Origin of the sequence: Pseudomonas sp. NBRC 111130 (genome assembly GCF_001320485.1) — a bacterium.
Classification (GTDB): Bacteria; Pseudomonadota; Gammaproteobacteria; order Pseudomonadales; family Pseudomonadaceae; genus Aquipseudomonas; species Aquipseudomonas vlassakiae.
The window spans coordinates 54,771-151,974 of the sequence record NZ_BCBG01000001.1; the positions used below are offsets into that span (position 1 = coordinate 54,771).

Consider the following 97,204-nt stretch of genomic DNA (forward strand, 5'->3'; position numbering starts at 1 on the left):
GCGCGCATGCTGCCTTGCTCGGCCTTGCCGACCTCACCCAAATCGTCCGGGTTGTCGTTCGAGATGTTCGGCGCCTCGTCGGCGTCGAGATCTTGCCAGTAGCTGATCTCGGAAGTGCCCTGGCCGTTGTTGGCGATGTTGTCCAGCGTCGGCGAGCGGGTCACGATGCCCGATTCAAAGACGGCGGTTTTTTCGGGGGTGTTCACCGGCGCCAGCGCGCCGTAGTAGTCGCGGACGAAGATGTCCGACAGCTGGGTCGTGGCCATGGATTAGGTTCCTTGGGTGGCTTGGAGTTTTTTGAACGCATCGGGGTTGTCCCTGGCCAGCGCAGCGCGCTCCGCCTCGGTGTACTCGCCCCATTTCTTCATGGCCTTGCCATTGTTGTCGCCGGTCTGCCCGGCACCCTGAGCCCTTGGCCACAGGTGGGTAGCGGTTTCGCGCAGCGATTCCGCCCATTCGAGGGGAGACAGCGGGGTCTTGCCGTCCTTCCCGTACACGACTTCGCCGGCACGGTCAGTGGCGACAGGCTCGCCGTCTTCGCTCAGTTTGAAGGTGCCTCGGGCGCGGAGGATGATGTCCTCAGCAGCCTCAGGCAGCGCGCCGGCCTTGATGGCGGCAGCGCGGATGGAGTCAGCCAGCACCTTGTCGCTGTACTTGGCGGCGAAGGCTTCGGCCTTGTCCGCACGCTCGTTGGCGGCCTTGACCTGCTTGTCCAGGTCGGTGCGTAGGCGCTCGGTGCGACGACTGATGACCTCGTCCAGCTTGCCCTCGGCGATCAGCTTGGTTTCCTCGTCCTGGCCGGCCTTGGCCAGCAGACCCTTGACCGCCTCGATGTCCAGGCCGTCGAACTGACCTTTCAGTTTGTCCAGCTCGGCCTTGATGGTCTTGTTGGAGCCGATCAGCTCGGTGTTTTTGGACTTGAGGCCCGAGACCTCGCCGTCCAGGAATTTCTGCACCTCGCCGCCCAGCGCTGCCTTCAGCGCGGCAGTTTGGGTTTCGTCGAGGGTGAGGCCGTGGGCGGCCGGGTCGAAGTCAAAAGGCATGTGGCTATCCCCTTGGGATTGGTTGGCCCGCCTGGCGGGCAAGAAAAAGCCCCGCGATAGCGAGGCCTGGAATGCGCGCCACAAAAGGGTGGCCCGAAGTTTCGTGGCGCGGATCAGTTGATCCCTGCCCGCTCGAACGCCAGCGGCTCCAACTCTTTGAGCTGGTCCAGCGTCAGCGGCTTGAAGTTCTTGTCCAGCTGCAAGCCGGCGAAGCGCTCGGCAGTCAGCCCGCCATCGCGGAACAGCTTGCCGCGCACCGGCCCCAGCGCGGCGTCTTGGAAGGCCGCTGGCTGCGTTTTGAGCCACTGGTAGTAGCTGAGGCTTGCAGAGACCTGACCGCCGCCATCAGCGCCCACTGCCGCCCTCGTGGCGCCTTGCCCGAACAGCGCCGACAACTTGGTGATCGGCGTGATGGTGGTCCGGCAGTGAATGTGGAACGGGGGCACAGGCCCCTTGCCCATCTCGAATTCGCGGCCGTCCATGCTCCGGCACTGCACGCTGGTCTTTCGGTCCAGGGTGGCAACGATTCGATACCCGGGCACCACCTCGGCATTCGCTTTGAGCGTTTCCATGCGCGCCGTGGTGGCCACATGCTGAACTGCGGTTTGGACGACGGCCCGGGCGCTTCGGTTCGTGACCGCCAGTACGCCGTCCGTGAAGTTCTGCGCCGCCGTGCCGCGCACGGCCTGGGTGATCTCCGCGTTGGTCTGGCCTTGGACGACCCCCATCCGAATGGCATTGGTTACCCTGTCCGCTTCGATGCGCGTCCATCCATTCAGGAATGGCTTGAGCAGCTTGCCGCCATCCACCCCGGCCACCTGCAGGGGCTGCGTGTTGATCGCCGCCCTGAGCAGCGAATCCGCCGGCATGGCCGCGTCTATCAGCAGCGCCGTCGCCAGGCTGCGCCCCTCGAATGCAGCCTCGTACTGCGCAATATCCACCAGGTCGGACTGCATCCGGTCGCTGAAGGCCTTGTAGATTTCCAGCAGCTTGCCGCCCACCCGGCCAAGAAACTCCTCAAGCCGGCTGCGGCTGTAGGTGGTCAGCTCCTTACGGGTGAGCTGGTCGCGGACATGAGCATCGGCCCGGCGCAGGTAGGTCTCGAACTTCTTGACCTCGCCAGCCTTGAGCCGCTCAAGCAGTACCGAGTGGCGGCTTACCTGCTCCAGCAGCTTCTCGTCCGCCGTTTGCTCCGGTTTCATTGCCATCGTCTTTGTCCAGGTTGACGCCGCCCGCACCGTGCTCGTCGCCTATCAGCTCGGCTTCTTCGTCGTAGGGGCGCTCGGGAAGCTTTCCGGTGGTGAGGTACTGCCAGTAGGTCTCGGCGCTGATGGTGCCGGCCATGACACTCTTCTGCAGCTCGGCCAGGACCTGGGCGTTGACCTCTGGGATCACAAACTCTGGCTTGACCGTGAAAACGACCTCATCCTGGTTGTAGCCCGTCCACTCTGCTGCGTATCGCAGGGCCTGCTCGATGGCGGCCGCCGCGGTGATGACAATGCTGTGCAGTGTGGCGTGCTGGTCGTTCTGGCGAGTTTTGCGGGCCTCGCCCGACTCCGTACCGGAAACGTCCATGACCTTGGCGCCAGCTTCAAGGGCTGCATTCTTCTGGTCTTCCATCGCCGTGCGAACGGCCTCGATGCCGGCCCCCTGGAACTCCAGGTAGCCGCATTGGCCTTTCGGGCCGAGGTCCCAAGCGGCAGACGGGCCGGTGACGCTGAGTTCCACGCTCTCATCCAGGCCAGATACCCACGGCTGCGGATGGCTGGTCTGGTGCAGCGCGGTGAAATAGTCGGCGCTGAGCTGGTACGACTTCAGTGCCGCCCGCGCCATCGTCAGCAGCGGGATTTCATCCACGTCTGGCGAGTTGTCGGTAGACCCACAGTAGATCACCGGGATGTACTCGAGACCGCGCACCAGTTGGTTGTCGGTACCGACAGTACCCAGCGGGCGGTCCTGCTCGATCAGTTCGCCGGCCTCGTTGCGCACGGCGGTATAGCAGATCTGGTCGAGCATGTAGAACTCGCGGAAAACCGTCTCGCAATCGTGGCTGTAGCGGTCCTCGGCTTTCTTCCTGAACTCGCGGAACACGGCCAACACCAGATCCTGGCGCCCGCCTTGGTCGGCAGTGTCCCAGTTGATGGCGTTGCGCACCGCGTAGGTGGCGAAGTACGGCTGGCCGGAGTCATCCACGTTCACTACCAGCGGCACTCGGCCATGGGAGATAGCCTGGCGCACGACGCGCAGGAACAGCTGGGTCAAGCCGAAGCCGTCGGCCGTAGCGTTCTCTTCCAGGTCCTTCAGCCCGTTGGGCAGCTTCACCTCGGGAATGAGCCGGGAGACCAGGCCCATCATCGAGCGCAGCGAATCGCGAACCCAGTGCTCGTACTGGGCCCGATCGGTGTAGTTCCGGTAGAGGTAGGCATTCCCCTGGCCGTCCAGCTTCTCCGCCTCGACCATGCCGCCGGGCTTGGGCAGATTGCGCGGGCTGCGCTTGATAGCGCCCTCGCCCTCCAGGGCGTCGTCCATCATCCGCCACTCTTCGATGTGAGCGTCGTAGTCAGGGTTGGTGGATTGAACAGGCATTACGCCAAACCTCCGATGCGGCGGACACCGCCTGTGCGTTTACGTCGCGCCATGGCAACGGCGAAATAGCGGAACCCGTCAGCCGGGTGCGAGGACCAGTCATGAAGCGGCTTGTCCTTCCAGCACCCGCGCTTGTCGTCCCACTCCTTGCGATAGCTCTCCAGCGCGGTGATGCCCTCACTGCACTTGGCCTCATCGAAAGCACAGTTGGGCAGGATCTCGCGCGCCTGCTCGATACCTTCGTCAACGCCGAGCTTCGGAACGACTTGGAAGGTCATTCGATACTTCTCGCCGTCGATCTCGTAGCCCTCTCGAGCGAGTTCACGCCGAGTCTTGCCGTCGCTACCGAATTCCCGGTTGTCGATGTCGTGCGGTCCCCAGTGCTCGCCGTATTCGTAGCCGCGATCCTTTAGCACCTTCATGTAGTGCCGCAGGCCTTCGCCGCTGTTCTGGTAGAAATCGACGATGTGATACTCCTCGCCGACGATCCGGACGAACCAGATGGCCGTGGAGTCGCCCACACCGATGTCCCAGAACGTGTGCACCGGCAGGTGGCTGTTGTCCGGAAGCTTCCCGATGCGCTGGGCGGCGTAGAGCTTGGTGAACTGCTTGGCGTAGTAAGCGCCCTCGATCGTCTGCTGGAATGCCTCGGCAGGGATCGACGGGTATTCCCGCTTCATGTCGTCGCCGAGGGTCTTTTCCTTGGCGGTGTACCAGGCGCGTTGGCCGGGGTTGGTGACGATGCCGTGCTTGGCGGCCAGGTCGTCGAAGTACTTGGTCAAGCGGTCCGAGATCAGGACGTCGGTCGGGTCAAGCCAGTAGAGCGGGTTCCGCCACCAGCTGAAGAAGAAGAACTTCCAGTCCAGCAGGCCCAGGGGCACACCAGCCAGCTGCTGCTTCTCTGCGCTCTGCGAGTAATCGAAGAAATAGCCAGCCCGCCCCTCCGCCGTCGACTCGATCGTAACGAAACACTCTGCGGCGACAGCCTCAAAGGCGCCGGTGACGATCTCTCGGGCTTTGTGCGGAAACTTGGCACAGATCTTCCCGAACTCGGATACGTGCAGATACCGTAGAGTCCCGCCCCGAAAGGATGTGGACACGTAGAGCGATCCGCCTTTGCTGAACACAAGCTCGCCAGCAGCATCGTTGCGAGCAGGGTTAGCAGCGCGTATCTCCTTGGGAAGGTTGTCATACGCATACTTGACCTTCTCTCGGAATAGCCGCTTGGCGTCGTTCAGTGTGTGGGCGATCAGGGCGCACTTGGCAGCCTCAAACAGCGCGGCATCCAGCTGGACGATGCAGACCAGGGTCGTGAAGCCCAGCTGCCTGGCCTTGAGGATGATGTTACGGGTGTGCATCCCCTGGAAGTAATCGATCTGCTCCTGCGTCATGCGGAAGCGGACCTTCTTGCCCTGCTTGTCCGTGATGAAATACAGGTTGTTCAGCCGCCAGAACCGGTCCCGGAGCAGTTTCAGGTGCTCGGGCTTCATGGTCAGGCGTCCTTCGATAGTTCATCCATCAGCTTGGATAGAGTGTCTTCCTCGCTACCACCCTGTTTGACGTCGAGGTCATAAGCCTGGCGCTCCAGGGCAACAAGCGTCTTCAGCGTCTCGGCCAATTCCTTCATGGTCTTGGTCCGGGCAGGCAGCGCGCTCATCTTCTTGGCCAGAGCCAGCACATCGGCCATCGCCTCGCCGTCTTCGTGGTCGCCATCCTTCAGCTGATCGATCAGTTCCTTGATGGTGCCCTGCTCATCCGTCAGCGATTCCAGCTCATCCAGCAGCTTGTTTGTCAGCCGGCGGCTCCGGGAAATATCACCCCGGTGCGCCATCCTGATGTTGGCGATGACCTCAGCATTGAGCTCGATGATCTCCCTTTCGGTTTCCGCCTGTTTGCTGGAAACCTCTGTGGAAACCTCTCGCCTGGAAACCAGTGCATCGGCCTTGGCCTTGATCTTCGCCTTCAGGTCTCGGTCCCAGCCATCGCGCTTGGCGCGCTTGTTGATGGCGGTATGGGAAACCTCGTGGGCGGCTGCGATCTCTCGCACGGAAAGCACGCCGGCCCGGTAGGCTCGTTCGATCGCCTCCCAGTCGGGTTGCTTGGTACTCATGTCGAATCCTTATTGATCTCGGTCGATACGAAGCGTGCGGACCTTGCCACCAGTGCTTGTATCGCGCCTTGCCGCCATCTCGACGGCCTTCTCGGCAGATGCGCCCATGTCCATCGCAGCGAATGCGTATGGCGTTCCGCTGCCAATGGCGTACGGCCGGTCTGCCTTGAGTGGCGACTTCCACAGGCCGGTATCGTCGTCTACGGCAACCATCATCAGATTGCCGTCGTGAAGGACGATTGCAGAAGCGTCGACCTTCCCCGATGGGGATGTGCCGAAATAGGCCCCCACCAGAGCGTCATAGTCACAGACGGCGCCTGTCAGGAAGAACTTCACGCCATCGCGCTCAATGCACTTGTCGCAATCATCGTCGGTGATGAGGTCGCCTCGGGTGACTCGGGAGTCGTAGGCGATTACGCCGTCCTTGTAGGCGATGGTGGTCATTCAGGGTGAACCTCGATCTCGATGCCGCGGCCCACCCAGTAGCTGACACGCTCCAGGCATGGCTCACGACGGGTCAGCTGTGCCAGGGCCAGAACACCGGCCAAGTAGTATGTCAGCCACCACCGCTGGCGGCAGACGACATGAGCAGTTACCGAAGCCATTGGCCATTCCTCGCGCCACGAAACGGCGCATCTCCAATTTGTGGCGCGGGTTAGGGCCCATCGACCTTTCGTTCAGCCCAGCGTTTGCCAAGCTGGCGAGCCTGCTCAACGCCAAGCACGCCGACAAAGCCAGCGGTGGCGAACGACCAGGCTATGCTGAGGCCGAATTCCTTCACAGTCAGTCCGACCACCATCACGATCAGCGCGCCAAGCGTTGCCTCGATTAGTTGGCGGACTGGGCGGGTTTCCTTGCCGTCGTACTGAATACGCAACCAGGTCAGGGCGAATGTCAGGCCCATCGCCAGGCCGTTCTCTCTCAGGGCTGTCAGTACAAGCACCCAGAAGGATGGGTCTTTCTCTGGCATATGGGCCATCTCGATTCCTCCCGTTGCGGGGAGCTATGAATAAAAAACCCGCACAGGGCGGGTAGTGGCTTCGTGCTATGTTTCAGGGTTCTCACACCATGGAGTCACACAGCATGAAACCGGAAATCCAATCAATTGGCTTTGATCAGGCCTGTATGCGGGTATCAGTCAAGGTCAACGACACTTTGAACATCAATGTGACCTTGCCAATACCGCCAATTCAGTACGAAAACATGACAGTCGCTCAAGTCCGTGACGCGGCGATTCAGCACGCTAAAAACCAACATCGAGACTGAGTCAGCTTCCGCTGTAGACTTTGCTCTGCAAGTTGTCGATTTGCGCTTGCAGGGCATCAACCTTACCGCCAAGCGCAGAATCGGCCGCGACCCTAGCGGCAACTTCCGATTGGATCAGCGCGGTGAGTGACTCTACCCGAGAGGCTAGGTCGGCCGCCTGGGCTTGAAGTCGGGCCAGCATGGCGTGTACCACATCAACACTAGAGCGCAATGACGCGATGGCTTCGTTGGTTTCGGACATTTGCTAACTCCAGATACGAAAAAGCCCCGGCAGATACCGAGGCTTGGAATGGGTGCGGAGGGCCGGTGCTTACCCGGCTTGGTGGCCTGGATCGCTGGGCCACATACCCCAGACTCTCACCGCGTAGCCGATCAGGGAGCGCACGGCTTTGATCGACGCCACTACCGACTTAGCCCAGCTGCCTGAGCGTGTCATCCGCATAAAAAAGCCCGCACAGGGCGGGCAAAGAGGGATCGTGCTTTTTTAAATCTGGTGGCTGTAGAACAGCGAGTACGACTCGATACCGTCGTTGGGCTGCTTAATGCCAGCGTTGGAGTAGTGAATCGCTCGGATGCCAACCTTCTGCGTCTCGCCGATCTTCAAGCCCGCACCGATGCGGTCTTCGAAGTTGAAGGCCGAACCAAAGTCCTGGTCACCTGCGGACGTACCAGAGAAGACCGCCAGGCCGATGCCAGCCTCAACGAATGGCTTCACGTTACCGCTGCCGAACTCGTAAACGAAAACTGGCGCAAAGGACAGCGAGTGAGCGCCACCGGAAGCATCTCCTGCTTCCCAATAGGTATACCCAGCATCCCAGTAACCGGTTAGACGGCCAGTACTGGATTCAAACCAGCTTTTGTCCCAGTTAAAGCCAACGCCTGCACGCGCCGTAATGCCGCCTTGACTTGTCGCACCCAGCGCACCGGAAAGCTCAGCTGCTCCGGCAGACGCAGCAAAAAGGGACAGTGCTGCAGCAGCTAGAACGGTTTTCATAATCACGGTCTTCCATGTTTGTTTAGTTAGCAACCTATCAGAATCATAGCGCCATCAAAACGTTCCGTGCTACACAAAAAAAATCTGACCTCGCCAGAGGTGGCGTCGGGACTCTTGAGGCCCTCTTCGGGCAATAAAAAACCCGGCGCAATGGCCGGGTTAATTTGAGTTTTTGCCGGAGGCAAAATTATCAGGATGGCGAAATAATGCCACCAGCCGAGCGGGAACGCAATAGGGCCTCAAGCGGCCCTGCGCATTTCGTAAATTGCGGCTGCCACCGGACTCAGTGCTTCCTTGTCCAGATCCTCGCAGCACTCGAACGCGAGGCGCACATATCCGCCCCACTCTCGCTCCCAGCGGACCGATTCCAGCCTTACCCCATAGTGGGCATCCAGCCAGGCACGGAAGCCCTCAGGCGACTCCAGCGGGTCATCATTGGCCGACTGCCCGCCCTGGTGCATGTACCGGTACCGGGTCATGACGCCCTTCACCACATACTCCAGCTTCTCGCGCTTGGCGGCGGTCATGCGCGGAGAGCGCTGCTGGACCATAACGAACACGGCCTCCTCTGCATCCTCCTGCGTGTCGGCGTCCAACCGCGGCGAGTACATGAAGTTGCCGAAGGCCTTGCTGCGCCCGGGCAGCTTGCCGATAGCCGCCTGCACACCGCCGGCCAGCGCCTGGTGCACCGCGTGGCTCGCCTTCCGCTGCTTCTCCGTGGTCTGGATCATGGTGCCCAGCAACCCGAGCTGTTCGATGAACAAGCCCTGGCTATCCCAGGCGGTATACAGGCAGTCGTGCCAAGCTTGTCGTGCGCTATTCAGTTGCATGCCTTTCCCCTCTTCTCAGCCCGGCGCACCAGGAACTCTTCCGCGTACCGCTTGCGGCGCACGGCGCCTGCCCATGACAGCGCCACACCGGCCACCACCATGAGAACGGCCATAATCAAAAATCCCCACGCTGGCGTCATGCCGCTGCCCTCCTCAGGTCTTTGAGCTTCTGCCTGTACAGTGCCTTGATGGCCTGCAGGTCCTCGATGGTCAGGCGCTGGGGCTTATGAGGCCCTTCGAGCCATTCAACCTGATCGGCGCCGATGCGCTTCACTAGGCGGATGCGGTACTCGACCGCGTTACCCGACAGGTTCCGGTTGCACTTCACGCACTGGCGGTGGACGTTCAGTGGCTCGAAGCGCAGTTCTGCGCACGCGCCAACCGACCGATAATGTCCGGCGTCCCAGCGGCTGCCGGTGATGAGGTCGTGGTCGCTCGGGTTCGAGTCGCAGCTGATGCACGGCAGGCCGGCGTCACGCTCGCGGATGTACGCATTGAACGCAGTCTGCGCCTCGGCCATGTGCTCGCGGCGGGTCTTCAGCTTCTCCTGGCGCTCCTGCAGGTCCTGGCGGGCCTGCTTCGTGATGGCCTTGGCCGCGATCTTCTGCAGCTTCGGGTCCTTGGCCATGGCCTTAGCACAGGCGATGCTGCAAACCTTCTGCGTGGTCATGGTCGGCTTGAAGGGCTTGCCGCAGCCGGGCGCCTTGCACTTCTTCGGCTTGATCTCCTTGGCCAGTGTCATGCCGCCTCCTCGCTGAGCAAGTCGCTGAACACCACACCCTGCGGCGCAAACTCGGCCACGATGCGGTCGGTGTACTGGCAGCCCTGGGCCCGGTCGAACAGGCGGGTCACCGGGAAGCCATCCGGCCCGAACATGGCGCACGGCCCCATCAGGCGCAGCTTCACCTCATACGGCAGGTGGATGAACGACTCGGCCCAGCCGGTGCGGAATTCCTCGCAACCTGCGCGCATGATCGGCACGCCGAAGTGCAGCTTGCAGTACCGGCGCACGTCCTCGATGTCGCCCATCTCGGTGCTCTTGGCGATCCGGTCGTACATGGCGAACCACAATGCGTTCTGGTCCAGGGTACGGTCCTTGCCTGGGCGCATGCTGACCACGACGAACTTCTTGTCGCGGAACATGCGGGTGAGCATGGTCACAGCCTCGGAGAGCTTGGCCTGGCTGTTGACGCTGATGCGGTCAGCCATGGCTCGCCTCCTTGGCCATGGCCGCCGCATGAATCTTCGCAACACACCCGGCGAGGTCGTGCTTCTCTTGGAAGTACTCACTTGCATAAGCGCCCCAGGTAGCCACTTCCTCGGATGCTTCCAGCAGCGCCTTGCGCAGACCCTCGTTCTCAGCCCTGAGCTGGTCACGCTGACGCATCTGCGCATCGCGCTCGGCAAGGAATGCGGTGCGCCAGGCTTCATGCCGCTCGATCTCCGCGAGCAGGGTCAGGACGGTTACCGGGTCAACCTCGCATGCCAGAGCGTTGTAACGGCTTTCGTGTTCGATAAGGTCAGAACCGGAGTAATCGCGCGCAGCCTCAGCCAGCGCCTTCAGTTTTTGCTTGTCGATGGTCATGCAAACCTCCCATGGGCGCTGTGCCCTCGCAGCCATTCACCGCGTTCGTAGTCCTGATTCGCGCCGGTGTAAGGGCATTGGGTCCAAGGGGTGCCGGATGAAGCAGCCTCAAGACCCTCTGCAAATGGCGATTTGTACGGCTGATCTTTTCCAGTTAGCGCCTTGATGATTTCGGCTTTGTCGATGGTCATGGCTGCACACCCCAATTGCTGAAGGTGTGCGCTGGACGCACGTAGCGATCTCTGGCGTCGAGCGGAGACGGAAAGCGCCACCCAGCCAAAACCAGTGCGCCAAGGATTCCAATTGCGATCTTCATGACTGCTCTCCCTGCATGCGCGCCAGCAGCTTCAGCCGAGCGACGGTCTCGCGCTCTTGGTTAAGTTCTGGAATCAGGCGATTGCAGGCGCGATGGAAGCCCAGGGCATAGCCCAGCTGCATACCCATGGCCCAGCACACCAGGATCACGAAAATCAGTTCGAAGTCAGTCATGGCCTGCCCCTCACGCAACTGGTGCGCACGATGCTGAAAGTGCCCTCAAGGTCGGCCTTGGCCTGCGCAGCAGCCTGCTGGCATGCCTCGGCCGACTCCATCGGTACGGAGGTCATCGCCGAATCCTTGCCGGCAGTGAAAAGAACGATCAGGAAGTAGGCGGCGATCATGGCGCCACCTTCAGGCCAGCTTTCTCCAGCGCATGGATCGTGTAAGAAGGGGTTTTCGAGCACATTGGGTCGGTCACCTTGGCAGCCTTCTCGGCATCGAACACGGTCATGCCGCCGCCACAGGCTGCGTAGTCGGCAACCCAATGCGATGGCGCACCCAGCTCCACCACCACGGCCTCGCGGGAGGCCTGCCAGGAGGCCCAGCCAAGATTGAGGAACTGGGCGTCGTTGCCGATGTACCAGTCGCCTTCGCGGTCGATCACCAGGCCCCGCCCGACGCTGGCAGCATCCTGGATGGCCCACGCCTCGTAGGTGTCGCGCATCTTGTTGGTGTCCATCAGTGCTTCTCCCAGGGCAGGAAAATGGCAGAGACCGCTTCGGGGATCTCCCGGAAATCTCGACGGTTCTGCCAAAGGATCGCGACAGAGAAAATGATCGGCATGAACGGGAGCAGCGCCATCAGGTAAAGTCGAGCAAGCCACGGGCGACGAATCATCCAGGCTTGAGCACCTCGGGGATTGAACTTGCGCATTACTGGCCCCCTTGCATGAATTCGCCGTAGTTGGCAGCTGCAATGACGATGCCTCTGCACGTAGCCTCTACGTCTACCGTTCTGCGGGTTACCCCAATCTCGTCCTCCGGCAATTCATGCGTCACGTATTGGATTGCGTGCTCCAGAGCCGCAGCCAGACGGAACGCGTCTGCGTGGTCAGTGAATGGGCGCCACAGGCGGTATGAGTCGCGGCTGCCAATGCGCAGGCAATTGCGCGCTGATTCGTAGCAGAGCACCGGGCCAATGCCGGCAGCCATGGCCGCCAGCTCCAGCAGTTGTTGATCGGACATGCTCACACCCCCTCCCCGGCCGGCTGCCCGGCGCGCTTGATGTTCAACTTGGCCAGCAGGTGTGCACGGCATGCGGCGGCGCTGGTTGGGATCTGCTGGATCTCAAGCAGGCGGACCTGCTTCTGGGCGGCGTACTCGTCGGCCAGCTGGGCGGCGCCCTTCTGGCTGTCGTGAGCGATGCCGGTGGCGATGTCGCCCAGTGGCTCGCCAGCCACCAGCATGCGAATGGTGATGTCGTAGGCCCGGGCGAATACCTTCTCGGCCCGCTCCACCTCCATCGACCCCAAGTTCTGCGCCTCACACTGCAGGGCCGCGTGACGCACAGCTGCGTGCGACCACGTGCGGGAACCTGCCCTGCTGGGGTGGAAGTTCTCCAGCGCCTCTGCCAAGGCCCGCGCAAGCGGCGGAATGCCCATCTCTTCCGGGGTTGGCTGGCACAGCTTGATGAACTTGCCGCTGCTCGGGGCAAAGTCGGTACCCAGCACCCGGCACTTCTGGATGCCGAAGCGGATCTGCTCGAGCGTATTGATACCTGCGGCGACGAAGGACTTGATCCAGCTGCGCTTGGCAGCCTTCAGGGCTTCGTCATCCGGCCAGGCCTGCTTCCACGCTGGGAAGATGGCCTGCAGTTCCTTGAACAGGGCGTTGACCACTTCGGTGGTGCCCGGGTCGAGCTGCTTGGCCGGGGCCTGGACATCGGCTGGCAGGTTGCGGGCCGTGGCCATGATCTGCGTCACGCTGCGCAGTTTCGGTTGTGCGCTCATAAGCCCCCCAGGTCATCAGCCCAGCTGGTGTCGTTGAAGTCGGGGCCGCTGGCCGGGCGGCGGGATGCGAACGGGGCGGCGACTGCCGGCTGGGGCAGTTCGTCTTCCCAGCGCTTGCCGTTCAGCCAGGTCGAGGCGTGCGGGATGAACTGGCCGCCGTCCTTGGTCCAGTCGGTCGACACGGTCCAGGCAGCCAGCGCCTTGGCCATCAGGTCGAACAGGTCAGCGGTGACCTTGATCTTCGCCCAGGCCTTCTTGGCGTCGGCCTTGCTCACCTTGCGCGGGTAGAGCGACCAGAACCGTTCGAAGTCGACCAGCTCGCTTTCGCGAGAGTCAGTCCTTACTCCCTTCAGTCCTTGCTTACCTTCAATACTTACTAGTGTCGGATTTGCCGGATACGGCTGAGCCGGAAGCGGTTCAACCGGATACGGCAAAGCCGGAAGCGGTGTTTCCGACACGACGTAGTGGGTTTCGCCCAGCAAACCGGACTCGCCACGGTCCTGACGGCGCTGGACGTAGCCGGCGGTGATCAGTTCCTGCAGAAGGCCGTACACGCCGTCACGACCCGTCGGCTTCGACGACTTGGCGGTCTCGTTGCGCAGGTGGGTGACGGATACGGCCCAGTGGTCTGGCTTGCCCAGCAGGAAGACCAGCAGGCCACGGGCAGCCCAGCTCAGGCGGCCGTCCTCGCTGATCGACTTGTTGAGCATGTAGAAATTGGCCTCGGGGCGAGGCGCGCGGATGATGCTCATTGGCCGCGCTCCTTTTCCTTCTCAGCGCGACGCTTCTCCCGGTGGGCATACACCTCTTCCAGGCCTTCCTCGATCTTGACCACCTCGCGGTCGAAGTAGGCCTGGGCCTGGGTTTCCTCTTCTGGCGGGAGCTCGCCCGGGCCGACCAAACCGTTCCAGATCCATTGCATTGCCGCGTCGGAGCCCTTCCCGTGCCGCCACTCGACCACAGAGGCACGCATGCCGAGCAAGTAGCGCCCGAACAGCAGGTCCATTTCCTTCACCAGCATGCGCAGATCTTGGTTCTCGGTCGTGAGCCGGTCATAGGCCTCTGCCATCACGACATCGGGACCGTGCGGGTCGTAGCCGATACGATTTCCGTCCTCTGAGAGCATGGCGACGACCTTGTAGCGATGGACTTCGCTCATGCTGCACCCCGCACTGCCTTGTCATGGGTGTGCAGGCCGTCCCAGTTCTTCTTCATGGGCAGCTCGCCGGCCAGGTACAGCTCGTACAGGCGCACTGCGCCCTTGCGCAGCAGGATCGGCGTGTAGCTGATGAACGCCTCTTTGCCGTGCGGGGTGATCTCCTGCTGGTGCTCGGTCATGTACTTGTCGCGGGCGTAGGCGCCGACGCGGTACCGGGTGCTGGACCTGCTCTCGTTGTAGAGCCAGTTTCGACCTTCGAGGAAGTGGCCCACCTGCATCACGTTGACCCCATTGAGGCCCTTGCAGAACTGGACGTGGCTCATGCCTTCCTTGAACAGGTTCTCCAGGTGGTCGATCTTCTTGGCCTGGGCCTCGACTTGGACGGTGAGCAGGACGCGGGCTTTCTCCGACTCCAGGGCCATCTGGAGGATTTCCAGCTTGCTCAGGTCGGCAGGCGCGGACGGGACCGCTTTTGCTTCGAGCTCCTGCCAGCGGTCGATAACCCTGGCTCGGTGCTCATCGCTGTATCCGGCCACCACCAGGTGGGTATCGCGCTCGATCAGGTCGTAGACTTCGATTGGGCGCCCGCCCGTGGCTTCACGACGGCTTTTACGACTTGATCGCAAAAGGTTTTTCGAGAAAAGACGCTCAATGGTGGCCACCACATCGTTGTGGCGAGCCTCTACCAAGTCAGCGATTTCACGCGACGACATCGTGCGCGCCACGAAATCGTGGCTCGCGTTTTGTGGCGCGGCCCTTGAGAGGGCCTGTACACTGTGGGTCTGCATATGCATAATTCCCCTACGAGTTTTGTTATGCAGAGAGCCGGGCCGCAATCCCGGCTTTTTTGTGCCTGTAATTCAGAGAGGGCCTCTGCCCTACCCTGAAGAGTCCCTCGTCGAGGCCCTCATTGGGGCCACCAACTGCAGGACTTTGGCCTTACGGCGGCCAACCACTGATACAGCGCCACTGGCAACAGCTGCTTCGAACACCCGGTTCATCGCAGTGTTGAAATCCCAGCTATTGGCCCTCATCAGTCCCTCTATTCGCTGCCGCACTTCTGGCGGCAGCTGATCAAGCTGTACGGTCATTTGGGCCTCCAAAGGGCCTTCAGCCCGCGATATCGTGCTGCTTGTCCTGCATCAGTTCTTCGATGACGCCGTTGGCCACAGCCCATTCGATGATTTCGTAGAGATAGGTGGCGTGTTGCATGCGGGTTTTGCTTGCCGCCTTGCGGAGAATTCGATCCAGGACAGGCTCAAAACGCACCTTCACTGGAATTGCGCGCTTGTGGCTGGGGTCCATGTGCATCTTCGGTGACTCCTTGCTGTTTAAAGGTGGTTATGCAGCTTGTTGTGGAAGGCTCGGGCGCAGATCGCGGGCTTTGATTACGCCTTTCGTGGCTATCTCGGCCTTAATTGCTACCTCGGCAGTGCAGCCGTGAAGGCCGCGAACCCACCCGCTTACCGTTCCTTGCTTAACGCCCAAGGCCTCGGCGGTGGCCTGCTGGGAGCCGAAATGCTTTACCAGCTCGTCAAAGTGAATGTTCATGATTCTCCGCCCGTTTAAAGGGATACCTTTATGCTAGAGCAAAGGAACACCTTTTTGCAAGAACAAAGGCTGACCTTTAAATTTGCGGCCATGGAACTTAAAGATCGCCTGAAACAGGCAAGAAAGAATGCTGGTCTCACCCAGGCAGAGCTGGCCGACAGGGTCGGTATCAAGCAGGCTTCTGTCTCCGAGATCGAGCGCGGGCTGACAAGAACCAGCGGATACCTGGTTCAGCTCGCCCAAGCCTGCGGCGTTGATCCAATTTGGCTGTCCGAAGGCACGGGCTCTCCCGATACCTCCAAACCGATCGCCAACGCCACCATGCTCGGCCCGATCTCCGTCTGGGACGACGACACACCGCTGGACGACGACGAGGTTTACGTGCCGTTCCTCAAGGAAGTAGAGCTGTCCGCAGGATCGGGACGTACCGTTATCGAGAAGTCGAGCAGCAGAAAGCTCCGCTTCGGCAAACAGACTCTTCGCAACCAGGGCGTGCAGTTCGACCAGGCTGTGTGCGTGACCGTGCGCGGCAATAGCATGGAACCAGTTCTGCCGGACGGCAGCACGGTGGGTGTCGACAAGGCTTCGACTGCCGTTAAGGACGGGAAGATGTACGCGATCGATCACGGCGGCGAGCTGCGGGTGAAAACCCTTTACAGAATACCGGGCGGCGGTCTGCGCTTCCGCAGCTTCAACCAGGATGAGCACCCGGACGAGGAGTACACCGCGCAGCAGCTGGCCGAGAGCGGGATCAACGTGTTGGGAAAGGTGTTCTGGTACTCAGTGCTTCTCTAGAAAAAGAGAGCACTTGTCCGGTGATCCTGGGCTGGGACGGCCACGCAATGCGATGCGTGACACATGCCGAGGCCATTTTCTGAGAAATTTTGAAGGATTTGTTTTAGGATGAATGCTGCATGAGCCCCACCAAGGACGAATCTGCCGGCCCGTCGCCGATCAAAGACCTGTCCCTGGCGATTGACTCACTGAAAGGGCTCCTGGAAATGATTTACGCCAAGTCGGCGTACCTAGGTCATTTCTGCGTGATCATGATCATCGTCTGTCCTCTCTATGCTATCTATACTTGGGGCAAGATTGGGAGGCCTGAGCGTGCAGCTGATGAGAAGGCCGAGAAGGCTTTCAAGAAGAAGCTTGCCAAGGGTAAGAAGTCCGGAGGTAAAGGGAAATGATCGAATTTGTCGTAGCTAGCCTGCTGGCAGCTTTGACTGTCGGATACTGGGGGCTCTGCAGATCCCGGTCCCTTCCGCTGAGGGAAAAGGCATCTCAGCTGGTTACCGATTACATTGAGCGGGATGACGTATCTAAAGATGATGCCCGATCGATGTTCGGGGCTTACTTCATCGCGACCAAATGCTGGTTTTTGCCACTGGCCGTGGTCTTGTCGATCCTCATCATTCCCTACCTGGCTCTGGTCAGCAAACCAGGGGACAAATCGACGCCGGATGCTAAGCGGAAGATCATGACCAGCTGCATGCTGTTCCACGTCGTCCGAAATCCTATTATCTCAGTCCTCTGCCTCTCGATAATTTTCGCTTGGACAATGGTCTTTGTAGCTGGCGGACTGCTGACCCGTAGGCTGACCTCGGTTCCAACGCTAAATCAGTTGCTGGATATTTTGAGCATGCTCAGACCGGAAAGAGACAAGCACGCACACTGATCCTAGAGCCCGCCTCGGCGGGCTTTTTCATGCCTGCTATTCTGTCAGGAATCGAAGAAGGGCATGCCATGATTACCGACAAGCTCACCCTTTCACTGCTCTCGCGACTGGCTGATGCCCAGTTGGCGCTGGCCACCTCGATGAAGGGGCTGACCCCAGAATCTCAGGGATACCCTGATGAGGTTCTCAAGAATATCTCCGAATCGCTGGATCACATTGAAGCCTCGATAGCTGGGATAAAGGCGATCTGTGAGGAAGAAATATCGCAAGGCAAGCTGCATTGACTCCTATCCCTGCCAGGTGAATCGCCCTCGCCTGAAAGCCCGCCAATGAGCGGGCTTTTTCATGCCCGCGCGCGCCGGCCGGCGCCTGAAATCAACCCCTCCCTGTAGTCCATGTTGTGCGGCCCGAGATACCGGCCTTTAAAAAATAAAGGCAAACCTGTTGACCTAAAATAAAGGCTATCCTATATTTCACCTCAAGCAGTCACCAACCAGGGACTGCCGAGGCCCTCACCGGCCGCCGCTCTTTAGCGACACACCTTGCCGGATCGACACCGGCCAAATGCAACAAGGTAGCGAGCCGAACACCTCAAGTTCGGTACAGGGGCGCCTCACCCCGTGGCCAGCAGCGTAGATGGCCCTAGATCAAAGAGTGCTGACGGGTGGGATGCCATTCAATGGACTACACCGCGGTCAGCTGTCGGGATTCAAGATCCCCCGAGAAAGGAGATTACCGGCCCGCCGAGTGTGGGCCGGATGCTCTCCAGATACCTCTGGTTAGAGGTATGCGGAGAGCATCATTTGCGGCGATTAGAACCCGGAGCACCACCAGATACTGGGCGTCTTGGGGCGCGGTAGCCGGATAATGCATGAAGCTCCTCGCGCTTGATGCGCTGCTCCATTGCTCGAATTTCGATAACCAAGCCACCGCCTTTGCCGGGCGGCATCGAATCAAGATCACGCTGCATTTTGGCGAGAGCTCGCTTCAATCGCTCAATCAGCTCTTTGTGGCTCTCGGTCATTTTCCTTTGCCTGAGCCGGGTGAACCTCCATGGAACACCTTGGTAGCTGAGTAGAGGGTGTCGCCCTCTCCTGGCTTGTATCGCGTCTTTCGCTCGTTCCTGCATCCCTCGCACATTACTGGGGGATTCACCCAGTCAGCCCGATAGCTGAACTTCGTGGTCTTGCAGAAACGGCAGTTCGCGACGATCCATCCGCTTTTCGGCTTCTTCGGTGGCGGTGGTTCGAATGGAGTGGGAATGGCGGGAGGGTTCGCCTTTTCCATGGCTTGTTTGAGCTGCATCAGTACTGCGAGATTCTTCGGATCCATGGTCTTCGCCTCTGATTTCAACCTTCCCGAGATTACCAGCAGCAAATAGCCATCACCACCACGTATTCACTGAAGCACCTGGGCGACCGGGTGCTTTGGGAATCCACTGGAGGAGCACAGCATGCAGATCAACCAGCAGAAAACGGTTCAGGTCGACGTGACCGAGCTTCGCCTTCACATCAAGGTGCGAGACGGCTTTGCCGCAGGCATCCAAGACGCTCAGGGCGATGAAGTGGGTAGCTACGAGGGCTATGTGCCTGACTTCTTCCCTGGCGAACACTACGGCGATTACCTGATGCTGAACATCGACCTGGAGACAGGCCAGATCAAAAACTGGAAGAAGCCGGACGCTGCCGACATCGAGAAGATGCTGGCCCAAGGCGAAGACGACTGATCAACCGCCCTGGAGGGCAGATCGATGTCCCAGACATTCGAGCAAGGCTGGGCAGCGCGTCCGTTCGCGCAGCAGTTCCCGGAAATGAACGCGGACGAGGCCAAGCGCCTTGACCACATCAACACCTCTATCACCACGCTGTACCTGGCGGGCCTGCTCACTGACAAGCAGGCTAACGAGATCCGCACCAAGAAATTCCCCAAGGTCGTCACCAAAGCGGTCATGGGCAAGAGCTGATTCCCTGAAAGCCGGAAAGACGGCCCGATGCCCTGCTCCCCATCGCGGGGTTCATCGGAAAGCGCATGGAATCGTCCGGATCAAATGTCGTTACCGGCCATGCGCTTCCCGATGCATCCCGCATCCCCTTCCCTTCACATACGACCGCATCAGACAGGCTCCAGCCCTGCGCTCTCACGGCTCGCAGGAGGTTTGGTCACCTGCGCTGGCATCTGCCTCATGCGGTCCTACTGAGGTTCACACTATGAGCGAACACACTCCAGGGCCTTGGGTACTGGACACCATCCAGACTTCAGTTGGTATTTGTCATCGAATAGGGCCATTCCCACCGCGGCGGCCGGATGATGAAACAGTAAGGCATGCGTGTCTTTACGCAGACTACCCATCAGCATTCAACCCTGCTGACAAAGAGCTAGAAGCCAATGCCCGCCTGATCGCAGCCGCCCCAGATCTGCTCACTGCGCTGGTATCGGTGGTAGAGAGCGCCGAGCAACGCATTTTCGAAGACTGGCTTCTGCGCATCAGCCCAAGCGGTGACGTTGATTCTGTTAATGCTCAGTGGCTCGACAGCGGTGATTACCGCGACTTCACCGAGTCTTGGGCTGAACAACTGGACGCCATTGATAAAGCCCGGGTGAAGCCATGAGCGCCTGGATCAAGTGCAGCGACAGGCTTCCGGAGGTTGGGACCAGGGTTCTTGCTTGGAACGAACAATACGGTGCTCGCGAGTCGCTTTACCGCGAATACGGCAAGGGCTCGATTGCTCACTCCCTCGGATATCCGCCGTACTTCTCGTGGGAAGAGCCGCAAAGCAGTTGGGCTTCAAGCTGGAAACCGACCCACTGGCAGCCCCTCCCTTCCCCACCCACCGAGTAACCCACCACCTGGAGGCGACCATGGCCGTCACAGTCGAGACTGCTGCCGTCTTCCGTGGCGGTGGTCGTCGCTGGTTCACGCTGCGTGCTGCATGCGCGGCAGAGGCACGCGAGCTACTCAAGAAGCACTGCGATTGCGACTACTGCGATCACGAAGGCTATGGCAGAGAGCACCTCTACTGCCGCCTTCACCACCCCGACCGATACCCGCGAATCATGCAGCGCCTGACGAAAGGCCTCATGCGGCGCTATCGGGCATCCCAACCGTAACTGGAGGCGACCATGGGCGCACTTCGAGCAGCACAATGGCAGTACGACCATGCTGAGCCGGAAGACGACTCGGCGTATCAGGAAGCGGCGCAGAACTGGATCGAGAGCAAGGCCGAGGAGCTGGTCGGCGGCTGCGATGTTCTGATCCCGCAGCGTTTTGGCGGCCCGGTGGGCGTACGCCAGGAGCAATTCGTGGCCAAGCTGGCCGAACACCTTCGCGCCCTGCAAGAGGCAGAGAAGGACGACCTCAACGCCTTGGCCCTGCTCCTGCTCCAGGCACAGGCCGGTGGGCCAGTGAAAAGCATGGTCGAGGATGTTGTCGGCCAGAGCGATCACTGCAAGGGCAAGCTGTACGAGATCGCAGAGTCGATGCTTGAGCAATACGCCGAGCAAGGCCTGAAGTACGAGGCAGACGAGGCGCAGCTATGAGCCCTCATGTGCTGATCGACGAGGAGCTAGACGCCATGGCGGATCCTGCGACCCCGAAGTCTTGGCAGGCCATGGTCCTCAAGCTGCTTACCGAAATGCTGGCCGACCAGCGTATCACCATCGAAGAGTTCAACCACTACTGCGGGCGCCTCAACAAGATCGTTGATGGGCGCAAGGAGGTCGCGTGAGCAAAATTGATTGGGCTGCCAAGCCAGATGGATATCCACTCTGGATCATCCCGATGCAAGGATTTGAAGCGTGGCCTGCAGGCTGGCACAAGGATTCTGGTGATTTGTACATCGATCAGGTGGGGCGCCCCTGGGCCAAGTCTGACGAGGGCAAACGCTTCAAAGTGTTCACGGATCCAAACGGCTGGCCTAATGCTGGTCGCCCTCCCGTTGATACCAAGTGTCAGGCTCTTATCAAAGGAAGAGATGAATTGTGGGTTGAGTGCCATGTGATCTGGCACCACCCCGAATTCATTAGTTCGGCGGCAGTTGTGCACGGCGAAGGGCGCCTTCTTTGTTGGTCGAGCAACTTCCGCCCCATGCCTACGCCAGAGCAAGAGCGCCATGCAGGGCTGAACGAAATGATTCGCCATATCAAAGATCACCCTCTTGGAACCCACGGCGCCAGTCACCTGCAAGAACTGATGATCCATGAGGACGTTGTCCGGGACCTTTGGGACGCTGGCTACCGCAAACAGGAGGCACTATGACCACTCCAGTCTTCCCGTCGCTCATCGACGACCAGGTGGCCGAGGTCGCCCAGGCCGTGCCAGACGATCGAATCCTGCTGGTGTTCAAGGGCCTGACTATGGAGGACGCCATGAATCAGGCGCGCCTTGCCCACATCGAGAACCCTGCGGCCTGGTCGGGCCGGGCCTACCTATGCGGCATGTGCACCCTGGCCTACGAGGTGCGGGCATGAAGCTTGTTGGCTGGAAATCAGGAGTGCCTGATAGCAACCGAGTGGTTCAAGCGCTACGCCAACTCGACAACGGATCACGCGTTCGATGGAGATGCCGATTCCACTCCCATGAAGGGCGATGGGCAACCCATGACGGCATCTTCATCGGCGGCGTATTGGGTTGGAGAGAGCTGAAATGACCAGCTACCAGCGCGCCCGCCGCATGGTCATCCTGCGCGGCTCCTTCTCCATGATCTTCGCCTGCACCTTCTTCATGCTCGCCAGCGCACTGGCCGGAAGCATCACTTCCTGAATACACACCCGAGCCCGGCGGGCCCTTAGGGGATAACCGGACCTACCCGGAGCGTAAGCGGCGAGAGCGCGCAACCATCCACCGCAGCCAGGGCCTGGAGCGTACCTCCGTGCCTGGGTGACCTGGCATTTCCCCTATCCCAACTGACGGCGCCGGCCTGGCGCGAGGTGTACCAATGTCCACTACCAACATGCGCATCTGGGAGCAGGTGCAGACCACCGATACCCGCTACACCAAGAACGCCGAGGTCGGCGGCCAAAAGATCACCAGCCTGAACGGCACCGCAATGGTCATGAAGGCGACCGAAATGTTCGGCCCGGTCGGCATCGGCTGGGGATGGAAGGTGCTGGAAGAGCGCTTTGACGACGGCCACGAGGTATTTGCCGGAGAAGGCGACAAGCGAATCTGCCTGGGCCGGGAGATCGGTCACACCGTCAAAATCCAGCTCTGGTTCATGCAGGACGGCCAGCGCGGCGAGGTCGAGCAGTACGGGTGCACCCGTTACCAGTACAAGACCAAGTACGGCATGACCACCGATGGCGAGGCGCCGAAGAAGTCCCTCACTGACGCCATCAAAAAGGCCCTGTCCATGCTGGGCTTCAGCGCCGACGTGTTCCTCGGGATGTTTGACGACCAGAACTACGTCCAGCAGCTGCAGGCCGAGCAGGCAATCGAGCAGGCCGAGGACCGCCAGGCCGAGATCGATCGCCAGCAGCAGGAGCGCCTGGACTTCATCAAGGACACGATCGAGACCATGCAGAAGGCAGTGACGCCGCATGAGCGCAAGAAAATCCACGACCACGCCGTGCGCAGGCTTATCGGCCGCAAGGACGAGAAAGGCGCTGCCCGGATCTCCCTTGAATTGAAGAACCTCGAAGCCGGCAAGCCGCAGGAGGCTGCAGCATGACCCAGCTCTACGCACTCACCGGCCAGATGGCCGAACTGGCCGCCATGTGTGACACCGACGACGAAGGCCTCAAACAGGCCATTCAGGACACCATGGCCGGTATCCAGGGCGAGTTCGAAGTGAAGGCCGACAACATCGTCATGCTACGCCGGAACATTGAGGGGGACATCAGTGCGATCGAAGCGGAGATCGACCGCCTCAACGAACTCAAGCGCATCAAGGCCAACAGCGTCACGGCGATCACCGACTACCTTCGCCGGAACATGGATGCCGCCAACATCAAGTCGATCAAGCGTCCGCTGTTCACCATCAGCCTGGTCACCGGCAAGGAAAAGGTAATCGTCGACAACGAACAGGCGGTACCGGACGAGCTGACTTCTGTGGTGACCAAGATCGCGCCGGACAAGAACGCCATCGCCGCCAAACTCAAGGAATGGCGTGAGCATAACGAGGCGGTCCGCAAGCGTATGGCCGCCGGCGAAGACTGCGAAGACGAACTTATCCCTGAGCCAAGCTGGGCGCATCTGGAGCGCGGCGAGAGCTCGATCCGCATCAAGTGAGGTAGGCATGAACCAATCAATCGACCTGGAGGCTGCCAAAGCGGCCTTCTTCGCGTCTGGTGGCCAGCTGATCGTGCTGGAGGGCTTCACCTACCGGCCGCTGCCGCAGCGCAAGCACCCGGAGCCCGCACCTAAAAAGCGCCGGGGGCCGCCCCCAGTGCAGCACGGTACCCGTCAGGAAAAGGCTCAGGCCCGCGCCGACATGGTGGCAAAGATGGCCGAGACCATGACCTGCAGAGAAGCGGCCCAGGAACTCAAAGTATCCCAGTCCTCGCTATGGGATGTGGCCAAGCGCCACGGCTTCGCGTTTGTCTCGGGCAACCGCGGCAAACACATCGAAAAGCCAGACGTCGAGGCCCGTGACGCCAAGCTGGCCGATCGAATCCGGGCACTCAGGGATGCAGGCCTATCGCGCAATAGCGCAACTCTGAAGCTCGAGATCGGCCACACGACGATGAGTCGGATCATCAAGAAGTTCGGTATCGACTTCCCGCTCAAAAAGCGCAGGAGGTAGCGATGCGACCGCGAAAGCACAAGAAGGTCTTCCCGCTCCCCTACTACCAGGGCCGGACCGCCCGGGCCGCGGGCCGGTGCCGCGCATCCCAGCCCTACCCCGAAATGACCGTAGACAGCGCCTGGTGGCTGGGAGGCTGGCACGACTGCGACATGGAGCTATCTGATGAACCGAAGAATTACCCGATCGATGCAGCTGCACAGGCGGCGTGAGCAGTTCAACCTACCGCCCAGCGGATTGAAGGAGGTGCCGTATGGCTATGACGCCGCAAGAGCGCGACAAGCGCCGGCGCGAGAAGGCCGAGCGCCTGCAGGAAGAAGACCTGCGCTTGAAGGTTCGACCAGGGACTAAACAGGCCCTGCTGGAGCTGATGGAGTGGGCCGGGATCGAGGAACAGGGGGAGGCGATGACGCTGATGATTCATCACATCGAAGCGCTCGGGCATCACGCACTTTTCCGGATCGCGCGCCACGAAATAGAAGCTCACCGAACTGTGGCGCGGACTGAGCCGCTGCGGCTGTCAGCCAGGAAGCGAACCGGCCAGCATCTGCGCGCAATATGCGGTTGGGCAGACGCCTCGGCCAGCCAAATGATCGAGGCGCTGATCCACGGCATCCACGCACTCGGCATGCTGCACGCGGCGAAGTTTCTAACCCCGCCGCGGCATGAGATCAGCATCTCACCGCGCCTGGCGTTGGCCTTCGACCGGAAGAGCATGCTGATGATTCAGCAGGATCCTGGAGATGAGCTCATCTGCCCAGCTCTGTAGGCCAAGGCATCCTTAAAGCTGATCTTGGCGGTACCATCGAAGTAGGAAATCCAGAACCTCCATACGCTGCAAATCACATCGCACATATCGAAGAGGGTATTCCCATCAGTCGAGAGCATGTGGAACTGGATCAGCATTGACTCCCCTTCAAGGTCGAAATCTGAATTTCGAGCGCGAAGAGATGCCTCCTGAAGCCTGGTCATTTCATGCTTGGCATCATTCACAAAGTGGCGACAAGCATCTAGTTGAAGCGCTGACTGAATATCCTTTTCCCTTATCTTGGATATCAGGTGATTTCCTCGATCCATGCCATGCATCAAAGCGGCTTTATCTGCCAAGTGATTCAAGAAAAACGCGCAGCTGATCAACCTTCGGTAGATGACCAGCATTGAGCCAGAGTCGATCCTCCGATCGGCCTGGAACTCCGACCAGAACTCGTCGAATGACGGCACCGCCAGATCGCGCCAATAGCCGCGCACATCATCAAGATAAAGATCGACCATTTATGCTCCATGCCCGGCCCCATGCCGGTCACCCGTAATACCCCATCCCAAACCAAATTGCCATCATGCCGCCACCAGCACGGAGGGCGGCGCCGTGCATGGAGAAAGCCATGAGCTACTTCTACAAGACCGAATCCCCAAAGGTCCTGGCCGCCGTGCGCGCCTGGGACGAGAAGAAAGCAGCCTGGAACGCCCAGCGCGAGAAGCTAGACCAAGCCTTCGGCGCCGAAGCCTCGCCGATGTACAGCGGCTCCCGCAACTACGTCGGCGGCATCAAGCTCAGCGCCAGCCGCGATCTGGATGTGCATTGGTGCCGCCCTGACGAATACGGCTACCGCTCGCTGCGCCGGGCGCCCAAGCATGCCAAGGGCACGGACAAGGAGGTGCGCGCGGCAGAGAAGGCTGAGCACAAGCGCCTGGAAGATCTCTGGAAAGCACATTGCCCGGACGATATCGACCGGGACGAAATGTGGGAAGCCATCGGCGTCGAGCGCGGCGGCATCTGGCTCAGTGGCGGGGTGTGCTTCACCTATGACGATACCGTGTACCTGAACCTGGGCAGTAAGGCCGCTGACGGTGATGTCGACGGACTGGTTGAGATCGTCAGCAGCGAGTACGAAGCAGCCCGCCAGCGCGTGCTCAACGCGCGGAAAGCCGCTTAAGCAAGGAGCGCGGAATGAGCCAGCTATTTTACCTGCAGGACAGTCGTACCGATGTCGGTGATGGGCTGATGTTCTGGGCCCTGGGCGGCGGCTACACCACCAACCTCGACAAGGCCGAGCTATTCACCCAAGAGCAGGCTTGTGGCCATCGGGAAACAGACATTCCATGGCCAAAAGATTACGTCGATGCCCGCGCACATCTCGGCGTCGACCACCAGTACATCAGCCTGGACGAGGCCCGCGACCAGCTTACCCCGGGATGCACTGTTGTCCTGCAGATCCCTGGGCACTGGAACGGGAACGACATTGCCTTGGCCAGGTGGCCAATAGGCTACACGTACCGATTCGAGAAGGCACACCACCTCACGCTTGAGGTTGCCGAGGCGATCGGCAACACGCCAGAGGAAGCGGTGATCTGGCCTGTGTCTTACCTTGAGTCCAAGGCCAGGCGCCTGGTGCACAAGCGGGACGTTGATATCAAAGAGGCCCTGCAAGGAACCGGCATTGAGCTGGTGAAGCCGAGACGACGACGTGCGCCTGCAAGTATCCAGAACTGCGGAGGCTGTGGTCGGTTCGTGCCTTCGCCCAGCTACGAAGACTGCCGCCACTGCGATCACGACAACCGCCCGTAACACCAAGCGATGGCCGCCAGCGCCTTCCCCTATTCAACGATAACGCCGACCCGGCGAGGATCAACCATGAACCCAATCGCCCTGCAGGCCTTGCTAGACGCAAGGCGCCGGCTTGTGAAGGCCTTGCCCGAGCCGTCGCGTAGATTCTGGACCGACGCGGAGGTGGCCAGGCTCCGGGCGCTGTACCCCGGCACCCCAATGCCGGACCTGGTCCGCACATTCAATCGCCCCGACCACGCCATATACAACAAGGCTCATGCCTTGGGGCTTGCTCGAAGCGCCGAGTATCTCGCCAGCGAGCATGCATGCCGCCTGCGACGGGATGACAACCCTGGAATCGAATATCGGTTCAGGCCCGGCCAGGAACCGTGGAACAAGGGCCTGAAGGGTCTGCAGATTGGAGGCGAGGCCACCCAGTTCCGAAAGGGCAACAAGCCTCACACTTGGCAGCCAGTAGGAACGGAGCGGGTCACCGAGGACGGCATACGGCAGCGGAAAGTATGCGATGACGGCCCATCGTATCGCCGCTGGAAGTCGGTGCATTCCCTGCTGTGGGAAGAAGCCCATGGCGAGATCCCGCCAGGCCACCTGGTGGTGTTCAAGGATCGCAACCCAAAAAACATTGAGCTCGATAACTTGGAACTGGTCAGCCGCGCCGAGAACATGCGCCGCAATACCATCCACCGGTATCCGCCTGAGCTCAAGTCGACCATCCGCCAACTCAGCAAGCTCAAGCGAGCTATCAGCGAGGCTACCAGTGAAAAACAAGATGACTGACCTCCGTAATCACCTCTTTGCCACCCTGGAAGCGCTTCAGGATCGGGATAACCCCATGGACATCGACCGTGCCAAGGCGATTGCTGACGTCGGGAAGGTGCTGGTCGACTCGGCCAAGGTGGAGGTTGCCTTCATCGTCGCTACTGGGGCCGATGCTTCGTCCACCGGGTTCATTGAATCAGAGCGCTCACTGCCTTCGCCTGGCGCACGTTAACAGGAGTTACCCATGCCACAGAACAACGACGCCCACGGCTGGATAGCCTGCGACGACGGCCTGCACCTGATCCAGATGGACAAGAACCTCAGCCATTACGGCTGGGTGTTCAGGAAAGTTGATGGCGGCCTGCCCTACTCGGTTCGCGAAGCCACGCCCCACGAAATGGCACACGCCCAAGCTCGTCAGCACCTGCGGATTGGAGTCGCGCAGATCGCTGGGCAGGCGCCAGCCCCGCAGCCCCACCCCGAGCCTATCGCCTGGATGGTTGGTACTGCCTTCTGGTGGACCAAAGAAGAGGCAGAGAGGGATGCGGCTGCGACTGGACTGCCTATTGTCCCCATTGGGCCGTTGGTATCCATCCCCGACGAGTACTGCCTGATGCCCAAGCGGCTCACGGCGGAGAACGGAGCCAAGGCACTGCTGCTCGGCGAGTTCAAGCTGGAGGTCACCCAGGAATGCCCGGAATGCCGCGAACTGGATGAGCCAGTTGAAGGCTGCGAGATATGCGATGGCGAGGGTGAGTACGCACAGCGCCACACAATTCCGTGGGATCAGATCAAGTTCATTTACAGCGAGGCCGTGAAGGGTCTCGCTCTTCAGCCGAACACCGCCCGGTAAGCTAAATGCAGTGCAGAGCACATTTGTACTCCGCCCAGCTACCACCCCATTCCCCTATCCCGAGCAGGCGACCTGGTCGAATTTTGGGAGAGTGTCTGTGGCAATGCGGCGGGCCCGTCCGACGCCCCAGGCTAAAGCCCTGGTCATGGATTCACCGGGACGGGAATCGAAAGCCTCTTCGTGAAGGGCCATGCCACTCGCGGCATATACCCCAATGAACATCTGCGTGTTACCCGTTCGCGACAGGCGCACCTGAACATCAATGACCGTTCCATCCTCGAGTTCTTCGTCATGAGTTCGGTGGTGAAGCGTTGGATCAGCCCACTCCCAGAAAACTTCACCGCGAATCCTCATGTCGGCCTCCTACGATTTTAGTTGTATGCCACGGGTGAACTCTCACCATAGCCAAAGCGAGGCGAGACGCAATCTCGGTATCGCAGCTTGAGAACTGAATCGGACCATCGGCCGATTTTCTTGTACCGAACCCAACCACTTGTACAACTCACTGCCGCGATATGGCGGCCAAGGAACCCGCATGCCTGCAAAAAAGTATCCGCTCGACGTGCGAAGCGTCGGCGAAGACACCTACATCTGCATGAGCAAGGGCCACCACAACCTGGAAGAGTTCATGAAGGCTGCGGTTGCCGATCACCCTGGCTGGTGCTTGGGCGGCCCTGAGCATGTCTGGATCAAGACAACCCTGGGTCACGGTACCTACGACTGCATGTACAACATCGTGCCGCAGGGCACCCGCGGCGCATGGCCGGCTACCTACTGCTGGGAGTTCGGCGAGGACTACAAGCGCTATAACGCCGAGGTGCAACCATGACCCGCGAAGAACGAAACGAGGCGAAACGCCGTGCCCGTCTGTGGTTCGCGGCACTTATCGACAACGCGGAGCCAATGATGTCGGGCGCTTTCGACGACCTCAGCGAAGGCCAACATGACGTGATCGAGCAGGAGAAAGTCCGGATCGCAGAACGCATAGAACGGATGGCCAAAAAATGACCCGCCTCGCCCTCTGCCTCCTGCTGCTGGCCACCGGCGCCAGCGCTGAGCCCCTGCCATGGGGCGTCGAAACCTTCCACGACGACGAGCGCGGCGTCACCTGCTGGTACACCGCCACGGGGCTGAGCTGCATCCCCGATAGCCAGCTGCAGGCCGGCAACCAGCGCCAGCTCTCCCCGCACGAAACACAACCCGAACCTACACCCGCACTGGCGCCTGGGCGCTGGATTGATGAGAGGTATGAGCTGTGAGCAAGGTAATCCACTTGGTCTCGCACTTCTGGTGCTTCGACGATCATGACTGCCAGATCGCGTGCAACCAGGCCGGCGAAGACATGGACGGATCTGACCGACCGCAAGAGGTCACCTGCAAGAAGTGCCTACGGGTCTACGCGGCCCACGAGCGGCAGGGCCAGGAACAACGCAGAAAGCGCTTGGCCGCTCAGCAGGTGGCGCCATGACCGACCTGATCGAAGTGAGGGTTTCCAACCTGATCGGCGCTTCGCTGGACTGGGCTGTGGCCGTGGCTGAGGGATTCAGTATCGATCCCGAGTGCCGAACCACTGTGTGGCACCCTGACGGCTTGCCTTGCAGCATCAGCATCCGTGGCGCAGCAGAGGGATTTGGCTGGAGGCCATCCACCAACTGGGCACAGGGCGGTCAACTGATCGACAGGCACAGCGGCACCGCACAGCACATTTCAGGGCTTCCAGATGACCTGCACTACGCAGGAGGCCCTGCCGACGCCGGAGTCTGGTGCTACGGCCCCACGGCCCTGATCGCGTTCTGCCGAGGCCTCGTCAACCACAAGCTCGGCGATACCGTCCGGGTGCCGAAGGAGCTGATGCCATGACAGTGATCCTTTCCCTCGCCTACATGGCCTACCTGATCTACAGAGGGCCGCGATGAACAGTCACCAGGTCACAGTCAGCCAGGAGGCCATATGGGCTACATCAACCCGCTGCTGAAGCTGCCAGCTGGCCAAGCCCTGCTGGAGCTACCGGCTGAAGACAGGGCACGGATTGAGGCGGTGATGCGTGAACTGCGCGCTCAGGCCGATGCCGAGGCCGAAAACTCTTGGCTCCGCCGCAAAGGCCCGATGGCCGCTTACTGGCGCGCAGTTTCGACCTACTCCCGTCACTTAGCGCACGCCCTCTCGCGCAACACTCAGCCGTAACCCCTCACCCTACAACTCAAGCCCGCCGACATGCGCGGGCGAGGATTCCCCGTGTCCGCAACTCAACGTTTCCACGAAACCGCCAACGACTGCCTGGAACGCCTGGCGGCCGATCTGTGGCCAGACGCCAAGCTGGCCCTGGTCATCTATACCCCGGACAAGCCTGAGCTCGACATCGTCCTGAAGGACAGCGGACTGAAAGTCGACGAGGTGATCAACACGCTGCGCCGCCGCGGCGGCCTCAGTCTTGACGGCGACAATGTATACAAGCGATCCGTTTGTGACGTCATCATCGGCGCCCTTGCCATGGGCAAGCAGAACAACAACCCACCGCCAGCCGATCACTGGTGCCTTGAGTTCTGGGATGTCGGCCGAGCCGAGGGTGCACTGCAGGAAGAACTGGTACAGGCGCTGCGCCTGGCGCGCAAAGAGCTGGACGCCTGCCAGCGGGTGATCCATTACGCGGGCGGCTTCGATCCGGCCTACGTCAACGATGCCCAGGCCGCGCTGAAGGTCGCCGACGCAGTGCTCGAAAAAACTCCCGCCTGACCACCAACCTGCCGCCACCGGCGGCGTGGAGACCATCATGCAAGACGAAGAACGCCGGCCGGTGGCCTATGTATCCGACAAGGTCCCGGAGGAGAAAATGGCCGAGCTGGTCGGTACGACCAAGCGAGCCTTGGAAGGCAAGCGAAGCCGCGGTGTGATCCCTGAAGGGGTCTGGAAAAAGATCGACGGCCGGATTTTTTACAGCATCAGGAGATACGAAGCGTGGCTGGAAGGAAGCTGGGGCTACCCACTGGAGTCGAGTTCATCGGCAAATCAATCCGGATCCGTTTTACTTGGAACGGTGAGCGTCGATCCGAAACGCTCGCATATCCCCAAACCGCCAAGGGGATCAAGGCGGCAGCCGATCTACGCGCTCAAGTAGTCAGCCTGGCCAAGCACGGCGTGCTGGATGAAAAAAGGTACGCCGAGCTGTTCCCCGCCTCCAGCTACACAGCGCCAGCAAACGAGCTGATGTTTGGGGAGTACGCGCAGAGCTGGCTGAACAGCCTGGAAGTGGTGCACGACACCCGCGTCAATTACAAAGGATTGATGAACAACTACTGGATGCCCCATCTGGCGACGCTGCCTATCAAGGCAGTAACGCCGATGGTGCTGAGAGAGGTGGTCGCAAGGACCGAGTGGAAGAGCTCGACAGTCAAGCGCGCCGCGATTGCCCGGGTCAAGGCAATGTTTCGGGCTGCGGTGTATGACGAGGTAGTGGACAGGAACCCGGCGGCATCGATCCAGCTGCCGCAGAAAAACAAGAAACAGGTTGACCCCTTCACCGTAGAAGAGGCGGACGCCTTGATCGAATGGATGTACAAGAACTTCTCACGCTCTAGCCAGGTATTCGCAGCCTTCTACGAGTTCGCCTTCTACACCGGCATGCGCACAGGGGAAATCATGGCGCTACGCTGGGATGAGGTCGATTTGGAGAAGAAGACAGCCCACATCTGCCGCATCGTGGTGGAAAAGCAGGTGGTTGAAAGGACGAAGACCAAGTACACCCGCACAGTGATGTTGAACAGCCGAGCGCTGGGTGCGCTGGCCAGGGCAAGGGAGATCGCGCACTACCGGTCCAAGCAGAAACGGCGTGTGTCGACCGAATCCCCATTTGTGTTCCAGCCGTCCGGATCATCGCCACACATCTCGGTACCGGACACGGCGGGCAATCACTTCAACCAGGCAATCGAAGCAATGGGCTTCAGACACCGCCCCCAGTACAACTGCAGGCACACTTATGCCACGATGTGCCTCATGTCAGGGATGAACCCGGCCTTCATCGCCGGGCAGCTTGGGCACTCTGTCCAGGTGCTGCTGACAACCTATGCGAAGTGGTTGAATTCGGCCAACGATTGGTCCGAATTGGCGAAGCTGGAAAAGCAGGTAATTGGTACGAAATTGGTACAGGATTAAATTTCCTTCACGTTGCGCCCTTTGGATATAAGGCATTCGACAGCACTTCGGCCATACTCCACAATGCAGCGGTTTTTTGGGGGAAAACCCTTGCACAGCCAACGACATACCAACTTTTAGTGAGCCTCAACGTGAAAACATCCCTGTCCATCCTCAGCCTGCTGCTGTTGCTCACAGGTACTGCGACCCTTCCGTCGACCGCTGCTGCACAACCCCCGGCCCAGGTCCAGCGCGACCCGTCCAAGCTGCACCTGGCGTCTGGCAGCGCCCTGCTGATCGACCTGAACACCAACCAGGAACTGTATGCGAGCCACGCCGACCGCGTGGTGCCCATTGCCTCGGTGACCAAACTGATGACGGCGATGGTGGTGCTGGATGCCAAGCTGCCCATGGATGAGATGCTCACCATGACCATCGCCAACAACCCGGACATGAAAGGCGTGTATTCGCGCGTACGCCTGGGGAGCGAGCTGAATCGCCGGGAAACCCTGCTGATCACCTTGATGTCGTCGGAAAACCGTGCCGCGACCACCCTGGCCAACCACTACCCAGGGGGCTACCCGGCCTTCATCAAGGCGATGAACGCCAAGGCCCGCAGCCTGGGCATGGCGCACACCCGCTATGTCGAACCGACCGGTCTGTCGACCCAGAACGTCTCCACCGCCCGTGACCTGTCCAAGCTGCTGATGGCCGCGCGCAAGTACCCGATGCTGAGCGAGCTGTCGACCACCCGCGAGAAGACCGTGGCCTTCCGCAAGCCCAACTACACCTTGGGCTTCCGCAACACCGACCATCTGGTGAACAAGAGCAACTGGGACATCAAGCTGACCAAGACCGGTTTCACCAATGAAGCCGGCCATTGCCTGGTGCTGCTGACCAGGATGGACAACCGCCCGGTGGCCATGGTGATTCTCGATGCCTTCGGCAAGTACACCCACTTCGCCGACGCCACCCGCATGCGTCAGTGGCTGGAGACCGGCGCGACCAAGCCGGCACCGGCAGTGGCCATGCAATACAAGACCGACAAGCACGGCAAGGGGCGCCTGGCGTCGGAGTGACCTGTGGGAGATTCTATGGTTTTCAGCAAGCCAGTTTCCCACCTTTGGTGACGTATTCGTCCTGATTTTTCATCAGGGCGAATGCCACCCGCGCGAGCTTTCTAGCCAGGATTACCAGAGCTTGAGTTGTTGCTTTACCAGATTTCCGGTGCTGTTCATAAAGCCCTTTCCAAGCGGCCGATCTGCTGGCTGCCATCGCAGCGTTATGCAATAGGCGACGAATTTCTGAGCAACCTCGCTTGGTGAGACGACGCCGTCCATTTTTCTGTCCAGAATCACTAACCCGTAAATCCATTCCCAAAAAGGCGATGTACGAGTCGCTACTTTTGAATTCGCCCCTCATAAAAGCCATCACCAATGCTGCGGCGGTGAGAAAACCAATGCCCTCTACTGCCTGACAGCGAGCGACTTGCTCCTGCAGCCCAGCTTCTCGCAACACTTCCTTGATCTTCTGTTGGATCAACTTGTCCAGCCGATCTATTGATTTCACAAAGGTTTCGAAGGCGGCTTGCAAGAGGCTTTCGTTAGCCCAGCTCTGGGTCATCGCAGTGCGAGCAGTCACCAGGGCGGCTCTGCGTCGCAGAAGGCTCTGAAGCTTGCCGTAGACCGCTGGAGGGGGGCTCCAAGGGCGAAGGTCCTCGCCTTCATTTTTCAGAAAACGGGACAGCAATCGAGCATCGGAAGGGTCAGTTTTAACCCGGCCTCCAACGCTTTTTCGGTAGTTGCTCAGTTGAAAGCCATCAATGACATAAACCTCGAAACCCAGGCTATGGGCCTGCTCAACCAAGTCCAGGTGGTAGACATTGGTCGCCTCAACAGCAATTGCAGTATTGAGGGGCTGCTGTTTCAGCCAGCGTTTGATTTCGGGTTTGGAGTTTTTCAGTCTGATAATTTCATCGCGATCATCGTGGTGGATAACCAGCTCAGCTTTTGCGACATCCGCACCCACAATCAACTTTCCTACCTGCATTGCCATGGGCGGCTCCTCACGTTATGGTTTTTCGGCTTGAAGGGGTTTCACCAAGAGGCGCTGGCTTGCTTCTATCGTCGCTTGCAAACGATGCATTCTTTATCGGCGCTTTGGTGGAAGAGGTGGGGCGATGTCTCCCACGGTCTGTACTGCTGCGAACAGTCAGAATCGGGCATTTAGTCCCACCACCCCTTCAAGTCTAACCATACAAGCGGGCATGCCCGCGAACACCGGCGCAGCCGGTGCCATGTACCGCGTTGTATTCTTCGCGGGCGCTCCCGCTCCTACAGGATCGAGCCAGCCTTACGGCTGATCTCAGGCCTGGGTGTCGACCATCCCGCCGGCACTGCTGCCGCCTGACTTCTGCAACGCTTCCAGCAGTTGCGCGGTAGCCGTCATGATCTCGCCACTGAGGGTGGCGATGCTGGCCTGCTTGGCCGTGACTGCAGCCAACTTGCTGGTTTCGTCGGTTTTCTGCGCCATCAGGATGGCCAGCTGTTTCTGCTCGTCGGCCAACTGCTTCTGCAGTTTCTTGATCATCTCGCGCAACTGCTTGATGTGTGAGGGCTCGTCACTGCCACTGCTCCCTTGCGCACCCTCGGCACCTTTGGCCTGGCCATCGCCACGCAGCTTCGAGGTGTCGACCTGCAGCGTCGAGCTGCCCGATTCAGTCTTTTCCGTGTCGCTGGCCTGCGAAGCGCTGCCGGCCTGGGTCGAGGTGTTGCTGATGCTGACTGCCGCGATACCTACCATGTGTTTCTCCTTGCCTTGCAAAGGGTCCTTGAGTTGACCTGCGTATCGGCCGAAAGCGGCAAGCCTTTAGGCCCGGCTGGCCGCAGGCACGCTTGCGGGCAGTAAATTCACCCGACGCTGGCTCGTTCCACCCATGTACAAACGCCGGAGCCCCGGCATGCGCCCACATTCGACCCATTATGGAACCGCAGCCATGAGCCAGTCTGCACACCCGGAAACTATCAAGGACCTGATCGGCGTAGGCTTCGGCCCGTCCAACCTGGCCCTGGCCATCGCCCTGGAAGAACTTGCCCAGAGCCAGGGCCACGCCCTCGATGCGCTGTTCATCGACAAGCAGAAGGAATACCGCTGGCACGGCGAAACCCTCGCCACCCAGAGCGAGTTGCAGATCTCGTTCCTCAAGGACCTGGTCTCGCTGCGCAACCCGACCAGCCCATACAGCTTCGTCAACTACCTGCACCAGAAGCAGCGCCTGGCCGACTTCATCAACCTGGGCACCTTCTACCCCTGCCGCCTGGAGTACAACGACTACCTGCGCTGGGCCGCAGAGCACTTCGCCACCCAGGCGGTGTATGGCGAAGAAGTGCTGCGCATCGAACCTGAAGTGAAGGCAGGCCGTGTCGAGCACCTGCGCCTGGTCTCACATGATGGCCAAGGCCGCGAATTCAGCCGAAGGACGCGCTCGGTGGTGGTGGGCAGCGGCGGTACACCGAAAATCCCCGATAAATTCAGCGCGTTCAAGGATGATCCACGGGTTTTCCACCATTCCCAGTACCTCAGCAGCCTGAACAAGCTACCCTGCACGGCCGGCAAGCCGATGCGCATTGCCGTGATCGGCTCAGGCCAGAGCGCCGCCGAGGCCTTCATCGACCTCAATGACAGCTACCCGTCGGTCAAGGTCGACATGGTGCTGCGCGGCTCCGCCCTCAAGCCGGCCGACGACAGCCCGTTCGTCAACGAGATCTTCGCCCCCGACTACACCGACCTGGTCTACAACGAGCCGGCCGATCAACGCGCCAAGCTGCTCGGCGAATACCACAACACCAACTACTCGGTGGTCGACCTCGACCTGATCGAGCGCATCTACGGCATCCTCTACCGGCAGAAAGTCGCCCACCAGTTCCGCCACAACGTGCTGTGCCGCCGCCAGGTGGAAGCCGTGGTGGCGACCCGCGACGGCATTGAACTGACCCTGCGCGACCTGGCCACCGCCCAGCAGCAGACCCACCGCTACGACGCGGTAATACTCGCCACCGGCTACGAACGCCGCTCACACCGCGACCTGCTCGCCCCGCTGGCCGACTACCTGGAAGACTTCAGCGTCGATCGCAACTACCGGGTATTGGCCAGCCCCGACCTGCAGGCCTCGGTCTACCTGCAAGGCTTCTGCGAGAACAGCCATGGCCTCAGCGACACCTTGCTGTCGGTGCTGCCCTCCCGTGCCGCCGAGATCGGCCAGGCGCTGTACCACGATCTGGCGCGCCAGCAGGGCAAGGCACAACCTGCCGTTGTCCTGACCAGCGCCTGATTGGCGTAGCTACCACCCCGACAGGGCGCCACCAGCACCCTGTCGGCGCGCGCCCTCCGAAACATTTGCTTGCATTTAATTCTTCAGGATTTTCATTCTCATTCGTCTTTTGAACAACAGCCCTTTTTTGGTTGGGCCTGTGCTCGCCCCTTTTTTCAGAAGACTGACCGATGGCCAAATCACCGAAAAAATCCAAGTCCAGGTTGTGGTTCCTGGTCCACAGCTGGCTCGCCCTGCCGATCTGGTTCTTCGTGCTGATCGTCTGCTTTACCGGCATGCTGGCCGTGGTCAGCCAGGAAATCGTCTGGCTGGCCAACCCCGACGTGCGTGCCAGCAAGCCTGATGACAACGCCGAACGCCTGAGTTTCCAGCAAGTGCTCGATGCCCTGCACAAAGCCGAACCAGACATGGCCGTCAACTCGCTCAGCCAGCCCGATGGCGCGCACTTCGCGCTGACTGCGCAGGTCACTTACGCCGATGGCTCCAGCCCGATGCTCTACGTCAACCCCTATACCGGGGCCATTCAGGGCAAGATGCCGGACTTCAACTTCGAAGCCTTCACCCGGGCCCTGCACGGCTGGTGGCTGGTGCCGTTCACCAATGGCTTCAGCTGGGGCTGGTACCTGGTGTCGCTGCTCGGCCTGCCAATGCTCGCATCGCTGGTAACGGGCCTGGTGGTGTACAAGAAATTCTGGAAAGGGTTCTTCAAGCCGGTACGCACCGGCCATGGCTCGCGCATCTTCTGGGGCGACCTGCACCGCCTGGCCGGGGTCTGGTCGATCTGGTTCATCGCTGTCATTTCCATCACCAGCATCTGGTTCCTGATCCGGGCGATCCTGTTCGACAACCAGATCACTATTTCCAGCGAGCCCATCGTGCCGGTGATCGCCCGCGAGCAGGTGCCACAGACCGTCGACGGCAGCCCGGCGCCACGCATCGACCTGGACGAGGCCGCACGCATTGCCGGCCTGGCCATCCCCAGCCTGGAGATCACCTCCGTCTCGCTGCCGGCTACCGCCTACAGCCACATCGAAATGGGCGGGCGTGGCTGGTACCCGCTGATGTTCCAGAGTGCCTCGGTCAACCCGTATACACGCCAGGTCGACAGCCAGTTCCTGCTCAGCGACCGCTCGGCCCTGGAGTTCGTCACCGAGTCCATGCGCCCGCTGCACACGGGCGACTTCGGTGGCCTGCCGATCAAGCTGATCTGGTTCTTCTTCGGCCTGATCCTGACCCTGATGGTGTTCAGCGGGCTGCTGATCTGGACCAAACGCACCGCCCAGGCCACCGCCGCCGCGCTCAAGCGCAGCGAGCGCACGGCGCACAGCACACGCCGCGAAACCACCCTGGAGGTGCGCCCATGAGCCGTGCCCTGACCCTGCCTGGCCGGCCACTCAAGCAATGGTGGCTGAAGTGGCGCTTTCACCTGAACATCCTGCTGATCCTCATTCCCCTGGGTTTCATGCCCAAGTACTTCGCCGACGTCAGGTTGTTCCGTGGTGACGCCGGGCTCGGTGCCAACCCGATCCACGGCATACAGGTCGGCCCGTACAGCCTGGACCTCGCCGAGCTGCGCAACGAAGCCCCGCGCGCCGATGGCCCCGCAGGCCACTTCAAGCTGTTCAACGCGGCGCTGTGCAAGGCCTGTGTGAATGACGTCAAGGCGGTCTACCTGCGCATCGGCAAGCCGCGCAGCCTGCGCGCCGCCGGCACCATTTTCTTCGGCGCGCCATACCGCATGGTCACCAACCTGCCCATACCGCCGCGCACCAGCGCCGACGCACAGGTCTGGATCACCCTCGAAGGCTGGGACGGCAGCCTGCACCAGGCCTCGGTCCCCCTGGCCAAGGCTTCGCCAGCCACCGTGGCCTGGCTCGAAAAACAAGGAGGCAAACCATGAAACACCTGATGCGCAGGCTCGCGCTGCCCTGGCTGGTACTGGCTGCAAGCCCGGCCCTGGCCCACAACCCGATGTGCGAATGCGAGGAAGTGGCCGGTGGCCAGGTGAAATGCACCGGCGGGTTTTCCGATGGCAGCGGCGCGCCTGGGGTGACCCTTGACGTGATTGGCTACGACGAGCAGGTGCTGGTCGGTGGCAAGCTCGGTGACGATTCGAGCCTGACCTTCAAACGCCCCGACGGCGAGTTCTACGTGCTGTTCGACGCAGGGCCTGGCCACGTCGTGGAAGTCGACCACGCCGACATCGCGCAACCATGAGCCGCCCAACCATGAGCCAGGCCCAAGTGGTGCGCCCGGCCGGCGCCGGGCACGAAACCCTCCATGTGCTGCTGGCCAGCCTGTTGATCGTTGCCCTCGCCGCCAGCGTCGTGCTGCTGCGCGGCGAGCGCGAGGACAAGCAGGCCATCGCCAGCCACCAGATCGACGCCCGCCGCGACCTGAGTGCTGCCGAACAAGGCATCTACACCGACCTGCGCGTGGCGTTCGACGAAATACAGCTGCTTCGACAGGAAAGCGCCGCCACGCCCAGCGTGGCGGCCCTGGCCGAGCAAGGCCTGCCACCGTTCGTGGCCGATGCCGGCAGCCTGCGCCGTGGCAACCACCAGTGGCAGTGGCTGGCGACTGGCGCCTACCTGGGCCGCAGCCAGGCGCCGCAGGTGGCCGGCAGTTTCCTGCTGATCCTGCCCGACGCTGACAGCACCGAGGTTGACGTGTGGCTGCGCCGCGACAGCACCGCCCTGCTCCCCGACGACCTCGGCCAGGCCGCACTGATCGCCGCCGGCTGGCAGCAGGTGGTCAGCCACTACGACGCCGGGGTCACCCGCGAACACCGTCATTGAACCCAAGGATTCCCCATGTTCCGCAAAGCCCTCGCCCTGCTCCTGGCCTGCGCCCTGCCGGCGCTGGCCCTGGCCGATACCGGCAAGCCCCTGCGCATCGGCATCACCCTGCACCCCTACTACAGCTACGTCAGCAACATCGTCGGCGACAAGGCCGAAGTGGTGCCGCTGATTCCGGCTGGTTTCAACCCGCATGCCTATGAACCCCGCGCCGAAGACATCAAGCGCATCGGCACGCTGGACGTGGTGGTGCTAAATGGCGTGGGCCATGACGACTTCGCCGACCGCATGATCGCCGCCAGCGAAAAGCCCGGCATCCAGACCATCGAAGCCAACCAGAACGTACCGCTGCTGGCCGCCACCGGGATCGCCGCGCGGGGCGCCGGCAAGGTGGTCAACCCGCATACCTTCCTGTCGATCAGCACCACCATCGCCCAGGTCAACAACATCGCCCGGGCGCTCGGCAAGCTCGACCCGGACAACGCCAGGCTCTACACGCAGAACGCCCGTGCCTATGCCAAGCGCCTGCGCGCCTTGCGTGCCGAAGCCCTGGCCAAGGTCAGCGAAGCCCCCAGCGCCACCTTCCGTGTGGCCACCATCCATGCCGCCTACGACTACCTGGTGCGTGACTTCGGCCTGGAAGTGACCGCCGTGGTCGAGCCCGCCCACGGCATCGAACCAAGCCCGGCGCAGCTGAAAAAGACCATCGACCAGCTCAAGGCGCTGGATGTGAAGGTGATTTTCTCGGAGATGGACTTCCCTTCGGCCTATGTCGAGACCATCCAGCGTGAAGCCGGCGTGCGCCTGTACCCGCTGACGCACATTTCCTACGGTGAATACACCCAGGACAAGTACGAAGTGGAAATGAAGCGCAACCTCGACACCGTGGTCCGCGCCATCCAGGAGAACCGCGCATGACCGCTGCCGCGCACCTCACCGCACCCGCCGGGCCGCGCATCGAGTTTGCCGGCATCGACCTGACCCTGGGCCGCACGCGCATTCTCGACCAGGTGCAGCTCAGCGTGGCCGCCGGCAGCGTACACGCTATCGTCGGGCCCAACGGCGGCGGCAAGAGTTCGCTGATCAAGACCTTGCTTGGGCAGATGCCGCACCAGGGCCAGCTGACCCTGCACTGGCCAGGCGCGCAGCAAGTGATCGGCTATGTGCCGCAGGCGCTGGAGTTCGACCGCGGGCTGCCGATGACCGTGGACGACTTCATGGCTGCCCTGTGCCAACGGCGCCCGGCGTTCCTTGGCTTGTCGCGGCGCGTGCAGCCTGCGATCGATGCGGCGCTGGCGCGGGTCGGCATGCTCGCCAAGCGCAAGCGGCGCATGGGCGCGTTGTCCGGTGGCGAGCGGCAGCGCGTGCTGCTCGCCCAGGGGTTGATACCGGAACCGCAGTTGCTGGTGCTCGACGAGCCGATGTCGGCGCTCGACGAAGCCGGCATCCAGGTGTTCGAACAACTGCTGCAAGGCTGGCGCCAGGCCGGCACCACCGTGTTGTGGATCGAGCATGATCTGGAGGCCGTGCTGCGCCTGGCCGACCGGGTCACCGGCCTGAACCGCCAGGTGCTGTTCGACGCCCCGCCGGCCCAGGCGCTGACGCCGGAGCGCCTGCTTGGCCTGTTCTCTGTCCACCCTCGCAGCGAGAGCCTTGCCTGATGAGCTTCGAAGCCTTCCGCCAGCTGGTCCAGGCCTGGGCCGACGCTGGCTACCTGCCGCAGGCGCTGGCCTACGGTTTCGTGATCAATGCCTTGTTGGCCGGCCTGATGATCGGCCCGGTGCTGGGCGGCCTCGGCACCCTGGTGGTGGTCAAGCGCTTTGCCTTCTTCTCGGAAGCGGTCGGCCATGCCGCGCTTACCGGGGTCGCCATCGGCATCCTGCTCGGCGAGCCCTATACCGGCCCCTATGGCAGCCTGTTCGGCTATTGCCTGCTGTTCGGCATTTTGCTCAACTTCCTGCGCAACCGCACCGGGCTGGCACCGGACACGCTGATCGGCGTGTTCCTTTCCGTGTCGCTGGCCCTTGGCGCCAGCCTGCTGCTGATGCTCGCCGGCAAGATCAACGTGCATATCCTCGAGAATGTGCTGTTCGGCTCGGTACTGACCGTCAGCTCCCAGGACCTGCTGGTGCTGGGCATCGTCGCGATGCTGGTGCTGGCACTGGCCCTGCCGCTGTACAACCGCATCATGCTGGCCAGCTTCAACCCGCAACTGGCGGCGGTGCGTGGGGTGGCGGTGAAGGTGCTGGACTACCTGTTCGTGGTGCTGGTGACTTTGGTCACAGTGGCTTCGGTGAAGGTGATCGGGGCGATTCTGGTCGGCGCCCTGCTGGTGATCCCGGCAGCGGCGGCGCGCCTGGTCAGCCAGTCGCTGAAGGGTTTTTTCTTCGTGGCGGTGCTGATTGCCAGCCTGAGCACGCTGCTCGGCATCCTGCTGCCCATCATGCTTGACCTGCCAGTGCCTTCGGGCGCCGCAATCATTCTGGTGGCAGGTATCTGCTTCGCCCTCGCCGCGCTGGCCCGCGCCCTCGTCCCTCGTCTGCAAGGAAACCCGGCATGAAACTCAAACACCTGGCCCTGGCCATCGCCCTGGCCAGCCTGCCTGCGCTCGCCTCGGCCAGCCAAGTGCTGACCTCCCTACCCGTGACCCACAGCCTGGCCAGCGCCCTGCTCGACGGCACCCGCGTGCAGCTCACGCGCGCCGCGCCCGCCAACCTGCCGGCCAGCCGCCAGCCGTCGTACTTCAGCAGCCGTGGCAGTGCCAGCCTGGCCAAGGCCGCCCAGCAGGCCGACGCAGTGATCGGTGTGCGTTCGATCTGGCGTGACGACCCGCTCTACCCGCTGGCGCGACGCAGCAACATCCGTATCGTCGAGATCGATGCGGCGCGGCCGCTCGATGGCGCGCTGCCGGGCATCGCCGTGAGCGGCGATGACGCCCATGCCGCCTATCCCTGGCTGAACCCGACCAACCTGGGGCGCATGGCCGATATTCTGGCCAACGACCTGGAGCGCCTGGTGCCCGCCGACAAGCAGAGGATCCAGGGCAACCTGGCGAGGCTCAAGCGCCAGTTGCTGGAGCTGACTGCCAGCAGCCAGGTGCAGCTGGCCAAGGTCGACAACCTGAGCGTGGTCAGCCTGTCGGAGCGCCTGGGCTATCTGGCCAGCGGCTTGAACCTGGATGTGGTGGAACAGCCACTGCCTGCGGATGGGAAATGGGATGAGGCGGCGCTGAGAGCGCTGGGCGAGAACCTCACGGAGCAGGATGTGGCGCTGGTGCTGCACCATCGGCAGCCGGATGCAGCGGTGGCCAAGGTGATCGAGGCGGCCGGGGCAAGGTTGCTGGTGGTGGACAGTGACCCCGAAAATGCGCTGGCCGGGCTCAAGGCCAGTGTCGAGCAGGTGATCGGGGCACTGAGCGAAGGCGGATGAGGCCGCTACCGCTCAGGGCCGGCCCGCCTGCATCCCGGCCAGCAAAAAGCCCATGAAGCGGCGCACGTCCACGCGATGCGCCACCAGGTCCAGCGGCTCGTCACTGCACAACCGCAGCAGCTGCAGATGCCCGTAGTCATTGATCACGAACGCCGCATAGCCCACGTCAAGGTCGGCGCGCAACTTGCCGCTGTCGCACAGGTCCTGCAGCAGGTGCTTGAGTTCCTCGACCAGCGCGTCATTGACCCGCTTGTAAGCCTCGGGCACATCACGCTGCTTGCTCCCCAACAGCGGCAGCAACGGCGGCAGGATCTCACGCCACAAGGGTGCCGGCAGCACCTCGAAGGCGTAATCGGTCAGGTTGGCCTCGTAGAAACACAGTGCATCCAGCGCCTGGTCGAATTCCGCCAGGCGCTTGCGTGCCTCCGCCACCGCGCGGTGGTCGGCCTCGCGCAGTTTCTCCAGGAGGATCTCCTGCTTGCTGCCGAAATAAGCGAACACCGTCGGTACCGACACAGCCGCCAGGCGGGCGATCTGTTCCATGGTGGTGGTCTGGAAGCCTTGGCGCTCGAACAGGCCCAGCGCCGTGCGGCTGATCGTTTCCCGGCGCAGCGCCTTCTGTCGCTCGCGTAATCCGCTCACTTCACCCCCCCCTTCTCAAAACCGACGGCCAGCATACCGCAAAGCCAACCCGTAAAATATTTTATTGACTAAAACTTTTTATCGACACAAAACTAGCGCGGCATTTTGCCCCAGGGAGCCGCCATGACCCGCACCGCCGACCTCATCATTCACAACGCCCGCATCTACACCGTCGACCCGCACCAGCCTTGGGCCAGCGCAGTGGCCGTGCAGGGCGAGCGCATCCTCTGCGTTGGCGACCACGCCAGCGTCATGGCCCATGCCGGCCCTGCCACGCGCTTGCTGGACGCCGCCGGCAAGCTGGTGTTGCCGGGGTTCGTCGAATCACACTGGCACTTCTCCAGCACCGCGTTCGCCTTCCAGGCACTGGTCAACCATGAAGACCCGCACGAAGTGCTGGCCCTGCTCGAGCGCTACGTGGCGGCCAACCCAGGCGAGAAAGCCATCACCGGCATGGGCTGGATCCAGCCGCTGATGCCGGCCGAGCTGCTGCGCCGTGAAGTGCTCGACGCCATCTGCCCGGACAAGCCGGTGTGCCTGTTGTCCACCGACTACCACACCATGTGGGTCAACACCTACGCGCTCAAGGCGGCCGGCATCGACCGCGACACGCCGGCCGTGGAAGAAGGCGCCAGCTGGTTCGAGAAGGACCCGCTCAGCGGCGAGCCCACCGGCGTGATCATCGACTGCGCGGCCTACTCGCTGCTGATGCAACGCCTGAGCGAAGCCGGTTACCTGCCAACCGGCATTGACCTGTACCTGCGCTCGATTCCGTTCTGGCAAGAAAAGCTGGTCGCTGCCGGCATCACCACCGTGTTCGACGCCGGTTTCCTCGACCCGGCCGGTGACCAGACCCTGCTGTACGAAACCCTGCAGCAACTGGAACGTGAAGACCGCCTGAAACTGCGCGTGGTCGGCAGCTATATCAACATGGGCACCGAGGATGACCCGGTGACCATCCTGCAAGGCATGCGCAGCCGCTATCACTCACCGCTGGTCAAGGCGCAGACCTTGAAGTTGATGCTTGACGGCACCGAACTCAACCACACCGCGTTCCTGCTCGAACCCTACTGCGACAAGCCGCACTGCGGCTCGACGACCATGCCGGAAGCGGTGTTCGAAAACCACGTGCGCCAGGCCGATGCCGCCGGTATCGACGTGATGGTTCATGCCGTGGGTGATGCCGCCGTGCGCATGGCGCTGGATGTGTTCGAGCGGACCTTCGCCAGCAACCCGCCGCGCGACCGCCGCCATGTGATCACCCATGCCTTCCTCACCCACCCCGACGACATCCCCCGCTTCCGCCGCATCGGCGTCATGGCCAACACCCAACTGCAATGGGGCGTGGTCGACGCCTACGCCGAGGCCATCCAGCAGTCGTATGGGTTCAAGCGCTGGGCTTCGATGTACAAGTTCCGCACCTTCATCGACCAGGGCGTGACCGTGTCGATTGGCATGGACGGCCTGGTGTGCCAGTGCCGTTGCCAGCACAAACCGGTGGAACACATCGAATCGGGCCACACCCGTCAGCTCAGTGGCGAGCCGAATGCGCCAGTGATGCCCGATGCCGACGAACGCCTGAGCATCCCGCAACTGATTGCCGCCTACACCCTCAACGGCGCCTACCAGCTGGGGCTGGAAAAGGAAATCGGCTCGATCACTGCCGGCAAGCGCGCCGACATCATCATCCTCGAGCAGGACCTGTTCGAACTCGATCGCTACCAGATCGGCAAGACCGATGTGGCGCTGACCGTGATGAACGGGCGCATCACCCACGACGCGGGCACCCTGCGCCACGCCTGAACCTGAAGCGCCCCTCGGAAAACTCCAATGCACAACAACAAGAACAACCTGCTTTTGCGTGCCGCCCTGATCTACATCGCCGCCACGGCGCTGATCATCATCGGCGTGCAACCGATCTTCATCGGCCTGGTGGCCGAACGGATGAACCTGGACCTGAGCCAGCAAGGCTGGATCCTGTCCAGCGAAATGACCGGGACGTTGCTCGGCAGCCTGCTGTTGCCCCTGCTGGGCCGGCGCTTCGGTGGCCGTGGCCTGTACCTGGCAGGCGCGCTCGCGGCCCTGCTGCTCAATGTGCTCAGTGCCATGCTGGACTCACTGGCAACGCTGGTGCTGTGCCGCCTGGCCTGCGGCGTGGCTACCGGGTTGCTGTATGCCGGCGCCATCAGCGGGCTGGGGCGCTTGCCGGGGCAGGACCGCTCGTATGGTTTATCGCTGCTGATCCAGACCGCCGTGTTCGCGCTGTATGCCACCTGCATGCCGCAGCTCGCCGAGGTGCTCGGCAACCGTGGGGCAGTAGCAAGCATCGGTGGCTGGTTCGTGTTGATCGCCCTGGTCGCGCTGGCCATTCCGGCCCGCCTGCACCGCGATGCGCCGTTACCCGTGGCCCAGAGCGGTGTCGGTTGTGCCACGCTCGGGCGTTATGCGCTGCTGGGGATGCTGTGCCTGCAGCTGGCGATCTATTGCATCTGGGGCTTTGTCGACCCACTGGCCCGCGAGCGTGGGATCAGCCCGGTGGAGGTGGGCTGGTCGTTCGGTCTGGGCATTCTCGGCGGCTTGCCCGGCGGGGCCCTGCCCAGTGTGCTGGGCGCACGGGTGGGGCGTGGGCCGATGATCGCCTTCGGCTCGCTGCTGGTGTTGTTGTCGATCGTGTTGCTGGCACGCCAGGCACAGGATGCCGAGCAGCTGTGCGTGGCGTTGTTCCTGATGAACTTTGGCTGGGTGCTGGCGCTGACCTACTACATGGGCGCCATCGCCACCAACGATCCGCGCGGCACCTTGACGCCCTGGGTGAGTATCCTGCAGGTCGCGGCGGCGGCGCTGGCACCGGCATTCGTGGCCTTGCAGCAGCAGAGCGCCGGGCATGAGGCGATCTTTGTCAGTGCCGGGGTGGCGGTGGTGCTGGGAGTTGTGCTCAAGTGTATGGCCAGGGTGGTGCCACGTCGGGCCAACCCCTTCCCACACTGACCGCCGGGGCCGATCACCATGCGCATTGCCATTCCCGATGACTACCAGGACGTCATTCGCTCGCTCGAATGCTTCAAACGCCTCGCTGGGCATGAGGTTCGCGTGTTTCACGACAAGCCACCCGCCTCCCTGGATGAGCTGGCGGCCCGCTTCGCCGATGCCGACGCCCTGGTCCTCACCCGCGAACGCACGCGCATCGATGCAGCCCTGCTCGACCGGCTGCCCAACCTCAAGCTGATCAGCCAGACCGGCAAGGTCGCCGGCCATCTGGACCTGGAAGCCTGCACCGCCCGCGGCATCGTCGTCAGCGAAGGCCGCGGCTCGCCGGTGGCGCCGGCGGAGCTTGCCTGGGCGCTGCTGCTCAACGCCCGGCGCCAGCTGGTGCCCGCGATCGAAGCGTTCAAGCAAGGCCACTGGCAGGTCAACCTGGGCCAGGCGGTGGCCGGGCAGCTGCTGGGCATCTGGGGCTACGGCAAGATCGGCCAGCGGCTCGCCCGCTACGCCCAGGCTTTCGACATGCCCGTGCTGGTGTGGGGCAGCGAAAGCAGCCGGGCGGCGGCCGAGGCCGATGGGCACCGGGCGGCGACATCGCGCGAGGCTTTTTTTGCCGAGGCGGACATTGTCAGCCTGAACCTGCGGCTGTCAGAGACAACGCGCCATCGGGTGACCTTCAGCGACCTGTCGCGGATGAAAGCGGATGCCTTGCTGCTGAATATCAGCCGCGCCGAGCTGATTGAACCCGGGGCCCTGCTGCAGGCGCTCGACGCCGGCAGGCCGGGCTTCGCTGCGGTGGATGTGTTCGAACAGGAGCCGATACTCGAGCCGAACCACACCCTGCTCACCCACCCGCGGGTGCTGAGCACGCCGCACCTGGGCTATGTGGAGAAGAACGGCTACGAGCTGTATTTCGGCGATGCCTTCGACAACGTGGTGGCGTTTGCCCAAGGCGCGGCGCAGAACGTCGCCAATCCGCAGGCGCTGACGATGCGGCGCTGACCTGCAGGCTCAAGGGTTATGGCTTACGCCGGGTCAGGCAAGGCCATGTGAAACGGCCGGCCTTCGCCGTCCAGCGGCGAACGCCCGATCTGCACGAAGCCGATACCGCACTCATGTCGGCATCATGTATGCCCGCTTCGCGAATCAACGCCTGGGCGGTGCACGGCAGAACAGCCGGAAAGGAAGGAGGCGCCAATGCTACCCAGCCTGGCCGGCGAGGTAAAGGCACTTACGGCACCGTGGCCTGCTCCTGGGCCGTCGCAGCAAACGACACGTAGTACGCCAGGCCGACGAAGATGGCCCCGCCCACCGCATTGCCGAGGAACACCGCGAGCAGGTTCTCGGCCAGCGCGCCCCAGCTCAGGTAACCGGCAAAAATCGCCGCCGGGATCAGGAACATGTTGGCCACAACGTGCTGGAAGCCGATGGCGACGAAGGCCATGATCGGGAACCAGATGCCGAGGATCTTGCCGCTCATCTCACGGCTGGCAAAAGCCAGCCACACCGCCAGGCACACCAGCCAGTTGCAGCCGATACCCGAGACGAAGGCATGAACGAAGTCGGCGCTGGCCTTGCTGGTGGCGGCGGCCACGGTCTTGGTCAGGTAGGCGCCCTCGGTCAGGCCAAGCAGGTGGCCGAAGAAGTACGCCACGAACAGCGCGCCGAGCAAGTTGGCCAGGGTCACCAGCAACCAGTTGCGTGCCACCGCCGCCAGGCGAATGCGCCCGGCGAACATGGCCAGCGGCAGGCTCATCATGTTGCCGGTAAGCAGTTCGCCGCCCGCCAGGATCACCAGGATCAGGCCAATCGGGAACACAGCAGCACCCAGCAGGTTACCCAGCGAAGCCCATTGCCCGGGGATCATCGCGCTGACATGAATAGCCAGGATAAAGCCCATCGAGATGAAGCCACCGGCAAGAAAACCGAGGATGAGCAGTGCGCGGGTAGGCAAATGGGCTTTCTTGGTACCGGCCTCGATGACGAGTTCGGTGATTCGGGAGGGGGCATTGACAGACATTTCGGAAACTCGAACGCAGGGACGACAGGCATGCCCAGAGGCATGCCGGCAGTCAGGAATTTACGGGTGGCAAAGTGGTGCGAGGTGCTTCAGGGAGAAGGCAAAACGGGTGGTCTCTGGCGCTGCAACGAAGAGGCGCGCACGTTACTGAGGCAGAATGTCGCAGTCAAATTGATAGGGTGGATGGCTTGATAGACCGGGTCGATGAGGGGGCTGGCGTGCCCCCCTTCGGCATCTGACGCCCTCCCTGTGGGAGCGGGCGCGCCCGCGAACACCGGCAGAGCCGGTGCCATCCACCGAGTCGCCTCTTTCGCGGGCTCGCCCGCTCACAGGATACCGACCGCCACCGCAAGCGCTCAACGAGGTTCCGGGTGTTCGCTGGACACCGAGTTGTTGGCATCCACATCCTGCATGTCTTCCTCGACCGGGGCCTCGTCGTCCGCCGGCAGCGGAACTTCGACATCCTCGTTCGTGCGCGCAGTGCCATTCTCCCGCTGCTGCTGTGCGTCCTGATCGGAGCCTGGATTGCCTGGCGGCGGGTTCCAGTCTTCCGGTCGCCTCTGCGACCACGCTTCACCCACATCCTGCTTTTTCGGGGTATCTGTCGTCATGGTGGGTCTCCGGTCTGCGGTGCAGCGGATCTGCACCTTTAACTCAGAAGAAATGCGAAGGGCTGGAGTGCCAGCGCCTCGACCAGTGGCGCAAAAAGCCAGCGCCTACGACCACTTGCGCAAATCAAGTACACTGGCCGCCGTCACGGAAGCCGACAGGACAAGGAATGCTCCGCTCTTTTACCGCACGATGCGATGTGCGCCGTGCATGGGTACGCTGGCTGCAAGCCGCAGCGCTGATGCACTTACTGATTGGCCTGGGCCTTACCTGGGCCGGCCATAGCGCGTTACTGGGCACATACCAACTGAGCATCGAGCAGGCGTTCTGGGGCCAGGCAGCGCCTGCGCCTGCCCGCGAGCAGCAGGTGTGGTGGCTCGCACTGTTCGGCGCCACCTTGCAAAGCTACTCGCTGTACATGCTCGGCCTGATCCAGCTGGGCGACCGCCTGCGCAGCCACAGTGCCTGGGCCTGGCTGGCATTCGGCATCGTGCTGTGGGCACCGCAGGACATAGTGGTGTCGTTGCAGGCCGGCATGTGGTCGCACCTGGTCATCGATGGCCTGGCCCTGCTCGCCCTGCTGCCACCGTTGCTGTGGCTGTATCGCTGCGACCGCCCCACCACCACTTTGAAAGGACTTGAACGTGGCTGAACTGCCGATCCTCTCCTGGGCCCTCAACCTGCTGCTGATCCAAGGTTTGCTGGGCGCGCTGGACACTGTCTACCACCATGAACTGACCGTTGCCCTGCCCCAGCGCTACAGTGCGCGGCTGGAGCTGGCGATCCACGCAGTGCGCTCGTGCTGCTACGGCATCCTGTTCCTGGGTATCGCCCATGTAGCGTTCCAGGGCGTCTGGGCGATTATCGTGGCGGTGGTCTTCACCCTGGAGATCGGCCTGACCCTGTGGGATTTCGTGGTCGAGGACCGCAGCCGCAAGCTGCCGGCCATCGAGCGCATCATGCATACCGTGCTGGCGATCAACGCTGGCGCCTTCTTCGCGCTGTACGGCCTGCAGCTGCTGCAGTGGTCGAGCCTGCCCGATGGCTTGGTGGCCATCGACCTCGGCTGGCGCGGCTGGCTGCTGACCCTGTTCGCCCTCGGTGTGACGGCGTCGGGGATCCGCGATGCGCTGGCGACGCTGCGCCTGCACCGCCAGGGGCCGCCAACCAACCCGTTCGCCGGCAGCGCCTACAAGCAGGTGCTGGTCACTGGCGGCACCGGCTTCATCGGCGAAACCCTGGTCAACCAGTTGCTCGATGCCGGTCACAGCGTCAGCGTGCTGGCCCGCGACCCGCTGCGCGCCGCCTACCTGTTCGACGGCCGCGCCCGCTGCCTGCGCAGCCTCGACAAACTCGGCCATGACGAGCGCTTCGACGTGGTCATCAACCTGGCGGGCGCGCCCGTCGCCGGGCCACGCTGGACACCGCGTCGCCAGGCGCAGCTGCTGGCCAGCCGGGTCGGCACCACCGAGGCCTTGCTGCACTGGGCACGCCAGGCCCGGCACAAGCCGGCGCTGTGGATCCAGGCCTCGGCCATCGGTTACTACGGTGTACGCGATGCTAGCCAGCCACTGGACGAAAGCGCCAGCAAAGGCGACGGCTTCATGGCCGAACTGTGCGATCGCTGGGAGGCTTCCGCCAGCCCGGCCAGCGCCCTCGGCGTTCGCCAGGTGGTGCTGCGCCTGGGCGTGGTGTTCGGCCCTGGTGGAGCGCTGGCGCCCCTGCTGATGCCGTTCCGCCTGGGCCTGGGTGGGCGCATGGGTGATGGCCGGCAAACCATGAGCTGGGTGCACCGTGACGACGTGCTGGCGGTGATGGCGCGCGCCATGGTCGACAGCGAAATGCAGGGCACCTACAACCTGGTCGCCCCCGAGCCGGTCAGCCAGGCCACCTTCGCCCAAACTGTCGGCCGACTGCTCAAGCGCCCGGTGTGGCTGCATGTTCCCGCCGCACCGGTTCGGGCGCTTGCCGGGGAAATGGCCGAGCTGTTCTTCGACGGCCAGCGCGTGCTGCCGAGCCGCCTGGAGCAGGCCGGCTACCGCTTCCAGTACCCGACCCTGGACAGCGCCTTGCGCGACCTGGCCTGAGGAGCATCGATGAGCAAGCCTCTGCTGTACCTGCTGGCCGGCAACGGCAGCGCCGCCGACTGGTGGGACGATGCCCTGCCGCACTTCCGGCACTACCGGGTGCAGGCCCTGGAGCTGCCCGGCTTCGGCGACAACCCCGCGCCGCCCTGCACGGACCTGGACGAGTACGCGCAAGCCCTGCTGAGCCTGAGCGAACGCGGGCACGCCATCATGGCCGTTGGCGTCAGCGCGCTGATCGTGCTGCATGCCCTGCAGCGCAGCCCCGGCCATTTCAGCCGCAGCGTGCTGCTGGCCCCGGTCGGCGCCTTCCTCTGGCAACGCCGCCTGCCGGCGCTGATGTCGCCGCTGCCGCTGCGCAAGGCCATACACTGGCTGCTCAGCCACAAGCCGCACTGGTTCGCCGCCAAGTTTTCCAGCCAGCGCTGGACACCCGCGCAGTACCAGCGCATGGGTGCCGGCTATGCCCGCTGCCGCGCCTTCGTGCCCTCCTGGGCGCAACTGCGCGCCGACACCGCGCTGCCGCTGCTGGAGTGGGTCACCGACCCCATCGAGCTGGTATGGGGCGACCACGACCGCGTGCTGGGGATCGCCCAGGCCGCCGCCTGGTCAGCGATCCTCGCCCGCGCCGACCTGCGCATCAGCCTGCAACCGGGCTGGGGCCACTACCCCTGGATCGATGCGCCGGCCGAATTTGCCGCCTGGCTGGAGTCTGGCAGCCAAGGCTTCGTCGCCCACACCAAAGGCGGCCGCCTGCAACTGGCAGCACTGGCCGGCCAGGCTGTGCCCGAAGCCCTGAGCCTGGACGACGGCAACGACCCGCGCCTTGCCAGGCTGCTTGCCTCGCCCCCGGATGCCCTGTGGGCCGTGCGTTCCTCCAGTTATGCCGAGGACCAGGCCGATGCCGCCAATGCCGGCCTGAGCACCACTTACCTGCGCGTGCCCGGCGACGCCGTCGCCGACCGTGTCAGCGCACTGCGTGACGCCGGCGTCGAGGAAGTGGTGGTGCAGCGCTTCATCCAACCGAGGGTGTCCGGCATCGCCTTCGTGCGTCACCTGTCGGTGGAGCTGGAGTGGCTCGAAGGCCATCTGGAAGCGCTGGCCGACGGCCAGGCCAGCCCCCGGCGCGCAACGCTGTCGCGCTTGGGCGCTGCCTGGCAAAGCGGCCACTTCGCCAACGTGCATGGCCTGACAGCCAAGGCCCTCTGGGACTTCCTGCAAGGCGTGCTGAACGTCTTCCACTACGTGCCCGGCGATATCGAATGGGCCTGGGACGGCCAGCAACTGTGGCTGCTGCAGTATCGCCCGATCAGCGAGCATGGCTGGCGCCGCCACCTGACCTCGGCCAACATCGCCGAGATCCTGCCGCCGCAACCCAGCCGCTTCGTCGAATACGCCCAGCGCCGCGCTGCCGCCAGCATCCCGGCGATCATGGCGCGCTGGGACAGCCGGGTGCTGCAGGACAACGAACCCTTCACCGCCGTGTTTGGCGGTGCCTCCTACATCAACAACGACTTGTTCCTTGCCCGCCTGGCCGACTGGGGCATCTCCGCTGCCAGCTACGCGGGCGAAGTCGGCGGCGCCACCCCCGCCCTGCCGTGGCGCCCGCTGCGCTTGCTGCGCGCTGTGCCGCGCCTGTGGCGCATGCAGCATGCTGCACGCAGCCACCTGCAAGCCCTGGCCCCGGGCCTGCAACGCTTCGACGCAGAACTGGCGCAACTGCAGGCCGCCGGCGCTGACGGCCAGCAACTGGCAGACTGGTTCAGCCGCTTCTATGTCTTCGTGGTGCAGGGCAACCTGTGCATCGCCACGGCCCTGGCCAGCAGCGGCGGTGCCTGGCTGGGCCGGCCAGCGACCGCCTACAACGATCTGCAGCACAGCCCCCACCGTCTGCCGTGGGAAACCGACCCCGGCACACCGCGGCCGGCGCCGACCGAACTGCCCCTGCAGCCGCTGCCCGCCTGGCCATCCGTCGTAACCTTGGCCCATCGCCTCGGCCTGCCCGGCTTGCGGGGTTACTACCTGCAAGTGCGCGAGTGGTACCGGGACAACCTGATGCGGATCTTCTTCCGCGTGCACCACGCCATGCCTGAGGCTCAGCGTGCCGATTGGTTCGGCCCGCATCCTGACGTGCGCACGCGCGACGGCAGCTTCTGGCAAGACGGCAGCCAGGGCAGCGAACAGGCCACCGGTTTCATGATCTACCCTGGCCAGGTGCAAGGCATCCTGGGCCAGGACATCCTCCTCGAGGACAGCCTCGACCCCGGCCGCCACGCCCACTATCAGGCCGCACGGGCCGTGATTGCGCGCATGGGTGGGCGGTTGTCCCATGGTTCGACCTTGCTGCGCGAACTGCGAAAACCCTCGGCAGTGCTGCCGCAGGTAAGCAGCGAATGGCTGGGGCGCGAAGTGCAGTATCGGGATGGGGAGCTGCGGCTGGTTGAGGGGCAACAAGAATGAACGACAAGGAACGTGTGACAACACTTATGAAAAGGATTGCCAAGTGCCTGGTGCTCACCCTGCCGCTGATGGTGAGTGGCTGCTGGAGTACGCTCACTCACCTCGATGGCGAACGCTGTGTGTATCCAGGCACACGCTTTGGTTGGAACTTTGCCACGCGCAACGGCCCCGGCGGCCTGGTGGGCCTGATCGACGTGCCCTTCTCCCTCGCGCTGGATACAGTGCTACTGCCTTATGACCTGACCGGTTTTCTCCCTGAGGACATGGGTGGAGATCGTCGGGAATGCGATCTGGATGGCTCGTTCAACGTGCTGGTGATGTAGCTCACTGCGCTCTGCACCTAGCGCTTGCCCAGCGCCAGCCGAGCCGCGAACAACATGAATACCAGGCCGGTCGCACGGTCCATCCACTGGATGACCTTGTCCCGTCGCAGCAGGCCCGCCAACGGCCGGGTCGCGCCAATCAGCAGCATCGCCCACAGCAGGCCTAGTACCACGTGAATGCTGACCAGGCCAAAGGTCCAGGCCACCAGAGGCTGGCCCTGGGGAATGAACTGGGGCAGGAACGACACATAGAAGATGCCGACCTTGGGATTGAGCAGGTTGCCCATCAAGCCCTTGAGAAACCAGCTGCCAGCACGCTGGCCATCTTCCCCGGCAGGTGCCAGCGATTGTCGTGGGCGCAAGAGCATGTTGAGGCCAAGCCAGGCCAGGTAGGCAGCCCCACAGTACTTGAGAATGTTGTAGGCAAGCTCCGATACCGCGATCAATGCGCCAAGGCCGAAAGCAACGGCTGCGCCCCACAGCAGGCAGCCAGCGTTGATGCCTAAAGCGGCGCGCACGCCCTCCTTGCGGCCCTCTACCGTAGCGGTCCTGAGAATCAGCGCCGTATCCAGGCCTGGGGTCAGGGTCAGCAGCGTGGCTGCCAGGGTAAATGCAATGAGATTGTCGGCAATCGGCATGCGAATTCGGGCCTTGATTGAACTCGGGCGCAGATTAGCATGGCGTTGGCCTATGATGGTGGCTGGTCCCCGCCTTTCTCAGGACAGCCCATGCCCTACCCCATCGAACAGAAACTCGTCGTCGGCGTCGCCTCCAGCGCCCTGTTCGACCTGACCGTCTCCGACAACATCTACCAGTGCGAGGGCGTCGAAGCGTATCGCCTGCACCAGGAAGAAAACCTCGACGTGCCCTTCCCCAAGGGTGTCGCCTTCCCGTTCATCCGCCGCTTCCTGAGCATCAACAAGGCCTTCCCCGAACAACTGCCGGTGGAAGTGGTGCTGCTCTCGCGCAACTCGCCGGAAACCGGTTTGCGGGTGTTCCGCTCGATCAACCATTACAACCTGGACATCACCCGCGCCGCGTTCATGTCCGGCCGTTCCCCCTACGAATACATCCCGGCGTTCAATGCCTCGCTGTTCCTCAGCGCCCATGAAGGCGACGTGCAGCGTGCAATCGACGCCGACTACCCGGCGGGCCTGGTGCTGCCGACGAAGATCTACGACGACGAGATCGATACCGAGCTGCGAGTGGCCTTCGACTTCGATGGCGTGATTGCCGATGACGAGGCGGAGAGCGTGTACAAGCAGCGCCTGAACCTGGATGAGTTCCAGGCCCATGAGCAAGATCGCAAGGCTATACCGCATCAGCCAGGGCCGCTGGCAGACCTGTACCGCAAGCTATCGTTGATTCGCAAACTGGAAGACCGCAAGTTGGCACAGGACCCTGCGTACCAGCGCATCCTGCGCATCGCCATCGTCACGGCACGCAATGCGCCGGCCCATGAACGGGTGGTGACGACCCTGAAGAACTGGGGCGTTTCGCCGGATGAGTCGTTCTTCCTTGGCGGGATGGAGAAGGACCGGGTGCTGTCGATCCTCAAGCCGCACATGTTCTTCGACGACCAGCGCAGTCACCTGACTTCAGCGGCGGGGGATCTGCCGATGGTGCATGTGCCCTTCGGTGTGGCGAACAAAGAGAAGCAACAAAATAGTGCCGAACAACTGCCATCGGAGCGTCCAGCCACGCCGCCAGCCCATCTTCGCCCGGCGTGAACCGCGACCATGCACTCACGGCGACTGCCGAGGCATGCACTTCTCGACCAGCGTATCGCGGTTGGCATTATTGGGGAGCGTCTTCAAACGATCGGGCTGACAGTGTTCATCGGAGACCGCGTAGTGGGAGGAATCGTCGCCACAGGCCGCCAGCAAGATAGCGATGGCAATCACAAGAAGGGATTTGCGAATCATCTGCTCACTCACTCCATTGACGGGCGGAGGTTTGGCAAAAGGAAAGACGCCTGCCAAAAGCGTAGCGCGTCACAGGGCGAGTTCAATGCCAGACTGCTACTCAATTCACTCGCGTGAGGTGCCGCATGAGCCTGATACCCAACTTCAATGGCCAGGCCAATGTCCTGGTAGCCGGCGCAAGCCGTGGCATCGGCCTGGCGCTGTGTACGGCCTTGCTGGGGCGTGACGAGGTGGCCAGGCTATGGGCGGTCTCGCGCAACGCCAAGGGCAGCGACGACCTCGCCGCACTCGCCAGGCAATACGGCGAGCGCCTGGTGCTGATGGATTGCGACGCGCGTGACGAGCGAGCACTCGCGGCGCTGGCAGCAGAACTCGGGCGTACCTGCGAGCACCTGCACCTGGTCATCAGCACCTTGGGCATCCTCCATCAGGACGGCGCCAAGGCAGAGAAATCACTGGCACAGCTGGACCTGGCCGCCCTGCAGGCAAGCTTCGCGAGCAATGCCTTCGCACCGATCCTGCTGCTCAAGCACCTGCTGCCCTTGCTGCGCAAGGCGCCCTCCACCTTTGCCGCGCTGTCAGCCAGGGTGGGGTCGATCGGCGATAACCGCCTGGGTGGCTGGTACAGCTATCGAGCCAGCAAGGCCGCGCTAAACCAGTTGCTGCACACGGCGAGCATCGAACTGAGGCGCCTGAATCCGGCCTCCACCGTGCTGGCGTTGCATCCCGGGACCACGGACACAGCGCTGTCGCGGCCGTTTCAAGGGAATGTGCCAGCGGGCAAGCTGTTTGACCCTGCTTTCGCCGCGCAGTGTGTCATCGAGCAGGTCGGACGGTTGGGGCCTGCGGACAGCGGAGGGTTCTGGGCGTGGGATGGACGAGCCATTGAATGGTGATAGCCCCAGCGCCTAGCCCTCGCCAACCTCATCCATGAAATCTGCAAGAAATGCTTCAAGCCGCGCATGGCGTTCGGCAGCCAGTCGAGCGCCTTCGCCGGTTGTGAAACCGGAGGCGAGTTTCAGCAGTTTGGCGTGGAAGTGCTCGATCGCATACACCGTATCCCGGTACTCCCTGCCCGCGCAACGGGATTCTCGAAATCGTACAACCCAGACCCCATTCGCCCAGCCGTGTAAAAACACCGGGCAATGCCTACCGCACCCAAAGCGTCCAGCCGATCGCTGTCCCGAAGGATCCTGGCCTCAAGCGTCTGCGGCGCGAAACCTGCCGAATAGCTGTGGGTTTTGACGGCATGCGCCACCTGCTCGACGCGCTGCGAAGGCCAGCCCAGATCAGCCAGGATTGACGCCGCCTTGTCCGCCGACAGCGACGACGCCTGGTCACGCAGTGGCGAGTTCTTTTCTACCGCGACACAGTCATGCAGCACCGTCGCTGCAAGCAGCACTTGCAGATCACCGCCTTCCACCCGCTGTATCCGCTGCACGTTGACCCAAACGCGATGGATATGGGACAGGTCGTGGGAGCCATCTTGCTGGCTCGCCGGCAGGTATTTCAGCAACTCGGCGGCGAGATGCTGGAACGGGGTAAACACTTCACCAGTCATCTCAGTTTCTCCATCGGCTGATAGACCAGCCCGGCGAACTCGCCCATTTCCCCGGCCAAAACGAAACCGTAGCGCTGGTATGCAGGCACGGAGCTCAACGAAGCCCTGACGGTCAGGACCTGGCTCCTTACGTGCGCCAGAACCTCATTCATCAGGCGCGCCCCCACACCCCGGCGTTGCCATGCAGGCGCCACGAACAGCATCGCTACATGACGGCCTTCCTTGAGCTCAACCAGGCCACAGAGGTTGCCATCCACTTCGCAGACCAGGATCAGGTTATCGCCTCGCATGCGTTCGGCGAACGCTTGCTCGGCAGCAACCTTGGCGAACGTCTCCACCCCCTGCTCGGACAGCGAGGGTGCCACCGCCAGCGTGAATGCCTCCAGGCACAGGGCGCTGGCGATGGGTAAATCGGCGCAGGTCAGCTTGCGTATGTGCATGTCAAAAAAGTTATCCATAACCACCGTGCCTTCACGTGACATTCCATGGCAGACAGCCGAACCTTATCCGAACAACGTGTGCACAGCCATCTGACCATCCGCTTTCGACACATTGACCTGTCATCCACCTGAACCATACTGGCTCAGGTGCTGGCACCTGCCCCTTCCACACCCTGACGATCGAGACCTGTTCATGGCCCGCCTGTTCAACCCATCGCCAGGCCTGCGTGAGGTAGCGCCCAACCGCTGGGACTGGATTCTTCTGCCATTGGTGCTGGTGGTCCTGGTGCTGGCCGCCTACGGCGCCATGCAGATGAGCCGGCCGTTCGTGGTCGGCGAGGCGCTGCCGATTGCCCTCGACCCGGTCAACCTGCCCTACTACCTGATGCGCACCATCCTGCGGATGTTCATCGCGCTGGGCTTCTCGCTGCTGTTTGCCTTTGTCTTCGCTGCGCTGGCGGCCAAGTATCGCGCCGCCGAAAAAGCCATGATCCCGCTACTGGACGTACTCCAGTCGGTACCCATCCTGGGTTTCCAGGCCATCGCCATCGCGCCGTTCATCGCGCTGTTCCCGGGCAACCTGCTGGGGGTGGAATGCGCGGCGATCTTTGCCATCTTCACCTCCCAGGCGTGGAACATGGCGCTGAGCCTGTACCAGTCGTTGCGCACCGTGCCGCCGGAGCTGAACGAGGCTGCGCGGATCTTCCGTCTCTCGGCCTGGCAGCGCTTCTGGCGCCTGGAGCTGCCATTCGCGATGCCTGGCCTGCTGTGGAACATGATGATGTCGATGTCGGGTGGCTGGTTCTTCCTGGTCGCTGCCGAGGCCATCTCGGTGGCTGGGCAGGACATCAAGTTGCCCGGCATCGGCTCCTATATCGCCGTGGCCATCGACCAGCGCAACCTCGGTGCCATCGCCTGGGCCATCGGTGCGATGCTCACCGGCATCCTGCTCTACGACCAGCTGTTCTTCCGCCCGCTGCTGGCCTGGGCTGACCGCTTCCGCTTCGAAGACACCCAAGGCGACACCGCGCAACGCTCCTGGGTGCTTGACTGGGGGCGCCGCAGCCGCTGGCTGAGCGCCTTCAGTGCGCAGCTGGCCAAGGGCGTGCAGAAAGCCATGGGCTGGTTCGCCCAGCGCCACGACGGCACCGTGGCGCGGCGCCCGTGGCTGCGCCTGCCGGCCTGGTGGCCACGCGCCTGGGACATCCTCCTGGTGCTGGCCTGCGCCTTTGCCTTTTTCCGCCTGGGGCTGTTCGTGCACCAGGACGTCGGCTGGGGCGAAGCCCTGCACGTGCTCGGCCTGGGCCTGATCACGCTGTGCCGGGTGATGCTGCTGATTGGCCTGGCCTCGCTGGTATGGGTGCCGCTGTCGATCTGGATCGGCCTGCGCCCGCGCTACTCGCAGAAGGTGCAGGCGCTGGCGCAGTTCCTCGCCGCCTTCCCGGTCAACCTGCTGTTCCCGCTGGTCGTCCTGCTGCTGGTGCATTTCCAGCTCAGCCCGAACATCTGGCTGAGCCCACTGATGGTGTTCGGCACCCAGTGGTACATCCTGTTCAACGTGGTGGCGGGGGCTGCGGCCATTCCCTATGAACTGCGCCTGGCCGCCGACAACCTTGGCCTGCGCGGCTGGCTGAAATGGAAGCGCGTATACCTGCCAGCGGTGTTTCCCAGCTTCGTCACCGGCGCCATCACGGCCAGTGGCGGTTCGTGGAACGCCAGTATCGTCGCCGAGTACGTCAGCTGGGGCGACACTTCGCTGGTGGCCGACGGCTTGGGCAGCTACATCAAGCAGATGACCGATGCCGGCGACTTCCACCGCATTGCCCTGGGCATCGGCGTGATGTGCATCTATGTGATGCTGCTGAACCGCTTGTTCTGGCGCCGCCTGTACCTGCGCGCCGAAAGCCGTCGTTGAGGACCTGCCATGAAACAACCACCGCTGATCCAGCTCAAGGGCGTGAGCAAGGCCTTCCGGGCCGCCGACGGCACGCCGCGAACCATCCTCGAAGGCGTCGACTTGCAGCTGCGCGAGCGTGAAATCGTCGCCCTGCTCGGCCGCTCCGGTTCGGGCAAGTCGACCCTGCTGCGGATCATCGCCGGCCTGATCGGTGCCGACCGCGGCACCGTCACCTACCGCGGTCAGCCGATCCACGGCCCGCTGGGCGGTGTGGCCATGGTCTTCCAGACCTTCGCGCTGTTCCCCTGGCTGACCGTGCAGCAGAACGTCGAACTCGGCCTGGAGGCCCAAGGTGTGAGCCCGGCCGAACGCGAGCGCCTGGCCGACGCCGCGCTTGAACTGATCGGCCTGTCCGGCTTCGGCGGCGCCCTGCCACGCGAACTGTCCGGCGGCATGCGCCAGCGCGTGGGCATCGCCCGTGCCCTGGTGATGAACCCCGAAGTGCTGCTGATGGACGAGGCCTTCTCGGCACTTGACGTGCTCACCGGCGAAACCCTGCGCGACGATATGCTCGAGCTCTGGGAGGAACACCGCATCACCACCCGCAGCATTCTGGTGGTGTCGCACAATATCGAGGAGACGGTGATGATGGCCGACCGCATCCTCATCCTCTCCAGCGACCCGGGCCGGGTGCGCTCGGAACTGCACATCGACCTGCCGCGCCCGCGCAACGCTGACTCAGAAGAGGTCCGCGCGCTGATCGACGAGGTCTATGCGCTGATGACCCAGCGCCCCGAGGCCATCGCTGCCGCAGGCGCGCCACCGGCCGTGGAGCTCGGCTACCGGCTGCCCGACGCCGATATTGCACGGATGGAGAGCGTGCTCGAACTGATCGCCGGCGAACCGTTCAACGGCGAGGCCGACCTGCCGCACCTGGCCGAGGAAACCGAGCTGCCCGACGAAGTTCTGTTCCCGATCTACGAGGCACTCGGCCTGCTCGGCTTCGCCCAGGTGGTCGAGGGCGACATACGCCTCACACGCCACGGCCGCAATTACGTGACCGCCCGCCAGGCGCGGCGCCAGGACCTGTTCGCACGCCAGTGCAAGGGCCGCGTGTCGCTGATCGGCTACATCCTCGACAGCCTGCACCTGGAGCCTGCCGGCCTGCAGGAAAAAACCGTGCTCGACCGCCTGACGGAGTACATGGACGCCGAGGAAGCCGAGCGTGTGCTCAAGGTGGCCATCGAGTGGGGGCGCTATGCCGAGCTTTATGAGTACGACTTCCACACGCGCCGCCTGACCCTGGCCCGGGAAATCATCGATGCGCAGTGATTGTGCTGGCCGCTGGTCAGCGGTTTGCCAGAGACCCTGCTTTGCTGTCATAACCTGAGCGCTGCACAGCGCCTCACCACGCCAGCCGTATCCCGGCTGGCCCACTCAATGGGAGAAGACCATGAAGCTCTTTTACTCGCCGGGTGCCTGTTCACTCTCGCCGCATATCGTCCTCAACGAACTGGACCTGCCCTACACCGTCGAAAAGGTCGACCTCAAGACCCATACCACGGCCAGCGGCGCGGATTTCTACACGCTCAACGCCAAAGGCTATGTGCCAGCCCTGCAGCTGGATAACGGCGAGGTCCTCACCGAGGGCCCGGCCATCATCCAGTACCTTGCCGAGCACAAGCCCCAGGCCAACCTGCTACCGCCTGCTGGCACGCTGGAGCGCGCGCGGGTGCAGGAATGGCTGAACTTCATCGGTACCGAGCTGCACAAGACCCTCGCCGCGTTGTTCAACCCGAGCATCAGCCCGGAGGCCAAGAGCAAGACCATCGAAACCTTCGGCAAACGCCTGGGGTTCGTCGACAAGGCGTTGCAGGGCAAGGATTACCTGACCGGTAACGCTTTCAGCGTGGCCGATGCCTACCTGTTCACCATCGTCAACTGGGCGCCGATGCTGAAAATCGACCTCTCGCCCTGGCCAACGGTGGTGCAGTTCCAGCAGCGCGTCGCCAACCGCCCGGCCGTGCAGAAAACCCTGAAAGCCGAAGGCTTGATCTGACCCGCACCAGGTTCGAGCGGCCAGCCCTTCGCAGGCCTGCGCCGCTCGCCTGGCTGGCAAGGCTATCCCAGGACGATGTAGTCGTTGCGCTGCACGATCCCGGCATGCGGCCCTTCAACCAGGTGCACATAGCGGCCGCCCACTTCATCAATGGGCAAGCAGTCGTCAACGTCCAGCACCGCATCGGTGTGGGCCTGCGCCCAATGTGACAGGATCTGCCGCTTGCCTTTTGCCTTGGCCTCGCGTTTGTCCCTGGCCACGACCAACAGATAATGATGCGCTTCGCCGAACGTCTGCGACTCGTAGCCCCCCAGGTTGATGAAGTAAAGGCGCGGTGCATCGGGTAATGGCGCCAAGCTGCTCAATTCCACCCGCCAGCCCTCGACGCCATCGACAGCCATCCAGGCGTCGATATGCATGCCTTTAAGGCTGCCGAACCAACTGTCACGCAGTTGCGGGTAGGCTTGTTCAAGCGTATCGGCCACCACGAAAGCGACATCGTGCACCTCGATTCTTGCCCGAGGGTGTTTACCGCCAAGCAGCACTACGAAAAGCATTCATTACCCCTGTCATCGGCTTCTGCTCAGGATCGGCATCTGCAAATACCTTGTCATGTGAGGTAAGCCCAACACTGGCGAACCATCGACACGTCGATAGCATGGAGGTTATCAGGGTTTGTGCAGTAGTACTGGAAGGTCAAGGCTGCGCGTTGGCTTCTTCGCGGGCGCCCGCTGCCACCCGGATTGCTGTTCGGTTCACCGGCAGTCACAGGTCTCGTCATAGCCGAGCCATGCACTAATTGCTCAGGGTGCGCCTCGCCCCCACACATGGACTTTCCCGCTAAACACTCGAAACCCAAAGGTGTTGTAGAAAAAGGTCACCGGCATCAGCAGGACAAAACCAGCCAGCATGAAGGTTTGGCTTGTCCTGCCAGACGCGGCGCTGAACAGCGTGAGGCTGGGCGGGACGATCAGAGGAAAAAGGGTAACGACCATCAGCGTGAACGCCAGGACGAACACACTCAGCGCGCAGATCAGCGGCACTACGTCGTAGCGGCTTCGAAAGCTGAGCGCAAAAGCGGTGAAGGCAAACAGGCCTGTTCCGCCCATTGCCCCCAGAACGACCGGGTTGAAAAGTCGCTGCGCATAACCGGGGTTCAGGCCAGACGTCCAGATGAGCAGAACCATCAGCAGCACCAGGGTGGCTGCAGCAAGACATTGCGCTTGCCTGCGCGATGTTCGTTGCAGGTCACCTTCGCTTCGCCAATACAGCCAACAGGCCCCAAGCCACGCATAGCCCACCACCAACACGCCCGCGCAGTAGAGTGCGAAAGGGCTGAGCCATTCCCAGCCGGTTCCGGTGAATTGCCCGTTCCGGCTGGAAATGCCTTGCACCAGCGTTCCCAGCGCCGCGCCCTGGCATCCCCCGGCGATCAACGACCCGCACGTGTGCAGCGCGTCGATGCCGCGCTTGAGGGTCGGGCTTTGCGTGTAATCGCGAAATTCCAATGCCATGGCACGCATGATCAGCGCCAGGAACATGACGATGAAGGGTAGGTACAACGCCGGTAGCAGCACCGCATACGCCAGCGGAAACAGCGCCAGCAGCCCTCCGCCACCCAGCACCAGCCAGGTTTCGTTCGCGTCCCAGATGGGCAAGATCGACACCGCCATGGCGCGTCGTCGCCCGGCGCTGCGGGTCAGCCCCAAGAGAATACCGACGCCCAGATCCGTACCGTCGAGCAGCACGTAGCTGAGCACCGAAAACGCGAGAGCGGCAGCTGAAAGCAAAACGATCACGTCACCTTCGAGCATGGGCGCACCTCATGGCCTGCCGATTTCATCCGCAAGGGTCGGCTGCGGTTCTGGCTCCCCTGCCTTGGCAGGATGACGCAGGATGCGCAGCAATACCCACAAGCCGATGCCGAACACCACCAGATAAAAAACCAGAATCACGCCGGTAGCGCCGACGGCCTGCTCCCTGGAGACAGGCGATACACTGTCAGCCGTTCGCAGCACGTTGTAGACCGTAAAGGGTTGGCGGCCAACCTCGGTGACCACCCAGCCACTGATCATGGCGATGAAACCGGCCGGCGCCATCAGCACGCAGCAGCGGTGCATCCAGCGCGCCGTGTACAAGCGCTGTCGATGGCGCAATACCAGGCTGGTGATGCCGAGGACGATCATCAGCAGCCCCAGGCCCACCATCAGGCGAAAGGCCCAGAACACAATCGCGACAGGCGGGATGTCCTGCGGCGCGAATTCCGTGAGCGGGGTGATCGAACTGCTCAGGTCATGGCGCAGATACAGCGATGCTACGCGTGGAATCGCCAACTCGAAATGATTGCGCCGCTCGGCCATGTCGGGTAGTGCAAACAACCGCAGCGGTTCACCTGCGCCAGGTGCAGGGCGCACCCATGCGCCCTCCATCGCAGCCACCTTCTGTGGCTGGAACCGCAGCGTGTTCTCGCCATGCAGATCGCCTGCCACAAGCTGGACAGGTGCGAGTACGGCAAGGGTCCACATCGCCATGCTGAACTGTAGCCTGGCATGACGGTTGGAGGGCTCGCGCAACAACTGCCATGCACTCGCGCCAGCGATGAGCAAGGCGGTGGCCAGGAAGGTGGCCAGCATCATATGGGCGAAGCGATAAGGGAAAGACGGGTTGAAAATGATCGCCCACCAATCCTGCGCGATAAACCGCCCATCCGGGCCAATGCCGAAACCGCGCGGTGTGTGCATCCAGGCGTTTGCCGACAGGATCCAGAACGCACTGATGATGGAGCCGACAGCCACCGCGCAGGTGGCAAAAAAATGCAGCTTGGGTCCCACCTTTTTCATGCCGAACAGCATGATCCCGAGGAAACCTGCCTCCAGGAAAAACGCCGCCATCACCTCGTAGAACATCAGCGGCCCGAGGATTTCCCCTGCCTGGGTGGAAAGCCGTGACCAGTTGAGACCCAACTGGTATTCGAGGATGAGGCCTGACGCCGTACCGATCGCGACGTTGAGCGCGAACAGCTTCAGCCAGTACCGGTAGATATCCAGATAGACCTGCTCCCGGCGCCACAGCCACAGCGCCTCCAGCACCAGCAGGAAATTCGCCAGACCAATGCTGAACGCCGCCAGCACGATATGAAAGCTGATGGTCACGGCGAACTGGGCCCGTGCGGCCATCAGCCCCCATTCGACACTCTCCATAGGGCTCCCTCTGCTCGACGACCCGCTACACGACCTGGTCAGTTGCGGGCACGGCATGCTCGAGATCATCGGCATCTGGCTGCGCAGCGATCAAGATCACGGGCACCGATTTCGCGGCCGGTACCTTACTGCGTCTGGCGTGGTGCCATAGCGGGAGGAGCGCATTGGACTCCGGGTAGTAAGACGCAGCGCACCCTTCCGGGATGTCGTAGGCGATGATCTGGAAAGGCCCTGCCTCACGCCGCACAGCCGGTTCAATGGCCGTGCGCAAGCGCACCCAGCCGCCCGGCACGAAGCCCAGGCGTACGATATCGTTGCGGTTGAGGAACACCACTTTGCGCGTGCCCTTCACGCCCCTGAAGCGATCATCGTAGCCGTACACCGTTGTGTTGAACTGGTCATTGCTGCGCAGCGTCATCAGTTGCAGGACATTGCGGCCCGCCTCCCCGGTCAGGACATCATCATCCTCGTCCAGCGATGCGGGCGTAATGAACCGGGCCTTGCCCGACGGCGTGGCCCATTGGCGCTGCGCCGCACCCAACGGCCGATGGAACCCACCGGGCTCCCACATGCGTGTTTCAAAGTCATGGAAGATGTCCGGATAGACTTCGCTGATGGCCTGGCGAACGCGTGCGTAGTCCTGGCTCCAGTGCAGCCAGGGTATGGCGACGGCGTCGCCCAGCGTGGCGTCGGCCAAGGCGGCGACAATCGCCAGTTCCGAGCGCAACTGCTCCCCTGCCGGTTCTGCAGTGCCACGCCAGGCGTGAACGCAACCGGTACTGTCTTCAGTGGTGTACGTCTGCTCAATGCCACCCTGGCGGTCGATTTCGATCCTGCCCAGGCAGGGCAGCAGCCAGGTGTGTTCAGCGGGTACCAGGTGCGTGCGATTGAGCTTGGTGGCGATCTGCACGCTCAGACCAAGCCCCGCCCACGCAGGCTCCATTCGACTTGTGTCGGGTACCGCGCGCAGAAAGTTGCCGCCAAGCCCGATGAACCCCTTCACACTGCCATTGAGAATGCCCTCGCAGGCCTCGACCGTGGTCAGGCCTTTGTGCTCAGGGACCTTGAAGCCGAACAGTGCCTCGATCTTGTCCTTGGGCACCTTTGCCGGGTCTTCGGTGATCCCTACGGTGCGCTGGCCCTGCACATTGGAGTGCCCCCTCACCGGGCAGATACCGGCTCCCGGCTTGCCGATATTGCCGCGCAACAACAGCAAGTTGACCAGCATCTGCACGTTACCTACGCCGTGCCGGTGTTGGGTCATGCCCATGCCATAGACGATCATCACCTTCTCGCTGCGCGCATACACCGTGGCGGCGGCCTCCATCGCGCTGCGGCTCAGGCCGGACCGGTGCTCCAGCTCAGCCCATGCATAGCCCCGCACCTGCTCCATGAAGTCGACCAGGCCCTCGGTATGTTGCGCGAGGAAAGCGTGATCCAGCACTGGCCGCTCGCCGTTGATTTTCGACCGGTCCTCCATCTCCAGCAGGGCCTTGGCAATGCCCATGACGGCAGCGGTGTCGCCGCCGATGGCGACCTGGTGATATTGGGTGCTGATGGCCGTGGATTTCGGACCGAGCATTTCAGTGGGGGACTGGGGATTGACGAAGCGCTCCAGTCCCCGCTCCCGGATCGGGTTGAAGGTAATGATCGGAACGTTGCGCTTGCGCACCTCTTGAAGCGGATGAAGCATGCGTGGGCTGTTGCTGCCGACGTTCTGCCCGAAGAAAAAGATGCAATCGGTGTGTTCGAAATCGGCCAGTGTGACCGTGCCCACCGGCACGCCGATGCTTTCCTGCAAGCCCACCGACGTGCTTTCGTGGCACATGTTGGAACTGTCGGGAAGGTTGTTGGTGCCATAGGCACGGGCAAACAGCTGGTAGATGAATGATGTCTCGAGCGATGCGCGCCCTGACGCATAGAACACCACCTCGTCGGGGCTCAGCGCACGCAGTTGCGTGGCGATTGCCTCGGTAGCCTCCCCCCAGGTCGTCACCACATACCGATCGGTGTGCTTGTCATACCGCAGTGGATGGGTAAGACGGCCGTGCTGCTCCAGCTGGTAATCCGTCCAGCCACGCAATTCGCTGAGCGAATGCGCCGTGAAGAACTCGGGTGAGCTGCGCAACGTGGTCAATTCCCACGCCGTCGCCTTGGCGCCGTTTTCGCAAAATTCCAACGCGTGAGGGTCGCCAGGCTTGGCCCATGCACAACTGACACAGGCGAAACCTTTGGGCTTGTTCTGTTTGGTCAACGCACGCGTGCCGTTGATCAGGGTCTGCTCGCGCCAGAGGATGTTCAGCACCGAATGGGCAGACCCCCAGCCTCCCGACGCAGAGGTATAAGGTCGAAAATGCGAAGTGCCGTGGATCATCCTCATGCCGACCTCGTCTCGTTATATGTATCTAAACGTTACGAGTACGACGCCTACCTTAAGTTCGGCGCTGCTGCCCGGTGGAATCCGCTTCTGCCCATGCCCCATTCGTCGATTGAACTGAGCGCGGCGCCGCTGAACGCTCTCCCAACAGATACCTATCACTGGATGCGAGGTACTGATCATGGCAAGTGCGAAAGAAAACCTGCTCGACTGGCTGCGTGACGCCCATGCAATGGAGCAACAGGCCGAGAGCATGCTCAAGGGACAGGCAGAGCGGCTGGAACATTACCCCGAGTTGAAAGGCCGCATCGTCAAACACATCGAAGAGACTCAAGGGCAGCAGCGCGTGCTGGTCGAATGCATCGAGCGCCTGGGCGGCAGCACCTCGACCTTGAAGGATCTGGCGGGCAAGCTCATGGCGTTCGGGCAGGCGGTCGGCGGGATGACCATGAGCGATGAAGTGGTCAAAGGGGCGATGGCAGGCTATGTGTTCGAAAACCTGGAGATTGCCTCCTACACGGTGCTCATAGAAGCCGCCGAAGCGGCCGGCGACAGCGCGACGGCGCAAGCCTGTCGTTCGATCCTCAAGGAAGAAGTCGCCATGGCCGAATGGCTCAAGGCGCATCTGCCGGAAGTAACCCGCGCATTCCTGGCCCGCTCGGCCGACCCTGATGCAGAAGCCAAGCGCTGAATACGCATCCCGCGCCGGACGAACTCCGGCGCGGGCATTTCTCATTGCTGCCCACTGTTCACTTTGCCGAGTTCCGCTCCGGTCAGAGGTTGCGCATCTGGGTTCGACTGGGTACGGAGCTTCATGGCTGCGAGGGTGTCTGCGCCGCGCTCATCGAGCTGCACACTGGCCGAGCCATCGCCACCATCCACAGCGGGACGCGGCTCATCGACGTAAATCCAGTCCTGCCCTTCATTCCAGGCCCCACGCATATCCCCGCCCTGGGACAGGTTGAAATACGTGCGATTGAGCTCAGGGTCGCCGGGCAACTTGCCTTGCGGGAAGTTTGGCTGGATAGCATGCAGCGCCTTTTCGAACGACATCTGGTGGGCGATCTCACGGCTCATCAAGAAGCCCAGGGCATCTTTGATGCCGGGATCATCGGTGACGTTGATCAGCCGTTCATAGACGATCTTGGCGCGCGCCTCGGCAGCAATGTTCGAGCGCAAGTCGGCCGTCGGTTCGCCAATGGTGTCGATGTAGGCCGCGCTCCACGGTACCCCGGCGGAATTGACCAGCGGGGCTCCGGCACCGTATAGCAGGCTGGTGACATGGGAGTCATTGCCGGCGCCGGTCAGCGAGCGGTACAGCTCTCCCTCGGCCTCCACGCCTTCGGCCAGGCTGCCCTTGGCGCCTTTGTTGAGCATCACCACGATCGAGCCGATGATCTCCAGGTGGCTGAGCTCTTCGGTGGCAATGTCGTAGAGCATGTCCTTGCGTCCTGCGTCATCCTCACTGACCGCCTGGGTGAAGTAGCGCATCGCGGCGGCCAGTTCGCCCTGCGGCCCACCGAACTGTTCCAGCAGTAGATTGGCCAGGCCGGGGTTGGGTTGCGCCACGCGCACGGTGTATTGCAATCGCTTGTTATGCATGAACATAAGCAGGTCCTCATCAGTGCGCAGGGGCAGCCGGGCTGCCCCCTGCACGTTTATGGATGATCAGCGGTTGTCATCACTCTTGCGACCGCCGCCGTGGCTGTGCTGGCCACCTACACGGCCGGCTTCGGAAGCTTTTTCGCGGTCATTGGCAAAATTGCCCCCTGACGCCTGGCCACCTTTATGGCCCGCTTCCGAGGCACGCTCAGGGTCGTTCTTGAAATTGCCTCCCGAGGCCTGCCCCCCTTTGTGGCCTGCTTCAGATGCGCGTTCCGGATCGTTCTTGAAGTTGCCGCCTGACGCCTGGCCGCCTTTGTGCCCGGCTTCGGAAGCCTTTTCCCGGTCGTTGGCGAAATTGCCAGGATTGGTGTTTGCGTTGCCGCCTTGATTACCGCGGTTGTCCTGATTGCTAGCCATGATTGACACCTCATGTCGGTAGGTACACACAGGAAGATCTGTGTTTATCAGTGACCGGTACCAAGCGCCGCATCGTGCATTGAATTTCGAAAAGGCGGACGAAACGCGCTAATCAACGCACGCCTCTATTTTTGGCAAAAGGCTGCTGGTGCTTGGGTATTCGCAGTGCCGATAAAGGCGACTCTCAATGCCATGGCCATGACCAACTGCGGCATTACAGCCGACCATCAACCGGGGTGAACGGATGCGACTGCGCCACGATCAACCAGAAGGTTCGCGCCACTATCTATCTGCAAAGGGACATTCGACATGGCCAGCTACCTGTACTTGATCAGCTACATCCTCGACAACCAACCCGGCACGTGCGAGTTGCGCAGTGAGCAGGAAGACCTCAGTCGCGAAGCTGCCCGCGATTATCTGCAGGGCCTGCACCGCAACGAAGCGTCATCCTTCACTGATGTTCAGGTTCAGCGTCTTGAACATGACCATGAGCCCGGCACATCGCCAGGGCATTACCAGCAGCCGTGATGGGCTACCGGCATGGCCGTGATGTCCGAACGGATAGCTACGTTGAGATAGCTACGTTGAGATAGCTTCGTTGTGACGTCGGTCTGAGCCAGGCTCACGCTGTTGTCCGTTGCGGACCGCCAGCCGTCGAGCCTGTCAGATACTCCACCAGCGTCGCAGCGCACGCCGAAATACCCTCCACCGGCACCATCTCGAAACCGTGGGTGTTTTCAGTGGGAATAGCGATGCAACCCGCCTGGGCATCAATGCCCGTGCTCAGCACCGCACTGGCGTCGGAGGCAAAATCCACCAGCAGGGCCGACTGCGGCGCATAACCTGCTCGCCGGCTGGCGGCGATCAACGCCTGAACGACGGTGCGGCTGTAGTAGCCCTTCTGGTCGCCGGTATTGATGATCGGGTTGACCGAGAGCTGCGTACCGTATTCTTCCAGCACCGGCCCAACCTCGACCGCGATGGTGGTTTCGCCTGGCAGCCTGGAAGCCGCGTACAGGGCGCCGGCATTGGACTCCTCCTCCAGGGTGGTCAGAACGAACCAGACGTCTTGCCGCAGCTGTTGCCTTCTCTGGTGCAGCAGCCGTGCGCAGTGGATCACCGCCGTCAACGGCGCCCGGTCATCGAGGAAATGAGCCGCGATACAGTCATTGACCCGGAAGGGTTTGCGCCAATGCTGGCTGAGCACCACACGCGTGCCAGGCCGCACGCCTGCTTGCTCCAGCTCGGCTTTTGAGGTGCGGGTAACGACGTAGACATCCTTCCACTGAACATTGCCTGCCAGCACATCTCGCCCGTTCGAAGTACGACCGCTGTTATGCATCGAGCCGTAAGACAGAACACCTGGCAGGGTCTTTTCATCGCCCAGGATATCGACAGGACAGACGCCAAAACTGATGGGCTGCGCCCCGCCCAGGGCCAGGACTTCCAAGGTGCCGTCAGCACGAACGTTCTTGACGATCATGGCGATCTCATCAAGGTGAGCCATGACCCGGATGGCTGCATCAGGGTCACAGGCACGAGACGCTCGAACGACCCCGATCACATTCCCGGCCCTGTCGACATAGGCCTCGTCGCACACGTCTTCCAACGCTCGCAGGCAGATGGCCCGAACTTCATCTTCCTGGCCGCCCGGGCCACGGGCGTTCAGCAACTCAGTCAGCAACGCTTCAATGTCCAACGGTCATCCTCCTCTGCTGATCGCTAGCGGTTGACCTGAACGTCGTACGCCACGTTCAGTTGCGTCCTGCCAGCGTGGCGAGCCAACGGGGATGACCAGTTTTTGAACTGACAAAGGCCGGGACGCTGATAAAACAGATTGCAGATACTGGCTGCCCAGGCTCTGCGGCGCGATTAACTCCAACTCGGGTCCTTTCATGCATTTCGTCCGGCAACGGCGAATTAGCGGGAGCATTGCCCCCCTGCCGAAGCGTCGGAGTTGAACACAGACTTTCCTGTGTGCCACATGAGGTGAAAGATCATGGCTAACAATCAAAGCAACCGTGGGCATCAAGGCGGTACCGCACAGAACAACCCAGGCAATTTTGCCAATGACCGGGAGAAAGCATCCGAGGCAGGCCGCAAGGGCGGCCAGGCTTCCGGCGGCAACTTTGCCAACGACCGCGAACGCGCATCGGAGGCTGGCCGTAAAGGCGGACAGAACAGCCACGGCGGCGGTCGCAACAGCTAAGGGCATCGGCCTTTGCTGAATGTGCCGGGGCGAGGCATCGCCCCGGCATTTTTTTGCACCGCGCTCAGAGCTATTGGCCATCGTCCCCGATGTCTTCCTCAGCCTCTGCGGCATCGGTGGCATCGGCGTCATTCAGCGGCGGTGAGGTGGGTTTTTCCGGATCGTTGATGAAAGGCACACCACTTGGGCCGTGCTCTTCGAGCCCTTCGGTCTTGGGTTGCATGGCAAAGCCTCCAGGTCGGCATTGTAGGGATGAATTTCAGCGCTTCTGTCGGCCGTGGCCACGGGCCGTTTTCTGAGCAGTGGAGTCATGCGATGTACCGGTCGAACCATCGGGCCGACGGGCATCGTTATCCCGCTCCTGTTCGCCAGTAACCTTTGTTTGCGCGCCTGGCTGCTGCGGTTGGGCTTGTTTGGTCATGTCGCACTCCTCGTTTTTACTCATTACAAAAGGGAAGCCGGCGTGAGGCGCAAAGTTCAGGCGAGGTATAGGAACGGCGGATAAACGAACTTGGCGCGCAATCGGTATGTCCCACACAGAACACGAGCTCTCGCAGGCATGCCGATGGAAAGACAACCGATCGAGGGGATGCAATACGGTGCGCCTCAGCGGGACGAAGGGGGCTGGCTACCCCTGGAAGAATACGGCGCGCTGGGCGATGGACGCTCCGTTGCACTCATCGGCCTGGACGGCTCCATCGACTGGTGGTGCGTCCCCCATATGGACTCCCCGCCCCTGTTCGACAAGCTGCTGGCCCCGCAAACGGGCGGCTACTTCTCGATTACCCCCAGCGCGCCGTTCGTTGCCGAGCGCCGCTACCTGCCCGACAGCAATGTGCTCGAAACCACCTTCATCACCGATGAGGGTCGCGCCCGCCTTACCGAGTCCCTGAACAGCGGCCCGGCCGGCCGGTTGCCCTGGGCTGAACTGGCCAGGCGCATCGAAGGCATCGAAGGGCAGATGGACTTGCACATCGCCATCGATTTCGGCACCCAGGCCGATACGGTCAGCCCCTACCTGGCACCGAATGACAATGCATGCGTATTCCATGCAGGGCGCATACTCGGCATGTTCCTGCATGATCACCAGGTACAGGTCAAGCGCAAGGACGACCTGGGCGTGCGGGCCTCGCTCAGCGTTGCCGCCGGGCAGCGCGCAGTGGTCGCGATCATCGCCGGGCGTGACGAGCCACTGGTAGTACCGCCATTGGCCTTGATCGATGAACGCATCGATGGCTCGCACCGGGAGTGGTGCCAATGGTCCAGGAGCCTGGTCTACGATGGCCCGTACAAACCGCTGGTCGTGCGCAACGCGCTGGCACTCAAGCTGCTGCTGTCCTCGCCCAGTGGCTCGATCATGGCGGCAGCCACCTCATCGCTTCCTGAACGCATCGGTGGCAACAAGAACTACGACTACCGGTTCGCCTGGATCCGTGATGCCGGCTACACCATCGAAGCGTTTCTGAGCATCGGTGCGCAGCCAGAAGCCAAGGCCGCCTTCAGCTGGTTGCTGCGTCGGCTGGATGAACACGGGCCACGGGTGTTCTATACCCTGGACGGGGCAATCGGTGCTTGCGTGCGCCCGGTCGACCTCCCCGGCTACAAGCACTCGCCGCCCGTGGTCGGCAACGATGCCCGTGACCAGCTGCAACATGGCGTGTTCGGCGATATTTTCGAGACTGCCCGCTGCTTCATCGACTGCGGCAACATTCTCGACTCGCCCAGCGCCATGATCCTGTCGGCACTGGCCGACCAATGCGCCGATTGCTGGAGGCAACAAGACGCCGGTATCTGGGAACTGCCGGAAAAGCAGCATTACACGATGTCCAAGATCAGCTGCTGGCAAGCCTTGAGCCGGGCCATCGAACTGGCCGATGGCGGCCACCTGCCCACCACCTGCCGGGAACGCTGGGATCGCGAGCGGCAACGCGTTCAGGCATGGATTGAAGCCCACTGCTGGAGCGAGGCCCATCAGGCGTATCTGTTCTACCCAGGCAGTGATCGGCTGGACGCTTCGCTGGCACTGGCGGTGCGCTTCGGTTACCCCAGCGTGGCGCGGCTACGCAGCACCTTGGAGGCGATACAGGAGGCGTTGGGTGCCGGTCCGTTCCACTACCGCTACAGCGAAGCTCAAACGCAGGAAGGTTGCTTCCTGGCCTGCACGTTCTGGGTGATCGAGGCCTGGGCCATCCTCGGCCAGCAAGCGCGAGCCGAGGCGGCCTATGGCAAAGCGTTGGGCGCACTGTCGCAGGGGGTGGGCATCTACTCGGAGATGGTCGACCCAAAGAATGGACAGTACCTAGGCAACCTGCCGCAGGGCCTGAGCCACCTGGCCGCGCTGCGGGCAGCGTTGGCCATCGGTGGCTATCGCCCTGAACGATGATGCCCTCGGCTCAAGCCGCTGGCTTGAGCACCACCTTCGTCCAGCCATCATCCCTTGCATCGAAATGCTGGTAGGCCTGCGGGCCTTCAGCAAGCCTCAGGCGGTGAGAAATAATCTGCGAGGGCTTGGCCCGCCCATGGTGGATAAGCGCTGCAAGACGGCGATTGTACGCCTTCACATTCGCCTGGCCGGTGCGGATCTGCTGGCCTTTGAACCAGAACGCGCCGAAATCGAAGGCCATCTTGCCCTCTTTCGCCAAGTCGTTTTTCGCACCAGGGTCTTGCGGCACGAACACGCCCACGACACCTATGCCACCGGTGGCCTTGGTCGAAGCGACCAGGTTGTTCATGGTGAGGTTGTTCACTTCATGCCCATGCTTGTCACAGCACTGATAGCCGACGCACTCGCACCCGCGGTCGGTGCCTCTGCCATGGGTCAGGTTGAGGATCTCTTCCACGGCCTTCTGCTCCACGGCGTTGATGGGGGTTGCCCCAAGCTGCGCGGCAAGCTGCAGGCGGTCTGGCTGGTTGTCGACCACGAACACCTGGGAGGCACCCCTGATGATGGCCGAATGCGCCGCCATCAGCCCGACAGGCCCGGCTCCATAGATCGCGATGCTCTCGCCTGGCTGCAGGCCGGCCAGCTCTGTGGCATGCCAACCGGTGGGGAAAATATCGGAGAGCATGACGTAGTCATCTTCGCGCTCCTCGGCATCTTCCGGCAGGACCAGGCAATTGAAATCTCCATAGGGCACGCGCAGCAACTCTGCCTGGCCACCCTGATAAGGCCCCATGTCGGCGAAACCATAGGCAGCGCCGGCAGTGCCCGGATTGGCGGTCAGGCAAAATCCCGTGAGCCCTTTTTCACAGTTTTCGCAGAAGCCGCAGCCGATATTGAATGGCAGGCAAACGCGATCACCGACTTTGACCCGGTCGACCCCGGCGCCTACCTCGATCACCTCGCCGAGGTTTTCATGGCCGAATACCCGCCCGGTTTCGAATGACGTTCGCCCCTCATACATGTGGAGGTCGGAACCGCAAATGTTGGTGGTGGTAATGCGTACCAGCACGTCTGTTGGCTTCTCGATCATCGCGTCCTTCACATCCTTGACCGCGACGTCACGTGGGCCGTTGTACACGATGGCTTTCATAGGTTGAACTCCCGAATGTCAGAGGCGACCGAAAGGCGCCCTACCCTGTTGAGGTAACTGCTGAGGTTCAGGTGTTCAGTGCGCTGCGTGACAAGCCAGATCAGTGGCACTAATGGCTGTCGCCCTGGTTTCAGGGGGATGGCACGGGCTGCGCCCGTGTTCGCGGGAAAAAGCCGCTTCCAAAGGGATCGCACATTTGAGCAGGCCCAGGCGCCATCCGGTTGGATGGCGCAGGGCCCAGCGCGAAGTGGCTCAGTCCGCAGTCGGTTCCACTGCGTCGGCGACAGGGGCCGGGGCCGGGGCAGCGGCTTTGGCTTTGGCGCGGTCCTTGCGGCCTTTGCCGCGCTGGCGTGCCGCCTGTTGCTTGGCGTACAGCGCCTGACCGGCGGTGACAACGCCTGCGGGCTGGCCATTCAAGTCCAGGCGCGAAGCACCTTCGACCATGCTTGCCCAGTAGCGGTTGCCGCGGCACCAGGTCGAGATGCCCAGCTTGAGCTGCTCGACCGTGATGCCGAGCAGCTCCAGGTGTTGCTCGGCATCCTTGAAGATGCCCTCCTTGAGCGGCACCTTGGGCGCCGGGTTGACCGGGAAAGCCAACGGGAAATGCTTCTGCAGTGGCCAGATCGCTTCCACCGCCGGGTCCTGCTCACGCGCCTTGGCCTGCGAGGCGGGCTTGCGCTTGGCAGGGCGCGGGGCGTCGGCCTTTGCCTGCTGCTCTTTTTCAGACCGCAGGCGGTCACGTAACTCAGCTAGTTGTTCAAAACCCATCGTATTTCACTGCTTCTACGTTGATTGCGTGGCGCAAGGATAAGCCATGCAGCGCCGGGTAGCAGCAGAAAGAGGATGAATCGCTGCGGATTTAGTCACCAGGCATGGCCAGACGCAGCGTCAAGCGCCACCCCGGAAGCAGCTGACGCCCCAGGCGGTGAGCTTGAAAGGCAAGTGATAGTGCGCCTGGGGATCACCGATCCCGAAGCGGTAGATGAGTTCGTCGATAAAGGGGATTTCAGGCAACGGCGTCCCCATTTCCCGATAAAACCGGGCCACCTGCAAACGCACTTCATAGACGCCGGCCCCGAACAGCGCGTTCATCTCCGCCAGCCCCGCCCATTGGCCGCGCGCATCGATGATGCCCTGCGCGATCGGCGCGCCGCCCGCGACGCCGATGCTCAGGCGCAGCCCTTGCGCGGCACGCCCGCTGGCAATGTCCACCACGTGCACGGAGACGCCGCCGTTCATGCCCAGAACCCCTGGTGGGCGGTCGCCGCCTCGTTCTCAAGCAGCGGGCCATGCACCTGCACCGTGCGCTGACCGCGGGCGAACACCTCGCGGCACGGCAGCGAAAACGTGGGGTTTTCCGGGTGCGCACCGGTCAGCCCGAGCAAAGCATGTTCCGACAAGGCATAGACCACCCGGCCAATGCCGGTCCAGTAGACCGCGCCAGCACACATGCAGCAGGGCTCGGCGCTGGTGTAAAGGGTGCAGCCTGCGAGTTGTTCCGGTGTCAGCAGCCTGGCGGCACGCGCCGCTGCGACCAGCTCGGCATGCTGGGTCGGGTCGCCCTTCGGGGGCATGGAGTTGTTGCCGGCGCTGGCGATGATCTGCCCTTGCGCATCGGCCACCAGGGCAGCAAAGGGGTGTCGGCCGTCCTTGCGCGATTGCTCGGACAGGCGGATCGACTCGCGCAGCAGGGCCAGGTCCAACTCGGAAAGCTCGGCGCCGGAGCGGGTGAAAGTCATGGCGGTTACTCCTTGTACGGCAGGTGAAAGCGCGCCGGCTGGCGCGCATGAAAAGGCAGGCTCACTTGGCCAGGCGGGTATCGATGGCGTCCTGGCTGCGGGGTGCGGCTTCACGGTTGAGCAGCAGGTTGAGCAGGATCGCGCTGACCGCAGCCAGGAAGATCCCGCTTTCCAGCACCAGCTTCAGCGGGCCGCTGACATGCTCGAACAGTGCCGGCATCGACATCGGCAACACACCGATGCTGACCGACACCGCCACCACCAGGCCGTTGCGGGTCCCTTCGAAACGGACACGGGCCAGTTCCTGGATGCCCGCCACCGTGGTCATGCCGAACATCACGATGGCGCAGCCACCGAGCACTGGCGTCGGCACACTGGCGATCAGCGCACCCAGCTTGGGGAACAGCCCCATCAACACCATGATGGCGCCCGCTGCGGCGACCACGAAGCGGCTCTTGACCCCGGAAAGCGCGATCAGGCCGGTGTTCTGCGTGAACGCGTTGTAAGGGAAGCTGTTGAACAGGCCACCCAGCATGGTCGACAGGCCATCGGCGCGAAACGCGTTGCCCAGGGTGTGCGGGTCGGTGGGCTTGCCGGTCAGCTTGCCGATGGCCAGGCAGTTGCCGGTGGTCTCGGCCATGATCACCAGCATCGCCAGCAGCATGATCAGCACGGGCGTGAAGGCGAACTGCGGCATGCCGAACGCCATCGGCGCGCTGAGCTCGAACCACGCGGCATCGCCCACTCGGCTGAAATCGGTCATGCCGCAGGCCGCAGCCAGCACGCTGCCGGCAATCAGCCCCAGGAGCACGCTGAGGTTGCCGATGAAGCCACGAAAACGGGCGTGGATCACCAGCGTCATCGCCACCGTCGCCACGCCCAGCATCAGGTTGGCCGGCTTGCCGAAGTCCGCAGTGCCTGGCTGCCCTCCTCCAAGCCAGATGGCCGCAGCCGGCATCAGCGAAATGCCGATGACGGTGATCAGGCTGCCGATCACCACTGGCGGGAAGAATCGCAGCAAGCGGCTGAACAGCGGCGCGATGGCGATGGTGAGCGCACCGGCGGCGATCACCGCACCGAATACGTGAGGTAGCCCGAACTCTTTGCCAATCATGATCATCGGCGCCAGGGCAATGAACGAGCAGCCCTGGATCAGTGGCAGGCGTGCGCCGAAACGCCACAGCCCGAGGGTTTGCAGCAAGGTGGCGACACCCGAGGTGAGCAGGTTGGCATTGATCAAGGTCACCACCTGGGCCTGGGTCAGCCCCAGGGCACTGCCCAGAATCAGTGGCACGGCGACGGCACCGGCGTACATCACCAGCACATGCTGCAGGCCGAAGCTGAACAGCTGCCGCGCAGGCAATATTTCGTCCACGGGATGGATAACTGGTTGGCTCATGTCGTGAATCTCCTGAAGTGCGGCTCTTTTTATTGTTGAAGGCGCCCGGAGTGACATGCAGCGCAGGGAAGCGTGGCAGCTGTCGCCGATGTCTGGGTGAAGAATCCTGGGTAATCACCGATGGAGCAAATGATTAACCATCGTTACTATCGATGGATTGACCCGTGGACAGGATCAGGTGATGCGCTTTTCGCTGGAGCAGTTGCAGGTGTTCGTCAGCGCCGTTCAGGCCGGCTCGTTTTCTGCCGCAGCGCGACGACTGGGGCGCACCCAGTCGACGGTCAGCGCGGCCATCAGCAACCTGGAAACCGACCTGGGCGTGCAGCTGTTCGACCGCACCAGCCGCATCCCGGCCCTGACCGCGGCGGGCCATAAACTGCTACTGCGTGCCGAGGGCATCCTTGAGCGCTGCTACGCCCTGGAGGGCAGCGCCGACAGCCTGGCAGGCCAGGTGGAAGCCGCGCTGACCCTGGCGATCGAGGTGCCCTATGGCCCGCTGATAGCGCCCTTCAGAGGCTTCGACGAGGCGTTTCCGTTTGTCGACCTGGCGATCCGCCACCCGCTGCACGGCGACGTCAGCGAAATGATCCTGACCGGCGAAGCCGACCTCGGGGTGAGTTTCGCCCAGCCCGGCTACCCGCCGGAGCTGGCCTTCCAACAGCTGGGCAAGCTGATCATGACCCACGTCTGCCACCCGCAATTCGCCTTGGCGCGGCAGGGCCCGGTCAGCTTCGCCGACCTCAACGCCCATCGCCGGCTGGCGTTTTTCGCCCATGCCGACAAGCTGCCCAGCAGCGAATACCTGCGGGCCGGCCAGCTATGGCGGGCGGAGAGTTACCTGGCACTGGTCGAGATGGTCCGCGGCGGGCTTGGCTGGGCGACCCTGCCGCGCCTGTTGGTGCAGCGCGAGCTGGAAAGCGGGCAGCTGATGGAGCTGCAACTGGAGGCCTACCCCCACACCGACTGGCTGGTGGGGGTGGACCTGCTTTGGCATCGCAAGCGTCAGCCTGGCCCGGCGGCGCGTTACCTGCGTGAGTGCCTGCAACGCAGCAAGGTGTTCGAGCTGGACCGCATGGGCAAGTCGACCACCTTGTGACTGGCGCCGCTCAGGCCGCCTCCAGTTCCAGCTGCTTGCGCGGCTCGGCAGCCGAACGCTTGAGCATCGCGGCGGGGATCGCCAGGATCAGCAAACCGCTGACGAACAGGCACAGGCCCAACACGTAGGTGCCGTCGTTGATGTTACCGGTCAGGTTCTCCGCCATTGCCGTGATCATCGAGCCGGTGAAGCCCGACAGGTTGCCGATGGCATTGATCATGCCGATGCCCGCCGCCGCCGCGACACCGGACAACACCGTGCCCGGCAGGGTCCAGAAGATCGGCATCAGGCTCAGCACACCCGACGCGGCCACGGTCAGGAACAGGATCGACAGGGTGACATCATGGGCGAACGCGGCGCTGAGGATCAGCCCGCAGCCGCCGATGAATGCGGGGATCGCGGCATGCCAGCGGCGCTCGCCGGTGCGGTTGGAGTGGCGCGCATTGAGGAACATGGCCACGATCGCCACGCTGTACGGGATGGCGGTCAGCAGGCCAATCTCCAGGCTGCTGGTCACGCCCGCGCTCTTGATGATCGACGGCATCCAGAACGCCAGGCCATAGAAGCCAGTATTGAAGGTCAGCAGGATCAACACCAGCAGCCAAACCCGCGGGTTGAAGAACACCTCACCGAGCCGCGAGACCTTGCCGTCCGCTTCCTGTTGCAGGTTGGCCTTGAGCAACTGCTTCTGCGCAGCCGACAGCCAGGTGGCCTTGTCGATGTTGTCGCACAGGCAGGTGAACACCACCACGGCCATGATCACCGAAGGCACGCCCTCGACCAGCAGCATCCACTGCCAGCCGGCCAGGTCATGCCAGCCATCCAGGCGGGTCATCAGCCAGCCTGACAGCACCCCACCGAGGGTGAGGCTGACCGGCATCGCCATGAGGAAACCCGACATGACCCGGCTCTGCCGATGGGTCGGGAACCAGTAGTTGAGGTAAAGGATCACGCCGGGGAAGAAACCGGCCTCGCAGATGCCCAGCAAGAAGCGCAGCACGTAGAACATGGTGCTGGACTCGATGTGGAAGAACCCGGCCAACGGCTGGGTGAACGCCACCGCCATCGAGATGATCGCCCAGCTCAGCATGATCCGGGCGATCCAGAAGCGCGCGCCGTAGCGATGCAGCAGCAGGTTGCTGGGCACCTCGAACAGGAAGTAGCCCCAGAAGAACACGCTGGCACCCAGGGCGTAGACGGTGTTGCTGAACTGCAGGTCGTCGAGCATGCTCAGCTTGGCAAAGCCGATATTGACCCGGTCCAGGTAGGCGGCGATGTAACACAGCAGCAGGATCGGCAGGATACGCAGGATGACCTTGCGGTAGGTGCGGTCTTCGAACGCCTGATCGGCGGTGGGGGCGGTAGATGGATGAGCCATGGCCAAGCCTCGTGGCATGTCGTGCATGCCTGATTGTTGTTATGGGAAGCCCACCGCTGCAGGCGCAGCCGGTGGGTGACTATCAGCAGCGGTAATCAGCGAATCGGGTCACGGCTGGGCTGGCCGTCGACCAGGCGCAGCAAACCAAGCGGGTTGGCATCGCGCAGCGCCTCGGGCAGCAACGGATCGGGGAAGTTCTGGTAGCACACCGGGCGCAGGAAACGGTCGATCGCCAGGGTGCCGACCGAGGTGCCACGGCTGTCGGAGGTGGCCGGGAACGGGCCGCCATGGACCATGGCATCGCATACCTCGACGCCGGTCGGGTAGCCGTTGACCAACACGCGGCCGGCCTTCTGTTCAAGCACTGCCACCAGCGGCGCGGCGTGCGCCAGGTCGTCCGGCTCGCCGATCAAGGTGGCGGTCAGTTGCCCGCCCAGCGCCTGCAGCGCGGCCAGCAACTGGGCCTGGTCGGCGAGTTCGACCAGCACGGTGGCCGGACCGAAGATTTCCTCCTGCAGCAGCGCTTCGCCAGCCAGCAACAGCTGCGCATCCGCCTGGAACAGCTGCGGCCAGGCCTGGTTGCCCTGCTGCTCGGCGCCAGCCAGCAAGCGCACGCCGGCCTGCGCCTTGAGCGCGGCCACGCCGTGGGCATAGCTGGCCAGGGTGCCGGCGTTGAGCATGGTCTGTGGTGGCTGCTCGGCGATTTGCGCAGCCAGCTGCTCGACGAAGGCGCTGAAGGCTGGCGAGCGCACCCCCAGCACCAGGCCAGGGTTGGTACAGAACTGCCCGCAGCCGAGCACCACCGAAGCGACCAGCTCGCGGGCCACGGCCTCGCCGCGCACGGCCAGCGCCCCGGGCAGCACCAGCACCGGGTTGATGCTGCTCATTTCGGCGAACACCGGAATCGGTTGCGGCCGCGCCGCCGCCATGTCGCACAGGGCGCGGCCGCCCTTGAGCGAACCGGTGAAGTCCACGGCCTGGATGGCCGGGTGCTTGACCAGCGCCTCACCGACCCGGCCACCGTAGATCATGTTGAACACCCCGGCCGGCATGGCACAGCGCTCAGCGGCAGCGACGATCGCCTCGGCCACCCACTGCGCCGTGGCCATGTGGCCGCTGTGGGCCTTGAACACCACCGGGCAGCCGGCGGCCAGCGCCGCAGCGGTGTCGCCACCGGCCGTGGAAAACGCCAGGGGGAAGTTGCTGGCGCCGAACACTGCGACCGGCCCCAGGCCCATGCGGCACTGGCGGATATCCAGGCGCGGCAGCGGGGCACGCTGGGGCTGCGCACGGTCGATGCGCGCGCCGAGGAAGTCACCGCGGCGCAACACCGTGGCGAACAGCCTCAGCTGGCCGCTGGTACGCACCCGCTCACCCTGGATACGGGCGGGCGGCAAGGCCGTTTCCTGGCATACGGTAGCGATGAAGTCGTCACCCAGGGCATCGAGCGCATCGGCGATGGCGTCGAGAAACTCGGCGCGGCGAGCGGCGGGCAAGGCCCGGTACTGAGGGTAGGCCGCTGCAGCGGCCCGGGCAGCGGCATCGACTTCTGCGTCGCTGGCCTGGTAGAACGCGCCTGGCAGTGGCTGCCCGGTACGTGCATCGACACTGTACAAGGCCGCCTGACCGGTGGCGCGGCGAACCCCGCCGATGAATTGCTGGCCTGCGTGGGACGTCATGGATGATTCCTCGGCATTGCGAAAGACATGGGTCGCTAATCTAGGCGGCTGTGCGATGCTTTCCCAATGGCATTTATCGATCATCCGATAACGGTGCGTTATCGCTCCCCCTCCCCTCGGCCCGCGTGGGCCAGCAGGATCTCAGCGAACTCCAGCGCCGCGCCGCTCAACGGCTCGCCCTTGCGGGTGAGGATGCCGTAGTCCTGCGGCGCCAGGTGCAGCGGGGTGTCGAGGTTGACCAGCACCCCGCTGGCCAGGTGCGGCTCGACCATCGCCTGGGGCAACATGCCGATCATCGGCCCGCCCAGCAGCACCTTGAGGAAGGTCTGCATGGAGATGGTGTCGATGGTATTGCGCGGCACGGCCACGCCCGCCTCGGCGAAGGCCCGCTCCATGCGCCCGCGAATCGGGGTGCCCTTGGGGTAGAGAATCCACGGCCACTCCAGCAGCTGCGGCAAGGTCACCGGCCCGGCAGCGCTCAGCGGGTGCTGGTCGTTGACCACGAAGCAGAACGGTTCCGGTGCCAGCGGCTGGAAGTCGAAGCGCTGCTGCTGGGACGCGTCGGTGAAGCGCGCCACGGCCAGGTGCAGCTGCTTGTCTTCGAGCATGGCCATCAGGTGATCGCTGGTCTGCTCCACCACTTCGATCGACAGCAACGGCTTGCGCTGCTTGATGGCGACGATGGCATCGGGCAGCGCCACGGCGGTGGCGGCGAAAATGCCGCCTACCTTCAACTGCCCGTGACCGCCCTGGCGCAGGCTGTCGATCTGGTCGACGAAGTTGCGCGCATCGTTCAACGCCACCTGGGCATAGCGCAGCACCTGCTCGCCAAGCGCCGTTGGCGGCATGCTGCGCGGCAGCCGTTCGAACAGGGCGAAGCCGAGCAAGTGCTCGATTTCCTTGAGCATCTTGCTGATCGCCGGCTGGGTCAGGTTCATCTGCTGCGCCGCAACGTGCATGTTGTGCGTGCGCCCGAGGGTCTCGATCAGCAACAGGTGGCGGAACTTGAGCCAGTTGCAAACGTGGGAAAAGGAAAGGTCCGACATGCACGCCCCTGTCGCTGCGATAACCGCTTGTTATTGAATGGTGAGATTAAGCCATTGGAGTTTATCGCGCCGCTTGCCTAGCGTGCAGCTCTCACGTTCCGAGAGATTGCGATCCATGCCGATGACCCTCACCCCCGCCAATACCCTGCCTGCGGACGGCCTGACCGGCACCCTGATCGGCCGCGCCTGGACCCCGGGCGAACCTGGCGGCCCCTCGCCGATCACCGTGCGCCCGGACGGTGTGTTCGACCTGTCCGAGCGCTTTGCCACCCTGAGCCAGCTGCTGGAAAGCGACGACCCGTTGCACGCCGTGCGCAGCACCCCGGGCCGCTTCCTGGGCAGCCTCGAAGCGTTGCTGGCCAACAGCGGCGAAGCGTTCGACGCCCAGCAGCCCTACCTGCTCGCCCCGGTCGACCTGCAAGTGATCAAGGCGGCCGGGGTGACCTTCGCCGCCAGCATGATCGAGCGCGTCATCGAAGAGCAGGCAGCCGGTGATGCCAGCAAGGCCGAGGCGGTGCGTGCCACCGTGCATTCGGTGATCGGCGACAACCTCCGGGCAGTGCGCCCAGGCTCACCACAGGCGATGGCACTCAAGGCCCTGCTGATCGAGCAAGGCATGTGGTCGCAGTACCTGGAGGTGGGCATCGGTCCCGATGCCGAAGTGTTCACCAAGGCCCCGGTACTGGCGGCCGTCGGCAGCGGCAGCGCGATCGGCGTGCACCCCGGCTCGGCATGGAACAACCCCGAGCCCGAAGTGGTGCTGGCCGTGGACAGCCGCGGACGCATTCACGGCGCCACCTTGGGCAACGACGTCAACCTGCGCGATTTCGAAGGCCGCAGTGCGTTGCTGCTGAGCAAGGCCAAGGACAACAACGCCTCGTGCGCTGTCGGCCCGTTCATCCGCCTGTTCGACGACAGCTTCGACCTGGACGCGGTGCGCCACTGCGTGGTCGACCTGGAAGTCCAGGGCGAGGACGGCTACCGCCTGGTCGGCAGCAGCTCGATGGACCAGATCAGCCGCGACCCTGAAGACCTGGTGCGCCAGACCCTCAACGCCAACCATCAATACCCCGACGGCTTCCTGCTGTTCCTTGGTACGCTGTTCGCCCCCATCGAAGACCGTGACCAGCCGGGCGCGGGATTCACCCACAAACCGGGTGACCGGGTGCGCATCGCCAGCCCCCTGCTCGGCCAGCTGCACAACCAGGTGACCACCAGCGACCAGGCTGCGCCGTGGACCTTCGGCCTTGGCGCGATGATGCGCAACCTGGCCGCCCGCGGCCTGCTGCAGCGCTAAAACAACAAGAGAGCATGACATGACCGATACCGCCAAACGCCCGCTGCGCAGCCAGCAATGGTTCGACGACCCGAGCCACGCCGACATGACCGCGCTGTACGTTGAGCGTTACATGAACTACGGCCTGACCCGCGACGAACTGCAGTCGGGGCGGCCGATCATCGGCATCGCCCAGACCGGCAGCGACCTCACCCCGTGCAACCGCCACCACATCGAACTGGCCCAGCGGGTCAAGGCCGGGATCCGCGATGCCGGCGGCATCCCCATGGAATTCCCCGTCCACCCGATCGCCGAACAGAGCCGCCGCCCCACTGCCGCCCTGGACCGCAACCTGGCCTACCTGGGGCTGGTGGAGATCCTCCACGGCTACCCTCTGGACGGCGTGGTGCTGACCACTGGCTGTGACAAGACCACCCCCGCCTGCCTGATGGCCGCAGCCACCACCGACCTGCCGGCCATCGTGCTGTCGGGCGGGCCGATGCTCGACGGGCATCACAAAGGCCAGCTGATTGGCTCGGGCACGGTGCTGTGGCACGCCCGCAACCTGATGGCCGCAGGCGAAATCGACTATGAAGGCTTCATGGAAATGACCACCGCCGCCTCGCCGTCGGTGGGCCACTGCAACACCATGGGCACGGCGCTGTCGATGAACGCCCTGGCCGAGGCCCTGGGCATGTCGCTGCCGGGCTGCGCCAGCATCCCCGCGCCCTACCGCGAGCGCGGGCAGATGGCCTACGCCACCGGCAGGCGCATCTGCGAACTGGTGCTGCAGGATGTGCGCCCGTCGTCGATCATGACCCGCGAAGCCTTCGAAAACGCCATTGCCGTGGCTTCGGCACTGGGCGCCTCGAGCAACTGCCCGCCGCACCTGATCGCCATCGCCCGGCACATGGGCATCGAGCTGTCGCTGGACGACTGGCAGCGCATCGGCGAAGACGTACCGCTGCTGGTCAACTGCATGCCCGCCGGCAAATACCTGGGCGAAGGCTTCCACCGCGCTGGCGGCGTGCCGGCGGTGATGCATGAACTGCGCAAGGCGGGCCGCCTGCACGAGGCCTGTGCCACAGTCAGCGGCAAGACCATCGGCGAGGTGGTCAGCGATACGGTTACCAGCAACCGCGAGGTGATCCTGCCGTTCGACGCGCCGCTCAAGCACAATGCCGGGTTCATCGTGCTCAGCGGCAACTTCTTCGACAGCGCGATCATGAAGATGTCGGTGGTTGGCGAGGCCTTCCGCAGGACCTACCTGGCCGAACCTGGCAAGGAGAACAGCTTCGAGGCCCGCGCCATCGTGTTCGAAGGCCCGGAGGACTACCACGCGCGCATCGACGACCCATCGCTGGACATCGACGAGCGCTGCATCCTGGTGATCCGCGGCGCCGGTACCGTGGGTTACCCCGGCAGCGCCGAAGTGGTCAACATGGCGCCCCCGGCCGCGCTGATCAAGCAAGGCATCGATTCGCTGCCGTGCCTGGGCGACGGTCGCCAGAGCGGCACCTCGGCCAGCCCGTCGATCCTCAACATGTCACCGGAAGCGGCGGTCGGCGGCGGCCTGGCGCTGTTGCAGACCAACGACTGGCTGCGCGTGGACCTCAACCAGCGCCGCGTCGACCTGCTGGTGGACGATGAAGAAGTGGCACGCCGCCGCGCCGCCTGGAAGCCGAACATCCCGGCCTCGCAGACGCCCTGGCAGGAACTCTACCGCCAGCTGGTGGGGCAGTTGTCCACCGGCGGCTGCCTGGAGCCGGCGACGCTGCACATGCGCGTGATTGCCCGGGAAGGCGGGATGCCGCGGCATTCGCACTGAGCGTGAGGGCCGCGCATCAGGGTAGCCTGGCAATGACTTTGATCTCGAAGTCGAAGCCTGCCAGCCAGGTCACCCCGACCGCTGTGACCGTCGGGTAAGGGGCCTCGCCCCAGAACTCGGCGGCGACCGCCCAGATGGTTTCGAAGGTGGTGTCGGGGTCGATCATGAACAGGGTGGTGTCGATCACATCGGCGAAGCTGCAGCCCGCCTCGGCCAGGATCGCGTTGAGGTTGGCAAACGCCAGGCGCACCTGCGCCGCCAGGTCGGGCTCGGCAGAGCCATCCTTGCGGCTGCCTACCTGGCCGGACACGAACAGCAAACCATTGGCGCGAATTGCTGGCGAGTAACGGTGCAGGTCATACAAGGCGTGACGGTCAGGCGGGAAGACGGCATCGCGTTGAGGGGTCATGGCAAAACTCCGGGTGGGTTACGGTGCAGCCACTGTAGAAAGGCCGCCTGCGCGGATAAACGGGCAATGCTGGTCATGACTGTTTGTATAATCCAAACAATCCCGACCTGATCGAGCCCTCAAATGGACCGTATCAATGCGATGCAGGCCTTCGCCCGCGTGGTGGAAACCGGCAGCTTCACCAAGGCCGCAGACACCCTGGGCATGAGCAAGACCAGCGTGACCCAGCTGGTGCAGCAACTGGAGGCCCGGCTGCGCGTGCGCCTGCTCAACCGCACCACGCGCAAGGTCAATGTCACCGCCGATGGCGCTGCCTACTACGAACGCGTCGTGCGGCTGCTGGCAGATATCGACGATGCCGAGACCAGCTTGTCCAGCGCTTCGGCAGCGCCACGCGGGCGCTTGCGGGTCGATGTCCCCAGCCCGCTGGCGCGCCTGCTGCTGATTCCCGCCCTGCCCGCTTTTTATGCACGCTACCCGGACATCCAGCTGACGTTGGGTGCAAGCGACCGCATCGTCGACATCATCGAAGAAAACGTCGACTGCGTGGTGCGCGGGGGCGAGATCACCGACCAGTCCCTGGTGGCGCGGCATGTGGCCGACCTGAAGCTCGGCGTCTACGCGACCCCGGGGTACCTGCAGGACGTTGGCCGGCCCCTGCACCCACGGCAACTGGAAGAGGGCCGCCAGCGCACGGTCAGTTACCTGTGGTTTCGCACCGGCAAGGCGTTGCCACTGGTCATGCAGCGCGGCGAAGAGCGCGTCGAGGTCCAGGGCCGTTCAGTGCTGACAGTCGACGACGGCAACGCCTACCTCGCGGCCGGCCTCGCAGGCCTGGGTGCGCTGTGGCTGCCGCACTACATGGCCAGGCCGCACCTGGCCAGCGGCGAACTGGTGGCGCTGTTCGAAGACTGGCAGATGGCGCCGATGCCGCTGTACCTGGCCTTCCCGCCCAACCGCCATGTCAGCGCCAAGCTGCGGGTATTCATCAACTGGGTCGTGGAACTGATGGCCGAGCACGCCGGGCCATGATCACCGGCGCCATTTGTGCATCCGCGTGTGATTTCTGCCGTGCGATCTGCGTCACAAGCGCAACCCCCTCGCGGTCGTCCGGGGACTGATAACAAGGCCTTCCATGCAAACGCTGTTGAACGAGATTCTCGACGAAGTGCGCCCTTTGATCGGCAAGGGCAAAGTGGCTGACTACATCCCGGCGCTGGCCGACGTGCCTGCCAATCAGCTGGGCATCGCCGTGTATGGCAACGACGGCAGTTACTACTGCGCAGGCGACGCCCTGGTGCCGTTCTCGGTGCAGAGTATTTCCAAGGTGTTCAGCCTGGTCCAGGCGATCGGCCACTCCGGCGAAGCCATCTGGGAGCGCCTGGGCCACGAGCCCTCCGGCCAGCCGTTCAACTCGCTGGTGCAGCTGGAGTTCGAGCGTGGCCGCCCGCGCAACCCGTTCATCAACGCGGGCGCGCTGGTGATCTGCGATATCAACCAGTCGCGCTTTGCCGCGCCGACCTTGTCGATGCGTGATTTCGTCCGCCGGCTGTCGGGCAACCCGCACATCGCCATCGATGCCAAGGTCGCCGATTCGGAGTACCAGTTCCGCGCGCGCAACGCCGCCATGGCTTACCTCATGCAGTCGTTCGGCAACTTCCATAATGAAGTCGAGACGGTGCTGCGCAGCTACTTCAGCTACTGCGCGCTGCAGATGAGCTGCCTGGACCTGGCGCGGGCCTTCTGCTTCCTGGCCAACGACGGGTTCTGCAAGCACAGCGGCGAGCAGATCCTCAGCCGGCGCCAGACCCAGCAGGTGAACTCGATCATGGCCACCAGCGGGCTTTACGACGAGGCAGGCAACTTCGCCTACCGGGTCGGCTTGCCCGGCAAGAGCGGCGTGGGTGGCGGGATCGTGGCCATCGTACCGGGGCAATTCACCGTGTGCGTGTGGTCGCCGGAGCTGAATACGGCGGGTAATTCACTGGCGGGGATGGCGGCACTGGAGCTGCTCAGCGCGCGGATCGGGTGGTCGGTGTTCTGACCCGGGCAGCGGGGTCGTCAAGCGTCCGACAGGATGACCTCGAATAGCGTCCCCTGCTCCGCTGTCGACATGACCTCGATCCTGCCGCCATGGCTGGCGACGATCTCCGCCGCGATGAACAGGCCCAGCCCAAGCCCGGCAGCTGAGCCCCGCTCGCCCTCCGCATAGCTGGAGTAGCGACCTTCGGGTTTGAACAGATAAGGCATCACGGCCTCGGGAATCGGCTCTCCCGAATTGTGCACGCGAATGCGTGGCACACCGGCCTCATGGGCCAGCGAGACACGGATAGGAAGCGTCGAATCGCCATGGCGCAGGGCATTGCCGATCAGGTTGGAGAACACCTGAGCCATGCGTTCCGGATCAAACTGGCCAGTAATCGGCGCGGCCTCCTCCAATACGATTGTCGCCTCAGGGGTGGCCGCGCGCAGCTCCTGGATGACCGAACGACAGATCGCATTCAACTCCACCGGCTGCGGGTGCACCGGAATGCCCGTGCCCAAGTTGCAACGCGCCAGGTCCAGCAGGTCGTTGACCATGTTGTTGGCACGGCGGGCACTGTTACATACCTGAGAGGCCAGCAGCTTCACCTTCTCGTCTGAAGCGCCCTGGCGCAGGATGAGGTCGCCCGCCATGAGCACCGCGCCCAGCGGCGAGCGCAGATCATGCCCCAGCACGGCCAGGACCATCTTGCGGGTAGATTCCACAGCGGCGCCGTAGGCTGCGATGGATTCGACCAGGGCCTGGTCTATCGCCTCGTTGAAGCGGATCATGTCCTGGACGTGATGCGCGTCCTGCAAGGTCTCTTGTGCCAGCCATAAAGAAAGCACGCTGGAGCGCAAGGCCCGGTACTCCGCGACCATCTGGTCCATGGAAAAACCGGCAATCAGGCGCGTCACCGCATGGGACTGAGCTGCCGTGTCGCTGGACTTTTGAGGGGCCCGGCCTTGCGCTTTCTCGGCCTGTTGATAGGCCGTCTGAGCGGTGCGCATGTCGGCGGCAACGGTACGCAGGATATTTTCCGAATGGTTTCTGAGGCCGACTGAATCCTGCTTGGGCAAATCCGTCTCGACCGAGCGGGCAAAGTCTTCCCAGGCCAGGAGAATGCTCTCCATGTCGCTCTCGATGAAGTCATACAGTCTCATTGCGATCCTCGCCAATCACCCTGATCAAACGTCCAACCAGACTAGCCCAGGAACTGCCACGGGCAAAGAAACCGCTTGAGCGCCTTCCGTCAGCTTTCGGAAACGCCTTGTTATAACCCGCATCTAGATGGCAAGGGACAGGGGGAAGCGATGAAAAGCCATGTACTGGTAGTGGAAGATGACGACATCCTGCGGTGGTTGATGAGCGAAGCAGTAACGCACTTCGGCCACCGCGTCACCGACTGCGCCAACGCCGATGACGCCTTGGCAGCCTTGGCGCGCCTGCCAAACCTGGCACTGGTGATTACCGATGTGCGCATGCCTGGGCACATGGATGGTCTGGGCCTGGCCAAAGCGATCTGGGCAGAACATCCCGAACTACCCGTGATCATTGTCTCGGCCCATAGCGTCGTCCCCCCCGGTTTTCTCCCAGCCAATGCGCGCTTCATCCGCAAACCCTGCACACTGGACATCCTCAACAGCGCAATCGCAGAGCTGCTTCCCGCCCACTGATCTCCACTGCGGACACGATCCTTGTGGGAGCGGGCTTGCCCGCGAACACGGGCGAAGCCCGTGCCATCCACCATGGTATCTTCCACCCGGCCAAACGCCGCGCCACAGTGCCTTTCAATCCAGGCCGCGCTTGATCTCGGCAATATGCTCTGGCCCGATGCCACAGCAGCCGCCGATCAGGCTCGCCCCACGCGCCCGCCAGTCGCGGGCCCACACCAGGTAGCCGGGCGGGTCGAGGTCTTCCCGCAGTTCATCCAGCCCATCGTTGGCCGTGGCTTGCTTCGGTTGCGGCGGGAAGGCATTGGCGTAGGCGCCGATGGCGATATCCGCCTGGCGAGCGTCGATCACCAAGCGCGCCACCTCCAGCGCCGCGCCGATGACTTCCGGCTGGCTGCAATTGAACAGCACCGCCGCAACACCCAGGCCGGCCACCGCCTCGATGGCATCGGCCACCGGCTCGCCGGAGCGCAGGCGCGGCACGCTGTCGACCTCTTCGTCCTGCAAGGTGAACGACACCCAGAATGGCTTGCCGTCCGCTGGCAAGTGGCTGTGGATAGCCCGCACCTCGGCAATCGAGCTCTGGGTTTCCGCCAGCCACAGGTCCACATGCGGCGCCAGCCCTTGCAGCAGTGGCGTCAGCACCTGCGCCACCCTCTCCGGCTGGAACAGGTCTGGCCGGTAGGAACCGAACAACGGCGGCAACGACCCTGCCACCTGCACCGGCTGCGCACTGGCATCGGCCGCCCGACGTGCCAGCTGCCCCGCCACCGAGGCCAGTTGCAGGCCCTCGCGGGCGAAACGCTCTTCACCGATATGAAACGGCACCACCGCATAGCTATTGCTGGTGATCACCTGCGCTCCCGCGGCAATGAAAGCCGCATGCACCCCGACCACCGCCTCGGGGGCCTCGCTCAAGGCCAGCGCCGACCACTCCGGTTGCCGGAACGGCGCGCCGCTGCGCTGCAATTCCCGCCCCATGCCACCGTCCAGAACCACCATCGCTCGCTGTGTCATATAACGTCTCCAAAGGTGCTTATGATTAAAATTCATTATGTTTAGATTATTTATAACTATTTAATACCTCCTGTCCCGTTTTGCCAACTTTTCAGGTGTTTACATGCGCATCCCTGCCCTGCTCGGCGCGAGCCTCCTGTTGCTCGCTACCGCTACCCAAACCTTTGCCGGCACTACCCTCGAGCGCGTCGAGACGAACAAGGAGCTGGTGAATGTGCTGATGGAAAGCTACCCGCCGTTCTCGTTCCTCAACGAGCAGAACCAGCTCGACGGTTTCGACGTCGATGTGGCCAAGGCAGTGGCGCACAAGCTCGGCGTCAAGCTGCGCCTGGAAACCCCCTCCTGGGACGTGATCGCCGCCGGCCGCTGGAGCGGGCGCTACGACATCTGCATCTGCTCGATGACCCCGAGCAAGGCCCGCGCCGAAGTGTTCGCTTTCCCGGTGGAGTACTACGCCTCGCCCGCCGTCATTGTGGTCAACGCCAAGGATGACCGCATCCACGGCGCCAAGGACCTGGACGGCCGCAAGGTCGGCCTGACCGCCGCCTCCAGCTACGAGAGCTACCTGAACAAGAACCTGGTAATTGAAGGTGCCGAAGACCGCCACATCGACTACCCGTTCGAGGCCGTGCAGATCGCCCCCTACGACACCGACAACGTCGCCTTCCAGGACCTCGGCCTGGGCGCTGGCGTGCGCCTGGATGCCATCCTCACCAACCTGGTGACCGCCAAGCCGCGCCTGGACCAGGACAACCGCTTCAAGCTGGCCGGCGCCCCGCTGTATGAAGAGCCGAATTCGGTGGCCATCGAAAAAGGCGACCCGGAGTGGGACGCCAAGGTGCGCCAAGTGTTCGCCGAGCTGAAGGCTGACGGCACGCTGGCGCAGATCTCGCAGAAATGGATCGGCGCCGACATCAGCAAATGAGCACTTTCCCCCCTGCCCCCAACCCCGTGGCCCGCGCCACGGTTGCCGGCCTGTTCGGCTTCCGCACCCGGTTGTACCTGACCTGGCTGGCGCTGTTCGCCCTGTTCGTGGCGTTCTTCCTCAGCTTCGATCTGAAGTTCGCGATCATTGTCGAGAAATTCCCCAACCTCGCCGGTTTCAAGCTCGGGCCAAACGGATTTTTGCAAGGCGCAGCGCTGACCTTGTTCCTGTGCCTGTGCTCGATGGTGGTGTCGGTGGCATTCGGCTTTGCCGCCGCGCTGGCGCGCTTGTCGAACAGCGCGGTGCTGGTGGGCATCGCCAGCTTCTACACCTCGTTCTTCCGCGGCACCCCGCTGCTGATCCAGATCCTGCTCATCTACCTGGGCTTGCCGCAGCTGGGTCTGGTGCCCGGCGCCATCAGCGCCGGCATCATCGCGCTGTCGTTGAACTACGGTGCGTACCTGAGCGAGATCTTCCGCGCCGGCATCCTCGGCGTCGCCCGCGGCCAGCGCGAAGCCGCCCTGGCACTGGGCCTGCGGCCGGTGCAGATCTTCACCAGCATCGTACTGCCCCAGGCCATGCGCGTGATCATCCCGCCCACGGCCAACCAGTTCATCTCGATGCTCAAGGACTCGTCGCTGATCTCGGTGATGGGGGTTTGGGAAGTGATGTTCCTGGCGCAGTCGTATGGCCGGTCGAGCTATCGGTACCTGGAGATGCTGACCACGGCGGCGGTGATCTACTGGGTGTTGTCGATCCTGCTGGAGCTGGTGCAGGCACGCCTTGAGCGCCACTTCGGCAAGGCCTACCAGCGCTGACCTGCCCTGTGGGAGCGGCTTCAGCCGCGATGGGCCGCAAAGCGGCCCCAGCTACCGCAGCCCTCACTCAGCGCCTGGCGGAATCCCATCCTTGTTCTTGTCCTTGAGCCGCGCTTTTTCCTCTTCGGTCGAGTGAGCCGGCACATCGGCTGGTTGCTGATCCTGTATCTGGTCTGTCATGGCTTAGCCCTCACAATTGATCCCTGAATTGTGAATACGCGGACCAGATAATAGTTCCTCAATAAACCCACTGGATCAGGTCTCTTCCTGCTTGTAAATCCGCAACCCCCGCGCCTGATAGTTACTCAGCGCAGCAGGATGATCCAACGTGCAGGTATGCACCCAAACCCGCTCCGTACCCTGCCACGCCCACGCGGATTGAATAGCGTGACTCAACAACGCCCCACCGAAGCCACACCCCAGGAACTGAGGTGCCAGCCCGAAGTAGCGGATTTCACTGTTACGCCCATCCGGCCGGTAAAGCTCGTAATAGCCCGCTATCGCACCCCGGTGATAGGCAACCCAAGTACGGTGGCCTTCCTGCTCAACGAGCGCCTGCCAGTCCGACAGCGTCCACACATCAAGATCGCCCCATTCCCAAGCCGTACCCACCAACTGGTAAAGGAACCGATTGAGTTCCGGCTGGGGCACTTCACATTCAATAATCTGAAGGTCCAGAGGTTGAGGCTTTGCCTTCAGCTCGGAGGGCGAGGACATTTCCAGGTAATACGTGGTGCAAGACTGTTCCATTCAACGATCCTTACTGTTAATGGCAGGCGGACGGCTACGACCAGATCGGCTCTAGAGCGTGGCCCTGTAGGAGCGAGTCCACTCACGAAGAACCCGACACGGTCTATGGCAGCGACCGCGCCAGTGTTCGCACTAAAGCCTGCCGCATTGCATGAACATGAAATTCTGGCGTTTGGCCAGCTCTTTCAGCTACCCTGCGCGGCCAAATTGATTCAAATTGTAAGGGACTACGATGAAACACCTGCGCCAGTTGCTGGCGGCAGTGTTGCTCTGCGCAACCACTTTGCCCGCCATTGCCGCCAACACCCCCGCGTCTGCGCCAACCACCAGCGAACAACCGCAGCAAACCGCCGAACAGTGGCTGGCCACGCTCAAGCCCCAGCACGGCACCATCACCCTGCCCAGCGGCATCGCCAGCCTGCAACTCAACAACGAGTTCTACTACCTGTCGCCGGCCGACACCGAGCGCCTGCTGACCGAAGGCTGGGGCAACCCACCGGGCTTCAAGACCCTCGGCATGATCATCCCGACCGCCGTCAACCCACTGGCGGACAACGGCTGGGGCGTGATCATCAGCTACAAGAACGACGGCCACATTTCCGACGATGACGCCGCCAAGATCGACTACGCCGAACTGCTCGAGCAGATGAAGGCCGAAGACGAGGAAGACAACAAGGAGCGCCGCAAGCAAGGCTATGCCGGCCTGACCCTGTTGGGCTGGGCCGAGCCACCGAGGTACGACCAGGCGACCCACAAGATGTACTGGGCGCGAGAGTTGAAGGCCGAAGACGCCGACCAGACCACGCTGAACTACAGCATCCGCGTGCTGGGCCGCGAAGGTGTGCTGGAGCTCAACGCCGTGGCGGCGATGGCCGACCTGCAGACCATCAAGCAGGAAACGCCGAAGATCCTCGCCTTTACCAACTTCACCGACGGCAACCGCTACGCCGACTACGACGCCAAGACTGACAAACTGGCGCCGTATGGGCTGGCCGCACTGGTTGCCGGTGGCATCGCTGCCAAGGCGGGGCTGTTTGCCAAGATCGGGGTGGCCTTGCTGGCGTTCAAGAAATTTATCGTTCTGGGATTGGTGGCCATCGCCGGATTCATCGGCAAGCTGTTCAAGCGCAAGCAAGCCTGACGCTGGCCTGGCTCACCCTTGCTGGGTGGGCCACGGCCGCGATTGTTCGAGTCGGTTTATGGGGCTGAGCAGTCACATATTGTTACGCCATTAGGCTAATAAAATCAGATTTAGCCCCTTCCTTGTAGGACCTTTCCCAAAGATACTGCCGACGCCCAATTTTCGTTGCACATGGTCAATGTGGATCCTAATCTCGGCCGGTCGCTGCCAATTTTGACCCCACTCCCGAAGCCGACCTGACCAGTGGTAACGCCGCCCCAGTTCAGCCACAGTCGGCCACTTAGTTCAACCTGGGACGCACCGGATGCTCACAACCCTCGCCATCGGCAACTACCGCTCGATCAACCACCTTGTGTTGCCGCTAGGCCAACTCAACCTGGTGACCGGTGCCAACGGCAGCGGTAAATCCAATCTCTACAAAGCCCTGCGCCTGCTCGCCGAAACCGCCCAGGGCGGCGTGATCGAAGCACTGGCCCGCGAAGGCGGACTGGATTCGACCTGGTGGGCCGGGCCTGAGATGAGAGCGCGCATGAAGCGCAGTGAAGTGCCCATCCAAGGCCAGCATCCGAGCGACGTCAAACGCCTGCGCCTGGGTTTTGCCACTGAAAATTTCGGTTTTTCCATCTCCCTCGGCCTGCCGATTCCCCTGCCCTATCCCAGCGCCTTCATGCTCGACCCCGAGATCAAGAGTGAAGCCATCTGGGGCGCCGGTGCCTACCGGCCGGCTTCCTTGTTGGTGGAGCGCAGAAACGCCATGGTGCGTGCCCGCGAGGGCAAGAGCTGGACGGTGCTCGATCAACATGCCGACAGTTGTGAGAGCTTCTTTAACATCGTCGGCCGCCCACGGCAAGCACCGGAGATCGGCGAGCTACGGGCCTTCATCAACAGCTGGCGGTTCTACGACCACTTCCGCATCGACCGCGATGCGCCCTGCCGACAGCCTCAACTGGGCACCCGCTCGCCGGTGCTGCACCACGACGGCCGTAACCTCGCCTCGGCGCTGCAGACCATTATCGAGATCGGTGAAGTTGAAGACCTCGTAGCTGCACTGGAGGACGCATTCCCCGGCAGCCGCCTGGAGATCGATGCGCCACCGGGCGGCCTGTTCAGTGTGCGACTGCATCAGCATGGGCTGCTGCGCCCGTTGGGCGGCGCCGAGTTGTCGGACGGCACGCTGCGCTATCTGTTGCTGATGGCCGCGCTGCTGACGCCACGGCCGCCATCGCTGATGGTGCTCAACGAACCGGAAACCAGCCTGCATGCCGACCTGCTCCCGGCCCTGGCGCGGCTGATCATCCGCGCTTCGCAGCGTAGCCAGGTGTGGGTGGTGTCGCACAGCAGGCCACTGATCGAGGCGTTGACGGCGTGCGAGGGGTGCAATGTGCTGGAGTTGGAGAAGGTACAAGGCCAGACCCAGCTGCGCGGGGTTGGGCTGTTGGATGAACCGCTATGGCGCTGGATAGACTGATACATGAACGATGCGGGGCTGGGCCAGCGTTTCACTGGTAGTATGCGCCCCGGTTTTATTCCCCAGTCCGCAATCACAGTGCTGCGGCATCATTCGCCAATTTCATCTTTCGGGGTTACGGGTGTCGTTCATCAAGAAGCTTGTTGCTTTTGTCGTTCTGCTTGCTGGGTGCGGATATGTAGCCGTTGCATGGAATGAACATGCGGCATTCGAAAAAACCGGGGAAAGCCTGATCCGCCAACTGGGCTCACAAATCGTTACCGATCTTGGGCGGATGAACAGCCAATGCAGAGCCGTGGCCAGGATCGACTCGATCGCCATCGAGGCGGACGGGCTATTCGGGAAGAAGGGCTCGGCAGTGCTGTACATTTCCGGGAAGAACGAAAGCGGTATTGACATTGAATACGGTATGAAAACCGTGGGCGACAAGGTTTGGGTCCAACCTGTGAATCAAGTTTCCGCGCAGTTGTCAGTCATGCAATTTGGCTTGAAAAGCTGCAGCTAGAAAAAGCGCATCAGGTGGCGATG

At 62.7% G+C, this 97,204-nt stretch carries 129 protein-coding genes and 2 pseudogenes (1 of these 131 running past the window's edge); 69 read left to right on the forward strand and 62 right to left on the reverse strand.

What is annotated here, in order from left to right; all coding sequences use genetic code 11:
* From APH33_RS00300 to APH33_RS00335, 9 genes are all read right to left on the reverse strand, one after another.
* Positions 1–266: the start of a major capsid protein gene (locus tag APH33_RS00300; protein WP_054883247.1), read on the reverse strand. It extends 712 nt beyond the left edge of the window; only the first 266 of its 978 coding nucleotides appear in the window; the start codon lies at positions 264–266; the stop codon falls past the left edge of the window.
* 3 nt (positions 267–269) lie between these two features.
* Positions 270–1,043: a hypothetical protein gene (locus APH33_RS00305; RefSeq protein ID WP_023661584.1), complete on the reverse strand. Its 774-nt coding sequence runs from the start codon at positions 1,041–1,043 to the stop codon at positions 270–272.
* 113 nt (positions 1,044–1,156) lie between these two features.
* Positions 1,157–2,251: a minor capsid protein gene (locus APH33_RS00310; protein WP_029886758.1), complete on the reverse strand. Its 1,095-nt coding sequence runs from the start codon at positions 2,249–2,251 to the stop codon at positions 1,157–1,159.
* Positions 2,178–3,629, reverse strand: a complete 1,452-nt coding sequence (locus tag APH33_RS00315; RefSeq protein ID WP_023661586.1) for a DUF4055 domain-containing protein — start codon at positions 3,627–3,629, stop codon at positions 2,178–2,180. Before APH33_RS00315 ends, APH33_RS00310 begins: the two co-directional genes overlap by 74 nt.
* On the reverse strand, positions 3,629–5,119 hold the full coding sequence (locus tag APH33_RS00320; RefSeq protein WP_029886757.1) for a hypothetical protein: 1,491 nt from the start codon (positions 5,117–5,119) through the stop codon (positions 3,629–3,631). Before APH33_RS00320 ends, APH33_RS00315 begins: the two co-directional genes overlap by 1 nt.
* 2 nt (positions 5,120–5,121) lie before the next feature.
* On the reverse strand, positions 5,122–5,739 hold the full coding sequence (locus APH33_RS00325) for a hypothetical protein (RefSeq protein WP_023661588.1): 618 nt from the start codon (positions 5,737–5,739) through the stop codon (positions 5,122–5,124).
* Positions 5,740–5,748: 9 nt separating this feature from the next.
* The gene (locus APH33_RS00330; RefSeq protein ID WP_023661589.1) at positions 5,749–6,183 is read right to left on the reverse strand and encodes a proteasome subunit beta; all 435 of its coding nucleotides are present in this window, start codon (positions 6,181–6,183) and stop codon (positions 5,749–5,751) included.
* Positions 6,180–6,344 carry a hypothetical protein gene (locus APH33_RS27325; RefSeq protein ID WP_023661590.1) on the reverse strand — a complete coding sequence of 55 codons (165 nt, stop codon included), beginning with the start codon at positions 6,342–6,344 and terminating at the stop codon, positions 6,180–6,182. Before APH33_RS27325 ends, APH33_RS00330 begins: the two co-directional genes overlap by 4 nt.
* Positions 6,345–6,394: 50 nt before the next feature.
* Positions 6,395–6,718: a phage holin, lambda family gene (locus tag APH33_RS00335; RefSeq protein ID WP_023661591.1), complete on the reverse strand. Its 324-nt coding sequence runs from the start codon at positions 6,716–6,718 to the stop codon at positions 6,395–6,397.
* 104 nt (positions 6,719–6,822) lie between these two features.
* Between APH33_RS00335 and APH33_RS00340 the strand changes: the two genes are divergently transcribed.
* Positions 6,823–7,005, forward strand: a complete 183-nt coding sequence (locus APH33_RS00340) for a hypothetical protein (RefSeq protein ID WP_023661592.1) — start codon at positions 6,823–6,825, stop codon at positions 7,003–7,005.
* A 1-nt stretch (position 7,006) separates the two neighbouring features.
* Here APH33_RS00340 and APH33_RS00345 read toward each other — a convergent pair whose 3' ends face one another.
* The 19 genes from APH33_RS00345 to APH33_RS00420 form a co-directional block, all read right to left on the reverse strand.
* Positions 7,007–7,246 (reverse strand): hypothetical protein, encoded by a 240-nt coding sequence (locus APH33_RS00345; RefSeq protein ID WP_023661593.1) that lies wholly within the window; start codon positions 7,244–7,246, stop codon positions 7,007–7,009.
* A 243-nt stretch (positions 7,247–7,489) separates the two neighbouring features.
* Positions 7,490–7,999 (reverse strand): acyloxyacyl hydrolase, encoded by a 510-nt coding sequence (locus APH33_RS00350; protein ID WP_023661594.1) that lies wholly within the window; start codon positions 7,997–7,999, stop codon positions 7,490–7,492.
* 239 nt (positions 8,000–8,238) lie between these two features.
* Positions 8,239–8,829 carry a hypothetical protein gene (locus tag APH33_RS00355; protein ID WP_024086971.1) on the reverse strand — a complete coding sequence of 197 codons (591 nt, stop codon included), beginning with the start codon at positions 8,827–8,829 and terminating at the stop codon, positions 8,239–8,241.
* Complete coding sequence (locus APH33_RS27330; RefSeq protein WP_024086970.1) at positions 8,820–8,969, reverse strand: hypothetical protein; 150 nt, start codon at positions 8,967–8,969, stop codon at positions 8,820–8,822. Before APH33_RS27330 ends, APH33_RS00355 begins: the two co-directional genes overlap by 10 nt.
* Positions 8,966–9,571, reverse strand: a complete 606-nt coding sequence (locus APH33_RS00360; protein ID WP_054883248.1) for a recombination protein NinG — start codon at positions 9,569–9,571, stop codon at positions 8,966–8,968. Before APH33_RS00360 ends, APH33_RS27330 begins: the two co-directional genes overlap by 4 nt.
* Positions 9,568–10,038, reverse strand: coding sequence for a hypothetical protein (locus APH33_RS00365; RefSeq protein WP_054882096.1), 471 nt, complete (start codon positions 10,036–10,038; stop codon positions 9,568–9,570). The genes APH33_RS00360 and APH33_RS00365 overlap by 4 nt, the downstream gene beginning before the upstream one ends.
* Positions 10,031–10,414: a hypothetical protein gene (locus tag APH33_RS00370; RefSeq protein WP_054883249.1), complete on the reverse strand. Its 384-nt coding sequence runs from the start codon at positions 10,412–10,414 to the stop codon at positions 10,031–10,033. The genes APH33_RS00365 and APH33_RS00370 overlap by 8 nt, the downstream gene beginning before the upstream one ends.
* Positions 10,411–10,605, reverse strand: a complete 195-nt coding sequence (locus APH33_RS27080; protein WP_131812227.1) for an Rmf/CrpP family protein — start codon at positions 10,603–10,605, stop codon at positions 10,411–10,413. Before APH33_RS27080 ends, APH33_RS00370 begins: the two co-directional genes overlap by 4 nt.
* A 121-nt stretch (positions 10,606–10,726) precedes the next feature.
* Complete coding sequence (locus APH33_RS27085) at positions 10,727–10,903, reverse strand: hypothetical protein (RefSeq protein WP_156351841.1); 177 nt, start codon at positions 10,901–10,903, stop codon at positions 10,727–10,729.
* Entirely contained in the window at positions 10,900–11,073 is a 174-nt protein-coding gene (locus APH33_RS27090; RefSeq protein ID WP_156327463.1) for a hypothetical protein, read from the reverse strand. The genes APH33_RS27085 and APH33_RS27090 overlap by 4 nt, the downstream gene beginning before the upstream one ends.
* The gene (locus tag APH33_RS00375; protein ID WP_054883250.1) at positions 11,070–11,411 is read right to left on the reverse strand and encodes a hypothetical protein; all 342 of its coding nucleotides are present in this window, start codon (positions 11,409–11,411) and stop codon (positions 11,070–11,072) included. Before APH33_RS00375 ends, APH33_RS27090 begins: the two co-directional genes overlap by 4 nt.
* Positions 11,411–11,605: a hypothetical protein gene (locus APH33_RS00380; protein ID WP_054883251.1), complete on the reverse strand. Its 195-nt coding sequence runs from the start codon at positions 11,603–11,605 to the stop codon at positions 11,411–11,413. Before APH33_RS00380 ends, APH33_RS00375 begins: the two co-directional genes overlap by 1 nt.
* A complete protein-coding gene (locus tag APH33_RS00385; RefSeq protein ID WP_054883252.1) occupies positions 11,605–11,916 on the reverse strand; it encodes a hypothetical protein in 312 nt (103 codons plus the stop codon). The genes APH33_RS00380 and APH33_RS00385 overlap by 1 nt, the downstream gene beginning before the upstream one ends.
* Before the next feature lie 2 nt (positions 11,917–11,918).
* Positions 11,919–12,680: a replication protein P gene (locus tag APH33_RS00390; RefSeq protein WP_054883253.1), complete on the reverse strand. Its 762-nt coding sequence runs from the start codon at positions 12,678–12,680 to the stop codon at positions 11,919–11,921.
* Positions 12,677–13,432: a hypothetical protein gene (locus APH33_RS00395; RefSeq protein ID WP_054883254.1), complete on the reverse strand. Its 756-nt coding sequence runs from the start codon at positions 13,430–13,432 to the stop codon at positions 12,677–12,679. Before APH33_RS00395 ends, APH33_RS00390 begins: the two co-directional genes overlap by 4 nt.
* The gene (locus APH33_RS00400) at positions 13,429–13,839 is read right to left on the reverse strand and encodes a hypothetical protein (protein ID WP_054883255.1); all 411 of its coding nucleotides are present in this window, start codon (positions 13,837–13,839) and stop codon (positions 13,429–13,431) included. The genes APH33_RS00395 and APH33_RS00400 overlap by 4 nt, the downstream gene beginning before the upstream one ends.
* Positions 13,836–14,627 carry a Rha family transcriptional regulator gene (locus tag APH33_RS00405; RefSeq protein ID WP_156351844.1) on the reverse strand — a complete coding sequence of 264 codons (792 nt, stop codon included), beginning with the start codon at positions 14,625–14,627 and terminating at the stop codon, positions 13,836–13,838. Before APH33_RS00405 ends, APH33_RS00400 begins: the two co-directional genes overlap by 4 nt.
* Before the next feature lie 322 nt (positions 14,628–14,949).
* Positions 14,950–15,150 (reverse strand): hypothetical protein, encoded by a 201-nt coding sequence (locus APH33_RS00415; protein WP_054883258.1) that lies wholly within the window; start codon positions 15,148–15,150, stop codon positions 14,950–14,952.
* Between the two features lie 30 nt (positions 15,151–15,180).
* Positions 15,181–15,390, reverse strand: a complete 210-nt coding sequence (locus tag APH33_RS00420; RefSeq protein ID WP_054883259.1) for a Cro/CI family transcriptional regulator — start codon at positions 15,388–15,390, stop codon at positions 15,181–15,183.
* A gap of 90 nt (positions 15,391–15,480) precedes the next feature.
* Here APH33_RS00420 and APH33_RS00425 point away from each other — a divergent pair, with 90 nt between their 5' ends.
* The 4 genes from APH33_RS00425 (at position 15,481) to APH33_RS00440 (ending at position 17,349) form a co-directional block, all read left to right on the forward strand.
* Positions 15,481–16,185, forward strand: a complete 705-nt coding sequence (locus APH33_RS00425; RefSeq protein ID WP_054883352.1) for a helix-turn-helix transcriptional regulator — start codon at positions 15,481–15,483, stop codon at positions 16,183–16,185.
* Positions 16,186–16,304: 119 nt separating this feature from the next.
* Positions 16,305–16,577: a hypothetical protein gene (locus tag APH33_RS00430; RefSeq protein ID WP_054883260.1), complete on the forward strand. Its 273-nt coding sequence runs from the start codon at positions 16,305–16,307 to the stop codon at positions 16,575–16,577.
* The gene (locus APH33_RS00435; protein WP_054883261.1) at positions 16,574–17,065 is read left to right on the forward strand and encodes a hypothetical protein; all 492 of its coding nucleotides are present in this window, start codon (positions 16,574–16,576) and stop codon (positions 17,063–17,065) included. Before APH33_RS00430 ends, APH33_RS00435 begins: the two co-directional genes overlap by 4 nt.
* Before the next feature lie 68 nt (positions 17,066–17,133).
* The gene (locus APH33_RS00440) at positions 17,134–17,349 is read left to right on the forward strand and encodes a hypothetical protein (protein WP_054883262.1); all 216 of its coding nucleotides are present in this window, start codon (positions 17,134–17,136) and stop codon (positions 17,347–17,349) included.
* Positions 17,350–17,864: 515 nt separating this feature from the next.
* Here APH33_RS00440 and APH33_RS27095 read toward each other — a convergent pair.
* Positions 17,865–18,089: a hypothetical protein gene (locus APH33_RS27095; protein ID WP_152976799.1), complete on the reverse strand. Its 225-nt coding sequence runs from the start codon at positions 18,087–18,089 to the stop codon at positions 17,865–17,867.
* A gap of 429 nt (positions 18,090–18,518) precedes the next feature.
* Between APH33_RS27095 and APH33_RS00450 the strand changes: the two genes are divergently transcribed.
* The 13 genes from APH33_RS00450 to APH33_RS00510 all read left to right on the forward strand — a co-directional run bounded on the left by APH33_RS00450 (position 18,519) and on the right by APH33_RS00510 (position 24,574).
* On the forward strand, positions 18,519–18,791 hold the full coding sequence (locus tag APH33_RS00450; protein WP_054883263.1) for a hypothetical protein: 273 nt from the start codon (positions 18,519–18,521) through the stop codon (positions 18,789–18,791).
* Between the two features lie 24 nt (positions 18,792–18,815).
* Positions 18,816–19,028, forward strand: a complete 213-nt coding sequence (locus APH33_RS00455; protein WP_054572416.1) for a hypothetical protein — start codon at positions 18,816–18,818, stop codon at positions 19,026–19,028.
* A gap of 244 nt (positions 19,029–19,272) precedes the next feature.
* Complete coding sequence (locus tag APH33_RS27335; protein WP_174824247.1) at positions 19,273–19,674, forward strand: hypothetical protein; 402 nt, start codon at positions 19,273–19,275, stop codon at positions 19,672–19,674.
* The gene (locus APH33_RS27850; RefSeq protein ID WP_047934815.1) at positions 19,671–19,904 is read left to right on the forward strand and encodes a DUF551 domain-containing protein; all 234 of its coding nucleotides are present in this window, start codon (positions 19,671–19,673) and stop codon (positions 19,902–19,904) included. Before APH33_RS27335 ends, APH33_RS27850 begins: the two co-directional genes overlap by 4 nt.
* A gap of 20 nt (positions 19,905–19,924) precedes the next feature.
* Positions 19,925–20,173, forward strand: a complete 249-nt coding sequence (locus tag APH33_RS00465; RefSeq protein ID WP_038409490.1) for a hypothetical protein — start codon at positions 19,925–19,927, stop codon at positions 20,171–20,173.
* A gap of 12 nt (positions 20,174–20,185) precedes the next feature.
* Positions 20,186–20,602, forward strand: a complete 417-nt coding sequence (locus tag APH33_RS00470; RefSeq protein WP_054883264.1) for a hypothetical protein — start codon at positions 20,186–20,188, stop codon at positions 20,600–20,602.
* Entirely contained in the window at positions 20,599–20,790 is a 192-nt protein-coding gene (locus APH33_RS00475; protein WP_054883265.1) for a hypothetical protein, read from the forward strand. Before APH33_RS00470 ends, APH33_RS00475 begins: the two co-directional genes overlap by 4 nt.
* Complete coding sequence (locus tag APH33_RS00480) at positions 20,787–21,320, forward strand: hypothetical protein (RefSeq protein WP_054883266.1); 534 nt, start codon at positions 20,787–20,789, stop codon at positions 21,318–21,320. The genes APH33_RS00475 and APH33_RS00480 overlap by 4 nt, the downstream gene beginning before the upstream one ends.
* The gene (locus APH33_RS00485) at positions 21,317–21,532 is read left to right on the forward strand and encodes a hypothetical protein (RefSeq protein WP_054883267.1); all 216 of its coding nucleotides are present in this window, start codon (positions 21,317–21,319) and stop codon (positions 21,530–21,532) included. Before APH33_RS00480 ends, APH33_RS00485 begins: the two co-directional genes overlap by 4 nt.
* Positions 21,533–21,999: 467 nt before the next feature.
* The gene (locus tag APH33_RS00490) at positions 22,000–22,731 is read left to right on the forward strand and encodes a Rad52/Rad22 family DNA repair protein (RefSeq protein ID WP_054883268.1); all 732 of its coding nucleotides are present in this window, start codon (positions 22,000–22,002) and stop codon (positions 22,729–22,731) included.
* Positions 22,728–23,291, forward strand: a complete 564-nt coding sequence (locus tag APH33_RS00495) for a siphovirus Gp157 family protein (protein ID WP_054883269.1) — start codon at positions 22,728–22,730, stop codon at positions 23,289–23,291. Before APH33_RS00490 ends, APH33_RS00495 begins: the two co-directional genes overlap by 4 nt.
* Before the next feature lie 7 nt (positions 23,292–23,298).
* Positions 23,299–23,805 carry a hypothetical protein gene (locus tag APH33_RS00500; RefSeq protein WP_054883270.1) on the forward strand — a complete coding sequence of 169 codons (507 nt, stop codon included), beginning with the start codon at positions 23,299–23,301 and terminating at the stop codon, positions 23,803–23,805.
* Between the two features lie 253 nt (positions 23,806–24,058).
* On the forward strand, positions 24,059–24,574 hold the full coding sequence (locus tag APH33_RS00510; protein ID WP_054883272.1) for a hypothetical protein: 516 nt from the start codon (positions 24,059–24,061) through the stop codon (positions 24,572–24,574).
* Here the strand turns inward: APH33_RS00510 and APH33_RS00515 are convergent.
* Entirely contained in the window at positions 24,532–25,077 is a 546-nt protein-coding gene (locus APH33_RS00515; protein WP_054883273.1) for a hypothetical protein, read from the reverse strand. The two genes, APH33_RS00510 and APH33_RS00515, sit on opposite strands and share 43 nt — an antisense overlap.
* A gap of 110 nt (positions 25,078–25,187) precedes the next feature.
* On the opposite strand from APH33_RS00515, the gene APH33_RS00520 reads away from it, so the two are divergent.
* The 5 genes from APH33_RS00520 (at position 25,188) to APH33_RS00540 (ending at position 27,983) form a co-directional block, all read left to right on the forward strand.
* Positions 25,188–25,739: a hypothetical protein gene (locus APH33_RS00520; RefSeq protein WP_256218576.1), complete on the forward strand. Its 552-nt coding sequence runs from the start codon at positions 25,188–25,190 to the stop codon at positions 25,737–25,739.
* Between the two features lie 14 nt (positions 25,740–25,753).
* The gene (locus tag APH33_RS00525) at positions 25,754–26,371 is read left to right on the forward strand and encodes a hypothetical protein (RefSeq protein ID WP_054883275.1); all 618 of its coding nucleotides are present in this window, start codon (positions 25,754–25,756) and stop codon (positions 26,369–26,371) included.
* Between the two features lie 66 nt (positions 26,372–26,437).
* Positions 26,438–27,148 (forward strand): HNH endonuclease signature motif containing protein, encoded by a 711-nt coding sequence (locus tag APH33_RS00530; protein ID WP_054883276.1) that lies wholly within the window; start codon positions 26,438–26,440, stop codon positions 27,146–27,148.
* Positions 27,129–27,362 carry a hypothetical protein gene (locus APH33_RS00535; RefSeq protein WP_041925462.1) on the forward strand — a complete coding sequence of 78 codons (234 nt, stop codon included), beginning with the start codon at positions 27,129–27,131 and terminating at the stop codon, positions 27,360–27,362. Before APH33_RS00530 ends, APH33_RS00535 begins: the two co-directional genes overlap by 20 nt.
* A gap of 12 nt (positions 27,363–27,374) precedes the next feature.
* A complete protein-coding gene (locus APH33_RS00540) occupies positions 27,375–27,983 on the forward strand; it encodes a hypothetical protein (protein WP_054883277.1) in 609 nt (202 codons plus the stop codon).
* Positions 27,984–28,037: 54 nt separating this feature from the next.
* On the opposite strand, the gene APH33_RS27555 is transcribed toward APH33_RS00540, so the two are convergent.
* Positions 28,038–28,337 (reverse strand): hypothetical protein, encoded by a 300-nt coding sequence (locus APH33_RS27555; RefSeq protein ID WP_054883278.1) that lies wholly within the window; start codon positions 28,335–28,337, stop codon positions 28,038–28,040.
* Positions 28,338–28,518: 181 nt separating this feature from the next.
* On the opposite strand from APH33_RS27555, the gene APH33_RS00550 reads away from it, so the two are divergent.
* The 10 genes from APH33_RS00550 to pbpG all read left to right on the forward strand — a co-directional run bounded on the left by APH33_RS00550 (position 28,519) and on the right by pbpG (position 33,190).
* The gene (locus APH33_RS00550; protein WP_054883279.1) at positions 28,519–28,812 is read left to right on the forward strand and encodes a hypothetical protein; all 294 of its coding nucleotides are present in this window, start codon (positions 28,519–28,521) and stop codon (positions 28,810–28,812) included.
* On the forward strand, positions 28,809–28,991 hold the full coding sequence (locus APH33_RS00555; RefSeq protein WP_054883280.1) for a hypothetical protein: 183 nt from the start codon (positions 28,809–28,811) through the stop codon (positions 28,989–28,991). Before APH33_RS00550 ends, APH33_RS00555 begins: the two co-directional genes overlap by 4 nt.
* Positions 28,988–29,242, forward strand: a complete 255-nt coding sequence (locus APH33_RS00560; protein WP_054883281.1) for a hypothetical protein — start codon at positions 28,988–28,990, stop codon at positions 29,240–29,242. The genes APH33_RS00555 and APH33_RS00560 overlap by 4 nt, the downstream gene beginning before the upstream one ends.
* A complete protein-coding gene (locus tag APH33_RS00565; RefSeq protein WP_054883282.1) occupies positions 29,239–29,451 on the forward strand; it encodes a hypothetical protein in 213 nt (70 codons plus the stop codon). Before APH33_RS00560 ends, APH33_RS00565 begins: the two co-directional genes overlap by 4 nt.
* The gene (locus tag APH33_RS00570) at positions 29,448–29,843 is read left to right on the forward strand and encodes a phage protein NinX family protein (protein ID WP_054883283.1); all 396 of its coding nucleotides are present in this window, start codon (positions 29,448–29,450) and stop codon (positions 29,841–29,843) included. Before APH33_RS00565 ends, APH33_RS00570 begins: the two co-directional genes overlap by 4 nt.
* A 90-nt stretch (positions 29,844–29,933) precedes the next feature.
* Positions 29,934–30,167 carry a hypothetical protein gene (locus tag APH33_RS00575; RefSeq protein ID WP_054883284.1) on the forward strand — a complete coding sequence of 78 codons (234 nt, stop codon included), beginning with the start codon at positions 29,934–29,936 and terminating at the stop codon, positions 30,165–30,167.
* A 51-nt stretch (positions 30,168–30,218) separates the two neighbouring features.
* Complete coding sequence (locus APH33_RS00580) at positions 30,219–30,716, forward strand: hypothetical protein (protein ID WP_054883285.1); 498 nt, start codon at positions 30,219–30,221, stop codon at positions 30,714–30,716.
* Positions 30,717–30,753: 37 nt separating this feature from the next.
* Positions 30,754–31,098 carry a hypothetical protein gene (locus tag APH33_RS27560; RefSeq protein ID WP_256218577.1) on the forward strand — a complete coding sequence of 115 codons (345 nt, stop codon included), beginning with the start codon at positions 30,754–30,756 and terminating at the stop codon, positions 31,096–31,098.
* Positions 30,999–32,132: a tyrosine-type recombinase/integrase gene (locus APH33_RS00585; RefSeq protein ID WP_371263229.1), complete on the forward strand. Its 1,134-nt coding sequence runs from the start codon at positions 30,999–31,001 to the stop codon at positions 32,130–32,132. The genes APH33_RS27560 and APH33_RS00585 overlap by 100 nt, the downstream gene beginning before the upstream one ends.
* Positions 32,133–32,263: 131 nt before the next feature.
* The gene (gene pbpG / locus APH33_RS00590) at positions 32,264–33,190 is read left to right on the forward strand and encodes a D-alanyl-D-alanine endopeptidase (protein ID WP_054883287.1); all 927 of its coding nucleotides are present in this window, start codon (positions 32,264–32,266) and stop codon (positions 33,188–33,190) included.
* A gap of 22 nt (positions 33,191–33,212) precedes the next feature.
* On the opposite strand, the gene APH33_RS00595 is transcribed toward pbpG, so the two are convergent.
* Both APH33_RS00595 and APH33_RS00600 read right to left on the reverse strand, forming a co-directional pair.
* On the reverse strand, positions 33,213–34,166 hold the full coding sequence (locus APH33_RS00595; RefSeq protein WP_054883288.1) for an IS110 family transposase: 954 nt from the start codon (positions 34,164–34,166) through the stop codon (positions 33,213–33,215).
* 309 nt (positions 34,167–34,475) lie between these two features.
* Entirely contained in the window at positions 34,476–34,913 is a 438-nt protein-coding gene (locus tag APH33_RS00600) for a hypothetical protein (protein ID WP_054883289.1), read from the reverse strand.
* A 193-nt stretch (positions 34,914–35,106) separates the two neighbouring features.
* On the opposite strand from APH33_RS00600, the gene APH33_RS00605 reads away from it, so the two are divergent.
* The 9 genes from APH33_RS00605 to APH33_RS00645 all read left to right on the forward strand — a co-directional run bounded on the left by APH33_RS00605 (position 35,107) and on the right by APH33_RS00645 (position 42,668).
* Positions 35,107–36,441 carry a lysine N(6)-hydroxylase/L-ornithine N(5)-oxygenase family protein gene (locus APH33_RS00605; RefSeq protein WP_054883290.1) on the forward strand — a complete coding sequence of 445 codons (1,335 nt, stop codon included), beginning with the start codon at positions 35,107–35,109 and terminating at the stop codon, positions 36,439–36,441.
* 170 nt (positions 36,442–36,611) lie between these two features.
* Positions 36,612–37,805: a PepSY domain-containing protein gene (locus APH33_RS00610; protein ID WP_054883291.1), complete on the forward strand. Its 1,194-nt coding sequence runs from the start codon at positions 36,612–36,614 to the stop codon at positions 37,803–37,805.
* A complete protein-coding gene (locus APH33_RS00615; protein ID WP_054883292.1) occupies positions 37,802–38,341 on the forward strand; it encodes a hypothetical protein in 540 nt (179 codons plus the stop codon). Before APH33_RS00610 ends, APH33_RS00615 begins: the two co-directional genes overlap by 4 nt.
* Entirely contained in the window at positions 38,338–38,658 is a 321-nt protein-coding gene (locus APH33_RS00620; protein WP_054883293.1) for a hypothetical protein, read from the forward strand. Before APH33_RS00615 ends, APH33_RS00620 begins: the two co-directional genes overlap by 4 nt.
* An 11-nt stretch (positions 38,659–38,669) precedes the next feature.
* The gene (locus APH33_RS00625) at positions 38,670–39,239 is read left to right on the forward strand and encodes a DUF6162 family protein (RefSeq protein ID WP_054883294.1); all 570 of its coding nucleotides are present in this window, start codon (positions 38,670–38,672) and stop codon (positions 39,237–39,239) included.
* A 15-nt stretch (positions 39,240–39,254) separates the two neighbouring features.
* Positions 39,255–40,157 (forward strand): metal ABC transporter substrate-binding protein, encoded by a 903-nt coding sequence (locus tag APH33_RS00630; protein WP_054883295.1) that lies wholly within the window; start codon positions 39,255–39,257, stop codon positions 40,155–40,157.
* Positions 40,154–40,900, forward strand: coding sequence for a metal ABC transporter ATP-binding protein (locus APH33_RS00635; protein ID WP_054883296.1), 747 nt, complete (start codon positions 40,154–40,156; stop codon positions 40,898–40,900). The genes APH33_RS00630 and APH33_RS00635 overlap by 4 nt, the downstream gene beginning before the upstream one ends.
* Positions 40,900–41,799, forward strand: a complete 900-nt coding sequence (locus APH33_RS00640) for a metal ABC transporter permease (RefSeq protein WP_054883297.1) — start codon at positions 40,900–40,902, stop codon at positions 41,797–41,799. The genes APH33_RS00635 and APH33_RS00640 overlap by 1 nt, the downstream gene beginning before the upstream one ends.
* Positions 41,796–42,668 (forward strand): metal ABC transporter solute-binding protein, Zn/Mn family, encoded by an 873-nt coding sequence (locus APH33_RS00645; protein ID WP_054883298.1) that lies wholly within the window; start codon positions 41,796–41,798, stop codon positions 42,666–42,668. Before APH33_RS00640 ends, APH33_RS00645 begins: the two co-directional genes overlap by 4 nt.
* 12 nt (positions 42,669–42,680) lie before the next feature.
* Here the strand turns inward: APH33_RS00645 and APH33_RS00650 are convergent, their stop codons facing one another.
* Entirely contained in the window at positions 42,681–43,310 is a 630-nt protein-coding gene (locus APH33_RS00650) for a TetR/AcrR family transcriptional regulator (RefSeq protein ID WP_054883299.1), read from the reverse strand.
* Between the two features lie 123 nt (positions 43,311–43,433).
* Between APH33_RS00650 and APH33_RS00655 the strand changes: the two genes are divergently transcribed.
* Genes APH33_RS00655 through APH33_RS00665 form a run of 3 tightly spaced genes read left to right on the forward strand, consistent with a single transcriptional unit; the run spans position 43,434 to position 47,294 of the window.
* On the forward strand, positions 43,434–45,113 hold the full coding sequence (locus tag APH33_RS00655; protein WP_054883300.1) for an amidohydrolase: 1,680 nt from the start codon (positions 43,434–43,436) through the stop codon (positions 45,111–45,113).
* 27 nt (positions 45,114–45,140) lie between these two features.
* Positions 45,141–46,298: an MFS transporter gene (locus APH33_RS00660; protein WP_054883301.1), complete on the forward strand. Its 1,158-nt coding sequence runs from the start codon at positions 45,141–45,143 to the stop codon at positions 46,296–46,298.
* 18 nt (positions 46,299–46,316) lie between these two features.
* Entirely contained in the window at positions 46,317–47,294 is a 978-nt protein-coding gene (locus APH33_RS00665) for a D-2-hydroxyacid dehydrogenase family protein (RefSeq protein ID WP_054883302.1), read from the forward strand.
* Between the two features lie 23 nt (positions 47,295–47,317).
* Here the strand turns inward: APH33_RS00665 and APH33_RS27565 are convergent.
* The 3 genes and pseudogenes from APH33_RS27565 to APH33_RS00675 form a co-directional block, all read right to left on the reverse strand.
* Positions 47,318–47,395: pseudogene (locus APH33_RS27565) on the reverse strand (GNAT family N-acetyltransferase); the annotation flags it as partial.
* Positions 47,396–47,523: 128 nt separating this feature from the next.
* On the reverse strand, positions 47,524–48,312 hold the full coding sequence (locus APH33_RS00670; RefSeq protein WP_054883303.1) for a formate/nitrite transporter family protein: 789 nt from the start codon (positions 48,310–48,312) through the stop codon (positions 47,524–47,526).
* Positions 48,313–48,668: 356 nt separating this feature from the next.
* The gene (locus APH33_RS00675) at positions 48,669–48,923 is read right to left on the reverse strand and encodes a hypothetical protein (protein ID WP_099814547.1); all 255 of its coding nucleotides are present in this window, start codon (positions 48,921–48,923) and stop codon (positions 48,669–48,671) included.
* A gap of 167 nt (positions 48,924–49,090) precedes the next feature.
* Between APH33_RS00675 and APH33_RS00680 the strand changes: the two genes are divergently transcribed.
* From APH33_RS00680 to APH33_RS00695, 4 genes are read left to right on the forward strand one after another with little or no spacing between them, the layout of a single operon-like run.
* Positions 49,091–49,573, forward strand: a complete 483-nt coding sequence (locus APH33_RS00680) for a hypothetical protein (RefSeq protein WP_054883305.1) — start codon at positions 49,091–49,093, stop codon at positions 49,571–49,573.
* Positions 49,566–51,008, forward strand: coding sequence for a TIGR01777 family oxidoreductase (locus tag APH33_RS00685; RefSeq protein WP_054883306.1), 1,443 nt, complete (start codon positions 49,566–49,568; stop codon positions 51,006–51,008). Before APH33_RS00680 ends, APH33_RS00685 begins: the two co-directional genes overlap by 8 nt.
* Positions 51,009–51,017: 9 nt before the next feature.
* Complete coding sequence (locus tag APH33_RS00690; protein ID WP_054883307.1) at positions 51,018–53,465, forward strand: PEP/pyruvate-binding domain-containing protein; 2,448 nt, start codon at positions 51,018–51,020, stop codon at positions 53,463–53,465.
* Complete coding sequence (locus APH33_RS00695) at positions 53,462–53,788, forward strand: YceK/YidQ family lipoprotein (RefSeq protein ID WP_249341955.1); 327 nt, start codon at positions 53,462–53,464, stop codon at positions 53,786–53,788. The genes APH33_RS00690 and APH33_RS00695 overlap by 4 nt, the downstream gene beginning before the upstream one ends.
* Positions 53,789–53,805: 17 nt before the next feature.
* Here APH33_RS00695 and APH33_RS00700 read toward each other — a convergent pair whose 3' ends face one another.
* The gene (locus tag APH33_RS00700; RefSeq protein WP_054883309.1) at positions 53,806–54,426 is read right to left on the reverse strand and encodes a LysE family translocator; all 621 of its coding nucleotides are present in this window, start codon (positions 54,424–54,426) and stop codon (positions 53,806–53,808) included.
* A gap of 90 nt (positions 54,427–54,516) precedes the next feature.
* Between APH33_RS00700 and APH33_RS00705 the strand changes: the two genes are divergently transcribed.
* Positions 54,517–55,518 (forward strand): 5'-nucleotidase, encoded by a 1,002-nt coding sequence (locus APH33_RS00705; RefSeq protein WP_054883310.1) that lies wholly within the window; start codon positions 54,517–54,519, stop codon positions 55,516–55,518.
* Between the two features lie 15 nt (positions 55,519–55,533).
* Here APH33_RS00705 and trbK read toward each other — a convergent pair whose 3' ends face one another.
* The gene (trbK, locus tag APH33_RS00710) at positions 55,534–55,713 is read right to left on the reverse strand and encodes an entry exclusion lipoprotein TrbK (RefSeq protein WP_054883311.1); all 180 of its coding nucleotides are present in this window, start codon (positions 55,711–55,713) and stop codon (positions 55,534–55,536) included.
* A gap of 125 nt (positions 55,714–55,838) precedes the next feature.
* Between trbK and APH33_RS00715 the strand changes: the two genes are divergently transcribed.
* Positions 55,839–56,609 carry an SDR family NAD(P)-dependent oxidoreductase gene (locus tag APH33_RS00715; protein ID WP_054883312.1) on the forward strand — a complete coding sequence of 257 codons (771 nt, stop codon included), beginning with the start codon at positions 55,839–55,841 and terminating at the stop codon, positions 56,607–56,609.
* 12 nt (positions 56,610–56,621) lie between these two features.
* Here the strand turns inward: APH33_RS00715 and APH33_RS00720 are convergent.
* Both APH33_RS00720 and APH33_RS00725 read right to left on the reverse strand, forming a co-directional pair.
* A pseudogene (locus APH33_RS00720) lies at positions 56,622–57,274 on the reverse strand (HD domain-containing protein).
* Complete coding sequence (locus APH33_RS00725; protein WP_054883353.1) at positions 57,271–57,714, reverse strand: GNAT family N-acetyltransferase; 444 nt, start codon at positions 57,712–57,714, stop codon at positions 57,271–57,273. Before APH33_RS00725 ends, APH33_RS00720 begins: the two are co-directional and overlap by 4 nt.
* A gap of 193 nt (positions 57,715–57,907) precedes the next feature.
* On the opposite strand from APH33_RS00725, the gene APH33_RS00730 reads away from it, so the two are divergent.
* The 3 genes from APH33_RS00730 (at position 57,908) to gstA (ending at position 61,670) form a co-directional block, all read left to right on the forward strand.
* Positions 57,908–59,629, forward strand: coding sequence for an ABC transporter permease subunit (locus APH33_RS00730; protein ID WP_054883313.1), 1,722 nt, complete (start codon positions 57,908–57,910; stop codon positions 59,627–59,629).
* Positions 59,630–59,638: 9 nt separating this feature from the next.
* Entirely contained in the window at positions 59,639–60,943 is a 1,305-nt protein-coding gene (locus APH33_RS00735) for a nitrate/sulfonate/bicarbonate ABC transporter ATP-binding protein (RefSeq protein WP_054883314.1), read from the forward strand.
* A 121-nt stretch (positions 60,944–61,064) separates the two neighbouring features.
* Complete coding sequence (gene gstA, locus APH33_RS00740) at positions 61,065–61,670, forward strand: glutathione transferase GstA (RefSeq protein ID WP_054883315.1); 606 nt, start codon at positions 61,065–61,067, stop codon at positions 61,668–61,670.
* A gap of 62 nt (positions 61,671–61,732) precedes the next feature.
* On the opposite strand, the gene APH33_RS00745 is transcribed toward gstA, so the two are convergent.
* From APH33_RS00745 to APH33_RS00760, 4 genes are all read right to left on the reverse strand, one after another.
* Positions 61,733–62,227 (reverse strand): DUF1543 domain-containing protein, encoded by a 495-nt coding sequence (locus APH33_RS00745; RefSeq protein ID WP_054883316.1) that lies wholly within the window; start codon positions 62,225–62,227, stop codon positions 61,733–61,735.
* Between the two features lie 246 nt (positions 62,228–62,473).
* Entirely contained in the window at positions 62,474–63,484 is a 1,011-nt protein-coding gene (locus tag APH33_RS00750) for a cytochrome d ubiquinol oxidase subunit II (RefSeq protein ID WP_054883317.1), read from the reverse strand.
* 9 nt (positions 63,485–63,493) lie between these two features.
* Entirely contained in the window at positions 63,494–64,870 is a 1,377-nt protein-coding gene (locus APH33_RS00755) for a cytochrome ubiquinol oxidase subunit I (protein ID WP_054883318.1), read from the reverse strand.
* A gap of 25 nt (positions 64,871–64,895) precedes the next feature.
* Positions 64,896–67,250 (reverse strand): FdhF/YdeP family oxidoreductase, encoded by a 2,355-nt coding sequence (locus APH33_RS00760; RefSeq protein ID WP_054883319.1) that lies wholly within the window; start codon positions 67,248–67,250, stop codon positions 64,896–64,898.
* 178 nt (positions 67,251–67,428) lie between these two features.
* On the opposite strand from APH33_RS00760, the gene APH33_RS00765 reads away from it, so the two are divergent.
* Entirely contained in the window at positions 67,429–67,938 is a 510-nt protein-coding gene (locus tag APH33_RS00765) for a ferritin-like domain-containing protein (RefSeq protein ID WP_054883320.1), read from the forward strand.
* 41 nt (positions 67,939–67,979) lie between these two features.
* Here APH33_RS00765 and APH33_RS00770 read toward each other — a convergent pair whose 3' ends face one another.
* Together APH33_RS00770 and APH33_RS00775 are read right to left on the reverse strand one after the other, a co-directional pair.
* Positions 67,980–68,855 (reverse strand): manganese catalase family protein, encoded by an 876-nt coding sequence (locus tag APH33_RS00770; RefSeq protein ID WP_054883321.1) that lies wholly within the window; start codon positions 68,853–68,855, stop codon positions 67,980–67,982.
* Positions 68,856–68,915: 60 nt separating this feature from the next.
* A complete protein-coding gene (locus APH33_RS00775; protein ID WP_054883322.1) occupies positions 68,916–69,269 on the reverse strand; it encodes a general stress protein in 354 nt (117 codons plus the stop codon).
* Positions 69,270–69,578: 309 nt separating this feature from the next.
* Here APH33_RS00775 and APH33_RS00780 point away from each other — a divergent pair, with 309 nt between their 5' ends.
* Positions 69,579–69,797 (forward strand): hypothetical protein, encoded by a 219-nt coding sequence (locus APH33_RS00780; RefSeq protein WP_054883323.1) that lies wholly within the window; start codon positions 69,579–69,581, stop codon positions 69,795–69,797.
* A 94-nt stretch (positions 69,798–69,891) separates the two neighbouring features.
* On the opposite strand, the gene APH33_RS00785 is transcribed toward APH33_RS00780, so the two are convergent.
* Entirely contained in the window at positions 69,892–70,968 is a 1,077-nt protein-coding gene (locus APH33_RS00785; protein WP_054883324.1) for a M28 family peptidase, read from the reverse strand.
* A 300-nt stretch (positions 70,969–71,268) separates the two neighbouring features.
* Here APH33_RS00785 and APH33_RS00790 point away from each other — a divergent pair, with 300 nt between their 5' ends.
* Complete coding sequence (locus APH33_RS00790) at positions 71,269–71,478, forward strand: general stress protein (RefSeq protein ID WP_054883325.1); 210 nt, start codon at positions 71,269–71,271, stop codon at positions 71,476–71,478.
* 70 nt (positions 71,479–71,548) lie between these two features.
* Here the strand turns inward: APH33_RS00790 and APH33_RS27340 are convergent, their stop codons facing one another.
* Positions 71,549–71,701 carry a hypothetical protein gene (locus APH33_RS27340; protein WP_177332322.1) on the reverse strand — a complete coding sequence of 51 codons (153 nt, stop codon included), beginning with the start codon at positions 71,699–71,701 and terminating at the stop codon, positions 71,549–71,551.
* A gap of 36 nt (positions 71,702–71,737) precedes the next feature.
* The gene (locus tag APH33_RS27345) at positions 71,738–71,899 is read right to left on the reverse strand and encodes a hypothetical protein (RefSeq protein WP_177332323.1); all 162 of its coding nucleotides are present in this window, start codon (positions 71,897–71,899) and stop codon (positions 71,738–71,740) included.
* 168 nt (positions 71,900–72,067) lie between these two features.
* Between APH33_RS27345 and APH33_RS00795 the strand changes: the two genes are divergently transcribed.
* Entirely contained in the window at positions 72,068–73,861 is a 1,794-nt protein-coding gene (locus APH33_RS00795) for a glycoside hydrolase family 15 protein (protein WP_156351853.1), read from the forward strand.
* 10 nt (positions 73,862–73,871) lie between these two features.
* On the opposite strand, the gene APH33_RS00800 is transcribed toward APH33_RS00795, so the two are convergent.
* The 5 genes from APH33_RS00800 to APH33_RS00820 all read right to left on the reverse strand — a co-directional run bounded on the left by APH33_RS00800 (position 73,872) and on the right by APH33_RS00820 (position 78,149).
* The gene (locus APH33_RS00800) at positions 73,872–75,011 is read right to left on the reverse strand and encodes a glutathione-independent formaldehyde dehydrogenase (protein ID WP_054883327.1); all 1,140 of its coding nucleotides are present in this window, start codon (positions 75,009–75,011) and stop codon (positions 73,872–73,874) included.
* Between the two features lie 252 nt (positions 75,012–75,263).
* The gene (locus APH33_RS00805) at positions 75,264–75,779 is read right to left on the reverse strand and encodes a ProQ/FinO family protein (RefSeq protein ID WP_054883328.1); all 516 of its coding nucleotides are present in this window, start codon (positions 75,777–75,779) and stop codon (positions 75,264–75,266) included.
* A gap of 120 nt (positions 75,780–75,899) precedes the next feature.
* Complete coding sequence (locus tag APH33_RS00810) at positions 75,900–76,250, reverse strand: hydroxyisourate hydrolase (RefSeq protein WP_054883329.1); 351 nt, start codon at positions 76,248–76,250, stop codon at positions 75,900–75,902.
* Positions 76,247–76,750, reverse strand: coding sequence for a nucleoside deaminase (locus APH33_RS00815; RefSeq protein WP_054883330.1), 504 nt, complete (start codon positions 76,748–76,750; stop codon positions 76,247–76,249). The genes APH33_RS00810 and APH33_RS00815 overlap by 4 nt, the downstream gene beginning before the upstream one ends.
* Before the next feature lie 61 nt (positions 76,751–76,811).
* The gene (locus APH33_RS00820) at positions 76,812–78,149 is read right to left on the reverse strand and encodes a nucleobase:cation symporter-2 family protein (protein ID WP_054883331.1); all 1,338 of its coding nucleotides are present in this window, start codon (positions 78,147–78,149) and stop codon (positions 76,812–76,814) included.
* Between the two features lie 181 nt (positions 78,150–78,330).
* Here APH33_RS00820 and APH33_RS00825 point away from each other — a divergent pair, with 181 nt between their 5' ends.
* On the forward strand, positions 78,331–79,245 hold the full coding sequence (locus APH33_RS00825; protein WP_054883332.1) for a LysR family transcriptional regulator: 915 nt from the start codon (positions 78,331–78,333) through the stop codon (positions 79,243–79,245).
* 10 nt (positions 79,246–79,255) lie between these two features.
* Here the strand turns inward: APH33_RS00825 and APH33_RS00830 are convergent, their stop codons facing one another.
* The 3 genes from APH33_RS00830 to APH33_RS00840 all read right to left on the reverse strand — a co-directional run bounded on the left by APH33_RS00830 (position 79,256) and on the right by APH33_RS00840 (position 83,348).
* Entirely contained in the window at positions 79,256–80,641 is a 1,386-nt protein-coding gene (locus APH33_RS00830) for an MFS transporter (RefSeq protein ID WP_054883333.1), read from the reverse strand.
* A gap of 77 nt (positions 80,642–80,718) precedes the next feature.
* The gene (locus APH33_RS00835) at positions 80,719–82,302 is read right to left on the reverse strand and encodes an aldehyde dehydrogenase (NADP(+)) (RefSeq protein WP_054883334.1); all 1,584 of its coding nucleotides are present in this window, start codon (positions 82,300–82,302) and stop codon (positions 80,719–80,721) included.
* A gap of 98 nt (positions 82,303–82,400) precedes the next feature.
* Positions 82,401–83,348 carry a LysR family transcriptional regulator gene (locus APH33_RS00840; protein ID WP_054883335.1) on the reverse strand — a complete coding sequence of 316 codons (948 nt, stop codon included), beginning with the start codon at positions 83,346–83,348 and terminating at the stop codon, positions 82,401–82,403.
* Between the two features lie 115 nt (positions 83,349–83,463).
* Between APH33_RS00840 and APH33_RS00845 the strand changes: the two genes are divergently transcribed.
* Positions 83,464–84,645: a fumarylacetoacetate hydrolase family protein gene (locus tag APH33_RS00845; RefSeq protein WP_054883336.1), complete on the forward strand. Its 1,182-nt coding sequence runs from the start codon at positions 83,464–83,466 to the stop codon at positions 84,643–84,645.
* Between the two features lie 19 nt (positions 84,646–84,664).
* Positions 84,665–86,452: an IlvD/Edd family dehydratase gene (locus APH33_RS00850; protein ID WP_054883337.1), complete on the forward strand. Its 1,788-nt coding sequence runs from the start codon at positions 84,665–84,667 to the stop codon at positions 86,450–86,452.
* A gap of 16 nt (positions 86,453–86,468) precedes the next feature.
* On the opposite strand, the gene APH33_RS00855 is transcribed toward APH33_RS00850, so the two are convergent.
* Complete coding sequence (locus APH33_RS00855; RefSeq protein ID WP_054883338.1) at positions 86,469–86,861, reverse strand: RidA family protein; 393 nt, start codon at positions 86,859–86,861, stop codon at positions 86,469–86,471.
* Between the two features lie 123 nt (positions 86,862–86,984).
* Here APH33_RS00855 and APH33_RS00860 point away from each other — a divergent pair, with 123 nt between their 5' ends.
* Positions 86,985–87,893: a LysR family transcriptional regulator gene (locus APH33_RS00860; protein WP_054883339.1), complete on the forward strand. Its 909-nt coding sequence runs from the start codon at positions 86,985–86,987 to the stop codon at positions 87,891–87,893.
* 103 nt (positions 87,894–87,996) lie between these two features.
* Positions 87,997–88,905 carry a glutaminase B gene (gene glsB, locus APH33_RS00865; protein WP_054883340.1) on the forward strand — a complete coding sequence of 303 codons (909 nt, stop codon included), beginning with the start codon at positions 87,997–87,999 and terminating at the stop codon, positions 88,903–88,905.
* Positions 88,906–88,922: 17 nt separating this feature from the next.
* Here the strand turns inward: glsB and APH33_RS00870 are convergent, their stop codons facing one another.
* A complete protein-coding gene (locus APH33_RS00870) occupies positions 88,923–90,047 on the reverse strand; it encodes a sensor histidine kinase KdpD (protein ID WP_054883341.1) in 1,125 nt (374 codons plus the stop codon).
* A 150-nt stretch (positions 90,048–90,197) separates the two neighbouring features.
* Here APH33_RS00870 and APH33_RS00875 point away from each other — a divergent pair, with 150 nt between their 5' ends.
* Positions 90,198–90,560, forward strand: a complete 363-nt coding sequence (locus APH33_RS00875; protein WP_054883342.1) for a response regulator — start codon at positions 90,198–90,200, stop codon at positions 90,558–90,560.
* A 114-nt stretch (positions 90,561–90,674) separates the two neighbouring features.
* On the opposite strand, the gene APH33_RS00880 is transcribed toward APH33_RS00875, so the two are convergent.
* Complete coding sequence (locus APH33_RS00880; protein ID WP_177332324.1) at positions 90,675–91,559, reverse strand: homocysteine S-methyltransferase family protein; 885 nt, start codon at positions 91,557–91,559, stop codon at positions 90,675–90,677.
* 118 nt (positions 91,560–91,677) lie between these two features.
* Here APH33_RS00880 and APH33_RS00885 point away from each other — a divergent pair, with 118 nt between their 5' ends.
* Complete coding sequence (locus APH33_RS00885) at positions 91,678–92,499, forward strand: ABC transporter substrate-binding protein (protein ID WP_054883344.1); 822 nt, start codon at positions 91,678–91,680, stop codon at positions 92,497–92,499.
* Positions 92,496–93,317, forward strand: a complete 822-nt coding sequence (locus APH33_RS00890; RefSeq protein WP_054883345.1) for an amino acid ABC transporter permease — start codon at positions 92,496–92,498, stop codon at positions 93,315–93,317. Before APH33_RS00885 ends, APH33_RS00890 begins: the two co-directional genes overlap by 4 nt.
* 255 nt (positions 93,318–93,572) lie before the next feature.
* Here the strand turns inward: APH33_RS00890 and APH33_RS00895 are convergent, their stop codons facing one another.
* A complete protein-coding gene (locus tag APH33_RS00895; protein WP_054883346.1) occupies positions 93,573–94,067 on the reverse strand; it encodes a GNAT family N-acetyltransferase in 495 nt (164 codons plus the stop codon).
* A gap of 232 nt (positions 94,068–94,299) precedes the next feature.
* Here APH33_RS00895 and APH33_RS00900 point away from each other — a divergent pair, with 232 nt between their 5' ends.
* The 3 genes from APH33_RS00900 (at position 94,300) to APH33_RS00910 (ending at position 97,181) form a co-directional block, all read left to right on the forward strand.
* Positions 94,300–95,208 carry a DUF2167 domain-containing protein gene (locus APH33_RS00900; RefSeq protein ID WP_054883347.1) on the forward strand — a complete coding sequence of 303 codons (909 nt, stop codon included), beginning with the start codon at positions 94,300–94,302 and terminating at the stop codon, positions 95,206–95,208.
* Between the two features lie 304 nt (positions 95,209–95,512).
* Entirely contained in the window at positions 95,513–96,676 is a 1,164-nt protein-coding gene (locus tag APH33_RS00905; RefSeq protein ID WP_054883348.1) for an AAA family ATPase, read from the forward strand.
* 121 nt (positions 96,677–96,797) lie between these two features.
* A complete protein-coding gene (locus APH33_RS00910) occupies positions 96,798–97,181 on the forward strand; it encodes a hypothetical protein (RefSeq protein ID WP_156351850.1) in 384 nt (127 codons plus the stop codon).
* The last annotated feature ends 23 nt before the right edge of the window (positions 97,182–97,204 follow it).

Bases quoted from the DNA above. Each gene is read 5' to 3' on its own strand.
- APH33_RS27850 (WP_047934815.1), top strand. From the start codon at position 19,671: ATGAGCGCCTGGATCAAGTGCAGCGACAGGCTTCCGGAGGTTGGGACC.
- APH33_RS00690 (WP_054883307.1), top strand. From the start codon at position 51,018: ATGAGCAAGCCTCTGCTGTACCTGCTGGCCGGCAACGGCAGCGCCGCC.
- APH33_RS00550 (WP_054883279.1), top strand. From the start codon at position 28,519: ATGCCTGCAAAAAAGTATCCGCTCGACGTGCGAAGCGTCGGCGAAGAC.
- APH33_RS00495 (WP_054883269.1), top strand. From the start codon at position 22,728: ATGACCCAGCTCTACGCACTCACCGGCCAGATGGCCGAACTGGCCGCC.
- APH33_RS27090 (WP_156327463.1), bottom strand. From the start codon at position 11,073: ATGATCGCCGCCTACTTCCTGATCGTTCTTTTCACTGCCGGCAAGGAT.
- APH33_RS00880 (WP_177332324.1), bottom strand. From the start codon at position 91,559: ATGGTGGTTCTGGACGGTGGCATGGGGCGGGAATTGCAGCGCAGCGGC.
- APH33_RS00540 (WP_054883277.1), top strand. From the start codon at position 27,375: ATGCCACAGAACAACGACGCCCACGGCTGGATAGCCTGCGACGACGGC.
- APH33_RS00705 (WP_054883310.1), top strand. From the start codon at position 54,517: ATGCCCTACCCCATCGAACAGAAACTCGTCGTCGGCGTCGCCTCCAGC.
- APH33_RS00305 (WP_023661584.1), bottom strand. From the start codon at position 1,043: ATGCCTTTTGACTTCGACCCGGCCGCCCACGGCCTCACCCTCGACGAA.
- APH33_RS27095 (WP_152976799.1), bottom strand. From the start codon at position 18,089: ATGACCGAGAGCCACAAAGAGCTGATTGAGCGATTGAAGCGAGCTCTC.
- APH33_RS00625 (WP_054883294.1), top strand. From the start codon at position 38,670: ATGAGCCAGGCCCAAGTGGTGCGCCCGGCCGGCGCCGGGCACGAAACC.
- APH33_RS00700 (WP_054883309.1), bottom strand. From the start codon at position 54,426: ATGCCGATTGCCGACAATCTCATTGCATTTACCCTGGCAGCCACGCTG.
- APH33_RS00500 (WP_054883270.1), top strand. From the start codon at position 23,299: ATGAACCAATCAATCGACCTGGAGGCTGCCAAAGCGGCCTTCTTCGCG.
- APH33_RS00385 (WP_054883252.1), bottom strand. From the start codon at position 11,916: ATGTCCGATCAACAACTGCTGGAGCTGGCGGCCATGGCTGCCGGCATT.
- APH33_RS00855 (WP_054883338.1), bottom strand. From the start codon at position 86,861: ATGACCCCTCAACGCGATGCCGTCTTCCCGCCTGACCGTCACGCCTTG.
- APH33_RS00375 (WP_054883250.1), bottom strand. From the start codon at position 11,411: ATGGACACCAACAAGATGCGCGACACCTACGAGGCGTGGGCCATCCAG.
- APH33_RS00660 (WP_054883301.1), top strand. From the start codon at position 45,141: ATGCACAACAACAAGAACAACCTGCTTTTGCGTGCCGCCCTGATCTAC.
- APH33_RS00325 (WP_023661588.1), bottom strand. From the start codon at position 5,739: ATGAGTACCAAGCAACCCGACTGGGAGGCGATCGAACGAGCCTACCGG.
- APH33_RS00780 (WP_054883323.1), top strand. From the start codon at position 69,579: ATGGCCAGCTACCTGTACTTGATCAGCTACATCCTCGACAACCAACCC.
- APH33_RS00315 (WP_023661586.1), bottom strand. From the start codon at position 3,629: ATGCCTGTTCAATCCACCAACCCTGACTACGACGCTCACATCGAAGAG.
- APH33_RS00745 (WP_054883316.1), bottom strand. From the start codon at position 62,227: ATGCTTTTCGTAGTGCTGCTTGGCGGTAAACACCCTCGGGCAAGAATC.
- APH33_RS27325 (WP_023661590.1), bottom strand. From the start codon at position 6,344: ATGGCTTCGGTAACTGCTCATGTCGTCTGCCGCCAGCGGTGGTGGCTG.
- APH33_RS27330 (WP_024086970.1), bottom strand. From the start codon at position 8,969: ATGACGCCAGCGTGGGGATTTTTGATTATGGCCGTTCTCATGGTGGTG.
- APH33_RS00365 (WP_054882096.1), bottom strand. From the start codon at position 10,038: ATGGCTGACCGCATCAGCGTCAACAGCCAGGCCAAGCTCTCCGAGGCT.
- APH33_RS00800 (WP_054883327.1), bottom strand. From the start codon at position 75,011: ATGAAAGCCATCGTGTACAACGGCCCACGTGACGTCGCGGTCAAGGAT.
- APH33_RS00330 (WP_023661589.1), bottom strand. From the start codon at position 6,183: ATGACCACCATCGCCTACAAGGACGGCGTAATCGCCTACGACTCCCGA.
- APH33_RS00765 (WP_054883320.1), top strand. From the start codon at position 67,429: ATGGCAAGTGCGAAAGAAAACCTGCTCGACTGGCTGCGTGACGCCCAT.
- APH33_RS00695 (WP_249341955.1), top strand. From the start codon at position 53,462: ATGAACGACAAGGAACGTGTGACAACACTTATGAAAAGGATTGCCAAG.
- APH33_RS00320 (WP_029886757.1), bottom strand. From the start codon at position 5,119: ATGAAGCCCGAGCACCTGAAACTGCTCCGGGACCGGTTCTGGCGGCTG.
- APH33_RS27080 (WP_131812227.1), bottom strand. From the start codon at position 10,605: ATGACCATCGACAAAGCCGAAATCATCAAGGCGCTAACTGGAAAAGAT.
- APH33_RS00840 (WP_054883335.1), bottom strand. From the start codon at position 83,348: ATGTCGGACCTTTCCTTTTCCCACGTTTGCAACTGGCTCAAGTTCCGC.
- APH33_RS00620 (WP_054883293.1), top strand. From the start codon at position 38,338: ATGAAACACCTGATGCGCAGGCTCGCGCTGCCCTGGCTGGTACTGGCT.
- APH33_RS00530 (WP_054883276.1), top strand. From the start codon at position 26,438: ATGAACCCAATCGCCCTGCAGGCCTTGCTAGACGCAAGGCGCCGGCTT.
- APH33_RS00680 (WP_054883305.1), top strand. From the start codon at position 49,091: ATGCTCCGCTCTTTTACCGCACGATGCGATGTGCGCCGTGCATGGGTA.
- APH33_RS00525 (WP_054883275.1), top strand. From the start codon at position 25,754: ATGAGCCAGCTATTTTACCTGCAGGACAGTCGTACCGATGTCGGTGAT.
- APH33_RS00405 (WP_156351844.1), bottom strand. From the start codon at position 14,627: ATGCAGACCCACAGTGTACAGGCCCTCTCAAGGGCCGCGCCACAAAAC.
- APH33_RS00795 (WP_156351853.1), top strand. From the start codon at position 72,068: ATGCAATACGGTGCGCCTCAGCGGGACGAAGGGGGCTGGCTACCCCTG.
- APH33_RS00640 (WP_054883297.1), top strand. From the start codon at position 40,900: ATGAGCTTCGAAGCCTTCCGCCAGCTGGTCCAGGCCTGGGCCGACGCT.
- APH33_RS00440 (WP_054883262.1), top strand. From the start codon at position 17,134: ATGATTACCGACAAGCTCACCCTTTCACTGCTCTCGCGACTGGCTGAT.
- APH33_RS00885 (WP_054883344.1), top strand. From the start codon at position 91,678: ATGCGCATCCCTGCCCTGCTCGGCGCGAGCCTCCTGTTGCTCGCTACC.
- APH33_RS00425 (WP_054883352.1), top strand. From the start codon at position 15,481: ATGGAACTTAAAGATCGCCTGAAACAGGCAAGAAAGAATGCTGGTCTC.
- APH33_RS00775 (WP_054883322.1), bottom strand. From the start codon at position 69,269: ATGGCTAGCAATCAGGACAACCGCGGTAATCAAGGCGGCAACGCAAAC.
- APH33_RS00895 (WP_054883346.1), bottom strand. From the start codon at position 94,067: ATGGAACAGTCTTGCACCACGTATTACCTGGAAATGTCCTCGCCCTCC.
- APH33_RS00510 (WP_054883272.1), top strand. From the start codon at position 24,059: ATGGCTATGACGCCGCAAGAGCGCGACAAGCGCCGGCGCGAGAAGGCC.
- APH33_RS00820 (WP_054883331.1), bottom strand. From the start codon at position 78,149: ATGAGCCAACCAGTTATCCATCCCGTGGACGAAATATTGCCTGCGCGG.
- gstA (WP_054883315.1), top strand. From the start codon at position 61,065: ATGAAGCTCTTTTACTCGCCGGGTGCCTGTTCACTCTCGCCGCATATC.
- APH33_RS00605 (WP_054883290.1), top strand. From the start codon at position 35,107: ATGAGCCAGTCTGCACACCCGGAAACTATCAAGGACCTGATCGGCGTA.
- APH33_RS00470 (WP_054883264.1), top strand. From the start codon at position 20,186: ATGGGCGCACTTCGAGCAGCACAATGGCAGTACGACCATGCTGAGCCG.
- APH33_RS00730 (WP_054883313.1), top strand. From the start codon at position 57,908: ATGGCCCGCCTGTTCAACCCATCGCCAGGCCTGCGTGAGGTAGCGCCC.
- APH33_RS00575 (WP_054883284.1), top strand. From the start codon at position 29,934: ATGGGCTACATCAACCCGCTGCTGAAGCTGCCAGCTGGCCAAGCCCTG.
- APH33_RS27560 (WP_256218577.1), top strand. From the start codon at position 30,754: ATGCAAGACGAAGAACGCCGGCCGGTGGCCTATGTATCCGACAAGGTC.
- APH33_RS00815 (WP_054883330.1), bottom strand. From the start codon at position 76,750: ATGACTTTCACCCGCTCCGGCGCCGAGCTTTCCGAGTTGGACCTGGCC.
- APH33_RS00380 (WP_054883251.1), bottom strand. From the start codon at position 11,605: ATGCGCAAGTTCAATCCCCGAGGTGCTCAAGCCTGGATGATTCGTCGC.
- APH33_RS27335 (WP_174824247.1), top strand. From the start codon at position 19,273: ATGAGCGAACACACTCCAGGGCCTTGGGTACTGGACACCATCCAGACT.
- APH33_RS00455 (WP_054572416.1), top strand. From the start codon at position 18,816: ATGTCCCAGACATTCGAGCAAGGCTGGGCAGCGCGTCCGTTCGCGCAG.
- APH33_RS00875 (WP_054883342.1), top strand. From the start codon at position 90,198: ATGAAAAGCCATGTACTGGTAGTGGAAGATGACGACATCCTGCGGTGG.
- APH33_RS00400 (WP_054883255.1), bottom strand. From the start codon at position 13,839: ATGAGCGAAGTCCATCGCTACAAGGTCGTCGCCATGCTCTCAGAGGAC.
- APH33_RS00355 (WP_024086971.1), bottom strand. From the start codon at position 8,829: ATGCAACTGAATAGCGCACGACAAGCTTGGCACGACTGCCTGTATACC.
- glsB (WP_054883340.1), top strand. From the start codon at position 87,997: ATGCAAACGCTGTTGAACGAGATTCTCGACGAAGTGCGCCCTTTGATC.
- APH33_RS00420 (WP_054883259.1), bottom strand. From the start codon at position 15,390: ATGAACATTCACTTTGACGAGCTGGTAAAGCATTTCGGCTCCCAGCAG.
- APH33_RS00755 (WP_054883318.1), bottom strand. From the start codon at position 64,870: ATGGAGAGTGTCGAATGGGGGCTGATGGCCGCACGGGCCCAGTTCGCC.
- APH33_RS00805 (WP_054883328.1), bottom strand. From the start codon at position 75,779: ATGGGTTTTGAACAACTAGCTGAGTTACGTGACCGCCTGCGGTCTGAA.
- APH33_RS00715 (WP_054883312.1), top strand. From the start codon at position 55,839: ATGAGCCTGATACCCAACTTCAATGGCCAGGCCAATGTCCTGGTAGCC.
- APH33_RS27555 (WP_054883278.1), bottom strand. From the start codon at position 28,337: ATGAGGATTCGCGGTGAAGTTTTCTGGGAGTGGGCTGATCCAACGCTT.
- APH33_RS00360 (WP_054883248.1), bottom strand. From the start codon at position 9,571: ATGACACTGGCCAAGGAGATCAAGCCGAAGAAGTGCAAGGCGCCCGGC.
- APH33_RS00615 (WP_054883292.1), top strand. From the start codon at position 37,802: ATGAGCCGTGCCCTGACCCTGCCTGGCCGGCCACTCAAGCAATGGTGG.
- APH33_RS00825 (WP_054883332.1), top strand. From the start codon at position 78,331: ATGCGCTTTTCGCTGGAGCAGTTGCAGGTGTTCGTCAGCGCCGTTCAG.
- APH33_RS00790 (WP_054883325.1), top strand. From the start codon at position 71,269: ATGGCTAACAATCAAAGCAACCGTGGGCATCAAGGCGGTACCGCACAG.
- APH33_RS00860 (WP_054883339.1), top strand. From the start codon at position 86,985: ATGGACCGTATCAATGCGATGCAGGCCTTCGCCCGCGTGGTGGAAACC.
- APH33_RS00340 (WP_023661592.1), top strand. From the start codon at position 6,823: ATGAAACCGGAAATCCAATCAATTGGCTTTGATCAGGCCTGTATGCGG.
- APH33_RS00670 (WP_054883303.1), bottom strand. From the start codon at position 48,312: ATGTCTGTCAATGCCCCCTCCCGAATCACCGAACTCGTCATCGAGGCC.
- APH33_RS00600 (WP_054883289.1), bottom strand. From the start codon at position 34,913: ATGGTAGGTATCGCGGCAGTCAGCATCAGCAACACCTCGACCCAGGCC.
- APH33_RS00655 (WP_054883300.1), top strand. From the start codon at position 43,434: ATGACCCGCACCGCCGACCTCATCATTCACAACGCCCGCATCTACACC.
- APH33_RS00570 (WP_054883283.1), top strand. From the start codon at position 29,448: ATGACCGACCTGATCGAAGTGAGGGTTTCCAACCTGATCGGCGCTTCG.
- APH33_RS00395 (WP_054883254.1), bottom strand. From the start codon at position 13,432: ATGAGCATCATCCGCGCGCCTCGCCCCGAGGCCAATTTCTACATGCTC.
- APH33_RS00435 (WP_054883261.1), top strand. From the start codon at position 16,574: ATGATCGAATTTGTCGTAGCTAGCCTGCTGGCAGCTTTGACTGTCGGA.
- APH33_RS00555 (WP_054883280.1), top strand. From the start codon at position 28,809: ATGACCCGCGAAGAACGAAACGAGGCGAAACGCCGTGCCCGTCTGTGG.
- APH33_RS00905 (WP_054883348.1), top strand. From the start codon at position 95,513: ATGCTCACAACCCTCGCCATCGGCAACTACCGCTCGATCAACCACCTT.
- APH33_RS00335 (WP_023661591.1), bottom strand. From the start codon at position 6,718: ATGGCCCATATGCCAGAGAAAGACCCATCCTTCTGGGTGCTTGTACTG.
- APH33_RS27340 (WP_177332322.1), bottom strand. From the start codon at position 71,701: ATGCAACCCAAGACCGAAGGGCTCGAAGAGCACGGCCCAAGTGGTGTG.
- APH33_RS00725 (WP_054883353.1), bottom strand. From the start codon at position 57,714: ATGCACATACGCAAGCTGACCTGCGCCGATTTACCCATCGCCAGCGCC.
- APH33_RS00465 (WP_038409490.1), top strand. From the start codon at position 19,925: ATGGCCGTCACAGTCGAGACTGCTGCCGTCTTCCGTGGCGGTGGTCGT.
- APH33_RS00770 (WP_054883321.1), bottom strand. From the start codon at position 68,855: ATGTTCATGCATAACAAGCGATTGCAATACACCGTGCGCGTGGCGCAA.
- APH33_RS00665 (WP_054883302.1), top strand. From the start codon at position 46,317: ATGCGCATTGCCATTCCCGATGACTACCAGGACGTCATTCGCTCGCTC.
- APH33_RS00595 (WP_054883288.1), bottom strand. From the start codon at position 34,166: ATGGCAATGCAGGTAGGAAAGTTGATTGTGGGTGCGGATGTCGCAAAA.
- trbK (WP_054883311.1), bottom strand. From the start codon at position 55,713: ATGATTCGCAAATCCCTTCTTGTGATTGCCATCGCTATCTTGCTGGCG.
- APH33_RS00490 (WP_054883268.1), top strand. From the start codon at position 22,000: ATGTCCACTACCAACATGCGCATCTGGGAGCAGGTGCAGACCACCGAT.
- APH33_RS00675 (WP_099814547.1), bottom strand. From the start codon at position 48,923: ATGACGACAGATACCCCGAAAAAGCAGGATGTGGGTGAAGCGTGGTCG.
- APH33_RS00450 (WP_054883263.1), top strand. From the start codon at position 18,519: ATGCAGATCAACCAGCAGAAAACGGTTCAGGTCGACGTGACCGAGCTT.
- APH33_RS00515 (WP_054883273.1), bottom strand. From the start codon at position 25,077: ATGGTCGATCTTTATCTTGATGATGTGCGCGGCTATTGGCGCGATCTG.
- APH33_RS00850 (WP_054883337.1), top strand. From the start codon at position 84,665: ATGACCGATACCGCCAAACGCCCGCTGCGCAGCCAGCAATGGTTCGAC.
- APH33_RS00390 (WP_054883253.1), bottom strand. From the start codon at position 12,680: ATGAGCGCACAACCGAAACTGCGCAGCGTGACGCAGATCATGGCCACG.
- APH33_RS00430 (WP_054883260.1), top strand. From the start codon at position 16,305: ATGAGCCCCACCAAGGACGAATCTGCCGGCCCGTCGCCGATCAAAGAC.
- APH33_RS00750 (WP_054883317.1), bottom strand. From the start codon at position 63,484: ATGCTCGAAGGTGACGTGATCGTTTTGCTTTCAGCTGCCGCTCTCGCG.
- APH33_RS00310 (WP_029886758.1), bottom strand. From the start codon at position 2,251: ATGGCAATGAAACCGGAGCAAACGGCGGACGAGAAGCTGCTGGAGCAG.
- APH33_RS00350 (WP_023661594.1), bottom strand. From the start codon at position 7,999: ATGAAAACCGTTCTAGCTGCTGCAGCACTGTCCCTTTTTGCTGCGTCT.
- APH33_RS27345 (WP_177332323.1), bottom strand. From the start codon at position 71,899: ATGACCAAACAAGCCCAACCGCAGCAGCCAGGCGCGCAAACAAAGGTT.
- APH33_RS00635 (WP_054883296.1), top strand. From the start codon at position 40,154: ATGACCGCTGCCGCGCACCTCACCGCACCCGCCGGGCCGCGCATCGAG.
- APH33_RS00735 (WP_054883314.1), top strand. From the start codon at position 59,639: ATGAAACAACCACCGCTGATCCAGCTCAAGGGCGTGAGCAAGGCCTTC.
- APH33_RS00845 (WP_054883336.1), top strand. From the start codon at position 83,464: ATGCCGATGACCCTCACCCCCGCCAATACCCTGCCTGCGGACGGCCTG.
- APH33_RS00415 (WP_054883258.1), bottom strand. From the start codon at position 15,150: ATGCACATGGACCCCAGCCACAAGCGCGCAATTCCAGTGAAGGTGCGT.
- APH33_RS00475 (WP_054883265.1), top strand. From the start codon at position 20,599: ATGAGCCCTCATGTGCTGATCGACGAGGAGCTAGACGCCATGGCGGAT.
- APH33_RS00345 (WP_023661593.1), bottom strand. From the start codon at position 7,246: ATGTCCGAAACCAACGAAGCCATCGCGTCATTGCGCTCTAGTGTTGAT.
- APH33_RS00900 (WP_054883347.1), top strand. From the start codon at position 94,300: ATGAAACACCTGCGCCAGTTGCTGGCGGCAGTGTTGCTCTGCGCAACC.
- APH33_RS00370 (WP_054883249.1), bottom strand. From the start codon at position 10,414: ATGACCATCGACAAGCAAAAACTGAAGGCGCTGGCTGAGGCTGCGCGC.
- APH33_RS00760 (WP_054883319.1), bottom strand. From the start codon at position 67,250: ATGAGGATGATCCACGGCACTTCGCATTTTCGACCTTATACCTCTGCG.
- APH33_RS00870 (WP_054883341.1), bottom strand. From the start codon at position 90,047: ATGAGACTGTATGACTTCATCGAGAGCGACATGGAGAGCATTCTCCTG.
- APH33_RS00630 (WP_054883295.1), top strand. From the start codon at position 39,255: ATGTTCCGCAAAGCCCTCGCCCTGCTCCTGGCCTGCGCCCTGCCGGCG.
- APH33_RS27085 (WP_156351841.1), bottom strand. From the start codon at position 10,903: ATGACTGACTTCGAACTGATTTTCGTGATCCTGGTGTGCTGGGCCATG.
- APH33_RS00890 (WP_054883345.1), top strand. From the start codon at position 92,496: ATGAGCACTTTCCCCCCTGCCCCCAACCCCGTGGCCCGCGCCACGGTT.
- APH33_RS00835 (WP_054883334.1), bottom strand. From the start codon at position 82,302: ATGACGTCCCACGCAGGCCAGCAATTCATCGGCGGGGTTCGCCGCGCC.
- APH33_RS00645 (WP_054883298.1), top strand. From the start codon at position 41,796: ATGAAACTCAAACACCTGGCCCTGGCCATCGCCCTGGCCAGCCTGCCT.
- APH33_RS00485 (WP_054883267.1), top strand. From the start codon at position 21,317: ATGACCACTCCAGTCTTCCCGTCGCTCATCGACGACCAGGTGGCCGAG.
- APH33_RS00610 (WP_054883291.1), top strand. From the start codon at position 36,612: ATGGCCAAATCACCGAAAAAATCCAAGTCCAGGTTGTGGTTCCTGGTC.
- APH33_RS00830 (WP_054883333.1), bottom strand. From the start codon at position 80,641: ATGCCACGAGGCTTGGCCATGGCTCATCCATCTACCGCCCCCACCGCC.
- APH33_RS00520 (WP_256218576.1), top strand. From the start codon at position 25,188: ATGAGCTACTTCTACAAGACCGAATCCCCAAAGGTCCTGGCCGCCGTG.
- APH33_RS00560 (WP_054883281.1), top strand. From the start codon at position 28,988: ATGACCCGCCTCGCCCTCTGCCTCCTGCTGCTGGCCACCGGCGCCAGC.
- APH33_RS00810 (WP_054883329.1), bottom strand. From the start codon at position 76,250: ATGAACGGCGGCGTCTCCGTGCACGTGGTGGACATTGCCAGCGGGCGT.